The sequence below is a fragment of the Oxalobacteraceae bacterium OTU3CAMAD1 genome (genome assembly GCA_024123915.1).
Taxonomy (GTDB): domain Bacteria; phylum Pseudomonadota; class Gammaproteobacteria; order Burkholderiales; family Burkholderiaceae_D; genus Rugamonas.
On the sequence record CP099650.1, the window covers coordinates 4488415 to 4603757 of the forward strand.

At 64.5% G+C, this 115343-nt stretch carries 82 protein-coding genes and 2 pseudogenes (2 of these 84 only partly in view); 40 read left to right on the top strand and 44 right to left on the bottom strand.

Annotation, left to right across the window (positions count from 1 at the left end):
* From hmpA to NHH88_19345, 10 genes are all read left to right on the top strand, one after another.
* Positions 1-702, top strand: partial view of an NO-inducible flavohemoprotein gene (hmpA, locus tag NHH88_19300; GenBank protein USX11843.1) — the 3' portion only. Its footprint begins 480 nt before the window's first position; 702 of the gene's 1182 nt are visible here — the last part of the coding sequence; the start codon falls outside the window, past its left edge; it ends in the stop codon at positions 700-702.
* A gap of 93 nt (positions 703-795) precedes the next feature.
* Entirely contained in the window at positions 796-1788 is a 993-nt protein-coding gene (locus tag NHH88_19305) for an aliphatic sulfonate ABC transporter substrate-binding protein (GenBank protein USX11844.1), read from the top strand.
* Between the two features lie 13 nt (positions 1789-1801).
* On the top strand, positions 1802-2665 hold the full coding sequence (locus NHH88_19310) for an ABC transporter permease (protein USX11845.1): 864 nt from the start codon (positions 1802-1804) through the stop codon (positions 2663-2665).
* A complete protein-coding gene (locus tag NHH88_19315; GenBank protein USX11846.1) occupies positions 2662-3402 on the top strand; it encodes an ATP-binding cassette domain-containing protein in 741 nt (246 codons plus the stop codon). Before NHH88_19310 ends, NHH88_19315 begins: the two co-directional genes overlap by 4 nt.
* A gap of 60 nt (positions 3403-3462) precedes the next feature.
* Positions 3463-3894, top strand: a complete 432-nt coding sequence (locus tag NHH88_19320) for a transcriptional repressor (GenBank protein USX11847.1) — start codon at positions 3463-3465, stop codon at positions 3892-3894.
* Positions 3895-4025: 131 nt separating this feature from the next.
* The gene (locus tag NHH88_19325; protein USX11848.1) at positions 4026-5294 is read left to right on the top strand and encodes a GTP-binding protein; all 1269 of its coding nucleotides are present in this window, start codon (positions 4026-4028) and stop codon (positions 5292-5294) included.
* 13 nt (positions 5295-5307) lie between these two features.
* Positions 5308-6012, top strand: a complete 705-nt coding sequence (locus NHH88_19330; protein USX11849.1) for an ABC transporter ATP-binding protein — start codon at positions 5308-5310, stop codon at positions 6010-6012.
* Positions 5960-7471 carry a DUF3526 domain-containing protein gene (locus tag NHH88_19335; protein USX11850.1) on the top strand — a complete coding sequence of 504 codons (1512 nt, stop codon included), beginning with the start codon at positions 5960-5962 and terminating at the stop codon, positions 7469-7471. Before NHH88_19330 ends, NHH88_19335 begins: the two co-directional genes overlap by 53 nt.
* Positions 7468-8961 carry a DUF3526 domain-containing protein gene (locus NHH88_19340; protein USX11851.1) on the top strand — a complete coding sequence of 498 codons (1494 nt, stop codon included), beginning with the start codon at positions 7468-7470 and terminating at the stop codon, positions 8959-8961. The genes NHH88_19335 and NHH88_19340 overlap by 4 nt, the downstream gene beginning before the upstream one ends.
* Positions 8962-9008: 47 nt before the next feature.
* Positions 9009-10175 (top strand): esterase-like activity of phytase family protein, encoded by a 1167-nt coding sequence (locus tag NHH88_19345; protein USX11852.1) that lies wholly within the window; start codon positions 9009-9011, stop codon positions 10173-10175.
* Here NHH88_19345 and NHH88_19350 read toward each other — a convergent pair.
* The 4 genes from NHH88_19350 to NHH88_19365 form a co-directional block, all read right to left on the bottom strand.
* Complete coding sequence (locus tag NHH88_19350) at positions 10141-11727, bottom strand: ATP-dependent DNA helicase (GenBank protein USX11853.1); 1587 nt, start codon at positions 11725-11727, stop codon at positions 10141-10143. The two genes, NHH88_19345 and NHH88_19350, sit on opposite strands and share 35 nt — an antisense overlap.
* Positions 11728-11924: 197 nt before the next feature.
* Positions 11925-13268, bottom strand: a complete 1344-nt coding sequence (locus tag NHH88_19355) for a peptidase (GenBank protein ID USX11854.1) — start codon at positions 13266-13268, stop codon at positions 11925-11927.
* On the bottom strand, positions 13258-13683 hold the full coding sequence (locus tag NHH88_19360; protein ID USX11855.1) for a hypothetical protein: 426 nt from the start codon (positions 13681-13683) through the stop codon (positions 13258-13260). Before NHH88_19360 ends, NHH88_19355 begins: the two co-directional genes overlap by 11 nt.
* A 152-nt stretch (positions 13684-13835) precedes the next feature.
* Positions 13836-14225, bottom strand: a complete 390-nt coding sequence (locus NHH88_19365; GenBank protein USX11856.1) for an OsmC family protein — start codon at positions 14223-14225, stop codon at positions 13836-13838.
* Between the two features lie 331 nt (positions 14226-14556).
* On the opposite strand from NHH88_19365, the gene NHH88_19370 reads away from it, so the two are divergent.
* Positions 14557-16848, top strand: a complete 2292-nt coding sequence (locus NHH88_19370; GenBank protein USX11857.1) for a TonB-dependent receptor — start codon at positions 14557-14559, stop codon at positions 16846-16848.
* Positions 16849-17008: 160 nt separating this feature from the next.
* On the opposite strand, the gene NHH88_19375 is transcribed toward NHH88_19370, so the two are convergent.
* Entirely contained in the window at positions 17009-18187 is a 1179-nt protein-coding gene (locus tag NHH88_19375; protein USX11858.1) for a branched-chain amino acid ABC transporter substrate-binding protein, read from the bottom strand.
* A gap of 123 nt (positions 18188-18310) precedes the next feature.
* On the opposite strand from NHH88_19375, the gene NHH88_19380 reads away from it, so the two are divergent.
* The 3 genes from NHH88_19380 (at position 18311) to NHH88_19390 (ending at position 23914) form a co-directional block, all read left to right on the top strand.
* Positions 18311-19462 (top strand): aminotransferase class I/II-fold pyridoxal phosphate-dependent enzyme, encoded by a 1152-nt coding sequence (locus NHH88_19380; protein ID USX11859.1) that lies wholly within the window; start codon positions 18311-18313, stop codon positions 19460-19462.
* A gap of 6 nt (positions 19463-19468) precedes the next feature.
* The gene (locus NHH88_19385; protein USX11860.1) at positions 19469-21673 is read left to right on the top strand and encodes an ATP-binding protein; all 2205 of its coding nucleotides are present in this window, start codon (positions 19469-19471) and stop codon (positions 21671-21673) included.
* Positions 21674-21751: 78 nt separating this feature from the next.
* Complete coding sequence (locus NHH88_19390) at positions 21752-23914, top strand: TonB-dependent receptor (GenBank protein ID USX11861.1); 2163 nt, start codon at positions 21752-21754, stop codon at positions 23912-23914.
* Here NHH88_19390 and NHH88_19395 read toward each other — a convergent pair.
* Entirely contained in the window at positions 23892-24884 is a 993-nt protein-coding gene (locus tag NHH88_19395; protein ID USX11862.1) for an FAD-dependent oxidoreductase, read from the bottom strand. The genes NHH88_19390 and NHH88_19395 overlap by 23 nt on opposite strands.
* Before the next feature lie 153 nt (positions 24885-25037).
* Here NHH88_19395 and NHH88_19400 point away from each other — a divergent pair, with 153 nt between their 5' ends.
* The 3 genes from NHH88_19400 (at position 25038) to NHH88_19410 (ending at position 27223) form a co-directional block, all read left to right on the top strand.
* Positions 25038-26003 carry a MerR family transcriptional regulator gene (locus tag NHH88_19400; GenBank protein ID USX11863.1) on the top strand — a complete coding sequence of 322 codons (966 nt, stop codon included), beginning with the start codon at positions 25038-25040 and terminating at the stop codon, positions 26001-26003.
* 68 nt (positions 26004-26071) lie between these two features.
* Entirely contained in the window at positions 26072-26779 is a 708-nt protein-coding gene (locus tag NHH88_19405) for a GTP cyclohydrolase I (GenBank protein USX11864.1), read from the top strand.
* A gap of 18 nt (positions 26780-26797) precedes the next feature.
* The gene (locus tag NHH88_19410) at positions 26798-27223 is read left to right on the top strand and encodes a BLUF domain-containing protein (protein USX11865.1); all 426 of its coding nucleotides are present in this window, start codon (positions 26798-26800) and stop codon (positions 27221-27223) included.
* 161 nt (positions 27224-27384) lie between these two features.
* Here NHH88_19410 and NHH88_19415 read toward each other — a convergent pair whose 3' ends face one another.
* Positions 27385-27627, bottom strand: coding sequence for a TIGR02450 family Trp-rich protein (locus NHH88_19415; protein ID USX11866.1), 243 nt, complete (start codon positions 27625-27627; stop codon positions 27385-27387).
* 113 nt (positions 27628-27740) lie between these two features.
* Between NHH88_19415 and NHH88_19420 the strand changes: the two genes are divergently transcribed.
* The gene (locus NHH88_19420) at positions 27741-29285 is read left to right on the top strand and encodes a cryptochrome/photolyase family protein (GenBank protein ID USX11867.1); all 1545 of its coding nucleotides are present in this window, start codon (positions 27741-27743) and stop codon (positions 29283-29285) included.
* A gap of 83 nt (positions 29286-29368) precedes the next feature.
* Here NHH88_19420 and NHH88_19425 read toward each other — a convergent pair whose 3' ends face one another.
* On the bottom strand, positions 29369-31486 hold the full coding sequence (locus tag NHH88_19425; protein USX11868.1) for a metallophosphoesterase: 2118 nt from the start codon (positions 31484-31486) through the stop codon (positions 29369-29371).
* Between the two features lie 165 nt (positions 31487-31651).
* Here NHH88_19425 and NHH88_19430 point away from each other — a divergent pair, with 165 nt between their 5' ends.
* Positions 31652-33946 carry a TonB-dependent receptor gene (locus NHH88_19430; GenBank protein USX11869.1) on the top strand — a complete coding sequence of 765 codons (2295 nt, stop codon included), beginning with the start codon at positions 31652-31654 and terminating at the stop codon, positions 33944-33946.
* Here NHH88_19430 and NHH88_19435 read toward each other — a convergent pair.
* From NHH88_19435 to NHH88_19510, 16 genes are all read right to left on the bottom strand, one after another.
* Positions 33930-34130, bottom strand: coding sequence for a hypothetical protein (locus NHH88_19435; GenBank protein ID USX11870.1), 201 nt, complete (start codon positions 34128-34130; stop codon positions 33930-33932). The two genes, NHH88_19430 and NHH88_19435, sit on opposite strands and share 17 nt — an antisense overlap.
* Positions 34131-35569: 1439 nt before the next feature.
* Positions 35570-36019, bottom strand: coding sequence for a hypothetical protein (locus tag NHH88_19440; GenBank protein USX11871.1), 450 nt, complete (start codon positions 36017-36019; stop codon positions 35570-35572).
* A 1-nt stretch (position 36020) separates the two neighbouring features.
* Entirely contained in the window at positions 36021-39254 is a 3234-nt protein-coding gene (locus tag NHH88_19445; protein ID USX11872.1) for a polymorphic toxin type 24 domain-containing protein, read from the bottom strand.
* A 1343-nt stretch (positions 39255-40597) separates the two neighbouring features.
* Positions 40598-51439: a polymorphic toxin-type HINT domain-containing protein gene (locus NHH88_19450; protein USX11873.1), complete on the bottom strand. Its 10842-nt coding sequence runs from the start codon at positions 51437-51439 to the stop codon at positions 40598-40600.
* A gap of 384 nt (positions 51440-51823) precedes the next feature.
* Positions 51824-52339, bottom strand: coding sequence for a PilN domain-containing protein (locus NHH88_19455; protein USX11874.1), 516 nt, complete (start codon positions 52337-52339; stop codon positions 51824-51826).
* Positions 52332-53024 carry a hypothetical protein gene (locus NHH88_19460; protein USX11875.1) on the bottom strand — a complete coding sequence of 231 codons (693 nt, stop codon included), beginning with the start codon at positions 53022-53024 and terminating at the stop codon, positions 52332-52334. Before NHH88_19460 ends, NHH88_19455 begins: the two co-directional genes overlap by 8 nt.
* Positions 53025-53079: 55 nt before the next feature.
* On the bottom strand, positions 53080-54726 hold the full coding sequence (locus tag NHH88_19465; protein USX11876.1) for a GspE/PulE family protein: 1647 nt from the start codon (positions 54724-54726) through the stop codon (positions 53080-53082).
* Between the two features lie 25 nt (positions 54727-54751).
* Positions 54752-55936 carry a type II secretion system F family protein gene (locus NHH88_19470; GenBank protein USX11877.1) on the bottom strand — a complete coding sequence of 395 codons (1185 nt, stop codon included), beginning with the start codon at positions 55934-55936 and terminating at the stop codon, positions 54752-54754.
* A gap of 8 nt (positions 55937-55944) precedes the next feature.
* Positions 55945-56370 carry a type II secretion system major pseudopilin GspG gene (gene gspG, locus NHH88_19475; GenBank protein ID USX11878.1) on the bottom strand — a complete coding sequence of 142 codons (426 nt, stop codon included), beginning with the start codon at positions 56368-56370 and terminating at the stop codon, positions 55945-55947.
* Positions 56371-56381: 11 nt separating this feature from the next.
* A complete protein-coding gene (locus tag NHH88_19480) occupies positions 56382-56837 on the bottom strand; it encodes a type II secretion system protein (protein USX11879.1) in 456 nt (151 codons plus the stop codon).
* 2 nt (positions 56838-56839) lie between these two features.
* Positions 56840-57214 carry a type II secretion system GspH family protein gene (locus tag NHH88_19485; protein USX11880.1) on the bottom strand — a complete coding sequence of 125 codons (375 nt, stop codon included), beginning with the start codon at positions 57212-57214 and terminating at the stop codon, positions 56840-56842.
* Complete coding sequence (locus NHH88_19490; protein USX11881.1) at positions 57214-57663, bottom strand: type II secretion system GspH family protein; 450 nt, start codon at positions 57661-57663, stop codon at positions 57214-57216. Before NHH88_19490 ends, NHH88_19485 begins: the two co-directional genes overlap by 1 nt.
* 37 nt (positions 57664-57700) lie before the next feature.
* A complete protein-coding gene (locus NHH88_19495; protein ID USX11882.1) occupies positions 57701-59986 on the bottom strand; it encodes a cohesin domain-containing protein in 2286 nt (761 codons plus the stop codon).
* Between the two features lie 4 nt (positions 59987-59990).
* Positions 59991-60485 carry a hypothetical protein gene (locus NHH88_19500; GenBank protein ID USX11883.1) on the bottom strand — a complete coding sequence of 165 codons (495 nt, stop codon included), beginning with the start codon at positions 60483-60485 and terminating at the stop codon, positions 59991-59993.
* A 10-nt stretch (positions 60486-60495) separates the two neighbouring features.
* The gene (locus NHH88_19505) at positions 60496-61035 is read right to left on the bottom strand and encodes a hypothetical protein (protein USX11884.1); all 540 of its coding nucleotides are present in this window, start codon (positions 61033-61035) and stop codon (positions 60496-60498) included.
* 316 nt (positions 61036-61351) lie between these two features.
* Entirely contained in the window at positions 61352-62275 is a 924-nt protein-coding gene (locus tag NHH88_19510; protein ID USX11885.1) for a LysR family transcriptional regulator, read from the bottom strand.
* A 305-nt stretch (positions 62276-62580) separates the two neighbouring features.
* Here NHH88_19510 and NHH88_19515 point away from each other — a divergent pair, with 305 nt between their 5' ends.
* The 6 genes from NHH88_19515 to NHH88_19540 all read left to right on the top strand — a co-directional run bounded on the left by NHH88_19515 (position 62581) and on the right by NHH88_19540 (position 69780).
* Positions 62581-63300 (top strand): SDR family oxidoreductase, encoded by a 720-nt coding sequence (locus NHH88_19515; GenBank protein USX17382.1) that lies wholly within the window; start codon positions 62581-62583, stop codon positions 63298-63300.
* Between the two features lie 34 nt (positions 63301-63334).
* The gene (locus NHH88_19520; GenBank protein USX11886.1) at positions 63335-63562 is read left to right on the top strand and encodes a 4-oxalocrotonate tautomerase family protein; all 228 of its coding nucleotides are present in this window, start codon (positions 63335-63337) and stop codon (positions 63560-63562) included.
* Positions 63563-63719: 157 nt separating this feature from the next.
* Positions 63720-64229: a sigma-70 family RNA polymerase sigma factor gene (locus NHH88_19525; protein ID USX11887.1), complete on the top strand. Its 510-nt coding sequence runs from the start codon at positions 63720-63722 to the stop codon at positions 64227-64229.
* A gap of 11 nt (positions 64230-64240) precedes the next feature.
* Positions 64241-65215 (top strand): FecR family protein, encoded by a 975-nt coding sequence (locus NHH88_19530; GenBank protein USX11888.1) that lies wholly within the window; start codon positions 64241-64243, stop codon positions 65213-65215.
* A 143-nt stretch (positions 65216-65358) separates the two neighbouring features.
* On the top strand, positions 65359-67812 hold the full coding sequence (locus NHH88_19535) for a TonB-dependent receptor (protein USX11889.1): 2454 nt from the start codon (positions 65359-65361) through the stop codon (positions 67810-67812).
* Between the two features lie 156 nt (positions 67813-67968).
* Entirely contained in the window at positions 67969-69780 is a 1812-nt protein-coding gene (locus NHH88_19540) for a tannase/feruloyl esterase family alpha/beta hydrolase (GenBank protein ID USX11890.1), read from the top strand.
* 12 nt (positions 69781-69792) lie between these two features.
* On the opposite strand, the gene NHH88_19545 is transcribed toward NHH88_19540, so the two are convergent.
* Genes NHH88_19545 through NHH88_19555 form a run of 3 tightly spaced genes read right to left on the bottom strand, consistent with a single transcriptional unit; the run spans position 69793 to position 75615 of the window.
* The gene (locus NHH88_19545) at positions 69793-72918 is read right to left on the bottom strand and encodes an efflux RND transporter permease subunit (protein ID USX11891.1); all 3126 of its coding nucleotides are present in this window, start codon (positions 72916-72918) and stop codon (positions 69793-69795) included.
* Between the two features lie 13 nt (positions 72919-72931).
* On the bottom strand, positions 72932-74089 hold the full coding sequence (locus NHH88_19550) for an efflux RND transporter periplasmic adaptor subunit (GenBank protein USX11892.1): 1158 nt from the start codon (positions 74087-74089) through the stop codon (positions 72932-72934).
* Positions 74086-75615, bottom strand: coding sequence for an efflux transporter outer membrane subunit (locus NHH88_19555; protein USX11893.1), 1530 nt, complete (start codon positions 75613-75615; stop codon positions 74086-74088). Before NHH88_19555 ends, NHH88_19550 begins: the two co-directional genes overlap by 4 nt.
* A gap of 158 nt (positions 75616-75773) precedes the next feature.
* Between NHH88_19555 and NHH88_19560 the strand changes: the two genes are divergently transcribed.
* From NHH88_19560 to NHH88_19570, 3 genes are read left to right on the top strand one after another with little or no spacing between them, the layout of a single operon-like run.
* Entirely contained in the window at positions 75774-76586 is an 813-nt protein-coding gene (locus tag NHH88_19560) for a MipA/OmpV family protein (GenBank protein ID USX11894.1), read from the top strand.
* On the top strand, positions 76586-77272 hold the full coding sequence (locus NHH88_19565) for a response regulator transcription factor (GenBank protein ID USX11895.1): 687 nt from the start codon (positions 76586-76588) through the stop codon (positions 77270-77272). Before NHH88_19560 ends, NHH88_19565 begins: the two co-directional genes overlap by 1 nt.
* Complete coding sequence (locus NHH88_19570) at positions 77241-78626, top strand: HAMP domain-containing histidine kinase (GenBank protein USX11896.1); 1386 nt, start codon at positions 77241-77243, stop codon at positions 78624-78626. Before NHH88_19565 ends, NHH88_19570 begins: the two co-directional genes overlap by 32 nt.
* Positions 78627-78698: 72 nt before the next feature.
* On the opposite strand, the gene NHH88_19575 is transcribed toward NHH88_19570, so the two are convergent.
* The 10 genes from NHH88_19575 to NHH88_19620 form a co-directional block, all read right to left on the bottom strand.
* Positions 78699-80141 carry a UDP-glucose/GDP-mannose dehydrogenase family protein gene (locus tag NHH88_19575; GenBank protein USX11897.1) on the bottom strand — a complete coding sequence of 481 codons (1443 nt, stop codon included), beginning with the start codon at positions 80139-80141 and terminating at the stop codon, positions 78699-78701.
* A gap of 87 nt (positions 80142-80228) precedes the next feature.
* The gene (locus NHH88_19580; GenBank protein USX11898.1) at positions 80229-81191 is read right to left on the bottom strand and encodes a polysaccharide deacetylase family protein; all 963 of its coding nucleotides are present in this window, start codon (positions 81189-81191) and stop codon (positions 80229-80231) included.
* Entirely contained in the window at positions 81191-82243 is a 1053-nt protein-coding gene (locus NHH88_19585) for a bifunctional UDP-4-keto-pentose/UDP-xylose synthase (GenBank protein USX11899.1), read from the bottom strand. The genes NHH88_19580 and NHH88_19585 overlap by 1 nt, the downstream gene beginning before the upstream one ends.
* On the bottom strand, positions 82240-83172 hold the full coding sequence (locus NHH88_19590; GenBank protein USX17383.1) for a formyltransferase: 933 nt from the start codon (positions 83170-83172) through the stop codon (positions 82240-82242). Before NHH88_19590 ends, NHH88_19585 begins: the two co-directional genes overlap by 4 nt.
* Positions 83173-83189: 17 nt before the next feature.
* The gene (locus tag NHH88_19595; protein ID USX11900.1) at positions 83190-84203 is read right to left on the bottom strand and encodes a glycosyltransferase; all 1014 of its coding nucleotides are present in this window, start codon (positions 84201-84203) and stop codon (positions 83190-83192) included.
* Complete coding sequence (locus tag NHH88_19600) at positions 84200-85849, bottom strand: glycosyltransferase family 39 protein (protein USX17384.1); 1650 nt, start codon at positions 85847-85849, stop codon at positions 84200-84202. Before NHH88_19600 ends, NHH88_19595 begins: the two co-directional genes overlap by 4 nt.
* A gap of 146 nt (positions 85850-85995) precedes the next feature.
* The gene (locus tag NHH88_19605; protein USX11901.1) at positions 85996-87144 is read right to left on the bottom strand and encodes a DegT/DnrJ/EryC1/StrS aminotransferase family protein; all 1149 of its coding nucleotides are present in this window, start codon (positions 87142-87144) and stop codon (positions 85996-85998) included.
* Positions 87145-87327: 183 nt separating this feature from the next.
* Positions 87328-89556 (bottom strand): xanthine dehydrogenase family protein molybdopterin-binding subunit, encoded by a 2229-nt coding sequence (locus NHH88_19610; GenBank protein ID USX11902.1) that lies wholly within the window; start codon positions 89554-89556, stop codon positions 87328-87330.
* Between the two features lie 10 nt (positions 89557-89566).
* Positions 89567-90040 carry a (2Fe-2S)-binding protein gene (locus tag NHH88_19615; protein ID USX11903.1) on the bottom strand — a complete coding sequence of 158 codons (474 nt, stop codon included), beginning with the start codon at positions 90038-90040 and terminating at the stop codon, positions 89567-89569.
* Positions 90041-90161: 121 nt separating this feature from the next.
* Complete coding sequence (locus tag NHH88_19620) at positions 90162-90590, bottom strand: hypothetical protein (GenBank protein ID USX11904.1); 429 nt, start codon at positions 90588-90590, stop codon at positions 90162-90164.
* A 278-nt stretch (positions 90591-90868) separates the two neighbouring features.
* Here NHH88_19620 and NHH88_19625 point away from each other — a divergent pair, with 278 nt between their 5' ends.
* Both NHH88_19625 and NHH88_19630 read left to right on the top strand, forming a co-directional pair.
* On the top strand, positions 90869-91954 hold the full coding sequence (locus tag NHH88_19625; protein ID USX11905.1) for a porin: 1086 nt from the start codon (positions 90869-90871) through the stop codon (positions 91952-91954).
* Between the two features lie 39 nt (positions 91955-91993).
* Complete coding sequence (locus NHH88_19630) at positions 91994-93577, top strand: tannase/feruloyl esterase family alpha/beta hydrolase (GenBank protein USX11906.1); 1584 nt, start codon at positions 91994-91996, stop codon at positions 93575-93577.
* 161 nt (positions 93578-93738) lie between these two features.
* Here the strand turns inward: NHH88_19630 and NHH88_19635 are convergent, their stop codons facing one another.
* Genes NHH88_19635 through NHH88_19650 form a run of 4 tightly spaced genes read right to left on the bottom strand, consistent with a single transcriptional unit; the run spans position 93739 to position 98066 of the window.
* Complete coding sequence (locus tag NHH88_19635) at positions 93739-94449, bottom strand: Crp/Fnr family transcriptional regulator (protein ID USX11907.1); 711 nt, start codon at positions 94447-94449, stop codon at positions 93739-93741.
* A gap of 23 nt (positions 94450-94472) precedes the next feature.
* Positions 94473-95141 carry a glutathione S-transferase family protein gene (locus NHH88_19640; protein ID USX11908.1) on the bottom strand — a complete coding sequence of 223 codons (669 nt, stop codon included), beginning with the start codon at positions 95139-95141 and terminating at the stop codon, positions 94473-94475.
* Positions 95138-96820: an AMP-binding protein gene (locus tag NHH88_19645; GenBank protein USX11909.1), complete on the bottom strand. Its 1683-nt coding sequence runs from the start codon at positions 96818-96820 to the stop codon at positions 95138-95140. The genes NHH88_19640 and NHH88_19645 overlap by 4 nt, the downstream gene beginning before the upstream one ends.
* Before the next feature lie 37 nt (positions 96821-96857).
* Positions 96858-98066, bottom strand: coding sequence for an ABC transporter substrate-binding protein (locus NHH88_19650; protein ID USX11910.1), 1209 nt, complete (start codon positions 98064-98066; stop codon positions 96858-96860).
* A 277-nt stretch (positions 98067-98343) separates the two neighbouring features.
* Here NHH88_19650 and NHH88_19655 point away from each other — a divergent pair, with 277 nt between their 5' ends.
* Positions 98344-98808, top strand: coding sequence for a cache domain-containing protein (locus tag NHH88_19655; protein USX11911.1), 465 nt, complete (start codon positions 98344-98346; stop codon positions 98806-98808).
* A 9-nt stretch (positions 98809-98817) separates the two neighbouring features.
* Here NHH88_19655 and NHH88_19660 read toward each other — a convergent pair whose 3' ends face one another.
* Positions 98818-99723: an AraC family transcriptional regulator gene (locus NHH88_19660; protein ID USX11912.1), complete on the bottom strand. Its 906-nt coding sequence runs from the start codon at positions 99721-99723 to the stop codon at positions 98818-98820.
* 189 nt (positions 99724-99912) lie between these two features.
* Here NHH88_19660 and NHH88_19665 point away from each other — a divergent pair, with 189 nt between their 5' ends.
* On the top strand, positions 99913-100518 hold the full coding sequence (locus tag NHH88_19665; protein ID USX11913.1) for an NAD(P)H-dependent oxidoreductase: 606 nt from the start codon (positions 99913-99915) through the stop codon (positions 100516-100518).
* Positions 100519-100655: 137 nt separating this feature from the next.
* Here NHH88_19665 and NHH88_19670 read toward each other — a convergent pair.
* Positions 100656-100967 (bottom strand): annotated as a pseudogene (locus NHH88_19670) (efflux RND transporter permease subunit).
* A 7-nt stretch (positions 100968-100974) separates the two neighbouring features.
* On the opposite strand from NHH88_19670, the pseudogene NHH88_19675 reads away from it, so the two are divergent.
* From NHH88_19675 to NHH88_19710, 8 genes and pseudogenes are all read left to right on the top strand, one after another.
* Positions 100975-101151: pseudogene (locus NHH88_19675) on the top strand (winged helix-turn-helix domain-containing protein).
* An 11-nt stretch (positions 101152-101162) separates the two neighbouring features.
* Entirely contained in the window at positions 101163-101468 is a 306-nt protein-coding gene (locus NHH88_19680) for a hypothetical protein (GenBank protein USX11914.1), read from the top strand.
* Positions 101469-101542: 74 nt separating this feature from the next.
* The gene (locus NHH88_19685; protein USX11915.1) at positions 101543-101854 is read left to right on the top strand and encodes a hypothetical protein; all 312 of its coding nucleotides are present in this window, start codon (positions 101543-101545) and stop codon (positions 101852-101854) included.
* A 740-nt stretch (positions 101855-102594) separates the two neighbouring features.
* A complete protein-coding gene (locus tag NHH88_19690; GenBank protein USX11916.1) occupies positions 102595-105006 on the top strand; it encodes a hypothetical protein in 2412 nt (803 codons plus the stop codon).
* Positions 105007-108405, top strand: coding sequence for a hypothetical protein (locus NHH88_19695; protein USX11917.1), 3399 nt, complete (start codon positions 105007-105009; stop codon positions 108403-108405).
* Entirely contained in the window at positions 108402-112586 is a 4185-nt protein-coding gene (locus tag NHH88_19700) for a hypothetical protein (protein ID USX11918.1), read from the top strand. Before NHH88_19695 ends, NHH88_19700 begins: the two co-directional genes overlap by 4 nt.
* A 58-nt stretch (positions 112587-112644) precedes the next feature.
* The gene (locus NHH88_19705) at positions 112645-113868 is read left to right on the top strand and encodes a hypothetical protein (GenBank protein USX11919.1); all 1224 of its coding nucleotides are present in this window, start codon (positions 112645-112647) and stop codon (positions 113866-113868) included.
* Positions 113865-114377: a M15 family metallopeptidase gene (locus tag NHH88_19710; protein USX11920.1), complete on the top strand. Its 513-nt coding sequence runs from the start codon at positions 113865-113867 to the stop codon at positions 114375-114377. The genes NHH88_19705 and NHH88_19710 overlap by 4 nt, the downstream gene beginning before the upstream one ends.
* 1 nt (position 114378) lies before the next feature.
* Here the strand turns inward: NHH88_19710 and NHH88_19715 are convergent, their stop codons facing one another.
* On the bottom strand, positions 114379-115343 hold the end of the coding sequence (locus NHH88_19715) for a YCF48-related protein (protein ID USX11921.1). 3100 nt of this gene lie beyond the right edge of the window; only the last 965 of its 4065 coding nucleotides appear in the window; its start codon lies off the right edge, out of view; the stop codon is at positions 114379-114381.

The following is a 115343-nucleotide window of genomic DNA, read 5'->3' on the forward strand; positions in this document are numbered from 1 at the left end:
GCTTCCAAAAAGGCCGAAAGCGACGAGATCACCTCCTTCGTGCTGGAACCGGTCGACGGCCGCGCCGTTGTCGCCCATAAGCCGGGCCAGTACATCGGCATGTCCGTCAATATCGACGGCGAGGAGGCGCGCCGCCAATACTCGCTGTCGGCGGCCGCCAATGGCGCCAACTACCGCATCAGCGTCAAACGCGAAGCGGGTGGCGCGGTGTCGAACTTCCTGCACGATCGAGTCAGCGTCGGCGATAGCATCGACCTGTTCCCGCCCTCCGGCGAATTCGTGCTGAAAGACGGCGACAAACCACTGGTGCTGATCAGCGGCGGCGTCGGCATCACGCCGACGCTGGCGATGCTGACGAGCGCCCTGTCAACCGGCCGCGCCATCCACTTCATCCACGCCGCGCGCCACGCCGGCGTGCACGCCTTCCGTGACCAGATTGAGGCCCTGGCGAGCGAATATCCGCAGCTTCAGCGCTTCTACTGCTACGAAACCGCCAGCGATACCGGCCCGCAGCCGCACGCCACCGGCTATCTGGATCGGCAGCGCCTCGGCGAATGGCTGCCGGCGACGCGCGACGTCGACGCCTACTTCCTTGGACCGACGCCGTTCATGAAGGCCGTCAAATCGCATCTGCTGGAATTGGGCGTGCCGCAGGCACAGACGCACTACGAGTTCTTCGGCCCCGCCGAGGCGCTGGCCTGATGCGTTTTCCGGATATGTAAAGCCGGATATCTTCGTGTACGACGGAAGGCGCCGATGCAATACTGTTTGCATCTCGCCTATACGAAGGAAACCATGAAGCGCAGGACTGTACTGAAGCTGGCGGCCAATGGCGCCGCTCTGGCCACCCTTGGTGGCACCTCTCCGTTGGTGTTCGGCGCCGCGCCGCTCAAGGAGCTGCGCCTGGACTACGCCTATTATTCGCCGGCCAGCCTGGTGCTGCGCCGCTTCGGCTGGCTCGAAGATGAATTCAAGGCCGACGGCACCAGCGTGCGCTGGGTGCTCAGCGCCGGCAGCAACCGCGCGCTCGAATACCTGAACGCGAACAGCATCGACATCGGCTCCAGCGCCGGCCTGGCCGCGTTGCTGGCCAAGGCCAACGGCAATCCCATCAAAACACCCTATATATTCTCCCGTCCCGAGTGGACGGCGCTGGTGGTGCGCAAGGATTCGCCCGTGCGCGCGCTGGCGGATATAAAAGGTAAGAAGATCGCCGCCACCAAAGGCACCGATCCCTATCTGTTCCTGCTGCGATCCTTGCAGACGGCGGGACTGAAACGCAGCGATATCGAACACGTCGGCTTGCAACACGCGGACGGGCGGGCAGCGCTGGAACAAGGCAAGGTCGATGCGTGGGCGGGTTTGGACCCGCACATGGCAGCCAGCGAGCTGGAAAGCGGTTCGCGCCTCATCTACCGCAACGTCGCCTTCAACACCTATGGCTTTCTCAATGTGCGGGAGGACTTCCTGGCCGCGCATCCGGCGGAACTAGGCCGCGTGATCAAGGCCTACGAGAAAGCGCGCGCCTGGATAAGAGCCAACCCGTCCGACGCGGCCAAGATACTGTCGGAGGAAGCGAAGGTGTCGCTGCCGGTGGCGCTATTGCAGATCAAGCTGCGTACGGATTTCACCAATCCGCAGCCGGGCAGCGAGCATGTGAAGGCCTTGCAGGTGGCTGCGCCCATCCTGCGCGACGAGGCGCTGGTCAAGAGCGGCACGGATCTGAACCGCACCATACTCGACCTGGTCGACACACGCTTCGCGCAACCATTCATCGTCCGCGTTTAGGAGCTGACTGGAGATGAGCAGTGAACTGGCAGCGGCGCGTGCGCAAACCGATTTTGATGGTTCCGCTGCGGGGCCCTCCCCGCGCACGCGTCGCGCGCGGCGCCCGCGACACTTCCCGCATGGCCTGCTCGGGCTACTGCTGCCTTCGACGGTGTTGATCGGCGCGGAGGTGGGCGCGCGCGCCGGCTGGATTCCATCCAATCTGCTGCCCGCCCCGACGCAAATACTGGAAACGCTGGCCGATCTCGGCGCGCGCGGCCTGCTGGGCCATATCGGCGCCAGCACCCTGCGCGTGGCGGCCGGCTTCGGTGTCGGTGCCGCGCTGGCGGTGCTGCTGGGCGCCGCCGTCGGCTTGAACCGGCGCGCCGAAGCGATACTGGATCCGACCTTCCAGGCGCTGCGCGCCATTCCTTCGCTGGCCTGGGTGCCGCTGCTGCTCCTGTGGCTGGGCATCGACGAGGCGCCCAAGGTGGTGCTGATCGCCATCGGCGCGTTCTTCCCGGTGTATATGGGCGTGTCGTCCGGCATACGCGGCGTGGACCGCAAACTGATCGAAGTGGCGCGCCTGTATCGCCTGGGCGGCGTGGCGCTGACGCGCCGGGTGCTGCTGCCGGCCGCCATGCCGTCCATCCTCACGGGCCTGCGCAACGGATTGAGCCTGGCGTGGATGTTCATGGTGGCGGCCGAACTGATCGCCGCCAGCAAGGGCCTGGGCTACCTGCTGTCCGACGGCCGTGAAACCAGCCGCGCGGATATCGTGCTGGCGGCGATCGTGCTGTTGGCGATACTGGGGAAAATCAGCGATAGCCTGATGGCGGTCATCGAACGGCGCGGCCTGGCCTGGCGCGACAGCTTTTCCAGCGCGGGTGGTGCATGAGGCACGCGAACCTCGCACTGGATCTGCACATCGCCGAGAAACGCTATGGCGCCCGCACGGTGCTACGCGATGTCGGCATCGGTCTGCGGCAGGGAGAAGTGGTCAGCCTGATCGGCGCCAGCGGTTGCGGCAAAAGCAGCTTCCTGTCGATCGCTTCCGGCCTGGATCGGGATTTTCGAGGAGAGATCAAGCTTCACGGCCAACCGCTCGACGGCGTGCACCGCGATATCGGCTTCATTTTTCAGGAACCGCGCCTTTTCCCCTGGCTGACGGTGGCGCAAAACGTCGCTTTCGACAGCGACAACGACGCCGCCGCCCAAAAGCTCTCCACGCGCCTGTTGACGGAGGTCGGCTTGCAAGAGCAAGCGCAGTCGCTGCCCAAGCAGCTGTCCGGCGGACAGGCGCAACGGGCCGCGATCGCGCGCGGGCTATTCAGCCATCCAAGGGTGCTGCTGCTCGATGAACCGTTTTCCGCTGTCGACGCCTTCACGCGCATGAAGTTGCAGGATCTGCTGCTCAAGGTGGCACGCCAGCGCGAATTGACGGTGCTCCTGGTGACGCACGATATCGACGAGGCGCTGTATCTGAGCGACCGGATTATCCTGCTCGATGGCGTGGGGTCGCCGGCTGTGACGGAGTTCCGGCCGCCCCCGCGACCGCGCGGACGCGGCGATGTCGCGCTGGCCGCGTTGAAGTCGTCGATTATCGATCGACTGCACGCGGTGCACGCCATCTGATCAAAAAGTCTACTTCCGCCGGATGTGCGGCGCGCTGTCAGAACTGGTAAAATCCCGTTCATGATGCAAACCTCCACCACAGACCAGGCAGAAACGCTGATACGCGCCACCGGCGCGCGCGTCACGCGGCAGCGCGTGACGGTGCTCGACTTCCTGCTGGGCCAGGGAAAATCCCTGACCCACCACGAGATCCAGGACCACCTGTCGGATGAGGCGCTCGATTCGGTCACGCTGTACCGCGTGCTCGAATGGCTGACCGAAAATGAACTGGTGCACCGCATCGCCGGTGCCGACCAGGTCTGGCGTTTCAGCGCCGGCGCAGGCCACCATTCGCACGAACACGCGCACTTCCAGTGCACCAAATGCGAGGAAGTGACGTGCTTCACCGATGTCGCCCTGCCCCGCAAAATCAAACTGCCGGACGGCTTCCAAAGCCAGGAAATCGACTTCCTGATCAAGGGCACCTGCCCGCACTGCGCTCCGAAAAAGTAACAAGACGACAAAATAGTTAACGCAACATAGTTGCATTAACTTTCGAACGGATTTATTATGCAACTCAATTGCATTAATGAGTTGTATTAATCGATCCTGCGCGCCCGCGCCCTTTTTCAGTGAGCCGTCCCATGTCTACCATCTCCCCCGCCGCCCATCCGGACTACCGGCTGCCCGTCACCGTCCTTTCCGGCTTCCTCGGCGCCGGCAAAACCACCCTGCTCAACCACGTGCTGGCCAATCGGGAGGGTTTGCGCGTCGCCGTGATCGTCAACGACATGAGCGAGGTGAATATCGATGCGTCGCTGCTGCGCAAGGGCGCGGAAAACGCCGGCGCCGCGCTGTCCCGCACCGAGGAAAAAATGGTCGAGATGAGCAACGGCTGCATCTGCTGCACCCTGCGTGAGGACCTGTTGCTGGAGGTGCGCAAGCTGGCCGCCGAAAACCGCTTCGACTATCTGCTGATCGAGTCGACCGGCGTCGGCGAACCGATGCCGGTGGCGGCCACCTTCGATTTCGAGGATGAAAACGGCGACTCGCTGAACCACGTCTCCCGCATCGATACGATGGTCACGGTGGTCGACGCCCTCAACCTGCTGAAGGACTATCACAGCACCGACTTCCTGGCCCAGCGCGGCGAGACCGCCGGCGAAGGCGACGACCGCACACTGGCGGCGCTGCTGTCCGAGCAGATCGAATTCGCCAATGTCATTGTGGTCAGCAAATCGGACCTGGTCAGTCCCGCCCATCTGGCGGAGGTGCGCGCCGTCATCAAGGCGCTCAATCCAACGGCCACCATCGTCCATGCGGAAAAAGGCAACGTTCCGCTGCACACGATACTAGGCACCGGCAAATTCGACCTTGAGCAGGCCAGCCAGATGGCCGGCTGGGCGCGCGAGCTGGCCGGCGATCACATGCCGGAGACCGAAGAGTACGGCATCGACAGCTTTGTGCTGCGCCACCGCAAACCGCTGCATCCGGACCGTTTCAACAGCTTCCTCGACGAGGCGCTGCCCGGCCTGATCCGCGCCAAGGGCTACATCTGGCTCGCCAGCCGGCCCGATTGGGCGGTCGCCTATTCGCGCGCCGGCCGCATCGCCGCCGTGGAACCGGTCGGCCAATGGTGGGCCGCCAGCGACAAGGCGCAATGGCCCTCCCCGGGCGATCCGGACCGGCAGGCGATCGAGGCGGTCTGGGAGGAGCCGTACGGCGACCGCCTCAACGAACTGGTATTCATCGGCAGCGGCATGGACCGCGCGGCGATCGAAGCCGCCTTCAACGCCTGCGTGCTGACCGAGGTCGAATTCGCCGCCGGCATGCTCACGTGGCGCGGCTACAGCGATCCCTTCCCGGACTGGAGCCGGGAAGATGAAGAACGAGCCGAACCCGAACACGCCTGACCATGGAACACGAATGATACACATCGAAAAGCTGAGCAAAAGCTACGAAGGCAGAACCGTGGTCGATGGCCTCGACCTGCATGTGCAGGGCGGCGAAATCTACGCGCTGCTCGGCCCCAACGGCGCCGGCAAATCCACCACCATCGGCTGCCTGCTGGGATTCGTCGACGCCGACGCCGGCAGCATTCGCCTGGCCGGCTCCAGCCTGCCGCCGGCGCGCGCGGCGGTCCAGCATGCGGCCTACATCGCGGAAAACGTCGCGCTGTATGAACGCCTGACCGGCGTGGAGAACGTCGAATTCTTCATGCGCCTGTTGGGCAGGAAGCCGCGCCGCGAGGAGATCGAAGCGCTGCTGGAACGCGCCGGCCTGCCGGAGCACGCGTGGCACCGCATGGCTTCCGGCTATTCGAAAGGCATGCGGCAAAAAGTGGGCATCGTCATGGCGCTGGCCAAGGGCGCGCAGGTCCTGGTGCTCGACGAGCCCACGTCCGGCCTCGATCCGGAGGCCAGCGTGACCTTCGGTGAACTGGTGCGGGGCCTGGCCGACGACGGCGCCGCCGTGCTGATGGCGACGCACGATCTTTTTCGCGCGCAGGAGCTGGCGGACCGCTGCGGCATGCTGGTGGGGGGCCGTCTGGCCGGTGAATGGAAATTGGGAGATTTGAATGCAGGCGAACTTGAACGCAACTACCTTGGCATCCTCGCCGGCCGCGCCTGAAGTGGACGCGCGGTATGCCCCGTCAAACCGCCAACGCTGGCTGCGGGCGCTGCACGGCGCCTGGCAGGCCGACTGGCGCGAGCGCCGGCGCGACTGGCGCGTGTGGCTGGTGGTCGGCGTCGGCCTGGCGCTGGGCGCCTGCGCGGCGCTGTTGTCGTCGATGGAGCTGCGCGCCACGCTCGAAGGCCGCGCCATTGCCCAACAGGCGGAGCAACAGCGCTGGTCGCAGCAGGGCAAAAAATACCCGCATTCGGCGGCCCACTACGGCGTCTACGTCTTCAAGCCGCTGTCGGCGCTGGCGGCACTGGACCCCGGCATCGAGCACTACGTCGGCGCCAGCGTATGGCTGGAGGCGCACAAACAGAATGAACTGGTGTACCGTCCGGCCAACGACGAACCGGGCGTAACGCGCCAGTTTCGGCTGAACCCCGCCTTCGTGCTGCAGGTGCTGGCGCCGATGGCGATGATCTTCCTCGGCTTCGGCATGTTTGCGGCGGAGCGCGAACGCGGCACGCTGGCAGCGCTGCGCATCAACGCGGCGCCGCTGGGCGCACTAGCGCTGGCGCGCGGCGCCGTGCTGCTTTGCCTGGCGATGGTGCTGGTACTGCCGGCCTGTATCGCGGTCGGCGTGCTGGAATGGACCTTGCAGGCGCGCAGTCCGTTCAGCGACGGCTTGCCACGCGCCTTGCTGTTCGGCGCCGGCTATCTGGTCTACCTGTGCACCTGGGCAGCCTTGATCGCCGCCGTGTCGGCGCGCGCATCCACGCTGCGCGCCAGCCTGGCGGTGCTGATCGGCTTGTGGGCCGCCACCACCCTGGTGGTTCCGCGCGCGGCGGTGGAACTGTCGCGGATGGCGGCGCCGCTGCCGACCATGCAGCAGTTCCGCGCCGGCATGGACGCGGAACTCGGCATGCCGGACGATCCCGAACAGGCGGAACGCGACAAGCAGCAACTGCTGCGGGAGTACGGCGTCAAGGACGTCAAGGACTTGCCGGTCAACTGGGCCGGCATCAGCCTGCAACGCGGCGAACAGCACGGCGACCGTATTTTCGACGACCATTACGGCCGCCTGTTCGACGCGATGCTGCGGCAAAGCGACGCCGCATCGTTGGCCGGGTGGCTGTCCCCGGCGGTCGCGATGGCCGGTTTGTCCAGCGCGGCGGCGGGCAGCGACACCCACCATCATCTGCAGTTCATCGACGGCGCGGAACGCCAGCGGCGCCGCATGCAGGAGGTGTTGAACCAGGCGATCACCGATCACCCGGAACAAAACGGCGTGCGTCACGACGGCGACCAGGCGCTATGGGACCGGATACCGCCATTCAAATTCACTTTCGAGGCGCTCGACCTGAAGGCGCTGGCGCTGCGCCAGGGCCTGCCCCTGCTCGCCCTCTTCATCGCAAGCCTGCTGCTGTGCGGCGCCGGCCTGCGCCATCTACGTAGCGGAAACTTACGATGAAACAGATGTTGATATTGATCGCCTACGACCTGCGCAGCCAGTTGCGCGAGCGCGGCACGATCGCCCTGGTGCTGGTCGCCCTGGCGCTGGCCGGATTCGGCCTGTTCGAAGGCGCGCGCTTCGAGCGCGACCAGCGGCGCGCGGTGGCCGACGCCGCCGCGCAGGAGGTGACCGCGCGCGCCGAGGCCAACGCCTTGGCGAAGCGGTATTTCGCCGATCCGGCGGCGCCCGAATTCAAGTCGCAGCAATGGTACAAGACACCGGTGGACGTGCGCGGCTACGCCTTCCGCGCGCACGTCGGCTTCGCCGGCAAACCGCAGGTCCCCGGCGCCGCGCTGGCGATAGGCCAGGCCGACCTGCTCCCCGCCTACGTCCGCGTGCGCGCGGAATCGATGGAGCTGGCGCGCACGGCGCTGGAGATCGAGCATCCTGGTCGCCTGGCCGTCGGCCGTTTCGATCTGATGTTCTTCGTGGTTTATCTGTGGCCGCTGATTCTGCTCGCGCTAAGCACCTCCGTGCTGACGCAGGACCGCGAGAGCCACCGCCTGCGCGCCTTGCAGTTGCAAGGTGTGCGCCTGGGCCGCATGCTGGCGGCGCAAGTGACGGCGCGCGCGCTGGCCGCCAGCCTGGTGCTGGTGCTGGCCGTCGGCATCGCGTCGCTCGCCGCCGGCATCATCCCGGCCGATGGCGCCGGCATGGCGGCGCTGGCGTCATGGTCCGGCGTGGTGCTGCTGTATTCGATGTTCTGGGCGGCGGTCACCATCGTCATTTGCGCCGTGTGCGGCAACCGCATGACAGCCGCTTTCGCCGGCTTCGGCGCGTGGCTGATGCTGGCGGTGCTGCTGCCGGGCGCGATGACGGCCGCGATCCAGATGGGGGCGCCGGTACCGGTGCGGGAACGCTATGTCCAGGCGCTGCGCGACGCCGGCGACCAGGTCAACGCCGATAAACTGGGCAGCCTGGCGCGCTTCTACGACAGCCACCCGGAATGGAAGCCGTCCGTCACGCCGCTCTCCAAGGTCTCGTCCAGCGTGTCGCGGCTGCAGCGCGCGCAGGAACTGGAGCGCATCATGTCCGGCGTCGACCGCCAGTTTGAACTGGCAAGGATGCGCCAGCAAGCCCTGTTCGAGCAGGCGATCATATTCAGTCCTGTGACCTTGGTGTATCAAACCCTGTCGGGCATCGCCGGCAACGATGGTGAGCGCCATCGGCAATTCATGGCGGAGGTGCAGCACCACCAGGTGCGCCTGCGCGACTACTTCCAGCGCGCGATCCAGCTGGCGGCGCTGGGCGACGAACGCAAGCCCTGCCCCGCCACCTGCCTTGGCGGCTACGGCTTCCGCGACTTCGACCAGGTACCGCGCTTCAGCGCCTCCACCGCGTTGGCGCAGGCCCCGGACGGACCACCGCAACTGGCGGCGCTGCCGGTGTGGATCGCCGCGCTGCTGGCCCTCGCGGCCGGCCTGATGATGCGCATTCGGCGGGGGTAGCACCGGCTCCGTTATACTGCTGGGTTTGCTGCTCACCACAAGACAATATGAAGGCTAAGAACTTATCGCACCGGTCCGGCCGCAACCTCGCCGGCGCGCTCTCCCTGCTTCTGGCGCTGGGCGGCTGCGCCCAGCTGCCGGCGACCAAAACCGCGCCCGACACCGTCTCGTCGATGCGTTTGATCGGCGAGCAGCGGCTGCCGTGGCGGGTGCAGTTCCAGGGCACGATGGTGGGCGGCCTGTCCGGCATCGACTACGACGCCGCCCGTGGCGACTGGGTGATGATCTCCGACGACCGCTCCGAGCACAACCCGGGGCGCTACTACCGCGCGCGGCTCGCGTACGACGACAAATCGTTCAAGTCCGTCGAGCTGACCAGCGTCGTCACGCTGCTGCAACCGGATGGCAAAGCCTATCCATCACGGGAAAACTTCAAGCGGCACGGCGGCGTGGTGCCCGATTTCGAGTCCGCCCGAGTCGATCCGCGCGACGGCACCATCTGGTACACCAGTGAAGGCGACGTCCCCGCCGGCCTGCCTCCGTTCGTGCGCCACGCCAAAGCCGATGGCACGTTCCTGTCGGAACTGCCGTTGCCGGCGATGTTCAACGTTCCCGCCGACGGCAAGGCCGGACCACGCAACAACCAGAGCTTCGAGGGCTTGAGCCTCGCGCCTAACGGCAATTCGCTGTGGGTGTCGATGGAAGGACCGATGATCCAGGATGGCGCGCTGCCGGACCCGCGCACCGGCGCCGTCAACCGCATCACGCACTTTGGGCGCGACGGCAAGGTGCTCGGGCAGTACGCCTACCCGCTCGATGCGATTCCCGCCTCGCCAGGCAAAGGCAAGTTCGCCGACAACGGCATCTCCGAAATCCTCGCCCTCAGCGACACCCGTGTTCTGGTGATGGAGCGCTCCGGCGTGCAGGCCGACGACGGCACCTACCAGGATTTCGTCCGCATCTACGAGATCACCACCGACGGCGCCAGCGATATCCAGAACCTGGCGACGCTCAACGGCGCCACCTACACGCTGCTGAAAAAACGCCTGGTGCTGGACGTGAATGAGCTCAAGCTGCCACGGGTGGACAACCTGGAAGGCATCTCCCTGGGTCCGGTGCTGCCGAACGGCCACGCCAGCCTGGTGCTGGTTTCGGACGACAACTTCGGCAAGGACCAGGTTACGCAGCTGCTGCTGTTTGAGCTGATCCCATAGCGTTCAACTGCGCCGAAAGCGCGGGCGATGGCGATGCCGGCGAGGGGTCGGCGCCGGCCGCCAGCAGCGGCCCGCTTTCCTGTATCGACGGCGGCGACAGGCAGTTGTCGCACTTGCAGCACCGCTCGAAGCCCGGCGACAGGTCGCCGAAGTAATCCAGCAGCAGCTTCCAGCGGCAGTAGCCGCTCTGCGCATACCCAACCATCTGCTCCAGCCCTTCGCGGTCGCGCTCATGCTTGTCGACATAGACTTGCGCCATGCGCTCGAACTCCGCCATCTTGGGCGGACCTTTCGGCTGTTTCGCCAGCAGATAGGCCAGTTTGCTGTTCCGCTTCAGCAGCTTGCCGTCCTTGAGCATCTTCAGGCAGATCTTCAACTGGCTCGCGGGCAGCTGCTCCAGGCGCGGCTTCAGATCGGCCTCGGTGAAGGTCATCTGTTCCGACGCCACCGCCGCCTCGTACACCGCCCGCAGCTCCTCGGCCGACGGATAGTGTTTGATCAGGAAGAACTGCTGCAGGCGCTTGTCCGCGTGGTAGTACAACAGCGTGCACTCCGCATCCAGGCCATCGCGCCCGGCGCGGCCGGACTCCTGATAGTAGGCCTCCAGGTTGGCGGGCACCTGCAAGTGGATGACGAAGCGCGTGTCGCTCTTGTCGATGCCCATGCCGAAGGCATTGGTCGCCACCATCACGCGCCGCTCTCCGCTCATGAACAGGTTCTGGTTTTCGCTGCGCTCGGCCGCTTTCAGCTTGCCGTGGTAGAGCGTCACGCTCTCGCCGGCGTTGCGCAGCATCTCGTGCATTTCCTCGGCCGCCTTGACGGTGGCGGCGTAGATAATGCCCACGCCGGCCGTCTCGCGCACCAGTTGCAGCGCCTGCGCGTCCTTTTCACCCGGATTGGTCACCTGGCGCACGCGGTAATGCAGATTGGGGCGGTAGATGCCGGTGTTGATGACCGCCATGCGCGGCCTGCCCAATTGGGCGCGGATATCGGCGATCACGCCGTCGGTGGCGGTCGCGGTCAGCGCCAGCACCAATGGGCGGCCCAGCGCGTTGAGCGCGGCGCCGATCTCCAGATAGGCAGGACGGAAATCGTGGCCCCACTGCGAGATGCAGTGCGCCTCGTCGATGACCATCAACGCGATCTCGGTATTCTTCAGCAGCGCCAGGAACTCCGGCGTCACCAGCCGCTCCGGCGTGCAGAAGACGATGTCCTTGTCGGCGCTTTCGATGCCTTCCAGCGCGGCCAGCTCGTCGCCGCGCGACAGGCTGCTGTTGATCTGCGCGGCGCTGGCGATACCCGCCTCCTCCAGCTTCTCGGCCTGGTCCTTCATCAGCGAAATCAGCGGCGACACCACCACCGTCACGCCCTTCAGCAGGCGCGCCGGCAGCTGGTAGCACAGCGACTTGCCGCTGCCGGTCGGCATGACGGCCAGCGTATCCTGGCCGGCCAGCACGCTGTCGATGACGTGGCGCTGGCCGTCGCGCAGCGCTTCGATGCTAAAGACCTTGCGCAGAAGGTCGTTGATTTGCTTGTTCTTGGGGGCAGCCATGGACACTCTTTCTATTCAGCGGGACTGGGGAAAGAGTAGACAAGGACGCCACCTTGGTATGTACGCCAACGCACCGCCCGGGCGTGTTGGGCCGGGTGGTGCGTTGGCGGTGCGTTGGCGCGCCCGCTTACCAGCCTATGTCCCTGAGCAGTGGATACGTCAAATCGCGCGGCGGCTTGACCTCGTGCGACAGGTCGTCATTGATCGACGGCTCCATCAATTGGTTGGGGATGGCGCTGATGTCGTAGTGCGACACGGACGATCCGGGCAGATTGGGATTGGTCGCGTACATCAGCACCCTGCCCGACGGAATCGGTCCCGGCGCGCACCGCCAGGTTGACGCCGAGGTTGACGAACAGGCCCGAACTGGTCCGCGAGCGCGTGGCCAGCACCTCCTTCAACGCGGTGCCGTCCTCCAGCGCAATCCGCACCGCAGGAATGACGATGGACGGATCTTCGCCGGCCAGGTCCGGCGGCGGCGTGCCCGGCGCGTTATCGACGATGATGGCGCCGATGGCCCCGGCGTCCTGCACATGCCTGACCTTCTCGGCGAACGTGCACTCGCCGCGGTCGATCAGCGCGATCTTGCCCCGGACGGCGCGGGCGTTAGGCTCCGACAACGGCGCGCACGCCAATCCGGTGTTGGGCGGCGTATCGATGACCGGCATCACCTCGCCGGTGACACCCGGACTGCTGAGCGGAGGACCGAACTGGGCCACCCCGACCCGGCGGATGCCCGCCACCCGCGACGGCGACAGGACCGTCAGCAACGGCGTGCCGGGTCGCAACACGATCCGTGCCGCCTCGGTGACGATGGGGCCGTTCCACACCAGCCGGCCGGCGCGCCTGGCCGACGCGGCGCGCTCGGCGTCGGTCATATCCTTCCACAACTTGTTGGTCGCGGTATCCAAAAGGAAATAATCCCAGATGCTGGGGATGCCGGCCAGCAGCTCGCCGGTGGCGTCGTCGGTGTAGGTCTGGAAGCCCAGGCCGTGCGCGAACTCGTGCAGCAGCACGGCCACCAGATCCGTCAGCGGCCCGTGGTTGTTGTCCAGTCCCAGGTAGAACGGCGAGCCGGTGAAGCAGCCCGGCTCGCCCAGATTGACGTTGAAGCGGGCGCGGATCTCGGGCAGGTCGGGATCGGCATCGAAGCCGACCAGCTTGTTGGTCTCGGCTTCGCCGTACCAGGCGTTGGCCTGCGGCGCGCCGGGAAAGTTGGCGAACACCTGCAAGGCGCCGGCGGACCCGAGCACGGCGCCGGTGTCGTTGCAGGGCAAGGCCTCCCACGTCGCCAGCACGCGGATCGGCACGCTGCTGTCGAGCGTCGCGCCCCAGATGCTCGCTGCCTTCTGGAAAGCATTGATGCGCTGCGCACCCAGGGTGGTGCCGGTGTTGCCGCCCACCGGCGCCACCGGCGTGGGGTCGTTGAAGCCGACGCCGGCCGGATCGCCGTTGACGATGGCGATGGTGGCGGCGGCCCAGCTGCCGGCCGAGCACAGCATGGCGAGCGCGCCGCAGATGGCGATCAGTTTATTTTTCATGATGCTCCCCCAGCTTGCTGTCCGGTTCGCACGACTCGGTGACGTTGCCGGCGGCATCCTTGCGCGCCAGGGCATAGCGCTCGTGGCGCTCCTCGAGCATCACGGCGACGCCGCCGTGTGGCGGCCGCGTCAGCGCGGGTTTGGAGGCGGCGCCGGTGGTGGCGGCGCCCGTGGGCGGCGCGGTCAGCGCGGCCGCCTGCTGGGCCGTCGGCCCGGTCAGCTTGCCGGTGGCCGGGTCCTTGTATCCCATCATGCCGGCGCGCGGTGGCGCCGCCGCGCGATCGACCGGCGTCGGCTGCGCGACAACACTTACGTTGGGAAATTCCATGACGCCGTTGGCGGCGGGCGGCGAGGCGGAGGCGCTGCAACTGGCGGCGACGCCTAGCAGTCCCGCCAGAAGTTTAGTCAGGTTCATATCAAGCCCTTTGGTCAGAACATCGAATCGAACAAAAACCATGGATATGGTTCAACTTGCCTCAGTTAGACGAGGCACAGTTCGATTTGGTTCCAATTCAGGCCGGCGGGATTTGCTGATCTAGTTCAACACGGGATGGAGGGCCGTGACCGTCAGCCGACGCTGGTATCGATGCGCACGCCGCTTTTAAGTGTCAGCGTCACCGGCGTCTTCTCGGCGATTTCCGCCATGCGGGCTTTTTGATCGGCGTCGAGCGCGCCGTGGAAAGTCAGCACGCGCTTGATCAGCAAGGCGCCGTCGCCGGCCGGCGCCAGGTGCAGCGCCACATCGACGGCCTCCATCGGCCACTGCTTGCGGTCGGCGTACATGCGCAAGGTGATCGCGGTGCACGACCCGAGCCCGGCGAGGATGAAATCGTACGGCGCCGGCCCGGCGTTGGCGCCGCCGTTGCGCGGCGGCTCGTCGCCGGTCAGCGCGTGGCCGCCGACCTCGATCGATGTCTTATAAATATCCCTGCCGATGCGCGCGACGCCTTGTGCCATGGTCATTCTCCTTGCCGCCATTTTATCGCGCCGGCCGTGCGCCGGAGGCACGATTCTGCTCCACCAAAAGACAGACCGCAGACCGGGGTCAGGTCCGACATTCGGACACGAACCCATCAAAACGGTACTCCGATGGACCAGCCCGTGTCCGAATGTCGGACCTGACCCCCGAGGGTTTTGGTGAGGGCTCCGGGAAACAACGGTTTGTTTGTTTCTGCAAGCTTCATGTTGGTAAAGATTTGTAAATGGCAATAATTGGCATGGGGCTTCTGTAAAATAGCAGGCTTCCAACATCAAATAAGACGGCGCCGCCCGGCGGCCCGCCAGCCTCATGCAAAAGAAGCAAAAGAAACTCCTGTCCCAGTGCCTGACCGGCGGCTCGCTCGGCGTGCTGTTGGCCGCCCCGCTCGGCGCCCTGGCCCAGAACACAGTCGAAAAACCGGCCGCGAAGCCGAACACGACCACGGCCACGCCGACGCCGGCGAAGGACGCGGCCGTCGTGCCGTCCGTCACCGTCGCCGGCGAGCGCCCGACCAACCGCATCGACCGCCAGGTCTATGACGTCAAGTCCGACGTCTCCAGCACCAATGGCACCGCCGCCGACGCGCTCAACAACGTGCCGTCGGTCGCCGTCGATCCGGACGGCACCGTCACCTTGCGCGGCAGCAGCAATGTGCAGATCCTGGTCGACGGCAAACCGTCGGCCATGCTCCAGGGCGAGAACCGGGGCGCCGCGCTGCAGGCCATGGGCGCCGACGATATCGAATCGGTCGAGGTCATCAACAACCCCGGCGCACAGTTCGGCAACGAGGGCGGCGGCGGGCCCATCCTCAATCTGGTGATGCGCCGCAACCGCAAGCCGGGCGGCTTCGGCACCGTCAACGCCAACGCCGGCAAGGACGGCCGCTACAACAGCGCCGTCAACGGCAGCTATAACGAGGGCGCCTGGGGCTTCCAGGGCGGCCTCAACGTGCGCCACGACGGCCGCAATTCCACCGCCGAGGTCAGCCGCGACCGCCTCGACCGGTCCACCGGCGAGTTCGTCCACAGCAGCCAGTCGTCGGTCGGCAAGGGCCTCAACGACATGGTCGGCGCCAACGGCACCGTGAGCTACAACCTCAACCAGACCGACACGCTGACCGCCAGCGCCTCCTACAACGGCCGCACCAACGACCAGCGCGGCACCGACCGCTACATCAACGGCGCCACCTCGTTCAGCCCGGCCAGCGACTACGTGCGCTCGACCACGCGCGAAGGCGACAGCCGCAACTACAGCTGGGGCGGACGCTACGACCACAAAGGCGAGCTGCCGGGCGAATCGCTGAAGATCGACCTGCGCGTGTCCTCGTCGGACAACGAAAACGACAGCAACTACGCCAACGACTACGCCACGCCGGGCTTCGCCGACACGCGCGCCTTCCAGCACAGCGACACCGCCATCAAGGTGGTCGACTTCACCGGCGACTACGAGCGCCCGCTGTGGGGCGGCTCGGCCAAGGCAGGCTACAAGGCCGCCAGCACCAAAAGCTCGTTCGACACCCTCTACACGGATATCGATCCATTGACGTCGATCGCCATCGTTAACCCGGCGCGCACCAACCGCTTCGAAGTCGACGAGACGGTGCTGGCGTTGTACGGCTCCTACCAGATGCGCCTGAGCGAAAATTGGGGCGCGCTGGCCGGTCTGCGCACCGAGTACACCGACATCGACATCCGCCAGATCACCAGCGGCACGGAGGACAAGAACAGCTACGTCAACTTCATTCCCAGCCTGTTCGCGACCTATAAAGTCAACGACACGGCAAATATGCGCTTCGCCTACGCGCGCCGCATCCGCCGCCCCGGCGCCAACGACCTCAATCCCTACCAGGTCTACCGCGATGAGTTCAACGTCTCTGCCGGCAATCCGCAGCTGATGCCGACGAAGACCGATTCGTTCGAAGTGGGCTACGAGACCAAGGTCGCCGGCCTGGAGACCAACCTGCGCGCCTACTATCGCGAGGACTCGGACGCCATCGTCGACTACCGCTACTTCATCGCCAACAACGTGCTGCTGACCACCAAGCAAAACGGCGAAGGTAGCCACTCGAGCGGGCTGGAATTCACCGTCAGCGGCAAGTTGCTGCCCAATTTGACGATCAACACCAGTGGCAACCTCGCGCGCAGCCAGCAGCGGTCGCAGGACGACACCGGTGTGTATAGCACGCGCACCGCCAATTCGCTGAGCGGCCGGCTGCGGTTGAACTACCAGTACAGCGCCCCCACGCAGATGCAGCTGGCGCTGCAGATGATGGGCAAGACCTTGTCGGGCCAAGGCTACCGCTCGCCGAACCGCACGCTCAACCTGAGCGCGCGCCATGCGTTGACGTCGCAACTGAGCCTGGTGGCCAACATCACCGATGTGCTGGATAAGAACAAGATGGAGACGGTCATTAACAGCAGCACCTTGCGCGAGACCAGCACGCGGCGGTTCGATGGCCGGGTGTTTTATGTGGGCTTGTCGTACCGTTTCGGCGGCGCCGGCGGCGCATCGTCGGAGCGTGAAGGCGGCGGCTTTGGACCGCGCATGGGACCGGGCGGACCAGGCGGACCTGGGCCAGGCGGCGGGCCGCCGGGCGCCTGATGCCCGGGAATCTGAAACGTTCTAAAACACGTAGGGCGGATTAGGCGGAACGCCGTAATCGGCCATCCATGAGCCGTCGGCGGCGCATGCATGGCCGATTACGGCTTCGCCTAATCCGCCCTACGTGTCTCCGAGGTCACTCGAGTGACCCCGTGTCGATTTACTTCACCACCGCCAGCTTCTCGCGCGTGGCGTTCTTGAACGTGTAGATGGTCAGCACGCCATCCTTCACATCGCCGCGCGCATCGAACGCGATATTGCCGGTCACGCCCTTGTACTGGATCTTCGCCAGCTCCGGCAGATACTTGGCCGGATCGGGCGAGCCGGCTTTTTGCATCGCCGCCACCATCGTCATCAGCGCGTCGTAGGTGTACGGCGCGTACGTCTGCACGTCGATCCCGTACCGCTTCTTGTACGCCACGCGGAAATCGGCCATGCCCTTCTCCTGCGACGGCTCCACCCCGCCCGCCTCCGCGCAGATCACCTGCCCGTCGCTCATGGCGTTACCCGCCAGGCGCGGCACCGAATCGGAACACATGCCGTCGCCACCCATGAACTTGATCGGGATCGCCAGCTGCTTCATCTGGCGCAGCATCGGGCCGGCCACGGCGTCCATGCCGCCGAAGAAAATCATATCCGGCTTGGTCGCCTTGACCGCCGTCAGGATGGCGCTGAAGTCGGTCGCCTTGTCGTTGGTGAACTGGGTCGACACGATGCTCGACCCGGTCGCCGCCCCGCCACGCTTGACGTTCTTGACGAATTCGTCGACCAGGCCTTTGCCGTAGGCCGTGCGGTCGTCGATGACGGCGATGCGCTTGGCCTTCACCTGCTGCATCGCGTAGCGGGCCAGCGCGGCGCCCAGCTGCTCGTCGTTGGCGACATTGCGGAAGGTGGTGTTGTAGCGCTGGCGCGTGTACTGCGGGTTGCTGGCCGACGGCGATATCTGCGGGATGCCGGCGTCGTAGTAAATCCGCGAGGCCGGAATCGAGGTGCCGGACGTCTCGTGCCCGATCACGCCCTGCACCCTGGCGTCCACCAGTTTCTGCGCGGCGGCCGTGGCCTGCTTCGGATCGGCGGCGTCGTCCTCCGCCTGCAGCACGATCTTGTATTTTTTGCCGCCGATGACCACGCCCTTGGCGTTGAGCTCATCGACCGCCATGCGGGCGCCGTTTTCGTTGTCCTTGCCCAGGTGGGCGATGGGGCCGGAGGTAGCCGCCACATGGCCAATCTTGATGATGTCTTCGGCCTGCGCGGCGGTGGCGCCGGTGGCCAGAACCAGCGCCACGGCGCCGGCGATCGTCGTTGTTTTTACTACAGTTGCTTTTGTTGGGAACTTCATACAATCCTCGTTGGTTAACTTGGCAAGGATACCATCCGACACCAGACTCTGCATTCCGTGCGTTGCTGCTGGTATAACTGAAGTAAAATAATTAATCGAAACATTTGCCTCCGGGATATCAATATGGCAATTTCCCAACGCATCGCGCGTTCAAAGCCTTTGGCCACCACGGCCATGCACGGCCGTGTCGACGCCATGAAGGCGCGCGGCGAGGACGTGATCGATTTTTCCATCGCCATCTCCCATTTCCAGGCGCCCGAGGCGGTGCTCGAAGCGACCCGCGCGGGCCTGCGCCAGCCGTCGCTGGCCTACACCGCCGTCGTCGGCGACGCGGCGATCCGCTCGCGGCTCGCCGCCAAGGCCGTCAAGGAAAATGGCATCGACGCCACGCCGGCCGACATCCTCGTCACCAACGGCGCCAAACAGGCGCTGTATCAGGCTTTATATGTCATGGCCGATCCGGGCGACCGCGTGATCATCTTCAAGCCGCACTGGCCGGCCTACGTGGCGACCAGCAAGCTGCTTGGACTTGAACCGGTGTTGGTCGACCTGCCCGACGTGATCACCGCCGAACTGTTGGACAGCCTGCCGCCCGCCAAGGTCCTGATCATCAACAACCCGCACAACCCGACCGGCGCCGTGCTCACGGCCGCCGAAATCGACTGCATCGGCGCCTGGCTCAAACGCACCGGCACCCACGCAATCGTCGACGAGAGCTACGAGAAGCTGATTTTCGACGGCGCCCATATCAGCCTGGCATCGCGCCCGGACTGGCGCGAGATCGGCGTCGTCACGCTGTTTTCGGCCTCGCAAAGCTACGCGATGATGGGCTGGCGCGCCGGCTTCGCGGTGGCGCCGCCGGATCTGGTGTCGGCCATGGAAACGCTGCAAGGTCCGATCACCGCCGCCGCGCCGATGCTGATCCAGCTGGCGCTGGCCGCCGCTTTCGAATCGGGCGAACCGCACGCGATGCTGGCCGACTACCGCGCCCGCCGCGATCTGGTGCTCGACCTGACCGCCGGCCTGCCCTGGCTGACGATGCGCCGCCCGGCCTCCGGCCCTTACCTGTGGGCCGACGTCTCGCCGCTGACGATGGACACCACCGCGCTGTCCGAACGGCTGCTGGCCGAGCGCTCGGTGGCGGTGATGCCGGGGGAGGCGCTGGGCATGCCCGGCTACATCCGCATCGGCTATATCTCCGACGACGTGGCCACGCTGCGGCGAGGCGTCAAAGCCATCGTCGATTTCGGCGACGCACTGTACCGCGCCCACTGACACGCTGTGGCCTTCCTCCTCTTCCAACTCAATAGCCTGCGCAGCCGGCTGATTTTACTGGTGGCGCTGGCGATCGCGCCGATCGCGGTGATGACCATCGTCAGTGGCGTGCGCGAACGGGAACACGCGATCCGCGTGGCCGAGGAAAACCTGCAGCAGCTGACCAACCTGGCCGCCGCCAACGAGGCGCAATCGATCGAAAGCGCGCGCCAGATCCTGCGCGACCTGGCCAGCGTGCCCGATCTGACGGGCGACCAGGCCCATTGCAGCCGCCTGCTGGCCAACATCCACAAACAGAATCCGGACTACGCCAACTTTGGCCTGGTCCAGTTGAACGGCGATGTCACCTGCACCGCCATCCCGTCCAAGACCATGGTCAATCTGGGAGACCGCACGCATTTCCGCCGCGCCGTCCACCTGCGCCGGTTTGTCGCCGGCGGCTACGTCTTCGGCCGCGTGATCCAGAAGCACACCGTCAACCTCACCTATCCGCTGCTCGACGAGGGCCAGCAGGTGCAGGCCGTGGTGTTCGCCGCGCTGGACCTGACCAAGCTCGATCGCTTCGTCGCCGACATCCAGCTGCCGCCCGGCTCCCTGCTGATGACCGCCGATTCCGACGGCAAAATCATCGCCCGCAAGCCCCATCCGGAGCAGTGGTTCGGCAAACAGGTGTGGCCGGAGATGCGCGCGGCCATGGCCGGCGAGCCGGGAAAACCTGTGCTGCTCACGGGCCCGGACGGCGTCGAACGGCTGCACCGCTTCGCCCGGGTCGGCAACAACGGGCTGTCCGACTACACGGTCACGATCGGCATTCCCGCCGACGACATCACCGCCGTGGCCCGCCGCGACCAGAAGCTCGACCTGCTGGCATTGGCGGTCACCCTGATCCTGGCGCTGCTGGCGGCGTGGTTCGTCGGCGACGTGCTGGTGCTGCGCCGGGTCAAGCGGCTGGCCACCACCGCCAACAGCATCGCGTCAGGCACCCTGGCCGCGCGCAGCGGCATCACCTACGGCAACGAGGAGATCAGCGAACTGGCGCGCGCGCTCGACGCCATGGCCGCCGCGCTGCAGGAAAAAGAGCGGCAGCACCTGCTGGCCGAGACCCAGCTGCGCCAGGCCGACCAGCGCAAGGACGAATTCCTGGCGATGCTGGCGCACGAACTGCGTAATCCGCTGGCGCCGATCAGCGCCGGGGCCCAGCTGCTCCAGAGCGGCAACGCCAGCCCGCAGGCGGTCGAACGCACCGCCGGCATCATCGTGCGCCAGGTCACGCACATGACCCGGCTGGTCGACGACCTGCTCGACGTCTCGCGCGTGACGCGCGGCCTGGTGACGTTGACGCGGGTGCCACTGAACGTGGCCGACGTCGTCGCCGACGCCATCGAACAGGCCGACCCGATGATGCGCGCCAAGCAGCACCGCTTCGACCTGGTGCTGCCGGAGACGCCGCTGCAGGTGATGGGCGACCATAAACGGCTGGTGCAGGTGCTGGTCAATGTGCTCAACAACGCGGCCAAGTACACGCCGGCCGGCGGCGTTATCCGTTTGCTGGTGCGCGCGGAGGCGGGCGAAGTCAAGATGGTCATCAGCGACAACGGCATCGGCATGTCGGACGAATTGCGCGGCCGCGTGTTCGAGCTGTTCGCGCAGGCCGACCGCAATTCCGACCGTTCGCAGGGCGGACTGGGACTGGGCCTGGCGCTGGTCAAGACGCTGGTCGAACTGCATGGCGGCACGGTGGTTGTCGACAGCGGCGGCGACCAGAAAGGCAGCACCTTCACCATCAAGCTGCCCGGCACGGCGGGCGCGCAGGCGCCGGTGGCGGCCAAGCCGGTGGCCGCGCCGCAAACGAAGCTGCACGTGCTGGTGGTCGACGATAACATCGACGCCGCGCAGACCTTGCAGCTGTTGCTGGAAACCGTCGGCCACGAGGTCTTCCTGGCCCATACCGCGCACGCGGGACTGGAGATCGCGCAGTCGGTCGCGCCGCAACTGTGCCTGCTCGACATCGGCCTGCCTGACCTCAGCGGCAACGACCTGGCGCGGGGGCTGCGCAAGCTGCCGCAGACCGCCAACGCCACCCTGGTGGCGGTGACCGGGTACGGGCGCCGCGAGGACCGCGAATTGGCCAAGGACGCGGGCTTCGATCATTACTTCGTCAAGCCGGTCGATGTCGACAGATTGCTCGCGGTGATCGCGACGCTGAACTAGACCTATTCCTTTAGGGGGACTGTACAAACACGCCCATCCAAATGATAATTACTCTCATTCTCATTTGCCATGGTCATCATGATTCATCTTCCCGCGCGCAAGCGTCTCGCCGCCGCCGTTCTCACCGCCCTCCACTGCCTGCCCTCGCAGGCCCAGACCGAAACGGAACTGCAAACAGTCGTCATCAGCGCCAGCGCCGACGCCTCGGCCGCCGGCCTGTCGAAGGCCTTCGCCGGCGGACAGGTCGCCAGGGGTGGGCGCGTTGGCCTGCTCGGCAACATGGACAACATGGACACACCGTTCAACAGCACCAACTACACGCAGCAGTTCATCCAGGACCAGCAGGCGCGCAGCGTGGCCGACGTGCTGCAAAGCGATCCCTCGGTGCGCGTGGCGCGCGGTTTCGGCAATTACCAGGAGATGTACATCATTCGCGGCTTTCCGGTCGCTTCGGACGATCTGGCCTACAACGGCTTGTACGGCGTGCTGCCGCGCCAGTACATCGCGGCCGAACTGCTGGAACGCGTGGAAGTGTTCAGGGGTGCCAACACCTTCCTCAACGGCGCCTCGCCGTCCGGCGGCGGCATCGGCGGCGCCATCAACCTGCTGCCCAAGCGCGCGCCCAACGTGCCGCTGACCGAAATCAGCGCCGGCCTGCAATCGGGACGTCAAACCCACCTGGCGGCCGACATCGCCCGCCGCTTCGGCGACGAAAACCGCATCGGCCTGCGTTTCAACGCCGTGCAGCGCAAAGGCGGCACCGCCATCGACGACGAACACCGCGAGCTGCAACTGGCCGCGCTGGGCGCCGACTATCGCGGACGCGGCTTCCGGCTGTCTGCGGACCTGGGCTGGCAGGGCAGTAAGCTAAGCAACGCCCGCCCGGCCGTCAACGTCGCCACCACCCTGCCGATTCCAGCGGCGCCGGACGGCAGCGCCAACTACGGCCAGCCTTGGGACTACTCCAGCGAGCGCGATGTCTTCGGCACCCTGCGCGGCGAGTGGGACGTGGCCAAGGACGTGGTGGCGTGGGCCTCGTTCGGCGGGCGACGCGGCCATGAACTCAATCGATTGGGCAGCACCCTGAACCTTACTTCCAGCGCCGGCGCCGGCAATATGCGCCGTTTCGACAACGCCCGCGAAGACGATATCAAAACCGGCGAACTGGGATTGCGCGCCGCGCTGCGCACCGGTCCTGTAAGCCACAAGCTGGCGGTGACGACGACCGGCTTCGATCTCGATTCGCGCAACGCCTACGCCACATCGTCCTATCAGGCGACGTCGCTGTACGACCCGCCGGTGATGGCCCTGCCGCTTCTGACCACGTTCGGCAACGCCATGTCCGACCCGCGCACCACCAACGAGGTAAAGCTGGTCAGCGGCGCGGTGGCCGACAGCATGGGCTTCCTCGACGACAGCGTGCTGCTGACGGTCGGCGTGCGCCATCAAAGAATCCGGCAGACCGGCTACGCCTACAACACGGGCAAGCAAAACGCCGACTACAGCGAGAGCGCCAACACGCCGATCGCGGCGCTGGTGTACAAGGCGTCGAAACAGGTGTCGCTGTACGCGAACTATATCGAGAGCCTGCAGCAAGGCGCGGTGGCCGGATCGACAGCCGTCAACGTCGGCCAGATTTTCGCGCCGTACAAATCGCGCCAGAAAGAAGTGGGCGCGAAGTACGACGGCGGCCGCTTCGGCGCCAATGTCGCGCTGTTCACCACCACCCAGCCGCAGGGCGTGCTGAACCCGGCAAGCAGGGTATTCGGCATCGATGGCGAGCAGCGCAACCGTGGCGCGGAATTCTCGGCCTTCGGCGAACCGCTGCGCGGACTGCGCGTGCTGGGCGGCGTGACTTTACTCGACGCCACGCAGGAGCGCACCGCCGGCGGCGCAACCGACGGCAAGGACGTCATCGGCATCCCCAAGTCGCAGGTCAATTTCGGCGTCGATTGGGATGTGCCGGGCATGCCGGGCCTGAGCCTGTCGGCGCGCGCGCTGCACACGGCGTCGCAGGCGGTCAACGCGGCCAATACACAGGAACTGCCGTCGTGGAACCGGCTCGACGCCAGCGCGCGATTCCAGCTCGATCTGGATGGCCGAACCTATACGCTGCGGGTGCGCGTCGACAACCTGACCGACAAGCGCTACTGGGCCTCCGCCGGCGGCTCTCAGGGCACCGGTTATCTGGTGCTCGGGGCGCCGCGCAGTTTCGCGCTCACGGCAAGCACGGAGTTCTAGCCAGCACCTTGGCGGCCAGCGCCAGGCCGCTCAACCACGCGTCCTCCACCCGGCCGCCACCCAGCCAGTCGCCGCACAGGCCGACCTGCACCGCAGGCAGCCACACAGCCTGCCGCGACGACGCCGCGCCGGCCTTGGCGTAACGCCAGCGGTGTGCGGTGACGGCTTCCGGCGCCGGACCGCCGAGCTTCGCGAAGGCGTCCAGCAGCAGCGCCGTCACAACCGTCTCGTCATCCTCGATGTGGACGGCGCTCCACTCCGCGCTGGCCTGCAGCACCCACACCTCGCTACCGGCACGGCCGGGTTTTGAACTGTCGCGCGCGATCCAGCGCAGCGGCCCGTCGTTGATGAAGGCGGCGTCGTACCCCGGCTTGTAAGGCTGCGCGAAACGCAGCATCAAGGTCCAGCTGGGCAGCATGGCGACGGCGTTCGACTGCATCGCCGTCAGTGGCAACAAGGGTTCCAGTAGCACGGCCGCCTGCGGCGCCGGCACCGCGAGCACCAGCGCGTCGTAACGCTCGGGATGCAAGCCATGCTCCTTCGAATGCAGGCGCCATCCTTCCTCCTCATGGCGCATATCATCGATGGTGACGCCGCTGTGCACCTGCAGGCCGCCGGCTAGCCACGCGGCCGGAGCGCTCATGCGCGGCACACCGACGAAGCGCACGACACTATCGGGCTCAGCCTTGCCGCCGCCGATGACGGCGATCTTCGGCTCCCACAGCGCGGCCACGCCGGCCGCCTCCCAGCGCGCGACCTCCTCGCGGAAGGCGTTGTCCCGCACCGTGAAGTATTGGGCGCCGTGGTCGCACTGCCAGCCGTCGGCGCGGCGGGTGCTCATGCGGCCGCCGGGGCCGCGCGCCTTCTCGAATACCGTCACGCGGCAACCCGCGTTCTGCAAATGCCGTCCGCATGACAGGCCGGCCAACCCGGCTCCGACCACCGCCACATTAAGACGTGTTTCAGGCATGGCGATGAGTCCTTTTCGATATAAAGTCCAAAGTATAAAGAGAAGAACGCGGCGGCAGAAGGCTCGGCGAGCTTTCAGCGGTTCAATTTCGGTTCAAGCGACACGATGACCCGCAAACTGCTAGAATGCGGAAAATAGCGAAAGAGGAGCAACATGTCGAAAGCCGAACCGAAACCAGAATTGAAGCCCACAGGCTATCGCAGCGGCGTGGCCGCGCGGCTGGCGGGCCTGCCGGTGGAAACACTGCGCGTGTGGGAGCGCCGCTACGGCGTCTCCGATGTCGACCGCTCGCCACACGGCCAACGCCTGTACTCGGCCGACCAGGTCCGCCGGCTGGGCCTGCTCAAGCGCGTGGTCGACCAGGGACACGCGATCGGCACCGTGGCCCGGCTTGCGGCCGATGAACTGATCGCGCTGGCCGGCGCCGCGCCTTCGCCCGCCGCCCCCGGCGCCGCCACGCAAACGATCAAGATCGCGGTGGCAGGCGCCGGTTTGGCGCGCCGCCTTAGCGCCATCCGCACTTCGCCGGAGCTCGATATCGTCGCCAGCTGCTTCCAGCTCGAAGGCGCGGCAGAGGCCATGGCCGGCGTAACGGCCGACGTGCTGCTGATCGAATCGTCCGAGATGAGCGCCGACGCGCTGCCGCAAATCCAGGCAGCGCGCCGCGCGATGCAGGTGCGCACCGTGGTGGTTCTGTACCGTTTCTGCGATAGCGCGACCGTTCGCCGCTTGCGTGAACATGGCTGCCTGGTGGCGCGCGCGCCGTCCGACGCCGCCGAAGTGGCGGTTTTATGCAGCACGGCGCTGACTGGCGCGGCGCGTCCGCCGCCAGGTCCGATCACGGCGGCGCCACCGCGCCGCCTCGACGACCAGGCACTGGCGGCGCTGTCGTCGGCCTCTTCCAGCATCAATTGTGAGTGCCCTCGCCATCTGGCGGATATACTGATGATGCTGGCAAGTTTCGAACGCTATAGCTACCAGTGCCAAAATCGCAACGCCAGCGACGCGGCGCTGCACGAAGACCTGGGCCGCAGCGCCGGCCACGCGCGCGTTATGATGGAGCAGGCGCTGGAACGACTGGCGTATGCCGAAGGCCTGCCCCTGCCCGACAAGCAGTGAAACACCACCGCACCCGCAGTTGTACTAGCAGTTGTACTCTTAATTTGAATTTCTGATTGGACTACCGCATGACCACCGAGCAGCCTCCGGCATATCGCCCTGCCACCACCACCGCCTCCGAGCGCATCCGCGCGCGCCTGATCGCCAGCAACACGCGCTTTCATGCCAACGACAATATCGCCGCCTACATCGAACCCGGTGAGCTGGACCAGCTGCTGGACGAAGTTAGCGGCCATATGCAGAAGGTGCTGGAGAGCCTGGTCATCGACACCGTCAGCGACCATAACACGCAGGATACCGCGCGCCGCGTCGCCAAGATGTACATGAACGAGGTGTTCGGCGGCCGCTACGTCGACATGCCGCCAGTGACCGAATTCCCCAACGCCGCCAACCTGAACGAGTTGATGATCATCGGCCCGATCACGGTGCGCAGCGCGTGCTCGCACCATCTGTGCCCGGTGATCGGCAAGGTCTGGATCGGCGTCATGCCGAACCAGCACTCCAACCTGATCGGCCTGTCCAAATATGCGCGCCTGGCCAGCTGGATCATGAGCCGGCCGCAGATCCAGGAAGAGGCGGTGGTTCAATTGGCCGATCTGCTGCAAGAGAAAATGCAGCCGGACGGCCTGGCCGTTATCATGGAGGCGGACCACTTTTGCATGCAGTGGCGCGGCGTCAAGGACATGGACGCGCGCATGATCAATAGCGTCATGCACGGCTCCTTCCTCAAGGACCCGGCCCTGCGGCGCGAGTTCCTGTCGCTGATCAAACGCTGATATCACGGGAGAATACGAATGCTCGTCCGACTTTTGTACGCCAGCCGCGCGGCCGCAGATACCCAAACGGGCGCGGTCACGGCCATCATGCAGCACTCGCATGCCTACAATCCCAAGCACGGCATCACCGGCGTGCTGTGCCATAGCGACCGCGCCTACCTGCAGGTCATCGAGGGTGGGCGCGACCAGGTCAACCGCCTGTACGGGAAGATTTTGCGCGACACGCGCCATACCGACGTGGTGCTGCTGCATTACGAGGAAATCTGCGAACGCCGCTACTCCGGCTGGACCATGGGGCAGACCAATTTGAACAAGCTCAATCCGGGCACGTTGCTGCGCTACTCGGCGACGGCGGAGTTCGACCCGCATTCGCTGTCGGGGAAAAGCTCCCTGGCGTTGATCGATGAGCTGATGGCTGCGGCGGCGGTATTGGGCCGCGCCTGATGCGCGGACTCGGGCCCGCGACCAACACGAATCGCGGAGACACGTAGGGCGGATTAACGCAGCGTAATCGGCCATCGTCGAGCCGCTGGGGCGCATCGCTGGCCGATTACGGCGTTCCGCCTAATCCGCCCTACGTGTTTTAGAAGCGCTCACAATTCACCTTATTTCCAGCCTTGACGCCAATTGGCGCCGTCGGCCAACTCGCGCCACGGCATCGTTTGCCGGCGGCGCGAATGCACCGCCTCCAGCACGATCTCCTCCACCGCCCCGCCCTCCCGCACCGGCTCGACCAGCTCCACCACCATGAAATGCTTTTCCTTGTTGCTCGGCGTGACCGCCGTCCACTTGCTCAGCCTGAGTTTTTGAGGACTCAAGCGCAGCGCGGGCGCTGGCTTTGTTGTCATGGCATCCATCATCACTCCCCTCGAAGCCGTTTGAACCGCCATTGAACCATTTTTGCGGCACAATCGCAATGCGCACGCTGGACGGAGGATTTTTCTTCCTCTAAGGTGGCCGCATGAACCGCACCAGCAAACCCACACTCAAGCTCATTCTGGGCGACCAACTGAACTGCCAGCACAGCTGGTTCGCCCAAACGCGCGACGACGTGGTCTTCGTGATGATGGAAGTGCGTCAGGAAACCGACTACGTGCTGCACCACGCGCAAAAGATCATCGCCATCTTCGCGGCCATGCGCGATCTGGCGCGGCGGCTGCGGGAGAACGGCCACCGCGTCCACTATCTGACCATCGACGATCCCGGCAACCGTCAATCGCTTCCCGCGAATCTCGATCATCTGATCGCGCACTACGAGGCGGCGGCCTTCCGCTGGCAGGCGCCGGACGAGTACCGGCTGGACCGCCAGCTAGCCGACTACGCCGCCGGCCTGTCCATCCCGTCCACAATGGACGACACCGAGCATTTCTACACCGACCGCGACGAGGCGGCCGCGCTGTTCGAAGGCCACGACAACTGGCTGATGGAACGCTTCTACCGCCACATGCGCCTGCGCCACCAGGTGCTGGTGTCGGAAACAGGCAAGCCCGCCGGCGGCCAATGGAACTTCGACCACGACAACCGCGAAGCCTGGAAAGGCATGCCATGGGAACCGGCGGATCTGCGCGGGCGCCACGACCACAGCGAACTATGGAACACGATACAGGCGGCCGGCGCGCGCAGCTTCGGCGAACCGAACGCCAACGATTTCGGCTGGCCGCTGAACCGCGACGAGGCGCTGGAGCAGTTGGAGCGCTTTGTCAAACACGCCTTGCCGCATTTCGGCCAGTTCCAGGATGCGATGAGTTTCAAGGCTTGGCGCCTGTTCCATTCGCTGCTGTCGTTCGCGATGAACAGCAAGATGCTCGATCCGCGCACGGTGATTGGGCGGGTCGAGGCGGCGTGGCGCGACGGCGCCGTGCCGCTGGCGTCGGCCGAGGGCTACATCCGCCAGATACTGGGCTGGCGGGAATATGTGCGCGGCGTGTATTGGCACCGCATGCCGGGTTACGACCGGCTCAACGCCTTCAACCACACCACGCCACTGCCGCACTGGTTCTGGTCGGGCGAAACACGCATGCGCTGCATGGCGACGGCGATCGGGCAGTCGCTGGAACACGCGCACAGCCACCATATCAACCGGCTGATGGTGATCGGGAATTTCTCGCTGCTGGCGGGGTTGTCGCCTTATGAGCTGCACCAGTGGTATCTGGGCGTGTACATCGACGCTTTCGAGTGGGTCGAGCTGCCCAATACACTGGGCATGAGCCAGTACGCCGACGGCGGCCTGCTCGCCACCAAGCCATACGTTTCAAGCGCGGCATATATAGATCGTATGAGCGACTACTGCAAGGGATGCCACTACGACAAGAAGGCGCGGATCGACGAGAGGGCCTGTCCCTACAACGCGATGTACTGGGATTTCTTCGAGCGCAATCGCAACTCGTTGGGGAAGAACAATCGACTCAACATGGTTTATCTACAGATCAAACGCATGGATAAACCCGCATTGGACGCATTGCAGCAGCAGGCCGCGCGCACGCGCGCCACGCTGGCGGATTTGTGAGAAAACACGTAGGGCGGATTAGCGAAGCGTAATCGGCCATGGATGCGCCGTCGATAACGCATCCATGACCCAGCATCACCTCATTAACGCCGCGCCGTCAACCACTGCGCGGCCGGCAGCGCGGCCGCCGCCACCCTCACCTCGCCGATGTTGCCGAAGAAGCCGTCGGCGCGCGCCCCATCCCACGAGCCGCCGCCCACCACCCATTGCGACGTCGCCGACAACGTCGCCAGGCCGACCACCTTGCTGCTGTTGCGCAGCACCGGCGCGCCTTCCACGTACATCACCGTGTCGTGCGTGACCGGGTCGTTGACGATGGCGATGTGCACCCACGTGCCGGCGATGATCTCGCCCGACCAGCTGGCCAGGCCGCCACGCGCGCCCACCACGTCCGGCACCACTTCCCACTGCACTTCGCGCAGGCTGGAGATGGCGAACAGCAGCGGAGGCGACTCCGGATCGCCGCCGTCGAAGCCGGCCAGGTCGCCGCGCTTGCCGTCGCGCGTCATGATGTTCATCCACGCGTGCCTGGACTTGTCCCACGCCTGGTTGATCTTGACGAAAGCTTCGATCGTGTAACCGGTCTTGGCGAAGGTCTGGGCATTGATCGCGGCCGACGGGTCGGTGACGAAATAGCTCAGGCGCGGCGTGTTCTTGTCGGTGTTGATGAAGCTGACCGAACCCGGCGCCGACGACAGGCGGTGGCGGTCGCTGCTCCAGACGATATCGCCCGCTTCGGCGCCGACGATGCCGCCCTTGTTGAGCGCGTCGCGCGTGAGCGGATTGGCGCCGGTGACGTCGGCGATGCGGGTGCCGGGGGCCACCGCCGCGCCCTCGGCGCCGCCGTAGAAGCGCCAGTGCGCCACGGTCGACGCCACTTTCGGATAATCGTCGGCGTCCTTCGGCGCGACCGGCACGACAACCGCCGGCTCGGTGTAGCCCTTGAGGACCAGCGCCTTGGCCTGGTCGACCAGCGACGACGCCACCGTCGCCTTGCCGGTGCCGAACGTGGCGTTGAAGCGGGCGAAGCGCTTGGCGAAGTTGATGTTGATGGTGAACGCCTCGTTCGGCTCGGTGAGCACGGCGCGGTCGAAAGCGTTGAGGGTGTCGGCCGGTTTCATCGGCACCCACGGCGAGAACGACAGCACCTTGATCTGGTTGTTGGTCAGGTCGAATTCGTACAGGCGCATCAAACCGTTGCCGCCCTGGTAGTCCATCTGGTAGTCGACCACCATTTCCTCGACGGCATTGCCGAAGTTGTTGGTCTTGGTCAGGCGCGCGGCGCCGTGGTGGTGACCATTCAGGGTCATGAAGATCTGATCGTTGTCACGGATCAGTTTTTCCCACAGCATCTTGCCGTAGTCGGTCTCCAGCGGGCTGAGCGCGTCGGCCGCGATGTTCAGCAACTGGTGGTTGACCAGGATCACCGGCAAGGTCGGATTGTCGGCCATGACCTTGCGCGCCCAGGCGATGCCGGCGTCGGAAATGCGCCACGACAGCGACAGCACCATGAACTTCTGTTCCTGGGCGGTGAAGATGTGGTACTCGTGGAAGCCGGTGCTGTCGCGCCCGCCAAAGGTGGCCTGGCGCTGCGCGCGACGGGTGCCGAACCATTGCAGATAAGGCTCGTTGGCCAGCACGCGCTGGGTGTCGGTGCCCTTGGTCTGGTCGCCGGTGTAGTCGAGGTCATTCACGACGTCGTGGTTGCCCGCCAGGATAGAGTACGGCACCTTGTTCACTTCCAGCACCTGCATGGCGCTGTCGGCCACCTTCCACTGCTCCGGCTTGCCGACCTGGTCGACCACGTCGCCCAGGTGGATCAGGAACGGGATGTTCAACGCGGCGGCGTTGCGCGCGACCCAGTTGGTCTGCGCGGCGAACGGCTCGTTGCCGTAGTGGCGCTGGTACTGATTGCTTTCCGACGAGGTTGCGTAGCGCGAATAGAACTGCGTGTCCGGCAGGACGGCCAGGGCGAAGCTGGAGATCTGCGTGCTCGGCGGTACGACGACCGGGCCGGTGCCGCCGCCGTTGCCGGTGCTGCCGACCTCGCTATTGCCGCCGCCGCAGCCCGCCAGCAAGCCGCCGACGGACAGGCCCGACGCCGAGGCCAGACCCATCTTCAGCAAGGTGCGGCGCTGCGGGCGCGGTGCGCTGCCGGATTCGGTGGTGACCAGGGATTTGCTGTTGCCTTGTTCGCTCATGTGACTCGTGCTCAAAAAATAGTGAAGCGCCAAGTCTATTTCCGCAGCGTGACGTGTTCATGACAACATGCAAGTCACTTGCCGATCCAGTCAAGAGATTGAGCAATCATGCGGGTTCCACGCTGATATATTAGAACATCAGAACATAATAAATCAGGAGACGACATGAAATCCCCAGCACATCCGGCGGCCCTGCCGCGACTAAAACCTTTCGCCCGTGCGGGCGCGATGGCGGCCCTCGGCGCATGCTGGATCCATCATGCGTTGGCGCAGACGCCCCCGGCGCAAGCCGAGGCTGGCTTGCAAAGCGTGGTCGTCACCGCCCAGAAACGCCCGCAGTCGATGCAGGACGTGCCGGTCGCGGTCAACACGGTCGACGCGCGCGCCATCGAAAACCAACAAATCGTCGACTTCAGCGACCTGACCCGGGTCGCGCCGTCGATGACATTGAATCAGAATCCGAACAACAGCACCATCGCCCTGCGCGGCATCGGCACCTTTGCCTACAGCATCGGAATCGAATCGGCGGTGTCCGTCATCGTCGACGACGTGCCGGTCATCCAGCAGGCGCAGGCGTTCTCCAACCTGAGCGATATAGAACGCATCGAGGTGCTGCGGGGGCCGCAGGGCACGCTGTTCGGCAAAAACTCATCGGCGGGCGTGATCAACGTCGTTACCAAGCCATCGGCCGAGATTTTGGAGGGGCATGGGCAGATCGCCGTCACCAGCGACCACGAGCGGCGGATCGACGCCGGCGTCTCCGGCCCGCTGGGCGAGCGCCTCGGTTTCCGCCTGAACGCCTACACCGCGCAGCGCGACGGCGAGATCCGCAACCTGACCCACGGCACCGATCTCAACGGCGACCGCGCCAAGGGACTGCGCGCGCGGCTGGACTTCAAGGGCGCGGACGGGCTGGAAGGCAAGCTCATCGCCGACTACAACACCCGCCGGGTCGAGGGACCGGTGACCACGCTGCGCGCGGTGCCGCCTGGCGCCAGCCAGCAAAACGTGGCGCCGCTGGCCCCGGCCCTCTCTGGTGTAACACCAGGACCGGAGAACCGCGATGTACGCATGGACGATCCCGGCTACGCGGACAACCGCAACGCCAGCGTCAGCGGCACGCTGAGCTGGAAGCGCGACCTGCACACCTTGACCTCGGTGACCACCTGGCAGGACTGGAAGTATGAATTCCTCGCCGACTACGACGGCAGCGAAACCGATCTGGTCGGCGCCCTCACGCGCGGCGCCAGCCACGGCGGCGTCACGCAAGGCGGCCCCTACCGCTCGAAGATGCTGACGCAGGAGCTGCGCCTCACCTCCAACGGCGACGGCCGGTTCAACTATCTCGGCGGCTTGTACTTCTCCGATTCGGACAACGACCGCGCCTTCACCCGCGCGCCGACCTTGTCGCCGGCGCGCTGGGAGGCCAGCGCCGGCAACCGCACGCTGGCCGCCTTCACGCAGGCGGACTACAAGCTCACGCCGTCCACGCGCCTCAACGCCGGCTTGCGCTACAACCGCGAAACCATCGACGTCGATTTCACCAATCGCGTACCGGCCACGCCGACCCACTTCACCGGCAAGAACACCGACAGCGTCGTCACCGGCAAGCTGGCGCTGCAGCATGACGTGGCCAAAAACGTCATGGTGTACGGCTCTTACGCCACCGGCTACAAGGGCGCGGGCTACGACATCTCCACCGGCTTCGACCAGTCAAGGGTACGCCTGCCGGTCGCGCCGGAAACCTCGAAGGCTTACGAGATCGGCCTGAAAAGCCGATTCCTGCAAAACCGCCTGCAAGTGAACGCCACCGCCTTCCACACCGATTACGACGATTTCCAAGCGCAGTCCAACCGCATCGATCCGGTCACCAACCTGACGCAAAACGCCGTCATGAACGTCGGCGCGCTACGCACGCGCGGCGTGGAACTGGAACTGGCCGGCAAGCCGATCAACACGCTGCTGCTGGAAGGCTCGCTCGCCTGGGTCGACGCCATTGTCAAGGAATTCCCGCTGGCGAACTGCTATCCGGGCCAGACGCTGGCCGAGGGCTGCCGGCAAGTGGGCACCGCGTCGGTGCAGGACCTGGCAGGCAAGCGCCTGGCCAACGCGCCGAAGCTCAAGATCGGCCTGGGCGCGACCTACAACTTCCCGCTGTTCGACAGTTACAACGGCATCGCCAATATCAACTATCAGCACCAGTCGGCGGTCAACTTCGACCTGGGCAACAATCCACTGACGGTGCAGAAAAGCTATGGCGTCGTCAACGGCAGCATCGCGCTGAACGACGCGGCGCGCGGTTTCAAGGTCACCTTGTACGTCAACAACATGTTCGACAAAAGCTATGCGACCTTCATCGGCGACAACTTCAACTTTTATCGCGGCGCGCACGTGATGACGCAAACCCTGCCGCGCAACTCGCAGCGCTACGTGGGGGTGCGCGTCAAATACGAATTCTGAGCTTGACGGGGCTGGGCCAAGGATCGGCGCTTAGGAAGCGGGCAAGATCTGCAGCGTCTTTTTCACCAATCACTTGGCGATGACCGAGCTGCGCCCCCTCGATCCTCGCTGACTGGTCCAGAAATTCCAGTGCAACATCCATGCTAGGCTTATCGCCAAAACAAATGACATCGATGCCAGTCATGCGGATAGAAGATCAACCTTCCGCATCGAAGTCAGAAAACGATGGCCTTTCAGACCATACACAAGCATTCGTGCGACGACCAGTTTCCGCACAACGTCTATTCCGAGCGAACGTGCCGGAACTTGAACCAAGTCTCGTAGGACACTTTCGATCGCTGAAGCAAATGAGGCAGTTCCGTAGTTAGCTGAAATGCGCGAGCAAAAAGTCCACTAAGCTCGAAGCCCTTATGTCTGCCTGCGTATCACCAAACCGGCCCACCTCATCTTCGTTGACATGATCTTATCGGTGGGGCGTGGCGACTGCGCTAGCCTCGTTCCAACCGTCCATTCACCGACTTTGTCGGTGTGATTAGTATCGCTTCGCTCAAAAATCTCACCTGTTTTGGTATTCCGATACTACAGACTTGGGGTTGGGGTTGCGTTCGACCTGACTAACGGCGAAGCGCGGCGGCAAGCGGAGGCGCGGGTGCCGCAGCGCGCCCTGTGCACCTGACCGGCTTGCGCTTTCACCCTGACTGACGGCAGCGCGCGGCCGTGGGCGCCGCAGGCGCGCACGCCGTGACGCTGACCACTTGATGCGCCCTCAAGGCGCACATGACGGCCTGGCAGCCGCGCAGGGGCGCAAGACATAACGCCTCGTTCCGCGAACCCGCAGGGCGCGCAGCGGTCGCCCCAGCAAGTGGAGCGCAGCGCAACGACTGGGGGGACCGCTGCGGAATGCGGCGTTATGTTAAAGTAAAGCGCGCGCAACGCGCGCGATTTACCCCGGAGGCTGTGCCTTTGCTCGGGTTGACCGGCTGACGGCGCAGCGCGGCGGCAAGCGGTGCGACGCACCGCGCGCCCCGTGGCCCGCGAACGAACCAAGCGTGGTCGTTACCGTCCGCGCAGCGGCTGGCGGGATTGCGCAGCGACTGGTCAGGTCGTCCGCCCATCTACAGCCGAGGCCGTGTCGGAATGCCGGACCGGCCTCATTGCACGTCGTATCGCCATCGCCCCGTGACTGCTTCGCCCGACGCCATACTCTTCATCCGCTTACTTCAATCCCTTTAGAAGCAAATTAAATTCGACAAAATTTTTAGCAGTAGCCAACTCCGCACGAGCCATTTCCACATTGAATATTCCTGGCAGACTTACCAAATCATTTGACCACCAATCTCGTGGGGCATCATAAAATTGAAATAGATGCAACCCACCCTCGAGAGCATAGTGTCTTTTGGCAATTCCCTGCAAGGCTGAAAGCGGAATATTATGTCGATCAATCAATCGTCGTCCCAACTTCACCTGACGAGCGATCGTGCATTTCGACACGCCTAGCACTAGTTCACTCTACCTGCTCGCCGCGTTCATTGGTTCCGTAATCAGGGAATTCCTGCACGATGCCCTGTAGTGGATCACCTGGCGATCTGCACAAATGGTCTTGGAATCCGCTGCTTTCCGAACCTAATCTGGCCACCCGACCACAACAAAAACCTCTCCATTCTCTTCATCAACTATGACTCGAGCTCCTTCATGATTTTCACCAAAATCTTGACGAATTTTTGCTGACCAACACTCCGCAATATTTTTCGCCAACAGTTTCATTTGTTCATCCGGCAAATCGTCAAAAATTCCCGATATTTCTAGAAGATTCATCCAGAACTGAGCTTGTTTTTTAGACCGACCTCCGCTTATAAAGTTTTCGTATCTCTCATTGCTATATAAATCAGAAATATAGATTAACCCGTTCATCTCAACCAACTGTGGCCACATTAGCTTCCCGAACCAGATCAAAAAATCGCCAGATAAATTCGCCGTTTTATGAACCGCGTGTACGTAATCGTAGCCCCCGACATTTCTACCAGGGTTAGCATTGCAAAACTCTGAAAAGCCAAAAATATTTCTATCAGTCATTTTAATTCCCCGGAATCTCATCACTTGTTGCAGGACGCACTCGACCTTTATCAATGAAAATCTGACCATCCGGCGTTTCATTAACGCCCGCTTCTTTTACGTTTGGCCTAGGAATACCCCCGTGATCTTGCCCCGAACCACGATATTGCTTCCATGAACCGTTCTCAAAATACGTTGTATATTGACCGTCTGCTCCAGGGCGCTCGATGATACTGTGGGGCCGCCCCTGAGCTTCTTTTAACGGTGCAGGTGGTTTACCTCTTCCCTTTGCAACCAAATCCTTTAATGAACGCGCTGTCAGCGCAAATACTAGAGTATTTGCAACTTTTGTTTCTGCAGAGTTGTCTGGTCGCGTGAAGTTATTGTCGACTAAGTTGACGGCCCATCCCCATCCATAAATACCTCGGTTGTTGTCCGCGAACGTTGTCATGGCTTGACGATAACCTTGCACAACCACTTTCGGGATATCTAGTTGTCCGAGCGCAGTACCATCGGTTGGCGCGGCTGTCTTCGAACCGACAACCCCATTTGCTTGGTTGTTTGTCGAATCAGTACGCACCTTCGGATTCACAACCTGTTGACCGTTGGTGTCTATTTTGGGGGCATCAACTTCCTTCTTCCTCTTTATCTCCGCGCCGTATCCCAGCGGCAAACTGAAGGGTAGGCTAATACAAACAGGAATCCGAGATCCCGTAATGCCCATGCAAACCGTTTCGAAGCCCGTTGGGTCCGTGAAATTCGTCGGGTTGTTCAGAACATACGAGTAACGATTATAGCTTTGCCCATTGGTGGGATCCTGCAGTATCGGGTCGGCCGACATGAAGCGCCCCACCAGCGGATCATACACCCGGCCATTCATGTGCACGAGGTCGAGCGCGTCGAGCATCTCGTGGCCGGTGAAGCCCCGGTTGTCCGTCTTGCCGTCGAGCGCGTCGGGCGTGCCGCTGTCGGCCCGGTTGCGCCGCTTGCCCCACGGATCGTAGGCCAGCGCTTCGCGCAAATTGCCGTCCACGTCCGACAGCGCCGTCACGCTGCCCAGGCGGTCCTTGTGCATCCAGTTGAGCTCCGGCGCCGCCACGCCAGGCCGGTCGATCTCCACGCCCAGGCCGAACGGCCAGTACGTCTTGACCGTGGTTTCCCCGGCCTTGGTCTCGACCTCCTGCGCGCCGGCATAGATCAGCATGCCGTCATTGCGCGTTTGCCGCGTGCGCTGCAGCTCGGGGCCGTAGGCGAAGGCGGCCGTATCGGTGCCGCGGGCGATCGTCAGCGGCATGTCGAAGCTGCTCCAGGTGACGACTCGGCCGGCGCCGCGCAACAGGTTGCCGTTGTCGTCGTACTCGAACGTGCCGGGGATGCCGGCGATGCTCAGCACCGCGTGCGGCAGTCGCGTCGACTTGCCGTCGCCCAAATAGGTGTAGACGCCCAGGTCCTGCTTGTAGGTGATGTTGCCCCCCGCGTCGTAACGGAATTCGCGCTGGCCGCCGTCGATCGTGTTGAAGCGCAAACGACCCAGCTCGTCGTATTGGAACCCTTCCGTCAGACGCGCGTCGCCCCAGACCTGGGTGCGCAGCGTGACGCTGCCCAGCTTGTCGTAGTCGTAGCCCTCGGACCAGCGAAGCGTCTTGTCGGCCTTTTGCAGGCTAAGGCTCTTCACACGGCCCGAACCCGGGTCGAACGCCTGTTGCGACACCAGTCCGTTGCCCAGCAGCTGCGATGTCACCCGCTGCGCCGCGTCCTGCGCCGTGACCGTCCACAGCACCAGCGGGCCGCGCTCGACGCGCTGCAAATAACCGAATTGGTTGTAGCGCAGGTCAAAGATCTTCTCGGCGCCGCCTTCGCGCTGGTAGGTCTGCGTCACCGGCCGGCTCCAGCTGTCGTACACGGTGCCGGCGCGGAACACCACCAGGTTGATCGTTTGCTTCGTCTCTACGGGCAGACCCAGCGCATTGTAGGCGTGCAACCGCCGGTAGGTCTTGCTGGCGGGCGGGCCGGTGTAGGCCTCCACCAGCTGGCCGCAACTAACGGTGGTTTTACAATCGGCCCCGGCCTGGGCGTCGTAGATCCAACGCGCATCCAGGTTGCCCTCCACGCGCGCCACGAGGCGGCCGAGCGAGTCGTAGTCCATGCGCGTGAACTGGCTGTTTTTGGCCTGCTCCTTACTCGTCTGTTTGCGCACCTGGCCGAGCGCGTCGACCGTGTACAGCACGCGGCCGAGATCGGGATCGTTGAGCTCGATCTTGCGCCCCAGGTCGTCGTACCGGACCCCGATTGCATTCCCCAGCGGATCGAGGGTTTGCACCAGGTTGCCGGCCGCGTCGTAGGCGAAGCCGGTCTTGCCGTTGAGCGCATCGGTCACCGAGACCGTGCGGCCCAGTATGTCGCGCCGCTCCACGCGCTGGTGGGTCTTGGCGTTCCTGTGCGTGATGGTGAGGCCGGCGTAAGTGGTCGAGGTGACCTCGGCAATCCCATCGCCATACTTGGTGGTGGCTTTCACTCGCCCCAGCTCGTCATATTCATAGCTGGCGTCCAGCACGGCCGAGGCGTCGTAGGACGGCTGGTCGGCCTCCTTCAGACGGCCCAGGGTGTCGTAGCGCTTGCCGGCGAAGATGGGCCTGCCGTCAAAGCCCCAGGTGCGGGCACCGACCTCGTGGCCGACGCTGTCGGCGTACATGACCTGCGGCGCGGCCGTGCGCGAGGCGCCGTTGTATTGCTCGATCACCGTCGCGCTTGTCGCGTAGCCCGGACAAGTGCCATCGCATTGTTTGCGGTACTGGCGCTTCTCGTTCTTGTCAGGACGCGTCTCCACCTGGATGCTGCCGAAACCGTCCACGAGCCAGGTGGTGACCAGTCCGTTGGTGTCGATCAGCCGGGTACGCGCCCCGGTGCCGGCGTCGAAAGCGAATGTCTGCGTTTGCGTCAACGCGTTCGTGGCACTTTCCACATACCGGCCACGGCTGTCATATTTCATCGTCTCCGACTTGGAAACGTCCAGGACGCAGATAGGATCGTGCCACGTGACCTTGCGCGAGGTAACCAGACCGAACACATTGCCGGCGCGGCCGTATTCCGTGGTCAACTTCATCAATTTGCTCGTGTCGCCGGATTGGATCGTCTCCGACTTCAATTGGCCGGTGGTCTCGTAGGTGTAGTCGACGGTGCGCGTGATACTGCTGGCGTTCGAGCTTTGCCATTTATTGACGCTGCTGTTACGCAGCAGGCTGATCGGCCGATACACTTCCCACCGGATCGACGTCGGATTCAGGACACCAGATGCACCGGCATAGCGGCCTGAAATTCGTGACTCCGGCGCAGCGTCATAACGACCGCGACACAGCGATTCTAGCGCACCGCGAACAGGTCTATCGCGAGGCCAGGAATCGCAATCCTTGGCGCCGATCGAGGCAAACGAAGATCAAGATCAGCACCGTCAGCAACACGACACGCCGCACTTCGAGACGCTGATCGCCCCCGTCCAACACCCGCCGCGACATTTACGCCGACAAGGACTACATTGACGGGGAGCGCGAAGCGCGGCTCAAGGGCAAAGGCTGGCGCGTGCATATCCAGCGCAAGGGCAACAAGGATAAGCCACTTTCCGGTGCCCAGCAACGGCGCACCCGCATCGCTTAGCCAAGGGCACGCGTCAAGCATGTCTTCGCCGGCTTGCGCAACTGGGCGGCAAGACGCCACGCTCGATCGGCTTGGCGCGCGCCACGCTGTATCTGAGCTGGAAAGCGGCGACCTATAATTTGCGCCGCTTTGCCTATTTGATGAGGCAGGGGTCATGGCATTCTGACACCAGAGGTCCATCCGGACTGCCCGAAATGGCAGCACCTCACCTCGAAATAACCAGCAAATAAACATAATTAACGGCCGCCCCGCTCGTCGGGCCGTTACATGCTCAGTGTGCGGCCGAGATCATCGGCAATTCAATGTTCTCATTAGTCTCGATCCATCAATTTATCTTTTATTAGACCCATTTTTTAATTCGCGACATACTTTTAGGGAAAGTTTAAAAATTCCAGCTAATACATCGAGCGACTCTGCCACCACACATACCTAACTAAGTAGATGTTGCATGTGCGCAACCTAATAGGTTCTCATCTAGCTCGCCTCTAACACAAACACCACTCTCACAAATTTCTCCGCACCAATAACCTTCCAAGGCCAATCCTGTCCTCGCAGGTAATTTCTTCAAATAATATAACAAAACTACAGCCGTCCAAAAAACGGTATTTTCCGATATCACCCCAGAAAAATGAATATTCTTGACAACTAAAAAGATTGGAGCATAGATTTTACTTCGAAACAATCAAAGCAAACAAAAACATAGATCATCCCGCAGTCAGCGAGAATAAACTCATCATTTATAGAATCAATTTGCGCATAAAATTTCATCTCTTTGCCGCAAGAACAAGTTGGAATAGCAGAATCCTGTATAAAGTCAGGACTGCCTCCAAGGCGATGACGCCTACCGATATCACCACCCGCCCACTTAAACGAAGGCAACTTCCGCGCCTCCTCTGTTAATGGTTCAGGGACCAATCTAAAAGGTGGAATGTCACGCATAAAATCTAATCACTTTCGATAAGAATGAATAGGCAGGTGTGAAATATTATAGTTTACCATCATCTGTCCAAGGTTCTGATAAATCTGCTGTGTCGTGGCATTGGGGTTATTTGCTATCCACTGCCCCCACTGCTGGTTCCAACCTCCAGGCATATTACCAAGCCCGGCACCGTGCAGTCCCTTCAAGTGAGATAGCGAACTTATTGTAACCGTATGAGCATGAATATCTATGCCGCGCTGCGCGAAAAATCTATCAAACTGCTGTGGCAGGAGGTGATGGTCTTGCATTTTAGCAGGCGCACCGAGTGCTATCTTTGACAATGATGTGACCGCCTCTTCCGCAAGTTTGCATCCGCTGCAATTATGAACAAAGGCTTTTTGACTTCCGGCAAAATACGTATGGAAGTCGGCCACAGTGAAATTATAAGTGACCTCACTACGACCAAGTTTTTCTAGCGATACTACTTTTAGTTCTTGACCATCCAAACTCTGCAACAGCGAATTGGTTGTAAGTTTTTCAGCGTCGACCCAGCCCATACCCTTTACCCAGTATGGATGATTATCGGTAACCTCCATGCTCTCCAAATGGCCCGCATAGTTTTCAGTCACAAGCCTAAATAAAGGCTTAGCGCGAGTCACCATCAATTGAGTCACAGGTTTAAACGCCGTTTCGCCAGTCTGAGGGTCCCGAGAGTAAACTAGCTGTCCAACTTTTATTTTCTCAATCGCAATCATTCCTTGGTCAGTAGAAACCGGGGTCCCCGCTGGAAAACAGCAACATGCATCAATGACTTTTTCAGCTGTGCCTGCTGTCTGGATTAACTTACTTCCTAGGCCTACAAGTGCTTTCGGGCCACTTGCACCACCGAACGGGTCAAGAGTGTCGCTAACGATGTCGAGGGGATTATCTAAGTGATATCTAAGCGACGATTTGGCGGAATCCCACGAACTCTTAAAATGATCCGTAATCCCCTTCCACATACCTGATAGGCCACCAGCTTCGTTGGCTGTAGACTCACGCGACTTAGCGTTGACCTTATTGTCGTTGGATGCAGTTAGCACAGGCTTAATCGACGAAATTTGGCCAGCCTTAATAGTAACCGTTACTTTACCATTAATCGTAACGTTGCAAGTTTCAGCGCCAGCGCACGCTTTCCCCACCTTTTCCGCTTCCTTTTCCGCTTTCTCTTTATTCTGATCCTCTATTCGCGATCCGACAAAACCTGTTGGATCGATCATATTGGTCGGGTTATTCATTACGTAGCTATATCGACTATAGTTCTGCCCGTTGTACGGGTCTTGAATGAACGGATCGGCCGACATGAAGCGCCCCACCAGCGGATCATACACCCGCCCATTCATGTGCACGAGGTCGAGCGCGTCGAGCATCTCGTGGCCGGTGAAGCCCCGGTTGTCCGTCTTGCCGTCGAGCGCGTCGGGCGTGCCGCTGTCGGCCCGGTTGCGCCGCTTGCCCCACGGATCGTAGGCCAGCGCTTCGCGCAAATTGCCGTCCACGTCCGACAGCGCCGTCACGCTGCCCAGGCGGTCCTTGTGCATCCAGTTGAGCTCCGGCGCCGCCACGCCAGGCCGGTCGATCTCCACGCCCAGGCCGAACGGCCAGTACGTCTTGACCGTGGTTTCCCCGGCCTTGGTCTCGACCTCCTGCGCGCCGGCATAGATCAGCATGCCGTCATTGCGCGTTTGCCGCGTGCGCTGCAGCTCGGGGCCGTAGGCGAAGGCGGCCGTATCGGTGCCGCGGGCGATCGTCAGCGGCATGTCGAAGCTGCTCCAGGTGACGACTCGGCCGGCGCCGCGCAACAGGTTGCCGTTGTCGTCGTACTCGAACGTGCCGGGGATGCCGGCGATGCTCAGCACCGCGTGCGGCAGTCGCGTCGACTTGCCGTCGCCCAAATAGGTGTAGACGCCCAGGTCCTGCTTGTAGGTGATGTTGCCCCCCGCGTCGTAACGGAATTCGCGCTGGCCGCCGTCGATCGTGTTGAAGCGCAAACGACCCAGCTCGTCGTATTGGAACCCTTCCGTCAGACGCGCGTCGCCCCAGACCTGGGTGCGCAGCGTGACGCTGCCCAGCTTGTCGTAGTCGTAGCCCTCGGACCAGCGAAGCGTCTTGTCGGCCTTTTGCAGGCTAAGGCTCTTCACACGGCCCGAACCCGGGTCGAACGCCTGTTGCGACACCAGTCCGTTGCCCAGCAGCTGCGATGTCACCCGCTGCGCCGCGTCCTGCGCCGTGACCGTCCACAGCACCAGCGGGCCGCGCTCGACGCGCTGCAAATAACCGAATTGGTTGTAGCGCAGGTCAAAGATCTTCTCGGCGCCGCCTTCGCGCTGGTAGGTCTGCGTCACCGGCCGGCTCCAGCTGTCGTACACGGTGCCGGCGCGGAACACCACCAGGTTGATCGTTTGCTTCGTCTCTACGGGCAGACCCAGCGCATTGTAGGCGTGCAACCGCCGGTAGGTCTTGCTGGCGGGCGGGCCGGTGTAGGCCTCCACCAGCTGGCCGCAACTAACGGTGGTTTTACAATCGGCCCCGGCCTGGGCGTCGTAGATCCAACGCGCATCCAGGTTGCCCTCCACGCGCGCCACGAGGCGGCCGAGCGAGTCGTAGTCCATGCGCGTGAACTGGCTGTTTTTGGCCTGCTCCTTACTCGTCTGTTTGCGCACCTGGCCGAGCGCGTCGACCGTGTACAGCACGCGGCCGAGATCGGGATCGTTGAGCTCGATCTTGCGCCCCAGGTCGTCGTACCGGACCCCGATTGCATTCCCCAGCGGATCGAGGGTTTGCACCAGGTTGCCGGCCGCGTCGTAGGCGAAGCCGGTCTTGCCGTTGAGCGCATCGGTCACCGAGACCGTGCGGCCCAGTATGTCGCGCCGCTCCACGCGCTGGTGGGTCTTGGCGTTCCTGTGCGTGATGGTGAGGCCGGCGTAAGTGGTCGAGGTGACCTCGGCAATCCCATCGCCATACTTGGTGGTGGCTTTCACGCGCCCCAGCTCGTCATATTCATAGCTAGCGTCCAGCACGGCCGAGGCGTCGTAGGACGGCTGGTCGGCCTCCTTCAGACGACCCAGGGTGTCGTAGCGCTTGCCGGCGAAGATGGGCCTGCCGTCAAAGCCCCAGGTGCGGGCGCCGACTTCGTGGCCGACGCTGTCGGCGTACATGACCTGCGGCGCGGCCGTGCGCGAGGCGCCGTTGTATTGCTCGATCACCGTCGCGCTTGCCGCGTAGCCCGGACAAGTGCCATCGCATTGTTTGCGGTACTGGCGCTTCTCGTTCTTGTCGGGACGCGTCTCCACCTGAATGCTGCCGAATCCGTCCACGAGCCAGGTGGTGACCAGTCCGTTGGTGTCGGTCAGCCGGGTACGCGCCCCGGTGCCGGCGTCGAAAGCGAATGTCTGCGTTTGCGTCAACGCGTTCGTGGCGCTTTCCACATACCGGCCACGGCTGTCGTATTTCATCGTCTCCGACTTGGAAACGTCCAAGACGCGGATCGGATCGTGCCACGTGACCTTGCGCAAGGTGACCAAACCGAACGCATTGCCGGCGCGGTCGTATTCCGTGGTCAACTTCATCAATTTGCTCGTGTCGCCGGATTGGATCGTCTCCGACTTCAATTGGCCGGTGGTCTCGTAGGTGTAGTCGACGGTGCGCGTGATACTGCTGGCGTTCGAGCTTTGCCATTTATTGACACTGCTGTTACGCAGCAGGCTGTTCGTGAAATTGGCCGCGTCCGGTGCATAGTAACCATTGACCGTCGAGGTAACGAACCTGTCGCCATCGACACTGCTGGTGGCAGTGACCATGCTGTGCGTCACATTCCCCCAACTGTCGTACTGGACGTCGGCGATGCCGCTGGCACCGGTCGTGGTCGTGGTGCCGAGGTCAGCGCCGCTCAGGTCGCGGCGCGCGACGGTGCCACCGATCGACGCGACAAAGCTGGTTTGCTTGCCGTTGGCCTGGGCGATCTTGAATTCTTTCATGCGGTTCTCGGTATTGCTGAGAACAATGCCATTGGCGGCCTCGACCTTCGTCGACAACACCGAACCGGTCAGCGGCCAAGTTTGCGCATAGGTGGTCGTGGTGACGTGCTGCAGCTGCTCATCCGTCACCGTCATCTGTGCAAAGCCGAGCGATCCGCGCCCGCTGACATCTATCGCCGGATCCTGATATGCGTAACGCCAGCTACGGTCGCTGCCGGCGCCGTTGCCGACGACCAAGCGACTGACATACTTGCCGACGCCGCTGCTCAAATGGCGCGGATAGTCGTGGCTCACCGTGCCGCTGTGACGGACAAGGTTTGTCGTACGGCCGTCCTGGTACTCGACCGAGGCGTAGGCGCCCAAGCCGTTGGTCACGCGATGGATGCGGTCGAGCGATTGACCGGACTCGGCAACATCGATCGGCCGATACACTTCCCAGCGGATCGACGTCGGATTCAAAGCGCTGGATGTGGCCGTTTCGACATAACGCACCACCTGTGTGCGGCCCGTGCCCAGCAAGTCCATGAGGAAGACGCGCACGGTGTCGTTATTCCCTCGATTCTTGGTATTGATACCGGAGATCGGATCGCACGCGATATTGCCATCGTCGGCACCGTCGGGCTGCGTGGAGACGTCGTCACCCATCACGCGGCACAACAGCAAGTCACCAGTCCATTCCGGCAAAGGACTGGCGGACAGATTCATCCGTTCCACCAGAATCGATGGCTGTCCATCTCCGGTAAAGTTACCTACGCCACGTACGGCGTGATAGCGTGGCCCGCTGAACTTTTGACGGACACGGCAATCAAGCGCCCGTCCCGTGGAAAGACATACCGTCATTTCCGCCTTGCTGTACGACGCGGTATTGTTCAACCAGGCGTACTCCAGGAACCCGTATGCCAACCCCGAGTAGCCGGTACCGTTGAAATCGCCCGCATGTCCCAAACCGGCGAAGCTCTCGTCAAACTTGTATGGCACGCGCGCGTCCACCTGCCCCCAGGCGGAGGATCCGACCTGACTGTATCTACGGTAGAGGTACGGTAACATCGGCGCGGCATCCGCAGTGACACCCGGTGCCTGCACATCGAGCATGCTAACGGTAGGAGTCATCGCATCCCAACGGCGAATATGTATGCCCTCTTCATTGGTGGTATCGACGAAGTGTGCTTTGGTCCAACGCGTATCGTAGGGCTTGCCGACACCCGTGTAGTCCACCATTTCCGTGAATGTCGTGTAGTTGCTGCGCGCGTATTCCGGAGAACCGTCATTGGCATAGGTCGCCCCCAGAACGCCGAGCGGCGGGTTGGCCACATTCTGGCATGCCGTTTGAATGCACAAAGTTGCCGTGCCGTCGAGCCTGACGCGGCTATACAGGGCCGCGCGGCCATCGCCAAGGATGTCCGTGATGAACGGGATATCCATATTGCTTGAGCTGATCAGTCCCGTGGTTTTAAGCTCTGGACGGCAATCGAAAGACAGCGTCGAACCGGCGGCCATGAGCGCGCCCGGCTTCGCCAATGGCGACAGGCAGATTTTCAGGCCGTTGTCGGTTGTGACATACAGATCGGGGGCTCCATCGCCATTAAAATCGGCAAGGTCAACCACCTGGAAGTTTTCCTTGGTGCTCAACTCATAAAAGTACGATGTAAAGCCGCCCGCCCCATTGTTATGGAAGTAGCGGTACTTGGGCATCTTTACCGGTGCGTTGGGGAAGGTCGCAGGTGTCGACACCAGCGGCGAACTCTGCTTTTCGAGCATGTCGGTGTACCCATGGTTCTCCATATCCATGAAAGCAAAGTACTCTGAATGCATGTGGTGCTCATAGCCGGACGCGCCGCCTGACCTCGAGTAGGAAAGCCGTGGCGCACCGGCCCAATCGGCGATGCGTTCGAATCCGGCCTGTTTTCCAGCCGCCGGTTTGCCCCAGTCAAAGCGCGTCGCCGGCAAACACTCGCTCACGCTCGTCTGCGGATGGTTCGCACACACCTGCACACTCGTCAGCAAACTACGTCCGCTCGAGGGGCTGCGCTCGTAAGCCAGCGCGTAGCTGCGGACCTTGGTGCCATTGCTGACTATCCCGCCCAGATTGTCGCCAACGTAAGTGGTGATGGATTTGATTCGATTGCGCAAGTCGGTGCGCGCTTCGTCCGTGTAGCGCGTCCATGCATCTGCACGGGACTCGTAACCGAATTCCACCGCCGCGTGCGCCGCCTGGCCGTTACCGCCGTAGCGGATCACCGACGGCCGGTGCTCGCCGGAGGTGGCGTTTTGCTCGTAACTGAAGTCGATGAAGTTGCCGTAACGGTCGGTGACCTTGTCCAGCTTCCAGGATACCGGGCCGGACTTTTCCGCCGGCATCGTGGTCGCATCGCGCGAGCTTGCCACCGGCTGTACGATGGCCTTTTCAAACCCGTCCGCAGCGCCAAACAGCATGACGCGGCCGTCCCGGGTCTCGACCTTGAAGCTGCGACGCCCACTGGTCGATTGCGCGGTAATGCGGCTGAAATTGTCGATCTCCGTGCGGTATTCAGCGTTATCCGCCCAGTAGCTGGCGTCGCTGAGAGCGAGGTTGACAAGAACCAGCCGCTGACCATCCAGGCACAAGCGATCGTTGGTGCTGAACGCGATGCGCGCGTTCACTTCATCTTGGGCAATGGTTTTGCCGCAGCGGTGGATCGACGACAGTCCCCCCAGCGTCCAGCCCACGCCCAGCAAGCTGTTCTGGCCTTGGCTGTCGTAATTGAGTGAGAGCTGGGGTTGCAGTCCGGCCGTTCCTGGAGGAACGGCAATCTCGATGCCGTAGTTCGCTCCGCCGGCCGGCGAGACAGTCAGGCTGCCGGGCAAGGTGCCCGCGTTTGCGTTGCCAAGGTGTGGTGTCGACACTGACACCGGGAGCGGGTCCGGCGAACTTGCGCCATTGGCTGTCGTGCCGACCATCAAAATAGTCACGTTCGATTGGGCCACCCTCGCCGAAGACTGGTTCACAGCGATAGCGAAAATGTTATATCGTCCCGCCACGTTGGTCGCCCAGGATGTCGAGGCGACTCCGTCCGCCGCCACATTTCCGGTTCCTATCAGAACTCCGTTCGCGTAGAACAAGACAGTCGTGGCACCCGCAGAAGTTCCGCCAACGGCGGCGGTCAGCGCAATCGGAGCACCGATGGCGACATTCGCGGGGCTCTTCAATTCCAGTGTTACGCCGTTGGACGGCATCACGTAAAACTGGCTTTCCACCGTGTTGAGCGTGACGTTGCCCTGACGCACACGACCGAATACGATATACGGGGCGGCCCGGGGTGCTAGCCCTACCTTGCTGGCGTAATACGCGCCCGCGGCGGCGTCGGGTTGTCCGGTGATCCATTCGCCGTCGATATTGAAAGCGACTTCGTCCGGTGTGCCGGTGATGGTACTGATTTGCAGCCGGCTGAACACCGTGGAAGTGCCAAAGAAACGGTCGCCGGTCAGCGGCGTGGTCAAACCCACACGCATGCTGTTCGGCATGGTGCACAGGTTTTCCTCGCACGGCACCAGCGCTACCTCCCCGTTCAAACTAGCCTTCACAAACAATGGCGAGCCCGGATATTGGGTAACGAAGGGACTGAGGTCAAATTTAAAATGATGGCCGGCATTCGGCGTGCCGCAGCCTGAAGCGATGGTCGCGTTGTTGAGCTCGGTGGCGATATTCGCGCTACCCGATCCCAGCAATGTACCACCGGCATCGGGGGCCGCGTTCACATAGACTTCGTACGTTACCGCGTCGGCTTTGGTTTTCTGGCACGCCCATCCCACCAGCTGTGGTGTGCCATCCGCCTCGATACGCACGCCCGCCAAACCACCCATGATGGTTGAGGAGACGACGGTGACATTGCGGCTAGCCCATAACCATTCCACCCCCACGCTATCGGTCGACCTGATCATAAGCGCATGCGCACCTGGCGCCAGCTCTACAACTTGATCGATGGTACCTCCGGTGCCCTCGCCAATCTTAGTGTACGAATCCAGTATGTCGTACGAAACGATGGGGCCGCTTGGCGAGGAGACGACGCCCCGCACCCTAACCGGCGCGGTAGGTAAATTTGTGTTGATCACGCTGTTGGCGAGTGGCGCGCTCAATGTAATCGTATGCGCCGCCCCAGTGGGCACGACGGTAACGTTGCGAGGTTCGCTAAAGGTGAATCTTCCGTTTTTGTCGGTGGCACGCAACCTCAGCTCATGCGCCCCCAGCGCCGCATTAAAGGAGCAAGTCGATACACCCGTGACCGAGAGTTCGCAAGCGGCTACATTGTCCAGCATACCGTGAAACTTGATAACTGCAGCAGACCCCGCCTGCACTGACCCCGTCACACTTAACTTCGCTACGGTGCCTCCCCACGGCATTACTACTTTGAGGCCATTCGCCGGGGAGGTGAATAGAATTTTTGCATTCGATTCGAGCACCGTGATAAGCGCCGCTGCGCTGAGCATCGTGTTATTTTGGTTATCGACTACGCGCAGCACCAGTCTGTGTGGACCGGCGCTCAACTGGTACGTTTTATTGACCTCGGCTGTGGTCATGCTGTCGATCACAGCATCGTTGTCGATGACCTCCAGTACCTTGATGCCGTTGGCGGCGCTGGCGCTGCCGATAATTGTCACCGGCGCGGTGTCACCTGCGGTCACCTCATAAATCCCTGATTCTACTGGCGAGGTCATCTGAACAGCGGGTGCTCCCGCCGCGCTCGTGATCTTGACCGGCAGCTTGGCCGACTGCCCAGTCCCACCGTTGTAGGTCGCCGCGCGGAAGTACAAACTGTAGTCGCCCGGAGTCAGATTCAGCTGCATGCTGTATTTGCGAACCGTGTTAATTGGCACTTCATGCCCCGCGCTCCACTGCAGGGTATAGTTGCTCGCGTCTAGCAGCTTGTTACTGATGTCGTCCCAGACCTCGACACGTTGGACGGCATCATCGCTAGTTGCGGCAATGGCGGTACCACTTACGCGCACAGGTAAGGTGCCGGTTGAAGTCACAACGCCGCCATTGGGAGTGGCCATCCAGTCACTGATTTGGGCGCCGCCGTTGGCCGCATTCACCGTGATACGTACGGCCGTGCTGTCGCTAAATCCGCCGGCATTGTCGATGGCTCTAACGGCAATATCGTGTTGTCCGCTTTCCAGCGTGAGCACATGGTCAATCGTGCTGCCGGAGACGCCGGCTTGACTTACTCCATTGCGAAGTACTTCCATTCGGCTCATCCAGCCGTCTGTGTCGCTTCCCCAACCGGATACGGTCACCGCCACCGTGCCGTTGATGCCGACTGAGTAGCTTTTCGCCAGCGTCGGCGCCGTCATTGTGGCGGTGGGCTTGACGTTGGGATCATCCTCAGTCACCGTGATAACAATCGGTGCGCTGTACGAAATTTCACCCAAGTTGTCGATGGCCTTGAGTCGGATTTGGTGTTCGCCTTTGACGAAATTTAGCGTTTGGCTTACCGCAACGGTTGCGCTGTTGACGTTAGCGAATGCCAGCGAGCCTGCGCCCTCGACGATATCCCATCGCCTAACGGTGCCGTCACTATCGCTGATGGTGCCGCTGAACGACACGCTCGCCTGGCCATTCGGCGGAACTTTATAGCTAAGTTTGCCGCCGACGACGGAAAGGCTGGCTGTTGGAAGTGTGTTCGGCGAAATCTTAACGATCTGGCCGGCGCTGAGCGGGCTGGATACATTGAAATTGTCGATCGCACGAGCTTGCAAATTGTATTGGCCGACGGGCAACGTCAGCGATGTCGGCCATTGCGCAGTCGCGCTGCTGCTGGCTGGACCGCTCGCCGCCAAGGCACCATCACGATACAGCGTAAGCTGTTTAACTATGCCGTCGACATCGCTGCCGGACAAAGTCATGGGGACAGAGGCAGAGGTATTCGCTGCAACCACGTAGTTCTTCACCGGCACGGATATGGAAGCGGTTGGCGCTGCATTCTCAGAAATTACAAATCTCAATTGCGCGGAGTTCGAATAGATGTTCGAGAACATCGTGGCACGCAAAAATACATCATGTGTTCCGATCGCGAAATCATAGGAAACACTGCCATCACATATTGAGTGTATGGGTTCGTTATTAGCGTTTCTCTGGATAGTACAGTTGCGACTAGCCAGCGGCGTCGACGTACCGACCCTCATCAATTCGACCTTCTCCACCCAGAATTCCGGGTCAACTGTTTCGGCCTTATATGCGATGGTGGACGTGACTTTATTTCCAGCCAATGCGACCCCGGTCAGGCTTGACGGTGTCACTGAATTAAATCTGACTGATCCGCTCGGTTCCAATACGCGAATTTCCACGAGACCGCTCTTGCCCACCGCGCCAAAATTATCCTTTGCCTGCGCATACAGGTTGTAAGTGCCAGCACCCAACAGCACACTCTCGTTGAAGCTCGCTCCGGCCCGGTCAAGCAATGGCGTGGTTTCCCCATTCCTGAAAACTTGCATCGACGTGACTGAACCGCCCGGATCGTTGTCTCTGCCAGCCGCACTGAGTTGAACGGCCGCCTTTGCTCCCGTCGTTACCCAGTACTTCACCGAGCTGATTTGTGGTGTTATCCAAGCCGCCGTCGGCGGTGTGTTGGTGCCCACAGGATTCACAGTAATCTGCTGGCTGACAATTGAGCCGAATGCGGCCCCGTTTTTGCGTAACTGCCATTTATAACTGTAAACCCCTGAAACCGCTGGAGCCTTGATGTTGAAGTTAAACGTGGCCGGATCCCCAGGCGGGACAAAATCTGGCATGTTTATCGAGGTAACACCCCAATTATCACCGAGAGAAACCAGCACATATTCGCTACCCGCATTCCAATTTACATCTCCCGTATTTTTCATCATTATGGAGACTGCCCTTGTGGAGCCGACATCCATCGGAGCTATTTGTGGCGCACTAACTATAGCCGCTCCCTCCTTCCCCCAAGCGGCGACATGAACAAGGGAAATGCCGAGAATAACGCTACCGATCATCAGGCGATTAAAGCGTGAGAGACTAGAGGAAGTAATTCGGAAGAAAGAGCGCATGGACACCATCTGTGAGAGTAGTCGTACACGCCCCTTCGCCACGGCAATCGCGTGCGATCTCAAGCAGAGAGTTATGTAAGATTAGTTGCAGAATAAAACTATATTTTTAGCAATTTTAGCATTGCATGTTTTCCAATTACAATTCTTTCCGAAAATAAAAGTGATAAATACAACAACCGTCAATTTTAACTGTGTGGCAATTCACATTGCCCGCAGGGAAGCGCGTATCTCGAACTCGATGGTCTGCAGTTGGCCCCGGGAGCGCAGTGCTTGGTAAGTGAGATGGCTGTGCTCGAACGGAGCTTGCAATGCGATGTTGTTTAGAAAATCCACAAGGGCGGCCTGGTCGCGGGCCTCGCCGCGCAGCGCGAGGTAGCCTGTCGTCTTCTCGGGCCGGAACTCAAGCAACTCAATACCCTCGCTAGCCGAACGTTCGACTGCCTGGAAAATTGGCGTCCAGGCGAATGCCCGCTCTTTGCGCAACTCATCCCAGCGCTTAAGCTTTTCCCCCTTGGCCCTGTCGACTTTCGGAACCGTTTTCGATTTATTCGCGGTCTGCAGACGGATATATGCTTGCTCGGTTTTCGATGCCGCATCGTGCTCAGCTAGCGCCTGCATCGCCATCCACCCAGCCACAGCGACCAGCCCCAACGCAGCCAACCACGGACGCAAATGGCCGCGCAACGGTGGCCTCAGGTGGGAAGCAAGATCACTCATATGCGTTCCATTTATTGGGCGGGAGCGCTAATAGCCTCGCATCGGGGAAAGCGCTTCGCAAGAACTCCGGCGCTTGGGCCGCTGCGTTCGGCGTCCAATACCCTACCGTCGCGATTGTGTTGGCGCGTGACTGAATCCGGCTCATCAACCGCTTGCCCGCCCTCTCCGCGCTCCCCGCATCCGGCTCGACATCCAGGCCGGAAAACCGGTCGCCATCGAAGATCAACACAGTGTTCCGCAACGCCTCTTGCAGCACGATCAGATTTCCCGTGCCACGCGGTGCCGCATGACGCCAATACGCCAGCCCGGATAGAGGCAGGACGCTCCCCAACGTCAGCCCTTGGTTTTGCAGCATCGCCAACAAGCCAACCATCCAGACGCGTGGCAACGCATACGCCATTCCCATGCCGCCATAGTGCCGATACTCGCCGCGTACCACCCAATCATTTCCGGCGTCCATCCCAGCTTGCTCGAAACAGGCGGCGGAAAATGCTTGGCGCTCGGCCATCGAGTTGAGCGCCGCATGCCACGGCAAGGCAACGGTAATGCCGAGACTATCCGAAACGACGATGTCGATGCGGGTCCCTTTTACATGCTTGGCTGCGCACTCGACGAGCATGTCCTCCAATACCGCCAGAGAACCTTCCGCATCAAAGTCAGCAGGCGAACGCGTAATTTCTTGCACCCCGCGCCGGCTCTGAAGCCAGCAACAACCGGGAAACAAGCCGACAGATAGTGGTCTAGGCCACAAACGTAACACGGTTCACCTCCTGTAACGTCGTGTGGCCTGAGCGGACCAGATCCAATGCCACATCACGCAGGAACCGTGTTCCTTCCACGCGTGCCTGCTCCTTGAGGGCGCGGATGGATGCACGCGCAATGATCATCTCCCTGATCTCATCGGTCAACCGCAACACTTCGGCGATCGCGCGCCGGCCTTTGTATCCGGTGTTGCGGCACTGCGCGCAACCTCGCCCGGCATGGAAATGGTAGGTCTCCGGATCGTGTATGCCGGACTCTTTCAGTGTCTCGGCATCGACTTCCGCCGGCGCGTTACAGTGCGGACAGTTTTGCCGGAGCAGACGCTGCGCTACAACGCCCGTCAGCGAAGAGACGAAATTGTACGGGTCGACGCCCATGTGCATAAAGCGGCCTATGACATCAAAGGTGTTGTTGGCGTGGACGGAAGTGAACACCATGTGGCCAGTCAGCGCGGACTGCACGGCGATCTGCGCGGTCTCCGGATCGCGGATCTCACCCACCAGAATCTTGTCCGGATCGTGACGCAAAATAGAACGTAACCCCACGGCAAATGTCAGCCCCTTTTTTTCATTCACCGGAATCTGCAACACGCCCGGCAACTGGTATTCGACCGGGTCCTCGATGGTGATGAACTTGTCTTCGCCACGATTGATTTCGGTCAGTGCGGCGTACAAGGTAGTGGTCTTACCGCTTCCCGTCGGCCCGGTGACCAACATCATCCCGTAAGGTTCGGCGGCAAGACGGCGCAGCAACCCAATCGTCTGGCTATCAAAACCCAGCGAATCGAGCGTGAGGCGCTGTACGCTGTCGATCAGTGTCTTCTTATCGAGCACCCGCAACACAGCATCCTCGCCATGAATACTGGGCATGATGGAAACCCGGATATCGATGTCCCGGCCTTTCGCGGCGACGCGGAAACGTCCATCCTGCGGAATGCGCTTTTCGCCGATATCCAGTTCCGCCAACACCTTGATGCGAGAGATGGCCTGCTCCGCCAACCCGGGATTGCTTACAGTCGCAATCTTGCTCAGCACCCCGTCGATCCGAAATTTAATGACCAGTCCTAGTGGCAAAGACTCAAGGTGAATATCGCTAGCCTCAAGCCTTAGGGCATCAAAGACTGTGGAACTGATCAGGCGTACCGCAGGACTGGCTTCTCCCTGAATCGATGTCAGCGTCAGGTCATCGCTGACGTCACGGACAGACTCACTTACCTCGTCGACACCGATTGCGCTGGCGACCGCGCTGAACGATGATTCGTGCGACTCGATCTGTACCTGAATCTCAAGTGGATCGGCCAGGTAAAGTTCCAGCAGCGGCAGCCGGGCGAGCCAGGCGCCGTCGTATGGGCGCAGCGGCACGCCGAGCGCCGCGACCAAGCGTCCGTCCTCGCGATGGCCGACGAAAATCATCCGGCGCAACATCTCGGTATAGGGTACCAGCTCGAACGCCGGCAGCAGCGGCCAGCCCGCCTCCGTGTCAAGCAGGCCATAACCGGCCAATTCCGCGCTGGCGGCCAACACGTCGGCGCGTTGCATGCCCAGCTGGTCGGAAAGCTGTGCCAACCAACTGGAGGGAGGCTGCGCGAGGTCGGTCGCCTGGGCGAGCAAGGGCAGAGTCAGCATCGGGGTATCAGGTTAAAGGAGGTCATTAAACAATATTGGCAAGGTCAAAGATGGGGCTGTACAACATCAGCACGATCGCGCCGATCACCAGCCCGATGCCGATCATCATGGCCGGCTCGATCAGCCGGCCTGCGGTGTCAATCCAGCTTTCGGTTTCCTGATCATAGAAGTCGGCGATGCGCTCCATCATCTCGTGAAGGGTGCCAGAGGATTCGCCAGCCAACAGCAAGCGCTGCGCCACCTCGGTGCTCAAATTACACTCGGTCATCACGGTTGACATAGCGCGCCCCTGGCTGACCGCCGTCACGGCGGCGGCCAGATCGTCCCGCATGGAAATAGGCAGGGACGCCTGCGTCATGCGCATTGCCGCCAGCACGCTGACGCCGCTTCGCAGGAGCATTCCCAACGTGCGATACAGGCGCGCAAGCTGCAGTATCAACATTCTCTCTCCGAGCCAAGGTAGCTGTAACAATTTTCGGTACAACACCTGGCGTGGCGACGGATGCAGGACGGCGGCCGTCAGGGATCCCAATAGAATCAGCACCGAGCTCCACGCCAGCAAACCATGGTCGCGAACCCACCCGCCCCAAAGCTGCACAAAACCCTTCGTCCCCTGCAACGAGCCGGCGTCATCGTAGACCTCGCTGAAACGAGGCAGAACGTACAGCATCAGGAACACAATCACGAGCATACCCACCGCCAGCAGGATGGCGGGATAAGTTGCGGCGGCGGCCAGCTTCCCCCTGATCTCATCTACCTGCTTTTGATATTGCATGAAGCGCCTTATCGCCGCGCGCACCGTCCCGGTCGTTTCACTGGCTTGCACCATCGCCACATACAGTGCCGGGAATACCGACGGCATGGTTCCCATCGCGTGCGACAGTTGATGCCCCTGCCGCAAACTTTGCAATAAGGTGTCAAAAATGGCGCGATGGCCGCCGCGTCGGTCGTTCTTGCCGAGGATTTCGATCGCATCGACGATAGTCTGGCCGGCGTCCAGCAGGCAATAGAGCTGCTGGTTGAAGATCGCCAGATTCAACGAGGGCGCCCGAGACGTGCGGGTCCAGCCTTTGACAGCGGGCCGCAGGTCGAGTATTCGAGCGCCGCCGGATTCGATCACGCGGCGTGCCTCGTGCTGGTCGGCCGCTTCCAGCTCCAGCATCTGCACGTCCATCGTTTTCGATAGCACCTTGGCGCGGAATTGCATCATGCTTCCGATCAATCGAAGTTAGTGATGTCCGCGTTTTCGCCACTTCCACCCTGCTTTCCGTCCGCCCCGTACGAAGTCATCTCGTATTCACGCTCGTCCGTGCCGGGAATCTTGTAGACATAGTCGGTGCCCCATGGGTCGCGCGGAACACCCTTCTTGAGGTAGGCGCCGTGCCACATCGGTTCGTTGGCAGGCCGCGTACTAAGTGCCACCAGCCCCTGCGCGGCGGTCGGGTAATGCCCGGTATCGATTCGGTACTGATCGAGCGCCTTGTCGAACGATTCGATTTGCGCCCTGGCGATCTGGACCCTCGATCTGCCGATTTGCCCGAAATACTTCGGAGCGACAAACGCCGCCAGCAACCCGATAATCACGATCACCACCAACAACTCCAGCAGCGTAAATCCTGCCACCCGCTGTTTAATATTCCGCATTACCTTTACTCCTATGGTTTGGGTGCATATTCAAAGCGCCAGTCGCGATAGCGCACCGCATTCGTAAAACTGGCTTGTTCTTGGGTGAAACCCGTCTTGATCGGTTTGCCATTCGCCAGTGAAAACACACCTTTTACGCCGCCACTTTCGGCCGTGATGATTCCCCATTCACTACTGCCGGTGATCGGATCACGGTAAAGCTTCCGCAGCGGGCGCCGGATGAGCGAGGCGCGACCATCTTTCAGGAGGTCGGCCAGCGTTGGCGGATATACTTTTGCGCTGCCATCGCCGTTTTCGTAATAGCTGCGAATCGCGGCGCGGTATGCCTCGCCGACCAGCAATAACTGCGCTTCTTTCTCTCTCCGCTCGGCCGTCAATGTATTTTCGAGCGCGCGCACCGATACCAGCGACAGCGCCGCCACCAAAAACATCACCACCACATAGCTGTATCCGCTCTCTCGCCGCATCGCTACCAATCCTTCAGCCAGGTGCCGTCACGGCCAGTGTTCGGGGCGCCGCTGTGCACATCGGCCACCGCTCCAAGGGATGGATCCTCGGGCGCGACAACGATCCAGCTACGTGCGCTCTGGGTGAATGGATCGACCGGAATGCTGCGGATGTACTTCTCCTTAACCAAGTCTTCCAGCGCCTCCGGATATTTGTTTTTATCGACGTAGTACTTGCCCAACGCGTCACGCAGGATATGCAGGTCCTCGCGCAACACGCTCTCCCTGGTGCGGTCGATGTTTCCAAAATAGCGCGGCGCAGCCAGCGTGATGATCATGGCCACGATGGATAACGCGACCAGCAACTCGATTAAGGTGAAGCCATTTGGTCGTCGCATCACCACTCCGCGTACGGCACGCCGTTCAGGCCGGTCTGACCGGAGGTGGAATAGACGTCGAACACGTCGTCACCTTCCTGCGGATTATCCGGCTCCGAGCTGAAGCTGCGCTTCCCCCAGCTATCGACGGGCGTCAATGACAAGTCCGGGTTGAATGGGTCACGCGGAATCCGCCGCAGAAAATACAGCGTCGGCTTGCCCGCTGCGGAAATGTCCGCCACGCCCGCCGCCAGCTCGCCAAGCTGCCGGGGATAACCACTCTTGTCCGGATCGACCGCTATCCGCTTCGCTACGCCGGCACGATGGTAATTATCGAGGGCTTCGCGAATGTCGCGAAGCGCGGTTCTCAGCGCTGCTTCTTTCTGCCGCTTGACCGTGGTTTCAATAAAGGGCACGGCGACCGTCGCCAACAATCCCACAATGGTCGCCGCCGCCAGCAGTTCGACCAAACTGAACCCCTGGTGACCCCGTTTAGAAAGCCTCATGCTATTTCCTCACGGTGAGTTTGTGACCGATAGGTAGATTGGGCCGGCCTAGAGCACTCTTGGTGCCTATCGGCGTAAATCCGATTAAGTTGACCTCTCCATTTGGCACTTCAGCAAGCGGCTTGAACGTCATCGTGATCAGACGCCCTGCCCCCTGGGCCGAAGCATTTCCGGCCGCTCCCATCCCAAGTGAGACGCGCCCACCGCTGGCGTCAACCACGTGCGTGAAGGTCCCCTTGCCTTCCTTGTTGAAGTAGTCGCCCTGCTCGACGGAGACGACTTCAAACTCTGCAGGATTGAATCCGACCTGGAACGACGACGCCCGCAATGGCTCGATACTGGCAACGTCGAGCGTGAGACTGAAGGGCTGGCCGACCGTCGCGACCGATGGCCCCACCCAGGTCACTTTGGGCGCGTCGGCGGGCGCGGGCTGCGCCGGCGTTGCTTGCTGCGCCGTTGGCATCGCGGCTACGGAAGCGGACTTGCTAGTCGATGCGCGCTCACTGTCGAACGCCCGCAACTGAAGAGGCTTGTTTCGCAACGTCGCCTCTGTTCCCGACCAAAACGATTCGGCCGCCAGATCGTTGCGCTGCTTATTTCGCACCAGGCGCGGCGTGATCGATAAGACTATCTCTGTTTTTTTGCGATTGGTGTTTTGACTTGAAAACAAACGCCCCAGCAAAGGCAGGTCGCCAAGCAACGGCACGCGGTTCGCGGTCGCGCGGTCCTCGTCGCTAATCAGCCCCGCAAGAATCTGGGTTTCACCGTCTTTCAAGCGCAGCGAGCTATTAAAGTTACGTGTGCCGATTTGGTAGGCCTCGGAGCCGTTATTGGTTTTTACCGATGACACCAGCGAGCTGACTTCCAACGCAACCTTGATGCCGATCTCGTCGTGCAGGTGGATATCTGGCTCGACCTCCAGTTTCAGGCCGACATCCAAATACTGAATATTCTCGGTAACGAAGGTGCCGCTGCTGGTGGTTGTTACCACAGGCACCTTGTCGCCGATGAGAATCTTCGCCTTTTCCCGGTCTCGCACGCGAATACGCGGATTCGCCAACAGATTGGCGTCGCCATCCTGCTTTTGCAGGTTCAAGGTAGCGGTGGGCAGCGTAATGCCGATCCGTTCGCTGTTCAATCCTTTCAGCTCGCTCAGCTTGAGCGTGGAACCTGTCGCTCCTCCCGATGAGGTGTTGCCGCCTAACGGAGCGACCGTCAGCGCGGTCGGAAACTCCACGCCGAGATTCAGAAGGCGGGTGCGATCAATCTCCAGCACCTCTATTTCGAGCATTACCTCCGGCTCCTCCAGATCCTGCAGCGCAATCAGGCGCTCGGCCATGGCAACCGTCTCCGGGCTTTCCCGCAGGATCAGCATATTGGATCGATCATCGACATAAACGTCTTTCAGCTTCAGCACCGTCTTCAACATATTCGCGGCCTGCTTGGCTTCGACGTTGGCCATATAAAACGCTCGGACGATGAGATCCTGGTATTCCCGGGCCTTGGCCGGGGTGTTCGGATAAATCAGCACACTGCTGGCGTTGAGCACCTTCTTTTCCAGCTGGCTCGTCGACAAGATCACGTCAATGGCATCGTCCAACGTGGTTTGCTTTAAGAACACAGTGGTGCGCTGGTCGCCTCTGACGTCGCGGTCGAAAATGAAATTAATGCCAGTCGTACGTGCCAGCGCATCGAACACCATCTTGATGCTGGCATCGCGAAACTCGAGATTGATTGGCTTTTTATACATGGCTCCCAAGCCGGGGGCGACCAGCATCTCCTGTACCTGCAGCGCCGAAATTTCTTTCTTTACCGCCCGTGCCGTCGGTTCATTTGGCGCGATGATCAGGGCACGACCGGCAAGTTCATTGGCACGCTCGATATCCCCACGCTTGAGGGCTTCCCGCGCATCGCCTGCATCTTTCGCGGCCGCTGAAGCCTGGCTTAATGCATCCATCCCAGCTTGAGCACGCGCGTTCGTGCGATCGAAATCAAGGATGGTCTGATAGTCGCGCCTGGCCTCCGCATACTTTCCTTCCGCCGCGGCAGCGGCTGCTGTCGCGAGCAACCTGTTAACGGAAACTTCGCGCGCCCGGAGTAAATCTCGCCGATACTCGATGTCACCCGGCTTGGCCTCGGACGCCTGCTTCAGTTTGGCAACGGCCTCGGCGTAGTCACGCTCCTCCAATGCACGCATGCCCGCCCGATGGCTGAGCTCCGCCGCGCAGCCCGCCAACAACGCACCACACAGTCCCATGACCAGGCATATCCATATCTTTCTTAGCATCGTTCTATTCCTGTGGAGGCAAGCCAAGAAGCTGCCGTTGGCCAGTAGGGAGATGCTCGAACTGAATTTCCCGCCCATTTATTTCAATTACCTTGTAAGTTTGTGCAATAACCTCCCCCGCATGAGCAACAAGGGCCTGATCGCCGTGGCCCAGATAGATGGTCTGGCGACCTTCTTCATTCATGCTGCCCATGTACTGGAATGGAAGCGGAGGTGCGGTTGGCACGGGCGGAGCCACGACAGCGGCTGCGGCTGTTACCACTTTCTCAGACACCACTGGCGGCAAAACTTGCCAGCCGCGCGGGGCGAAGGGGTCGCCCTCCACGTCGGACACGCCGGACGAGACGGGAATCAGTGCCACAACCGGCGATGTTGTGATCGCCACGGCGATAACGGGCGTCTCCTGCATAGCCACGTGGGCCACGTCAGCCTCGTCGATCGGATAGAAAATGGCAACGATAGTGACGGTGAAGGCGATGCCCAAGACCGCCCAGCGCACGCGTTGTCCCCTATCCATTAATGTCCTTCCGGTAAAAGCTGGAAAACGACAGATCGCAGACTGGACGCGCAGCCGCGATGTCATCCCGCGAGCAAGCAATGGAGTCGAGTACCAGGTTCGGCATCTCTAAAACGATATCGTCAATAAAGCGGCGAACGACCGGATACGCACCAACCACGGATAGCGATACTTGATAACGCAAGTAGGGCTGTGCGGCGCTGGCATCGAGAGAATACGAAATCTCATTCATCGCCAAGCCGCTTCCGGTGCCCGCGTGCTGCAACGCGCCCACCAGCTCGCTGCTGCGGAAGATCGGCAGCGGTGGGAATTCGTCGCTCTTTTTAGCCAAGGCTGGGGCAGCTATAGATTGCAGCCGCAACGCGTTTAAGTCATCGCGCAACACTTGTCCGCGCTGTATTTGTCCCCACCAAAGAGCTGCGGATAGCGCCCCCAAAAATGCTGCGGTACCAAGACATAACACTGCAATGGGCTGGGTACTGATATATCGCTGCAAGGCGAACCGCACGCGAGAAAAAGGCGATGAATGCATTGATCTGAATCTTTACGGCTGAGAACCGTTGGGCCTAAACACGATGAAAAGTGGCCACTCCGAATCATTTTTCGTGGCCACCCCGATTGCTCATCCGTCAAAATTTTGACAAGTAAAACTGAGTCAAGGCAACTAGCTTAGCAAATTAGACAACTATCTGGAAGCAATTACTAATTAAATCAACATGACTGGAGAAATTTGTGTTGCAAAAACGCAATTGGAAGGCTGACATATCAACTTAGACCGCAGTTCTCCGGATTTGTCACATTTGCTGGCAAATCCGGGCGCAGGATGAATATCTTGGCCAGTTTGCAGGTCAGCGCGATGCAACTCGCCGAAGCTGCTGCGCCAAAAAATCAACAAAGCTTCGCACCCGTAAGGATAGATGGCGGGCATGCGGATACAGCAGGATGAAGGGCCGCGACGTGCCGCCATGCTGCGGCAGAAGCTCCACCAGCGTGCCATCGGCCAGGTCGCGTTCGACGATATAGCGGTAGGTCTGCACGATACCGGCGCCGCTGCGTGCCAAGGTTACGATGCCGAGCACATCCCCGGCACACGTGTAGCCGCCGGTCGTCACCACCTCGATCCGCTCGCCATCGACCATAAAAGGCCACGGTATCTTGCGTCCGGTGCTCGGCAGGTCGAACTGGATGCATTCGTGCGCTTGCAGCGCCTCGATCGATGCAGGCTTGCCCATGCGCTTGAGATAGGACGGCGCCGCGACCAGCACCAGTTCCGAGTCCTCCAGCTTGCGCGCGATGAGCGATGAGTCGGCGGGATCGCGGCCGCGTATCGCCATGTCGAAACTCTCTTCGGCGAAATCGATGTTGCGGTTGCTGAGATGGACTTCGACCTTGACGTTCGGGTACAGCTCGCGGAAGCGCGGTAGCAGCGGCAGCAAGCGGTAATGGCCGTACGGCATCGGCACGCTGATGCGCAGCGAGCCGGCCGGCGCGATCTGCTCGCCGGTCACCTCGCGCTCCGCTTCGAGCAACTGCGACAGCGCCTCGCGGCATTGCTTGTAGTAACGCAGGCCGCCCTCCGTCAGACGGATCTGCCGCGTGGTGCGGACGAACAGGCGCACGCCCAGCCGCTCCTCCAGCCGCGCGATCGATCTGCTCACCGCCGCCGGGGTGACGCCCGCGGCGTTCGCGGCGGCGGTAAAACTGCTTAGTTCAGCTGCTTGGCAGAATAGATCGATGCTGCCGAGTTGCATGTCGTCAAAGTTGCGTTTCATCGTGGGTCCTGGCGGCGCCAAATTGCGGCGCATTTTCTTTGGGCGGAGCGCGGTATCGGCATGGGCCGCCGACGGAGCTTGGCGGATTACGCTTCGCTAATCCGCCCTACGTGATTTAGATGTGATCGGCGGTCTCGTATCGGAATCATATATTACATCATGTACCAAGTAATCTTCCTTGAGAGCCATTTATAGCCCCAACTGGCATAAGTATATTGATCACATGCCGCCGCAACACCTCTGTCAGCGGGACCATCTCAACTACTTATACTGGAGCTACACAATGAAATCGAACAAGACCTGTCATCATCACCGGCGCATCGAGCGGCATCGGCTTCGCGCTGGCCGAAGCATATCTGGCGCTCGGTTACAACGTCGTGGGCAACGCGCGCACCATGGAACGGCTGCAACTGGCCGCCGACAAACTGGGTAATCCGGACAATTTCCTGCCGGTCGCCGGCGACATTGCGCTGCCCGCCACCGCCACCGCCCTGTTCGACCAGGCCATCGCCGCCTTCGGCAAGGTCGATGTCCTGGTCAACAACGCCGGCATCTTCCTGGCAAAACCGGTCGCCGACTATACGCAGGCCGATGTCGACGCCATCGTCAGCACCAATCTGAATGGTTTCTTCTATCCCTCGCAGGCGGCGGCCAAACACATGAGCGCCAACCGCGACGGCCATATCATCACCATCACGGCCAGCATCGCGATGCAGCCCAACGTCAAGGTGCCGGCGTTGCTGCCGGTGTTGATCAAAGGCGGCCTGAACCACGCCACCCGTGGCCTGGCGATCGAGCTGGCCGCGTCGAACGTGCGCGTGAACGCGGTGGCGCCCGGCAGTATCGATACGCCGCTGCACAGCAAGGATGCGGGCACGCAAGCCTTCCTCAAGACGCTGGCGCCCAACGGGGCGATCGGCACCACGCGCGATGTCGTGGATGCCGTGCTCTACCTGACCAACTCGTCCTTCACCACCGGCACCGTGATGGTGGTGGACGGCGGCTCGACCGCCGGCACCTGGTAATCCGCTTCCTCTCCCACTGAAAAGGAATTCAGTTATGCCATACGTAAATATCCGCATCACAAAGGAAGGCACCACGCCCGCGCAGAAATTGGCGCTGATCGAGGGGGCGACCGATCTGCTGTCCCAAGTGCTGGACAAAGACCCGGCCACCACCTTCGTCATCATTGACGAAGTCGACACCGATAGCTGGGGCTTAAACCGCGAAAACGTCACGACACGCCGTCAGCGTGAAACGGCTGCAAAGGCGGCAGCGGCGGACTAATGCCGCTCGGTGGCAATACCCGGGGGCGACCGCGATCGCGGCCTCCCGCTCCTCCGCGCTCACACTACGCGACGGGCGAAATTTGCTAAAACCACACAACTCAAGTTATAGTGAGAATAATTCTCATTAAGATTGTGTCGTTCAGCCCTTCGCCGAAATGGAAACCACTCACCCAGACGCTGATGCGCATCGGCAAATAGGCACGCTGTATAGCGAGCATCACGGCTGGCTGGCCACATGGCTGGGCCACAAGCTCCAATGCAGGAATCTCGGCGCCGATCTGGCCCAGGACACTTTCCTGCGGCTGCTTGGCGCCCGCCTGCCGGCGGATCTGCGCGAGCCGCGCGCCTACCTGACGGCGGTCGCCAAGGGCTTGCTCGTCAGCCACGCGCGCCGCCGCAAGCTCGAACAAGCCTATCTGGAGGCGCTGGGCACGCTGCCCGAAGCGGTCCAGCCGTCGCCGGAAGACCGGCTGGCCGTGCTGGAGACGCTGGCCGAGATCGACGCGATCCTCGACAAGCTGCCAGGCAAGGTCAGGCAGGTCTTCCTGCTGGCCCAACTCGACGGCATGTGCTACGCCGATATCTGCGCGCTGCTGGACCTGTCGTTGAGCACGGTCAAGCGCCACATGGTGCTGGCGTTTCGCCGCTGCCTGGCGGCGCTGTAGTGAACCGGTCCATGCCGCGCACCACGGCCGACGGCGCGGCCATCTCCAAACAAGTCCTGACCGAAGCGGCCACGTGGCTGATGGAGCTGCACGAAGGCCCGCTCAACCCTGCCAGGCGCGCACAACTGGCGGAATGGCGCCAGCGCAGCGACGAACATGAACGGGCATGGGAAAAGGCCACCGCCCTGCTGGGAAAATTCGACGCCTTGCCGCTGCCGGGCGCCACCGCGCTCAAGAAAATGGCGATGCCGCAGCGGCGCGGCGCCATCAAGATGCTCACCGCGCTGCTGGTGGCGGGGCCGGCGGCCTGGCTGGCCTACCGCAACGCGCCATGGCAGCAAGCCGGCCGCCACGTCACCGCCGTCGGCGAGCGCCGCGACATCGTGCTCGCCGACGGCTCCCAACTGACCCTGAACACCGACACTGCCATCGAGGTCGAATTCGACGGCGTGCGCCGCGTCGTCCATTTGCGCCGGGGCGAGATCCTGATCACCACGGCCAGGGACGGCGCGCAGCCTTCCCGCCCGTTCCTGGTGATGGCCGGCGAAGGCGCCATACGTGCGCTGGGCACGCGCTTCATGGTGCGCCGGTTCGACGGCCGCAGCCGGGCGGCGGTGTTTGAAGGCGCGGTGGAGATCACTCCGCGCGATGCGCCGTCGGCCAAGGCGATCATCGCCGCCGGAAGGCAATCGGACTTTTCCACCGCGCGTGTCGATGCCTCCGTTGCCGCCGACGAGGCCGGAACCGCGTGGAAAAACGGCATGCTGATCGCCGACCGCATGCCGCTGTCGCAGTTCGTCGCCGAACTCGGCCGCTACCGGCGCGGCGCCCTGCGCTGCGATCCGGCCGTGGCGCGGTTGCCGGTATCGGGCGCCTTCCCGCTGTCCGACACCGACGCCACGCTATCCCTGCTGGAACAAACCCGACCGGTAAAGATGCGGTATCTCACCCGCTATTGGGTTGACGTTGAAGCGGCCGGAAAATAATTGAAAAAAGTTGAGCCTTTTTCGATTCTCGTTCGGCATATCAGATGAGAACACCACATTTGATGCTCGAAAGGCCAGCAAAAATGAATCATCAGCAGAGAAATACGCGGACCAACGCCATCCTCCAGCGAACGGCGCTATCGATGGCAATGAAGTACGCCATCGCCGGGCTGTCGGCGGCAGCCTTGGCGCACGCGCCCTTGGCATACGCACAAGCACAGGCTGCGGACGCCATCCTGTACCACGACATACCGGCCGGTCCGCTGGGCCAGGCCCTGTCCGGGTTTGCCGCCCGCGCCGGCGTCGCGCTGTCCTTCGACGCCGCGCTGCTGGAGGGTAAAACCAGCAGGGGCCTGCGTGGCTCCGTCTCGGTCGCGGACGGTTTCGCGCAGCTGCTGCAAGGAAGCGGCCTGCAAGCGCAGCAGCTGACCGGCGGCGCCTACACGCTCAAGGCGGCGGCGCCGGCGCCTGCCTCCCCCATCGCCCGCGCCGCGCCACTCGCCGAGAGCACCGTGACCGAACTGCCGGCCGTCGAGGTGACCGCGCAGCGCACCAACAGCACCATGATTCGTCCCACCCGGCAAAGCACGGTGATCGAGCGCGACGAGTTGAACGAGCTGCGCCAAGCCTCCGACAGCCTGGCCACCGTGCTGAGCAAGGCAGTGCCCGGCATGGCCGACTCCAGCCGCACCATCACCGACTACGGCCAGACGCTGCGCGGGCGCAACGCGCTGGTGCTGGTCGATGGCATTCCCCTCAACACCAACCGCGATTCGTCGCGCAACATGGCGTCGCTGAACCTGGCCAGCATCGACAAAGTCGAAGTGCTGCGCGGCAGCAGCGCCATCTACGGCACCGGCGCCAGCGGCGGCATCATCGCCATCACCACGCGCCCGGCCGGCGGCGCGCCGTATGCGGAAACCACGGTGTCGCTGCGCTCGCCGTTGTCGCGCATAGGCAGCGACGGCCTGGGCGGCGAAGTCAGCCACTACATGTCCGGCGCCAGCAGCGCGGTCGACTACGCGTTCAATGTCGGCCTGCAGCATATTGGCGGCTCGTACGACGGCAAGGGCCGTCGCATCGCGCCCGAGCCCAGCCAGGGCGACCTGTTCGACAGCGACAACTACACATTCGGCGGCAAGATCGGCTTCCGGATCGACCGCGACCAGCGCGTGCAGTTCGCCGCCAGCCGCTATGTCGCCGAGCAGGACAGCGACTACGGCTCCGATCCCTCGGTGGCGCGCCTGCCGGCCGGCTCGGCGGTCGCGCGGCCAATCGAAGGGCTGCGCCTGGACAGGCAAAACCAGCTCAGGAACACGCTGATGAGCGCGAGCTACCAGCACAAGGATATCGCCGGCAGCGCCCTGTCGACGCAGCTGTACTACCGCGACTACTTCACCCGGTTCACGCCGTTCGACGCCCGCTCGGTGTCCACGCGCGGCAACAACGTCGACCAGGTCATGCAAAATTCGGAGGTCTGGGGTGGACGCGTCACCGTCGACACGCCGCTGGCGACCAATCTCAAACTGCTGTGGGGCGTGGACTTCAACCAGGAACGCAGCGACATGCCGGACGACTTCTTCAACGCCGCCGCGTACGACGCCAGCGGCGGCAAGGTGTTCGAGCTGAGCCGGACCATGCTGTACATGCCGCCGCTGACCACCCGCAGCATCGGCGGCTTCGGCCAGTTGCAGTACAAGTTGAACCAGGAGTGGGCGCTTGAAGGCGGCCTGCGCTACGAGCACGCGCGCGCGCGTTTCGACGATTTCGTACCGCTGTCGCAGCTGCGCGCCGCCAATCCGCAACAGGTCAGGGGCGGCGCGCTGTCGTACGACGCCTGGATGTCCAACATTGGCGCGGTGTACAAGCCGGCGCGGGGCCAGGAACTATACGCGGCGTTCAGCCAGGGCTTCCAGCTGCCGGACATGGGCCTGCAGGTGCGCAACGCAACGCCCGCCTTTAACCTCGCCTCATCCGCGCTGGAACCGGTCAAGACCAACAACTACGAGCTCGGCTGGCGCGGCGGCGTGGGCGACGTCCAGGGCACGCTTGCGGTGTTCTACACCACCTCCAAACTGGGCGACGTGCAAAGCTTTAACAACGGCCTGATCCTGACCCGCACCGCCGAGAAGATCCGTGGCCTGGAGGCGGGACTCGACTATCTGCCGCAGGCGACGCCGTGGGGCTACGGCGCGACCTTGACCATGATGTCGGGCCGGGAAACGCCGCAGGGCAGCAGCCGCGACCAGACCATGAGCGGCTACCGCATTCCTCCAACCAAGGTGACGGCCTATGTGCAGTACAAGCCGGACGCCAAGTGGAGCGGCCGCCTGCAGGCGACGTACTTCGGCGCCCGCGACTCGCGCCTGAACGGCGCGACCGGCTTCGGCCGACGCGACGTGTCCAGCTACACCACGCTCGACCTGATCGGCCGCTACCAGCTGACGGCGCGGGACACCATCACGGCCGGCATCGAGAACTTGCTGGACCGCTACTACCTGCCGGCCTACAGCCAGCTTATGCGAAACAGCAACAACACCAGCCGCTTGCCGGCGCCCGGAGCGGCGCTCAGCGTCAGCTACAACCACCGCTGGTAAAAGGGTAGTTCCGGCGAGCCCGCCGCCGGGTCATACCCAGAGAGTATCGACGACAAACCAATTCGGTCTTGGACACACTCCGGCCTGTTCTCTATTCTCAGTTCGTGCCACGAATGCAACAGCACAAACTTATAAATAGAAAACACGGAGACCAAGATGAAGAAATCCATACCAGCGGGGACGGCATTGACACGCCTGCTTGCAAGCGCGGCCGCCCTCGGCCTCGCCGCATGCGGGTCCAACGATCCGATAACGCCCGAAATCCCGGCCGTCCCGGCAACCCTGTCCTGCAACGACACGATGAAGACGGGATTCGCACCCGACGCCAACACCAAGGTATTGCTGGTCAAGGCTTTCAAGAAAGGCGAACCGTTGCTGGCGAGTGGCGTCGCGACGTCCGCCACCCCAACCGCTACAAACGACGTCTGCATGGTCAAGCTACTGGTCGGCCCCGGCAATCCGGGCCCCGCCGGCGCGCCGTCGACATCGCCCGGCATCGGCATCGAAGTCTGGCTCCCCGCACCGGGCAATTGGAACAACCGCATCCACGTGCGCGGCGGCGGCGGCTGGGCCGGCAGCGCCGAGGGCGATATCGCCCAGCTCGCCAGCGACTCGGTGGACACGCCCTCGCCCGCCGGCATCGCCATGGACGAAGGCGCGGTGTCGGCCAGCACGGACACGGGCCACACCGGCACTCCCGAAGGCCGGGACGCGTCGTTCGCGATGAACCCGGACGGCACCATCAATACCACGCTGTGGAAGGACTTTGCCGAACGCGCCATCCATGAAATGGCGGTCAAGACCAAGGCGCTAGCCAAGGCCTACTACGGCAAGGATGTCAAGTACGCCTATTGGAACGGCTTTTCCACCGGCGGCCGCCAGGGCTTGAAGGAGGCGCAGGCCAACCCGGCCGACTTCGACGGCATCCTGGCCGGCGCCCCGGCCATCAACTGGAGCAAGTTCATCGTCACCGAGCTGTATCCGCAGGTCGTCATGCAGCGCGACCTGGCCGGCGTCAACCTGCGCAACGACCAGCTCGACTTGGTGTCCAACGCCGCCATCGACGCCTGCGACAGCGTCGGCGGCCAGCACCTGGGCTATATCCCCGATCCCGCGCAATGCCGCTACGATCCGCGCAAGGATGCCAAGGTGTTGTGCGCCGGCGTGGCCGGTGTCGGCGTCACCGGCGCCAGCGTGCTGCCCAGCTGCGTCAACCTGGCGCAGGCGGGCGCGCTCAACAAGATGTGGTACGGGCAGACGGCCGACGGCTCCGTGCCCGATCCGGCGCTCGACAACGGCTTCGGCACAGCCACCGCCGCCGCGCAAAAATGGTATGGACTGGCGCGCGGCACCAGCATGACCGCGCTGGCGGGCGCGGCGCAGTTCCCCATCGCCAGCGAGATGGTCGCGCTCTCGTTGCAAAACCCGCTGCTGGCCAGCCCGCTGTTCCGCAACGCCACCGGCAACGGCGCGAATGGCTGGAAGAGCCTGGGCTATGCCGACCTGGCCATGGCCTGGGAGCGCGGCGTTGCGCTGCAGCCGGCCTTCGGCAACATCAACACCGACAACCCGGACCTGTCCGCGTTCAAGGCGCGTAACGGCAAGTTGATCATGTATCACGGCCTGGCCGACGTGCTGATCCCGCCGCAAGGCTCGATCAACTACTATCACCGCGTGGCAGACCAGATAGGCGGCCTGGCGGCGACACAGGGCTTTTACCGGTTTTACCTGGTTCCGGGCATGGGCCATTCGTTCAGCAACGGCACCTCCAACGCCACGGCGACGCCGCCGTTGCCGACCAATGGGCAGCTGTACGCGTTGCTGACCGACTGGGTCGAAAAAGGTAGCGCGCCGGGCACCATCACCGCCGGTTCCGGCGCGAAGACCAGGCCGCTGTGCGTCTATCCGCAAAAAGCAGTCTTCACCTCGGGCGATCCGAACCAGGCCACAAGTTATAGCTGCATGTGACGCGTATAAAAGCTACGGACGGGGTCGGAGGCGCGCCTCCGCCTCCGCCGGCGCGATCCGCGTGTCGCGCTCCGCTCCGCGCACGCGCGCGGCCAGCCACTGCGCGGCGTCGTCGACATAGGTGAACACCACAGGAATGACAAGCAGGCTCAGTACCGTCGAGGTGATCAACCCGCCGATGACGACGATCGCCATCGGCGCGCGGAAGCTGGGGTCGGCGCCCCACCCCAGCGCGATCGGCAGCATGCCCGCGCCCATGGCGATGGTGGTCATGACGATCGGACGCACGCGCTTGCCGCAGGCGTCGATGATCGCGTCCCAGCGCGCCAGGCCGTGGTCGCGGCGTGCCAGGATGATGTAGTCGATCAGCAGGATCGAATTCTTGGTCGCGATCCCCATCAGCATGATCAGGCCGATCATCGACGGCATCGACAGCGCCGTGCCCGTGACGAACAAGGCCACGAAAGCGCCCGGCACCGACAGCACCAGCGCGGCCAGGATCGTCACCGGCTGCATGAAGTCCTTCAGCAGCAGCACCAGCACCATGTAAATGCACAGCACTCCGGTCAGCATCGCCACGCCGAAGCCGGCGGCCAGCTCGCCCATCGCCTCGGCGTCGCCGATGGTCGCCTGCACCACGCCCGGCGGCATCTTTTGCAAACTCGGCAGCGCCAGGACGGCCGCTTCGATGTCGCCCAGCGGCTGGCCGTTCAGTTCGATCTCGAAGTTGACGTTGCGCAGGCGGTCGTAGCGCGCGATCTCCGACGGTCCGCTGCCGATCGTCAGCGTCGCGACGTTCTCCAGCGACACCGGCCCGCGCGCGCCCGGCACCGGCAGCCGCTTGAGCGTTTCGAAGTCGTCGCGGGCGCCGTCGGCCAGCCGCACGACGACCGGCACCTGGCGCTCGCTCAGGTTGAGCTTGGCCAGTTCCTGGTCGTAGTCGCCGGTAGTGGCCACGCGTAGCGTGTCGGCGATGGCCGCCGACGTCACGCCGAGGTCGGCGGCGCGGTCGAAATCCGGGCGCACGATCAGCTCGGGGCGCAGCAAGATGGCCGTTGAGGTGACCGCGCCGATGCCGGCGATGCCGCGCAGCTCGTTTTCCACCACCAAGGCGTGGCGGGCCAGCGCCGCGCCGTCCTCCCCCGCGAGCACCAGCACGTAGTTTTCCGATTCCCCCATGCCGACCTTGACGCGTGCGCCGGGCAAGGCGGCCAGCGCCGCGCGCAGTTGCGACTCGATACCCTGCTTGGTCAGGCCCGGGCGGTGGTCGCGGTGCGTCAGGTTCAGCGTGAGCACGGCCGTTCGCACGTCGGCAACGGCGCCGCCGGACGAGCCCGCCGGATCGGCCCCGGCGCTGCCGCCACCGATGGCCGAATACACCAGCTTGACGTGCGGGTTGCCCATGACAATGCCGCGCGCCCGCTCGGCCAGCGCAAGCGTGTCGCCCAGCTTGGCGCCAGGCGCCAGGGTCACCGTCACCTGTGTCTGCCAGTCGTCGTCCGGCGGGATGAAGGTGCCCGGCAAGGTGGCCGCCAGCATCAGCCCGCCCGCGAAGAACGCGGCGGCGGCGGCCACCGTCAGCGCCCGGTGGCGCAGGCACCAGCGCGCGCAGGACAGATAGGCTTCCAGCCAGCGCGGCGCGTGACGAGGCTTGGCCTCGGGCGCGCGCAACAGATAGGCCGACATCATTGGCGTGAGCATGCGCGCCACCACCAGCGAGAAGAACACCGCGATGGCCGCCGTCCAGCCGAACTGGACGAAGAACTTGCCGACCGTGCCGCCCATGAAGGCGGTCGGCAGGAACACGGCGATCAGGGTGAAGGTGGTGGCCACCACCGCCAGGCCGATCTCGTCGGCCGCCTCCATCGCCGCCTGGAACGGCGTCTTGCCCATCAACAGATGGCGCTCGATGTTTTCGATCTCGACGATGGCGTCGTCGACCAGCACGCCGATCACCAGCGACAGCGACAGCAGGCTGACCGTGTTGACGGTGAAGCCCATCCAGTGCATCAGCGCAAAGGTGGGGATGGCCGACAGCGGCAGCGCCACTGCCGCGATCAGGGTGGCGCGCCAGTCGCGCAGGAACAGGAACACCACCAGCACCGCCAGCGCCGCGCCTTCGTACAGCAGCCGCATCGAGCCGTCGTAGTTCTCGCGCACCGGGTCGACGAAGTTGAAGGCCTCGGTGACGACGATGTCCGTGTGCTTGGCCTTGAGGCGCTCGAGTGCGCGCTGGACGCCTTCGGCGACGTCGATCTCGCCGGCGCCGCGCGAGCGCGTGATCTCGAAGCCGACCACCGGCGCGCCGTTCAATAGCGCGGCCGAGCGCGGTTCGGCAAAGGTGTCGGTGACCGTCGCCACCCGGTCGAGCCGTACCCGGCGCCCGTCGCCCATGGTCACGTCCAGCAGGGCCACCTCGGCGGCCGATTGCACGGTGGCGATGGTGCGCACCGATTGCTCGGCGCCGCCCAGGTTGACGCGCCCGCCCGGCGACTCGCGCTGGATCTGGCGCAGCTGGCGCGACAGGTCCACCGCCGTCGTGTTCAGCGCCAGCAGCCGCGCCGGGTCCAGGGCCACGCGCACCTCGCGGTCCACGCCGCCGACCCGCGTGACAGCGCCCACGCCTGGTACTGCCAGCAGCGTCTTGCCGACCTCGTTGTCGACGAACCAGGACAGCGCCTCGGCGTCCATGTGGCTGGAAGCGACGGTGTAGGTCAGGATGGGCGCGCCGGCCAGCTCCACTTTGCGGATCACCGGGTCGCGCAGGTCGGCGGGCAGGTCGGCGCGCACGCGGGAGACGGCGTCGCGCACGTCCTCGACGGCCTGCTGCGCCGGTTTTTCGAGGTGGAATTCGATGGCGATGTTGGCGTTGCCGTCGGTCAAGGTGCTGCGGATGTGCTTGACGCCTTGCACGGTGGCGAGCGCATCCTCGATCTTGCGGGCGACGTCGGTTTCCAGCTGCGCGGGCGAGGCGCCGGGAAGCTCGGCGCTGACGGTGACCGTCGGCAGCTCGATGTCGGGAAAGTTCTGCACCTTCATCGCGCGGAAACCCATCAGGCCCCCGAGCGTCAACAGGATGAACAGCAGGATGGCCGGGGTCGGATTGCGGATCGACCAGGAGGATATATTGAAATGCATCGTGTTCTTTCGTTTAATTGGGGCCGGCGTTGGCGGCGACGGCGGCCGGTACCGGCGTCTTCATCGATGCCGGCGCGGCGGCCACCGTGACCAGGTCGCCGTGCCCGAGGAAAGCGCCGCCGGCCGCCACCACCCGCGCCGGCGCGGCGATGCCATCGACGATCTCGATCCTGTCGCCCGCGCGCCGCCCCACCGTCACTTTGGTCTGCGCCACGCGCGAATCGGCGCCCACCCTCAGTACATAGCTGAAGCCGTCGCGCATCAGCACCGCGCTTTGCGGCAAGGTCACCATGCGGACGCTGCCGGTCTCGAACTCCCCGCGCGCGAACATGCCGGCGCGCGCCGGACTGTCCAGCGGCAGGTCCACGTACACCAGACCGTTGCGCGAGAGCGTATCGACCGCCGGCGCGACCATCCGCAGACGGCCCTTGACCGGCTTGCCGCCGGCCGGCGTCACCAGCGCGGCCTGGCCGGGCTTGAGCTGGACCAGGTCCGAAGCCGCGACCTCGGCGCGCCATTCGAGCCGGCCGCGCAGGATCAGCCGGAACAGCTCCTGCCCGGCCGGCGGCACCGCGCCCACCGTCGCGCTGCGCGCCGAGATCACGCCATCGTCCGGTGCCAGCACGCGGGTCTGCGCCAGGCGCAATTGCTGGGTGTTTTCGGCGGCCCGCAACGCGTCCAGCCGCGCCTGCGCGGTGCGCTCGGCGGTGAGGTATTGCTGGATTTGCTGGGCCGACATGGCGCCGGTGGTCTGCAGTTGACGGGCGCGCTGCGCGTTGGCCCCGGCCTCGGCCAGCGCGGCCTCCGCCTCGGCGGCGGCCGCGCGGCTTTGCGCCAGCTCGGCGCCCACGGTGGCGGCGGCGAAGGTGGCCAGTAGCTGGCCGCGCCGGACCACGTCGCCAACATTGACCTTGACCTCGGCCAGGCGCAGCCCGTTGGCCTCGGTGCCGATGCTGGCTTCCTGCCACGCCGTGATATTGCCGTTGGCGGCCAGCCGGATCGGCAGCACCGCCGGCTGCGGCGTCGCGACTTCGACCGTCAGCGCGCTCCTGGGAGCGGCCGCCGGCGGCTTGGCCGGCTCCGGCATGGCCACCGCGATGGCGGCGACGGCAAGCGCGGCGGCCAGCGCCGCTGCCAAATAGAAGAGATGGTGGCGTATATTTTTCATCATTGGTTTCCTTGTTCTTGGCGGGCCTGCGCGGTGTGGCTGCCGATGTTGGCGATGGATGATTCGGGCGACTCGGCGGTAGTTGCGGTCGATGCCTGCGCGCCGGCTTCGGACCAGCCGCCGCCGAGCTCGCGGTACAGGGCGATCCAGGCGGCCACCCGTTCGCGGCGCAGGTCGATCACCGCGACCTGCGCCGCGAGCATGCTGCGGCGGGCGTCCTCCAGCTCGAACAAACTGGCGGTGCCGGCCTGGTAGCTCGCCTCCGTCGCACGATAGGAGCGCTCGAATCCGGCGGCGGCGGCATCGGTGTCGGCGCCGCGCGCGGCCGTGCTCCGCAGCGTGACCAGCGCCGTTTCCACGTCGCGCACCGCTTCGCGCAGGCGCGCCGCGTAGACCGTGGTGGCGGTCTCGTAGCGCACGCGCGCCGCCTGCGCGTTGGCGCGCAGCGTGCCGCCGTCGAACAGCGGCAAGGTCACGGCCACCGGTCCCACGCTCCAGACGCTGCCGCTACTGCTGATGCCGCCGCCGCTCACGCGGTTGGCGCCGATGCTGCCGGCCAGGGTGACGCGCGGCCAGCGTTGCGCCAGTGCCTGGTCTGCCCGAGCGCTGGCGGCCACGACGTCGCGCGCGGCGGCGTAAATATCGGGCCGTTGCGCCAGCACGGCGGCCGGCACGGCGGCCACGGCCAGTTCGGCCGGTTGCGGCAAGCGGGCGGCCCAGGCGGCAAGCTCGCCGCGCAGCGCCGTCTCGTCCAGCGCGGTGAGCGCGACCAGCGCCTTGACCGAGAGGTCGCATTGCGCGCGCTGCTGGATCAGGGTGGCGTTCGCCTGCGCAGCGCTGGCGCGCACCAGATCGGCCGTGGCCGGCGCGCGGAAGCCGGCGTCCGCCGCCAGATCGGTCAATTCGGAGGTCCGGGTCCGCGAGCGGGCATCGAGCTCCGTCTGCACCAGCTGCGCTTCGCAGACGCGCAGGCTGACGTAACTGGTGGCGATTTCGGCGGCTAGCGACACCCGCGCCACATGCCAGCCGGCCTGGCTGGATTCCAGCGCGGCCTGGGCGGCGCCAGCGCCGGCGCGGTAGGCGCCGAACAGGTCCAGCTCCCAGGCGGCCTGCAAGCCGGCCGATGAAGCCTTGCCGATGGGCGCGGCGATCTCCGAGCGGGCGCGGCTGGCGCTGGCATTGGCGCTCAGGTTGGGCAGCAAGGCGGCGCCGCTGGACACCCTGGCCGCGCGGGCGTCGGCGATGCGGGCCAAGGCTTCCGCCAGGGTCGGGCTGGCTTTCTGCCCGGCCGCGATCAGGCGCGGCACTAACGGGTCGTCGAATTGCCCCCACCAAAGGCCCAGGTCGGCAAGCTGGCCGCCGTGCGGCAGCGGCGCGTGCCATTGGGCGGCCACCGGCGCCGCCGGACCGCCCGGTGTCAGCTCGGGAACGACGGTCGCGCAGCCGGCCAACCACGCGACGGCGGCCAGCTGCGGCGCGTGCGACAGCGGCCGGCGGAAAAATAGAATCAAGTTGGCGGGTGAACGCATGCGATGCCCTCGGAATTAACAAAGCGTCACTATCGGGCACCCCGTCTTTCCGGATACTTACCGGAAAGGACGAGTTTTGATGTTTTTTTCGGGTAAGTATTCAGTAAGACGACTTGGCCGACCATGTCGTTTCACACTCAACATTCGGAGAAACCACCATGCAGTTTCCGCGCATCTTTACCTCGGCCACCCCTTCGGCAATCAACCACGTGACGGTCGCCTCGGTCCTCGCACTCGGGCTGGGCGCCGCGTCCGTTGCCAACGCCGCCCCGGGCGACGGGGCGTCCTCGTGGGGCCTGGGCGTGGCAGCGTTCACCGAGCAGCAGCCGTACGCCGGCATCGACCGGGAAAACCGCGCATTGCCGCTAATCTCCTACGACAACCAATATGTGCGCGTGTTCGGCCCCGTCGTGGAATTCAAGGCCTACAGCGTCGATCTCGGCGGCGGCCAGCGCCTCGACCTGCGCGTGGTCGGCAAGTACGACTTCAGCGGCTATGAAGCCAAGGACGCGCCGATCCTGAATGGCATGCGCGAGCGCAAAGGCGGTTTCTGGGCGGGCGGCAAGGTTAAATGGGCAACCGGCGTGGTCGATGTCAGCGCCGAATTGCTGGCCGACGCCTCGGGCAACAGCAAGGGCCGCCGCTTCAACCTGGGCCTGGAAAAAAACTGGCGCATCGGCCAGCATGTTATATTGACGCCCCGCGCAGGCGCCAGCTGGGTCGACAAGAAATACGTCGATTACTACTACGGCGTCGCCCCCGACGAGGCGCGCGCCGGCCGTGCCGCTTACGAGGGCAAATCCGGCGTCAACGCCGAATTGGGCTTGCGCGGCACCTACGTCGTCGATGCGCACCACTCCCTGTTTCTTGATCTGGGGGTGAGCAAGCTTTCCAAAAAGATCAAGGATAGCCCTCTGGTCGACCGCGCGACCGAGAGTCGTGTCGGCCTGGGATACCTGTACCGCTTCTGATGAATCGCATTCTACTAATCGAAGACCACGACCGCCTTGCCCAGCTGATGTGCAAGGCGCTGGCGGCCGCCGGCATCGCGGTCGACGTCATCGACCGCATCGACAGCGCGTGGTCCGCCATCCAGCAACTGCCGTACCAGGCGATCATCCTCGACCGGGGTTTGCCCGACGGTGACGGGCTGTCCCTGTTGCAGCGCGTGCGCGCCGCCGGGCTGCACGTGCCCTGCCTGGTGCTGACGGCGCGCGACGCGCTGCACGACCGCGTCGCGGGGCTCGAGGCCGGGGCCGACGACTACCTGCCCAAGCCCTTCGCCATGGACGAGATGGTCGCGCGTGCGCGAGCCTTGCTGCGCCGCCCCGTCGATTTCCGCCCGCTCGACCCCAGCCACGACGACCTGACGCTGCGCCCCGGCGAGGGTCTGGTCTGCTGCGCGGAGGAAAGCGTCACCCTCGCGCCGGCGGAGATGCAGATCATGCTGATGCTGGTGCACCGCCATGCCGAGGTGGTGCGCCGCAGCGCGCTGGAGGCCGCCGCCTGGGGGCTGAGCGAGGCCGTCACGCCCAACGCGCTGGACGTGGCGCTGCACCGGATACGCCGCAAACTGCTGGCCATCGGCTCGCGCCAACGGATCGTCAATGTGAGGGGACTGGGTTATGCGCTTCGCGAAGCCGACGTGGCTGAATAGCCTGGGCGTCAAAGTCTTATTGGCCTACGTGGCCGGCATGGTGCTCAGCATCACCCTGCTGCTGGCGGCCGTTTTTTACCTCATCTCGACGAAAAGCGAGATTTTGCCCAGTATGGACGTGGCGGAACGCGCGGAGGAAATGGCCGAGGCGCTGCTCTTCGACAGCGCCGGACGGCCGGTCGGCTTCATGGAAAGCGAAGACAGTCATCCCTGGACGTACGACAGTCTCCGGCGTGAGATCGCGTACCGCGTGCTGGACGCGGCCGGCAACGTCGCCCTCGCGTCCGCCACCGGCCCCGGGACGGCATGGCCGTCGACACCGGCGACGCGCCGGTTGACATCCGGTCCCTTCACCTTCGATTTCGCCGGCGTGCCGATGTACGCCGGCACCGCCGCCGTCGAGCACGACGGCAAGCGCTGGTATGTGCAGTTCGCCGCGAGCAAGCGGATCGTCGAGCTGTTCCAAACCGAGTTCGCGCTGCCGTTCATGGGCGCCGGCGTCGTGTTGTTCAGTGTGGTCATGCTGTTCGTCTTCGGCGCCTGCGCGCTCATCACGCTGCGCTACACACTCAAGCCGCTGCGCGAGGTGTCGGAATCGGCTGCCGCGATTTCCCCGCGCGCGCTGCACGCGCGGCTGCGGGTCAACGCGGTGCCGGCCGAGATCGCGCCGCTGGTCGACAGTTTCAACCGTGTGCTGGAGCGCCTGGAACAGGGTTATCGCGTCCAGCAGGGTTTTCTGGCGACGGCCGCGCACGAGTTGAAGACACCGCTCGCCCTGATCCGCGCCCAAGTCGAGCTGACGGGCGAAGGTGACGAGCGCGATTCGCTGCTCAGCGACATCCAGCACATGACGCGCCAGGTACAGCAGTTGCTGCTGCTGGCCGAAGCGAGCGAGGAGCAAAATTACATTTTCGCCATGGTCGATCCGCGCGACGTCGGCGCCGAGGCGGTCGGCTATCTGCGCCGCATGGCCGATGCGGCGAATGTACGCCTGACCTTGCGCGACGACGGCCCGGCGGCGCCATGGCAGGCGGACCCGGCGACGCTGTTCACCTTGCTGAAAAACCTGCTGGAAAACGCCATCCAGCATGCCCCCGAAGGCACCGAGGTGTGCGTGACGGTTGGCGCCGAGGCGCTGACGGTACGCGATAGCGGCCCCGGGGTGACACCGGAACAGATGGCGCGGATGTTCGAGCGCTTCTGGCGTGGCGCGCACCGCCGCGACCATGGCGCCGGACTGGGCCTGTCGATCTGCCAGGAAATCGCGCGGGCGCACGGCTGGACACTGGCGGCGCAGCGGATGGAACCTGGTCTGCTGTTCCGGCTGACCACCCGCCCGACGCCGGACGCGTAGAGCCGGTGCGGCGGATGCCACATTGGCGTTCCCGCGCGCAGGTCATCGCGGCGCGGTCTATCCGGCTTTCCATTAGGCGCGCACTAAAGAAACGGAATCTTGCGAAACCGCCCGCCGGGCCGGGGCGCGCGGCGCGCTGGACGCTGCGTCCCTGGCGAGCCGGGAGCCGCGCCCGATGCCGTGGTACTCAAATCCGTACGCGTCCATCGCCTCCGGCTCGAACAGATTGCGCCCATCGAAGATGACCGGCTGTTTCAGCGCCGCCTTGATCTTGCCGAAATCGGGGCTGCGAAACGCCTTCCACTCGGTGACGATCGCCAGCGCGTCGGCGCCGGCCAGGGCGTCGAGCGGCGCGGCGGCGAAGCGCACCCGCGCCAGTTCATCGGCGCGCAGATCCAGCGCCAACATCCGCGCGGCCTCGGCCATCGCGACCGGGTCGTACACGGCCACGGTCGCGCCCGCGCGCAGCAACTGGCGCAGCAGCACGCGCGCCGGCGCCTCCCGCATGTCGTCGGTGTTCGGTTTGAACGCCAGTCCCCACACAGCGAAATGCATGCCGTCCAGATCGTCGCCGTAGCGCCCGAGGATCTTGCGGCCCAGCAGCTGCTGCTGGTGCTCATTGACCGCCTCCACCGCGCGCAGGATCAACAGCTCCTGGCCGAAGCGCCCGGCGGTGCGCGCGAGCGCCCGCACGTCCTTGGGAAAGCACGAGCCGCCGTAGCCGGCGCCGGCGTACAGGAAGCCGTGGCCGATACGCGGATCGGAGCCGATGCCGCGCCGCACCGCCTCGATATCGACGCCGACGCAATCGGCCAGGTTGGCCAGTTCGTTCATCAACGAGATGCGCGTGGCCAGCATGGCGTTGGCGGCATACTTGGTGAATTCCGCCGAGCGCACGTCCATCCAGTGGGTGCGTTCGTGATTGCGGTTGAAAGGCTTGTAGAGCGCGCGCAGCAGGTCACGCGCGCGCTCGCCGTCGGGCGTGCCGTCGCAGCCGATGACGATGCGGTCGGGCCGCATGAAATCCTCGACCGCCGCGCCCTCCTTGAGGAACTCGGGGTTGGAGACGACCGAGAAAGCGGCATCGGACGCGCGCCTGCCCAGCTCCTCGCGCAGCACGGCGGCCACGCGCTCGCCGGTGCCGACCGGCACGGTCGACTTGTCGACCACCACCTTGAAGCCGTGCATATGGCGGCCAATCGCGCGCGCGGCGGCGAGCACGTGCCGCAGGTCGGCAGCGCCGTCCTCGTCCCCCGGCGTGCCGACCGCGATGAACTGCAAGTCGCCGTGCTCCACGGCGGCGGCGACGTCGGTGCAAAAGCGCAGCCGTCCGGCGTCGCGGTTGCGTTCGACGATCTCCTCCAGCCCCGGTTCGTGGATCGGCATGCCGCCGCTGTTGAGCAGCGCGATCTTGCCCTCGTCCAGGTCGAGGCAGACGACATCATTGCCCAGTTCGGCCAGGCAGGCGCCCGTCACCAGGCCGACGTAGCCCGTTCCGATGATGGTGATTTTCATACTGGCGCCCCGCCTGGTTGGAACGGATCGAGAAATTGCGACATTGGGATACTCCTCAAAATAAGGGGAAGGAAAGGAAAGGCCACGCTACGGCGCCCCGCCCTGCATGATCACGCGCCCGGAACGCCCGGGCAGCTCGCCCCAGCCCAACGGCGACGTCGGCAGCGGCGCGTGCCGGACTTTCTCGTAGTAGTCGGCCATCGCGCCGAACCGGTAGCCCTGCGCGCGCCAGCCGAGCAGCAACTGCTCGAACACCGGCGCCAGCTTTTGTCCCTCCAGTTCGGCGTGCAGCGTGTAGACATGGTCGCGCGGGGCGCCTGCGGTCAGCGACAACAGGTGCGCCGCGACGTTGTCCGCCGTGATCGTCCTGCCGTCGATCGCGCGTCCGAGCAGTTCGTCGAGCGTGGGCAGCGTCGTGGGCAACTGGACGCAGTCGATCAAGCGGTCGCCGGCCACCACCCGGTGCGGTCCGCTGGCCGGGTCGCGCAGCGCGCCCCGCTCGTCCAGCGCCGCGCGCCCGTCCGAGGCGTAGCGGTAGCCGGCCGCGTCGTGTTCGGCGAAGGCGGCGGCGTTCATCTGCCAGCCGGCCGCGCCATGCGTGCGCGTGGCCACGCCGAACACGTCGACATGGCGGCGCGCGGCCTTGCGCATCATCTCGCGCGTCCAGTCGGCGCCGCGCGCGGCCACGTTGTCCTGCCACCGCACGTGGTCCCAGGTGTGGATGCCGCATTCGAAACCGGCGTCGCGCACCGCGCGCAGCTGCGACGCGCAGCGCCGGCCGATGTCGGGACCGGGCAGCAAGGTGCCGTACATCAGCGTCTTCAGGCCGTAGTGCTCCACCACCGACGTGCGCGCGACCTTGTTGAAAAAACCGGGTCGCAGCGCGCGCCGCAGCGCCCAGCCGGTATGGTCCGGGCCGAGCGAAAACAGGAACGTGGCGTTGGCCCCGTGCGCGCGCAGCATGCGCACCAGGTTAGCCACGCCCAGACGGGTGCCGCGATAAGTGTCGACGTCGATCTTGAGCGTCAACAGTGGTGGAGTCGCCGCCATCAGTCGATCAACGCCTGCGCCTGCGCGACCTGGCCGCGATAGGCGTCGAAGATGCGCCGCAGCGCGTCGGCCATGCCGGTGACGGGCTTCCAGCCCAGGTCCGTGCTGGTGTTGGTGATCTTCGGCACGCGGTTCTGCACGTCCTGGTAACCCTCGCCGTAGTAGGCGCCGGACGTGGTCTCGACGATCTTCACCCGGCGCGCCGCTTCCGCGTACTCCGGGTAGTCGGCGGCCAGCGCCATCATCATGTGGGCCAGCTCCCGGATCGAATAATTGTTGACCGGATTGCCGATGTTGTAGATTTTTCCACTGGCGACGCCGTCGACGTTGGCGATGATGCGCACCAGCGCGTCGATGCCGTCGTCGATGTAGGTGAAGGCGCGTTTCTGCGCGCCGCCGTCGACCAGCGAGATGGCCTCGCCGCGCACGATGTGGCCGAAGAACTGCGTCACCACGCGCGACGAGCCCTCCTTGGCGGTGTGGATCGAGTCGAGCCCCGCGCCGATCCAGTTAAAGGGGCGGAACAAGGTGAAGTTCAGTCCCTCCATGCCGTAGCCCCAGATCACCCGGTCCATCAGCTGCTTGGCGTTGGAATAGATCCAGCGCGGCTTGTTGATTGGGCCGCACACCAGTTCGGAGTTTTCGGGATCGAACTCCTCGTCGTGGCACATGCCGTACACCTCCGACGTCGACGGGAACACCAGGTGCTTGCCGTATTTGGCGGCCGAGCGCACGATCGGCAGGTTGGCCTCGAAATCGAGTTCGAACACGCGCAAGGGTTCCTTGACGTAGGTCGACGGCGTGGCGATGGCCACCAGCGGCACGATCACATCGCATTTCTTGACGTGGTATTCGATCCACTCCTTGTTGATCGTGATGTCGCCCTCGTAGAAATGCATGCGCGACTTGTAGGCCGGGTTCTCCAGAAGGCCGGTGATGCGGTCGGTGTGCATATCCATGCCAAACACCTCCCAATCGGTGGTTTCGAGGATGCGCTTGGACAGGTGATGGCCGATAAAGCCGTTGACGCCAAGGATAAGGACTTTTTTCATGGTTTTACTCGGGTGATGTCGATCTGCGCCGCCGAACTGGCCAGCATGGTTTGTAACTGTTGTGGCGATACTTCCACCGCGCCGTCCAGCAACGAGGAGATGGCCAGCATGCGGCCGTCACCGCACACGCCGACGATCCCGCCGTCGAGCACTGCCAAGCCGCAAGCCATGCCTGTTGCCACGCTGCCCGACAGCAGGCGCGCCCGCGCCAGTGTCAGGCACACGCCGCCCACCTCCGTGTGGGCGCCGGGATAAGGCGGGGCCACCGCGCGGTGCAGGTTGTAGACGGTTTGCGCGTCGGCGCGCCAGTCGATGCGGCCATCGGAGGGCGTGCGCCCGCCGAAGTAACTGCCCTGCCGCAGGTCGTTGTCGCGGCGCGGCGGATCGCCCGCCAGCAGCGCCGGCAGCACGCCCCACAAGGTCTGCTCGGCCGCCACGGTGACCTTGCCGAACACCTCGAAGGCCGTGTCGTCTGGCAGGATGGGCACCGCCGTCTGCGCCAAGATGGCGCCGGCGTCGGGCTTGACGGTCATCTCGTGCAGGGTCGCGCCGGTGCGGTCGGCGCCATGCAGCACGGCCCAGTTGACCGGCGCGCGGCCGCGAAACTTCGGCAGCAGGGAGCCATGCATGTTGTAGGCCGGCGCCACCGCCAGCACGGCGACCGGCAGCATGTGGCGGTAATAGAAACTGAACAGGAAGTCCGGTCGCGCCGCGCGCACGGCCGCCAGCAGCGCCGGATCGGCGGGATCGGGGTGTACTGCGGTGGCGATGCCGTGTTCGCGGCAAACCGCTCGCACCGAGCCGTACCAGATGTTCTCGGCCGGATCGTCATCGTGCGTGATCACTAGCGCCACGTCCACGCCGCCGGCCAGCAGCACCCGCAGGCACCGCACGCCGACATCGTGGTAGGCAAACACCACGGCCCGCAGCGCCGCGCCTTGCGCCGTCACCGCCCCACCCCGCGCTGTTCCAGCGGCAGAATGGCCGCCGCATTGGCGGCGTCGGCCACCTGCCGCCGCGCCGCCGGCGCCGGCTCCTCGAGGATGGTTTGAACCACATAGCGCGGCCGCGCGCGCACCTGCTGGTAGATGCGGCCGATGTACTCGCCCAACAAGCCGATGCCGAACAGGATCACGCCCATCAGGAAGAACAGCAGCGCGAACAAGGTGAACGCGCCCTCGGCCTCGGCGCCGAGCAGCAGCCGGCGCGTTAGCAGCACCAGCACCAACAGGCCGGAGGCTCCCGACAGCGCCATGCCCAGCATCGAGAACAGTTGCAGCGGAATGAGCGAGAAGCCGGTCACCAGGTCGAAGTTGAGCCGTATCAGGCTGTAGAACGAATACTTCGACGCGCCAGCCACGCGCTCCTCGTGCTCGACCACGACCTCGGCCGGATTGCGCGCGAAGGTGTAGGCCAGCGCGGGCACGAAGGTGTTGACCTCCGCGCATTGATTGACCAGGTCGATGACATTGCGGCCGTAGGCACGCAGCATGTTGCCCTGGTCGGTGATGCGGATGTTGGTGATGCGTTCGCGCATCCGGTTCATCGCCTTCGACGCCAGCGTGCGCCAGGCCGAATCCTGGCGCACGCGCCGGATCGAGCCGACGTAGTCGTGGCCTTCGCGGATCTTGTCGACCAGCTTGCCGATTTCCTCGGGCGGGTTTTGCAGGTCGGCGTCGAGGGTGACCATGATCTCGCCGCGCGCCGACTGGAAGCCGGCCAGGATCGCCATGTGCTGGCCGTAGTTGCCGTTGAACAGCACCACCCGGGTGACGTCGGGGCGCCGCCGGAACTGCTCGGCCAACAGCGCCACCGAGGCGTCGCGGCTGCCGTCGTTGACGAACACGATTTCATAGCTGCTGCCGAGCGCGTCGAGCGCCGGGTACAGGCGCGCGAACAGGCCGGGCAGCCCCGCCTCCTCGTTGTAGACCGGAATGACGATGGACAATTCTGGCGTCATGGCAATGCTTTCGTTAATTGATTGGAGATCACGAGCCGGCGCCCGTCGCGTGCCACCAGCCGCATCGGCACGCCGCGCTGGCGCAGCCGGTCGTACAGTGCCTGGCTGGCGATGGCCACTGAGGGCCGGCCGGCAGCGCTGTCCCGCCGCCATTGGGCGACGAATTCGTCCAGCCCGGACAGCGCCAGATGCGGTTCCTGTTGCAGCCCGAAGCCGAATTCGTCCGCGTACTCGACCAGGATCGCCGGCCGGCCCAGGTAGAAGGTCAGCGACTGCTCGTAGCGGCCGACCGCGTACAGCTTGGCGGTCGGCGTCAGTTCGGCGCGGATCGCCGGCAGCAGCGCGGTGCCCGCGCGGTCCTTGCCGTACACCTCGAAACCTGCGACGATCAGGTGGGTGGCGAGAAAGCCGGCTACCGCCATCGTCAGGACGGTCGAATCGCGCCGCTCTCGGGCCGCGTGGAACCATGCGAGGCAGCCGCCGACCAACATAATGCATCCGGCGAACATCAGCCACGGCTGGTAGCTGCGCAGGTTGTGCGGCGCAGAGCCGGCCGCGCCCACGCCCATGCCCATCGTCAGCGCCACCGGCACCGCGACCACCAGCGCCGCGCCCACCGCCGCCAGCAGCGCGGCGGCGACCATGTGCGGGCGGCGGCCGGCGGCGTCCAGGCACAGCGCCGTGAGCAACGCCAGCGCCGGGAACACCGGCACGATGTAGCCGGGCAGCTTCGAGCTCGACATGCTGAAAAACACGAAAATGAAGGCGAACCAGATCAACAACAGCAATCGCGGCTGGAACCGGCCCGGCGCGCGCCTGGCGCCCGCCGCCAATGCGTGCGGCAGCCAGCCCAACCAAGGCAACATGCCAGGCAGCAGCAGCATGATGAAGGCGTACCAGGGCCCCTCGCGCTTGTGGCCAGGGCTCAGGAAGCGGTCGAAATGCTCGTGAATGAAGAAGAAATACGGCTGTTCGGGGTTGCGCTGGGCGACCAGGATGAACCAGGGCGCGGCGATGGCGAAAAGCAGCAGCAATCCCTTGCCCATGTGCAGACGGGTCCAGACGCGCCAATCGCGCGCGGCGGCGCCGTAGAGCACCAACATGGCGCCCGGCAGCACCACGCCGACCAGGCCCTTGGCCAGCACCGCAAGTGCCATCGCCGCCCATGCGACCAGCATCCAGGCGCGCCGCTGGCCGGCGGTGGCGTCATCGCGCTGGGCGATCAGCACGGCGGCCAGGCAGGTGGCCATCATGCCCGACAGGCTCATGTCGAGCGAATTGATCTGGCCCGATGCCAGCCAGAACAGGGTCGACGCCAGCACCAGGCCGGCATACATCCCGACGCGGGGGGAGAACACCACGCGGCCGGCCCAGGCGGTCATGACCACGCCGACGATGCCGCAGACGCCGGTCCACAGGCGCGCCTGCCATTCACCCAGGCCGAACAGGGTGAAGGTCAGCGCGTTCATCCACGCTTGCAACGGCGGCTTTTCGAAATATTTAATGCCGTTCAGGCGCGTGGTGATCCAATCGCCGCTGGTAAACATCTCCCTGCCGATCTCGGCGTAGCGGCCCTCGTCGGGCGGTACCAGGGTGCGCACGCCGAGTGCGTACAGCGTGATCAGGACGAAGCCGCCGAACAGCATCCACAGCAGCGCCGTCGACAACGGCGGCGTGGCGCCGGCGCGCGTGGACGGCGGCGTCGGGCGCGCCGCGAGGGCGTCGTCGAGCAGCGCGTCGCCGGCGCCGCCGGTGAATGGCTGGCGTGCCCTGTTATGCATGGCATCGAGGTTCATTGGGGCACCTGCGGGATCAGGATCGATTCGACGGCGGCCACGACGCGCTCGACGTCGTCGAAAGTCATCGCGTGGAACATCGGCAAGGTCACCGTCAGGCGGCCGACGCGCTCGGCGACCGGGAACATGCCCTCCGCGTAGCCGCGCGCGCGGTACAGGCTGAACAAATGAATCGCCGCGTAATGGAAGCCGGTGCCGATCCCCCGACGCGCCATCGCCTCCATGAAGTCGGCGCGCGTGGACGCCCCCCGGTCGGGAAGGATGATCTGGAACAGATGCCAGTTGCTGTGGTCGAAATCGGCCAGCGGCAGCCGGGCGCCGCTGGCGGCCTCGAAGCCATCGCCGAAGCGGGCGAAATAGTGGCGCGCCAGCGCGTGCCGGTGCGCGGTGACGGCCTCGATGTTGGCGAACTGGCCCAGGCCGATCGCCGCCATGATGTCGCTCATGTTGTGCTTGCCACCGGGGAGATCGACATCGATGCCGTCGATCCCGCTTCGGGTGACGCCCTGCAGGCGGTGCCTGGCGGCCAGCGCCGCTTCCTCCGCGTCGTTCAGCACGAGGCAGCCGCCCTCGCCCGTGGTCAGGTTCTTATTCGCTTGAAAGCTGAACGACACCAGATCGCCGAAGGCGCCGACGGGCCGGCCCCGCCAGCGCGATCCGAACGCCTGCGCGGCGTCCTCCACCACGCGTAGCCGGTGGCGCGCGGCGATCGCGTACAGGCGCTCCATGTCCACCGGCAGGCCGGATAAATGCACCGGGATCAGCGCGCGCGTGCGCGGCGTGATGGCGGCTTCAAGTCGATCAAGATCGATGTTGCGGGTGGCCGGATCGATGTCGGCGAACACCGGCGTCGCGCCGACGGCGAGGATGACGTTGGCGGTGGCCGGCCACGAGATAGGGGTGGTGATCACCTCGTCGCCGTGGCCGACGCCGGCCACGCGCAGGGCGATCTCCATGGTGCAGGTTCCGGAGTTGAAGGTCAATACGGGCCGCCCGCCAAAATAAGCGGACAGGCGCTCCTCGAACTCGCTTACTTTGGGGCCGCTGGTGATCCAGCCGGAGCGCAGCACGTCGCCGACGGCGGCGATGGTGGCCTCGTCGATGGTGGGCCGGGAGAACGGCAGGAAAGGCAGCTCGCGCGTCATGGGCGATAGCCACCAACGCGGGGCGCGCGTTCCGGTGTGACGGTTAGTTGTTTGGTCGAGCTGAAAATACGCGTGAACCGCATGATTGTTTCTCCGAGTGCCGAGGCAGGGAGATCATCATCAGGCTAGTTCACTTACTGAACACTTACCGGGGGAAGTGATTGACTATCCCCCGGCCGTCCCTCACGCTAGTTTGAACGGCATGTCGCGCACCGGCTTGCCGGTCACCCGCGCCAGTGCGTTGGCGAAGGCCGGCGCCAGCGGCGGCAAGCCCGGTTCGCCGATGCCGGTCGGCGGTTCGGCGCTCGGCACGATGTGCACGTCGACGGCCGGCATGCTGGTCATGCGTGGCACCGCAAAGTCGCCGAAATTGCTTTGCTCGACCACGCCGTCCTTGAGCGTGATCGCCGCGCCGGGCAGACACATCGACAATCCCATGAGCGCTCCGCCCTGCACCTGCGCCTCGATGCTGCGCGGGTTGACAGCCAGGTTGCAATGCACGCCGGCGGTGACGCGGTGCAGCACCGGCTCGCCCTCCTTGACCGACGCTTCCACCACGTACGCCACCACGCTGTCGAACGACTCGTGCACCGCCACGCCCCAGGCGCGGCCGGCCGCCAGGCGGCGCTTGCCGTAACCGCTCTTGTCGACCGCCAGTTGCAGCGCCGCGCGGTGGCGCGCCTGCTTCGGACTGAGAAGGCGCATGCGGTACGCCACCGGATCCTGCTTGGTCATGCGCGCGATCTCGTCGATCAGCGTCTCCATGACGAAGGCCGTGTGGTTGGAGCCGACGCTGCGCCACCACAGGACCGGCACATTCTGCTTCGGATGGTGCACGGTCAGGCGCATCGGGAACGGATAGGGATCGCGCATGCCTTCGGTGGCGGTGCCGTCGATGCCGTTCTTCACCTGGAACGGTTCGAACGGCGAGCCGGCCGTGATCGACTGGCCGACGATCGCGTGGTCCCACGCCAGCACGTTGCCGCTGGCGTCGAAGCCGATATGGGCCCGGTGCAGGTGCATCGGACGGTAGTAGCCGCCACGGATGTCGTCCTCGCGGCTCCAAACGGTACGGATCGGCGCCACCACGCCGGCCGCGCGGGCGGCCTTGGCGATCTGGCACGCCTCCACCACGAAGTCGTTGGTGGGGACGGCGCGGCGGCCGAAACCGCCGCCGGCCACCGCCACGTTCATCTTGACCTTGTCCTGTTTGAGGCCCAGCACGCGGGCGGCGGCGACGGCGTCGAGGCCCGGCATCTGGGTGCCGGTCCACACCTCGGCGGCGCCGTCGTCGAGCTTGACGGTGCAGTTCAGCGGCTCCATCGGCGCATGGGCGAGATACGGGAACACGAAGTCCGCCTTGATGCTCAACGGCGCGCCGGCCAGCGGCGCCATGTCGGCGTCGAACTTGCGGTTGCCGGGCTGGCCGGCCAGCTTGCGGAACTGGGCGAGTTGCTTTTCGCTGTCGACCTTTTCGACGTCGTCGGTGTTCCACTCCAGCTTCAGGGCATCGCGCCCGCGCTTGGCGTTCCAGTAGCCATCGGCCACCACGGCCACGCCTTCCGCGCCACGGTCGAGCGGCACGCGCAGCACGGCGCGCACGCCCTTGATGGCGCGCGCGGCGCTGTCGTCGACCGTCTTAATGCGGGCGCCGAACACCGGCGGCCGCGCGACCACCGCCGTCAGTTGGCCTTCCAGATTGGTGTCGATGCCGAACGCCTGCTTGCCGCTGCTCTTGGCCTTGGCATCGATGCGGCCGGTGGCGCGACCGATGATGCGGAAGTCCTTGGGGTCCTTCAGCACCACCTTTTGCGGCACCGGCAGCGCGGCTGCGGCTTGCGCCAGCTCGCCATAAGTCAACTGGCGTCCGCCCGGCCCCAGCACCTTGCCGGCGCGGGTTTGCAGGGTCGCCACGTCGACGTTCCAGCGCTGCGCGGCGGCCGTCAGCAGCATGGCGCGGGCGCGCGCGCCCAGTTCGCGGTACTGGGTATAACTGTGCTTGATCGCGCCGGAGCCGCCGGTCATGTGCATGCCGAAGACCGGATCGACATAGGCCGGATCGTCGGTGCCCATCCGGGCGGTGACGAGCGACCAGTCGGCGTCGAGCTCCTCGGCGAGGATCATCGGCAGCCCGGTCTGCACGCCCTGGCCGAATTCGAGCCGGTTGATGGTGACCGTGACGACGCCGTCGGGCGCGATCTGGACGAAGGCCAGCGGCTGCTCGGTCGGCTTGAGGCCGGTGGCCTCCTGCGCCATCGCCATGCCCGGGAACGTTCCCAGCGCCAGGCCGGACAAGCCCATCACCTTGAGAAAGGCGCGGCGCGGCGGGCTGGCCGTGGCCGTGCCCTGTTCGCGCTCGATCATGTTTTGCAGCGCGCGCGGCAATTCCTTGGGATTGAAGTTGGTCAGCATGGTGGTTCCTTTAAGCGAGGGTGCGGGCGGCGTCGGCGACGGCGGCGCGGATGCGGGCGTAGGTGCCGCAACGGCAAATATTGCCGGCCATGGCGGACTCGATCTCAGCGACGGTCGGCTGCTTCCCGCGCGGCAGCGTTTTGAGGAAGGCGATGGCGCTCATGATCTGGCCGCTCTGGCAGTAGCCGCATTGCGCCACGTCATGCTTGACCCATGCCGCATGCACCGCCTTGCCGACGCGGTCGCTGCCGTCGGTGGCCGCTTCGATGGTGGTGATCTTCTTGCCGTCGGCGGCGGAGACCGGCGTGACGCACGAGCGGATCGCCTGGCCGTCGAGGTGCACGGTGCAGGCGCCGCACAGCGCCGCGCCGCAGCCGAACTTAGTGCCCGTCAGGCCCAGGGTGTCACGCAGCGCCCACAGGATGGGCGTGTCGGCGTCGACATCGAGGGCGCGCGCGCTGCCGTTGACATTGAGTGTGGTCATGGTAAGCGTATCTCCAGTGAAAGGTTATCTAGAGCAAGTATGACTTCGCCCCACTGGAAAGCGGTTGCCGAATCCGCCCGATATCTTGCCTAAACCGATGGTTTTGCCGAACGGCAGGCCCTTACCAAACGTCGCAGTAAGCCAGCGAGGACGACAGGGCGCGATGGGCGTTTGCCTGTTCGATCAAGGTGTCCGCCCGCGCCTCGAACGCCTGCACCGCGTCGACGCCGGCAGCGAAACGCTGCGGCGGCGCGTCGAGCCCGGCGATCTGCACGATCGCCTCGGCGAGCTTGACGGGGTCGCCGGGCTGGGTGCCATCCATTTTTTTCCATGCCGCCACGGTCTCTTTCGTGCGCTCGGCATAGTCGGCGACGGAGGTGGCGGCGAACGTGGTCGAGTCGCAAGTCAGTAAGCTTGTCCGGAAGAAGCCCTTGTCCGGATCGCGTCCGGTGGCGACGACGCAATGGCCGGCGGCCAGCGCGGCCCTGGCGATCTCGAGGCCGAGGCCGCGACCGGAGCCGGTGATCAGCCATGTTTTTTTGTCGGTCATGCGGGTTCCTTTGCGTGGTTGGAGGTACTGAAAGCTATGCCAGCCAGTGTACGGCGACCCGACCCGATTCACGTTGCCGAAACCGACGCGGTCCTTGCCCGATTCGCCGGTTTGCCGCCGCTGTTGCCCGCCAACGGTAAAAAATCTGCATTGTCGCCAGCGTGACAAAGTCGGCGGTGGTTCTCGCATACGCTGGAAAAACCGGCCTGGATGCGATCCGCGGGCCGCCGCACGCTGGAGGTCGGATCGATACCATCTTTCAATCAATGGACAATAAAATGAAAAAAATATTGGGGACACTGACTTTGCTGGGCGTATGCGGCACCATGGCGAGCGCGCATGCGCAATCGTCGGTCGCGATCTACGGCACCCTCGACGCGGGGATCGCCAAGGTTTCGGGGGCGACGGCGCAAATCTCTAAGCGCGACAACAACAAGCTGGGATTCCGAGGGGTCGAGGATCTCGGCAACAACTTGAAGGCCCTGTTCCAACTGGAGATACGCTTCGAATCGGACACCGGCACCGTTGAATCGGGCTCGCGCCCGCTGTTCCAGGGGCAGAGCCGGGTCGGCCTGCAGGGCGGTTTCGGCACCGTGCGGCTGGGGCGCGGCCTGACGGCGTACCAGGAGTCGAGCATCCCGTTCGAGCCGTGGAGCGGCCTGCCGACCGTGGTGCCGGGCTCGCCCGGCGGCGCCATCGGCCCGGGCTTCCAGTCCGACCTGCACGTGGCCGGCTACACCAGCGACGCGCTCGGCCCGGCGGGCAACTCGCGCAACCGCTTCTCCAACGCGGTGTTCTACAACTCGCCGGTGTTCGGCGGCTTCCAGGTCAACCTGACGGTCGGCGCCAAGGAGGCCAACGGCAATCCGGCGCTGATCGGACGAGGCACCGCGCTGGCGCCGCAGTACCCCGCCAACAGCGTGCCCTCGGCCAACCCCTACTCGGTCAGCACGACCTACACCCTGGGCCGCTTTGGCGCCATGGCCGCCTACGAGCGCAACGCGGTCGAATCGAAGGTGTGGGCCGTGGCGGCGTCGTTCCGGCCGACGCCGGATCTGAAGCTCATGGGCTCGTACCAAAAGCAGGACCAGAGCCATACCATGCTGGTCAACCCCGACACCAAAGCCTGGCTACTGGGCGCCAACTACACCGTGGGCGTCGGAAAGATACTGCTGGGCTACGGCCAGCGGGTGCCGGACGGCGCGCCGCACGTCAAGCAGGCGTCGGTCGGCTATGAGCACAACCTGTCGACCCGCACCTACCTGTACGCCGATCTGTCGAACAAGAAAACCCCGCCGACGGGCAGCCCGAATGTGTTGGGGAGCTACACCTACTACGGGATGGGCGTGCACCACAACTTCTGACCGCCGGATCGACTCAATAAAAATATCAGGGGACATCAAATGTACATCATGCATATTCTCAAGCCGGTGGCCGCTTGCGCGACGCTGCTCATGGCGGGCTGCGGCGGCAACGATGGCGCCAACATCACCCCCGACACGCGGCAACCCACGGCCCGGCAAGCCTGCGATGCGCTCAAAGGCCGGTCCATCGGCGGCGCGACGATAGGCTCCGCCGTCCTTGTGGCGCAGGCAACGGCGATCCCGGCCTATTGCAGGGTCTCGGCAAAAATCGAGCCCCGCCTGAACTTCGAACTGCGCCTGCCGGACAGCTGGAACGGCAAGCTCTACTACGGTGGCGGCGGCGGCTACAACGGCGTCATCCCGGACGCCAGCGGCTTCAATCTCAGCGCCCTGCTGCAGGGCTACGCTACGGTCAACAGCGACTCGGGCCACCAGGGCTCGCCGCTGGACGCCTCTTTCGCGCTCAACGATACCAATGCCGCGCAGCTGTTCGGCAGCCTCTCCATTCCGACCGTGATGTCGTCGGCGCTCGACATGGTCAGGACGGCCTACGGCGCGGCGCCGAAGCGCGCCTATTTCGAGGGCTGCTCGAACGGCGGGCGCGAGGCCCTGATGATGGCCGAACGCTACCCGAACCTGTTCGACGGCATCATCGCGCGGGCGCCGGCCTATAACTGGGTCGGCTTCATGGGCGCGTTCAACCGGACCGCAGTGGCGTTAGCGGCCCCGGGCGGCCAGTTCACCACCGCGAAACTGGCCTTGCTGGCGCAATCGGTGCGCAACGCCTGCGACGGCAAGGATGGCATCGTCGATGGCATGGTCTCCAATCCCGCCGCCTGCACCGCCACCGATTTCAATCCGGCGTCGCTGCGTTGCGCCGGCGGCGGCGACACTGGCGACGCCTGCCTGTCGGACGCGCAGCTGGCCGTCGTGCGGTCATGGACCACGCCGGCCGTCTTCAGCGGCAGCCCGACCTACCGCAACGCCGGCTGGCAGCTCAGCGGCAACGAGGACGCGCCGGGCGCCTGGCCGGCCTGGGTCACGGGAAACGGCAACGCGCAGGGCGCGCTGCAGTTCCTGTTCCAGGACACGACTGTGAAGAACTATCTGGCGCGTAATCCGGGCGCCGATTCGCTGAACTACGGGGCGTTCGATCAGAACCAGGCCGCGCTGTACGCGCTGGAGGCGTTGAACTCGGCCACCAGCACCGATCTGCGGCCATTTAAAGACAGCGGCGGAAAGCTGATCCTGTGGCACGGCACCAACGACGCGGCGTTGAGTTACCAATCCACGACCGAGTATTACCAAGGCTTGCAGACAAGGCTGGGCGGCGCCGGCGCGGTCGCCGAGTTCGCGCGGTATTATCTGGCGCCGGCGGTGGACCACTGCGCGGGCGGACCGGGAGCGGACAATAGCGACTTGCTGGGCGCGCTGGATAACTGGGTGGACAAGAACGCCGCGCCGGCGACGCTGGGCGCGTCCAGGCTGGCGGCCGACGGCACGGTGGTGTTGAGCCGGCCGCTTTGCCCGTATCCGCAGTACCCGCGCTATACGGGGCCGGCGAGCGATGCGCAGGCGGGCAGGTTGGCGGCGAACTATTCTTGTACCCAGCCGCCCATCTAAATCACGTAGGGCGGATTAGCGCAGCGTAATCCGCCAATGCGTGCGTTTCGACGACGCATGCATTGGCGGATTACGGCGTTCCGCCTAATCCGCCCTACGTGGATCTGCGGTAACGCGGGGTCCCGGGCCGAAGCCGCCACCTGCGCCTTAGGGGCACGTGTTTATGTTTCCGCGCCACTCTTGGCTTCCGCTTCCGAGGCGAAGGCGCGCAGCGCCGCGATGTCGAGTATGCGGATGGAGCCGTAGCTCGCTTGCAGCAGTTGCGCATCCTCGAGCCGGTGCAGCGCGCGGTTCACCAGTTGGCGCGACACCCCGGCCAACAGCGCGATCTCCTCCTGCGAAATCCGCAGCATCGTCGCCGTGCCCGGATACAGCTCGGCGTTGAACAACTCGGCCAGACAATGCGCCACGTGCCTTTCCGGCGCCGAGGAACGGAAATGCTCCACGCGGATGACAAACTGTGCCAGCCTGGCGTTCAACTGCTCGATCAAAAACCGGTTGAACGGCAGGCTGCACCCCAGCAGCCAGTGGAAGGTCGCGGCCGGCACCTGGGCCAGGCGGCTCGCGCGCAGCGCCACCACATCGTAGGGACGATTCTCGTTCTTCAACACCGAGCCTTCGCCGAACCAACCGCCCGTGGGGATGCCGATCAGCGAGGTCGGCCGCCCTTCGCGCGTGACGTTGGAGACTTTCACCAGCCCCTCCACCACGCCATACCAATACTCGGCGCGCACGCCGCGATGGCAGACCGTCTGTCCGCCCTCCGCCATCAGCTCCGACGTGTCACCGAGGACCCGCCGCAACTGCTCCGAAGTCAAATTACGGCCCCACAAGGACGATGTTATGAATTCTTCGATCTGCTCACTCGCCATTGTCTACAATTCAAGGTTGCTGTTCACGGCGACTGCAAAGGAGCGGGAACGACGCTGACACCCTGCGCGGTGGCGGCGGCGATTTCCGCAGCACGGGCTCGGCCGTACCCATCCCGCTGCTGTAATCTCCGCCAATAATACCGTACTGATTCCGGAAACTCCGCCTCCAGCCCCAGATACTCGGCCAGCAGCAGCGCGTAGCCGACCGAGATGTCGGCCATCGTGAAGCGGCCGGCGCACAGCCAGTCCCGCTCCGCCAGCAGCGGCTCCAGGGTCCTCAGCCTGCCTAGGAACCAGCGGCGGTAATCGGCGACCGCCTGCGGCAGGCGGCGCTCGGCCGCTTCCAGCCGCTCGTAACGCAGCACGATCGTTTGCGGGAACGTCAGCGTGGCTTCGCCGAAGTGCATCCAGTTCAGGAACGGACCGTAATCGCCCTCCTCCGGCTCGACGATCAGGCTGGAGGGACCGTACTTCACGCCCAGATAGTGGCAGATCGCGACCGATTCCGTCATACGCAGCTCGCCGTCACACAGCAGCGGCACCGTGCCGAGCGGATTTTGCTGAAGATAGCTTCTGTTGGTGAACCGGGGTGGAAAGGCCTGCATCTTCAGCTCATAGTCCAGCGCGAGCTCTTCCAGCGCCCACAAGGGCCGGAACGAGCGCGCGGCGACGCAGTGATACAAGCTGATCATGCCGCAACGAGCCCGAGGTCGCCGGCGACCTGTTCGCGCAGCACGAACTTTTGTATCTTCCCGGTCACCGTCATCGGGAAGGCGTCGACGAACACGATGTAGCGCGGCACCTTATAGTAGGCGATCTGTCCCTGGCAGAACGCGCGGATTTCCTCCGCATCGGCCTGCATGCCGGGACGCAGGATGACGCAGGCGCACAGCTCCTCGCCGTATTTCTTGTCCGGCACGCCGACGCATTGCACGTCCTGGATCTTGGGGTGCCGGTACAGGAACTCCTCGACCTCGCGCGGATAGATATTCTCTCCGCCGCGTATGACCATGTCCTTGGAGCGGCCGACGATGGTGGCATAGCCCTCTTCGTCGATGACGGCCAGGTCGCCGGTATGCATCCAGCGCGCCGCGTCGATGGTTTCGCGGGTCTTTTCGTCGTCGCCCCAATAGCCGAGCATGACCGAGTAGCCGCGTGTGAGCAATTCGCCCTTGACGCCGCGCGGCACGATGCGCCCGGAGCCGTCGACGATCTTCACCTCCAGGTGCGGATGCACGCGGCCGATGGTGGACACGCGCAGCGCGACCGGGTCGTCGGTCGAACTTTGGAAACTGACCGGCGACGTCTCCGTCATGCCGTAGGCGATCGTGATCTCGTTCATGTGCATCGTGCCGATGACCCGGTTCATCACCTCGGTCGGGCAAGGCGATCCGGCCATGATGCCGGTGCGCAAGGTCGACAAGTCATAGTTGCCGAACTCCGGGTGATCGAGGATGGCGATGAACATCGTCGGCACGCCGTGCAAGGCTGTGCAGCGTTCCGTCTGCACCGTCTCCAGCACCGCCTTGGGCTCGAAGCCCTCGCCCGGGAACACCATGGCGGCGCCGTGCGTGACGCAGGCCAGGTTGCCCAGCACCATGCCGAAGCAGTGGTACAGCGGCACCGGGATGCACAGCCGGTCGTCGGCGTCCAGGCGCATCGCCTCGCCGATGAAGAAGCCGTTGTTGAGGATGTTGTGGTGGGTCAGGGTCGCGCCCTTGGGCGCGCCGGTGGTGCCGGAGGTGAACTGGATGTTGACCGGGTCGTCGAACTGCAGCGCCTGTTCCACCCGCGCCAGATGCGCGAGCTGGTCGTCCGTGGGCGGCGCCAGCAACTCGCTGAAGTTGAACATGCCGTCGGTGAGCTCGTCGCCCAGCCGGATCACATGACGCAGATGCGGCAAGCGGTCGGACTGCAAGGCGCCGGGCTTGGCGTGGTGGATGGCCGGCACGACGTCGCGCACGATGGCGATGTAGTCGCTCGACTTGAACGCCGGCGCCAGGATCAGCGCGCTGCATTGCACTTTGTCGAGCACGTACTCGAGCTCGGAACGCCGGTACGATGGATTGATGTTCACCATGATCAGTCCGGCCCTGGCGGTAGCGAACTGCACCAGCACCCACTCGGCGCAGTTCTGCGACCAGATGCCGACCCGGTCGCCTGGCTTTAGGCCGAGCTTGAGCAGGCCGGCGGCGGCGCGCGTCACCCGCTCGTCGAACTCGCGGTAGGTCCAGCGCACGTTTTGATGGGGCACCACCACGGCGTCGCTGTCGCCGTGGCGCGCGGCGACCGACGCCAGATACGGGCCGATCGTCACACCGATGAGCGGCACGTCGTGGGCGCCGTGAACGTAGCTCAAATTTTCCTGCATAAAATCTCCTTGTGGCGAGCGCCACGCGCTGTCTCGACTATTTTTTCACCAGCGGGCAACCCGATTGCGCCAGCGGGCGGAACGCCTCGTTGCCGGGGATGACGTCGACTACCTTGTAGTAGTCCCACGGCGATTTCGACTCGGCCGGTTTCTTCACTTGCAACAGTAGCATGTCGTGCACCATTCGGCCGTCCGCACGCAAGGTGCCCTTCGGGATGACGACGTCGTTGACCGGCAGCTCGCGCATTTTTTTCATGACGGCGGCGGTGTCGTCGGTGCCGGCCGCCTTGACCGCCTTCAGATAGTGCGTCACGGCAGAATACATGCCCGCCTGCGCCATCGTCGGCATTTTCTTCTGGATAGCGAAGAAGCGCTTGGACCAGTCGCGCGTGCCGTCGTTGTAGTCCCAATAGAAACCCTCGGTCAGGTACATGTCCTGAGCATACTTGAGGCCGATGGCGTGGACGTCGCTGATGAACATCAGCAGCGGCGCCACCACCATGCCTTTGGCGGCGATGCCGAACTCGCCGGCCTGCTTGACGGCGTTGACGGCGTCGCCGCCGGCATTGGCCAGGCCCATGACCTTGGCCTTGGACGCCTGCGCCTGCATCAGGTAGGAGGAAAAATCGTTGCTGTTCAACGGGTGCCTGGCCGAACCGAGCACCTTGCCGCCGCCCGCCGTGACCACGTCGGAGACGTCCTTCTCCAGCGACTTGCCGAAGGCGTAATCGGCGGTGAGGAAATACCAGCTGTCGCCGCCGCGCTTGAGGAGTGCCTTGCCGGTGCCGACCGAGCTGGAATAGGTGTCGTACATCCAGTGCACGCTGGTGCTGGTGCACTTTTCGTTGGTGATGACGCTGGAGGCCGAGCCGACCACGATGGCGAGCTTGTTCTTTTGCTGGGCGATGTCCATGACGGCCAGCGCGGCGTTGGTCGGCACCAGGTCCATCAGCACGTCGACGTTTTGCTGGTCGATCCATTCGCGCGCCTTGTTGGCGGCGACGTCGGCCTTGTTGTGGCTGTCGGCCGAGATCAGTTCGATCGGCTTGCCGAGCACGGTCTTGCCGAAGTCCTCGATCGCCATGCGGGCGGCGACGATCGAGCCCTGCCCCGACAGGTCCGAGTACAGGCCGGACAGATCGGTGAGCACGCCGATTTTGACGGTGTTGTTGCTGACCTGGGCGGTGGCGCCGGCCGCGACGGTGGCCAGCATGGCGGCGGCCAGCGACATCTGCGTAAGCTTCATGGTTTGTCTCCGTTATGTTTTCTATTTTTTTACGCTTACGTAAACGTAAGTCAACAATCAGCGTAGCACCGATGGTTTTGCCGAATTGTCCGTACGGCGACAATTGGACGGTTTTTTGTCGAGTTGTTTTACTGCAACGTTTTGATCTCCCCGGCGCTAATTGTCGTTGCCGTTACGTTTCCGGGCCGATGTACGGACTACGATAAGAGGCGCGCTAAGAAAAACCGTTGCCGTGCGGGCGCAAAGACCATAAAGACAATCTTTCAAGGAGACGAGAATGAAACAACTGCTGAAGTCGATGTCCGTCGCGGCCTGCGTGCTGGCCCTCCATATTCCGGTGTTGGCGGCCGACGACCGCGGCACGGCCGCCGAGGCCACCGCGCTGGTCCAGCGCGCCGCCGAGTACCTGAAGGCAAACGGTCCGGCCAAATCCTACGCCGCGTTCAACGACACGGCCGGCCAGTTCAAGGACCGCGATTTATACGTGTTCGTCATGGACATGAACGGCAAGATGCTTTCGCACGGCGCCAACGCCAAGCTGATCGGCAAGGACTTGACCGCCCTGAAGGATTCGGACGACAAGCTCTTCATCAAGACGATGCTCGACGTCGCCAAGTCCAAGGGCAAAGGCTGGGTCGATTACAAATGGCCGCATCCGGTCACCAAGGCGATCGAGCCGAAATCGACCTATGTCGAGAAGGTGGACGACCTGATCGTCGGCTGCGGCATCTATAAACAATAAAGCGGACCGTCAGGATTCCTGCAGGCGCCGGATGTCCCTGAGCGGCGGCGCGCCGAACAGCCGCGTGTACTCGCGGCTGAACTGCGAGGCGCTCTCGTAGCCCACCCGCATGGCGGCGCTGCCGGCGTCGATATCCTCGTTGAGCATCAATTGCCGCGCGTCCTGCAGGCGCAGCTGCTTCAGGTATTGCAAGGGGCTCATGCCGGCGACCTCGCGGAAATGCTGGCGGAAAGTTGACGGACTCATGTGCGCCTGCATGGCCAAGTCGTCTATCGGAAAATTCTTTGTGAAGTGCTGCTTCAGCCAGGCGATCACCCTGGCGATCTGCTGGCTCGGCGAGCCGGCCATGACCAAGCGGCGCAAGGTCGGCCCGTGTTCGCCCGCGAGCAGGCGCACGGCGATCTCCTGCTGCACCAGCGGCCCCACCAGCGGCACCAGCGCCGGTTCCCGAAGCAGGCGCAGCAGCTGGATCAACGCGCGCCGCAGGCCGGCATCGGGCGTGGCCACCGTCATCCCCAGCGACGAGCCGGTCGACGCCGGCGTGGGGAAATCCATGGTGGCGGCCACCTGCCCGATGACGCGCGCATCCAGTTGCAGCCACAGGCCCAGATACGGTTGTTCCGGGGTGGCGCGCGTCACATAGGTGACCACCGGCAGGTCGACCGACGTCACCAAGGTTTGTCCGGGCTTGAAGTCGTAGATGTCGGTGCCCAAAGTCACGCGCTTTTCACCCCGCACCGCCATGCCCAGGCCCATGCCCAGAATGCAGGGCATGGGGTCGGTCGCGGTGCTGCGCCGGTACACCATGAGCTCGGGGACCGGGGTGGCGTAGTCACCGTCGGTTTGGGCAATCTCACTGATCAGGTCGGCCAGATCGTCTTCCGCCGCCGACGTCGTTTCCACTCCAACATTCATCGCATCCTCGCGTTCAAGCCAACATCCCGGAGCGTAGCACGGCTTGCCGGCCGGTTTTCCGGCCTGCATGACGACTCGTCAAATCAGGCAAAAAGCCCATCGGATCCGGCAACCGGTTTTGACCGGCGCGGCGCCACAATGTCGGCACTCAGCAACAATTCACGGCCACGGCCATCAACAGGATCAACGATGAAAAAAGTACTAATTATTAACGCACACCAGTTTTACGAAGGCTTCGCTTCGGGCAAGTTGAATCAGAAAATGGCCGGAGTAATCAAGGACGAAATGGCGCAGCGGGGTTACGAGGTCATGGAAACGTCGATACAGGAAGGCTACGATATCGCCGCCGAAGTGCAAAAACACGTGGATGCCGATCTGATCGTGCTGCAAACGCCGGTCTACTGGTTCGGCACGCCGTGGATCTACAAGAAATATGTCGACGAAGTGTTCACCGCCGGACTGGTGCAGCAGAGCTTGCTGACCGACGACGGCCGCACCCGTGACGATCCGAGCAAGCAATATGGCAGCGGCGGCAAGATGCAGGGCAAGAAATACATGCTGTCGCTGACGTGGAACGCGCCCGCCGCGGCCTTCGGCGACCCTCGGCAATCGCTGTTCGATGGCAAAACCGTCGATGATGTCTTCGTCGCCAACACCGCCAACTACAAGTTCTGCGGCGCCGAGGTCCTGCCCTCCTTCTCCTGCCACGATGTAGTGAAGCAGCCAGACGTCGAAGGAGACGTCGCGCGACTGCGCAAGCATCTCGCCGTGCTCGGGTTCGACTACCATCTCTGATGCGGAAGCGCCGTTAATTCAACGGCTGATAGCCACCGCCCAAGGCTTTGTAGAGAGCGCCGTGGTGCCACGGAATTCGTCACGCCGCAATTCCAGCAGCGCCTGCCGGGTGGCATAGGCCGTGCGCTGGGCGCCGTGGTCCACACCGGCGTGACCACTTCCGACAGCGCGACGATGCCGCCGCCGGCGTTGCGCACGTAAAGCTTCAGCACGTCGTCGACGTTCATGCGCGCCGCCGCGTCGGCCTGGATGATCACCTGCTGCACCCGGCCGTTGTTGACAAAGTCGTTCACATAGGTCGAGCCCATGGCGCCGGTCAGCGTATCGCTGATGGTGGTGAAGGACACCCCCAGCGCCTCCGGCTTCTGGCGGTCGATGTAGAGCCGCACGCTAGTGCCCGAAGGCAGGCCGTCGGGATAGACGCCGGTTACCCGCTAGCTCTGCGCGGCCGTGTACCTGGCGCGCAACCCGCAGCGCGTGCTTAGCCGCGCCGAGCTGCTGGCCGGCTGCCTGCCCGAAGGCGACCCGCTGGAGCGCACCGTCGACAGCCACATCAGCAAACTGCGCCGCAAGCTCGAGGACGCGGGTGTCGCCGGCATGCCGTTCAGCCTGCGCCGCGTCGGCTACCGCATGGTGCAGCCGACATGCGCGAACCAGGTCACAGCCGACAGATCCTGTGGTCGATGGTCGCCGTGGGCGCCGGCATGGCGGTGGCGGTGATGGTCAGCCTGTACATTTTTTACACGCTGTGGACCCTGTTCTATCCCGAATCGGCCTTGGCGCGGCCGGAGAAACTGATCCCCACCTGGTCCGAGTGGATCTTCATGGGGTCTGCTGGCGCTGGCAGCCATGGCGGTGGCAGTGGCGGTGGTAGCGGCGAAGCGGCTGCGCGGCGGCTGCTGCCGCCGCTCAACTCGGTGGCCGACAGCGTGCGCCGCGTAGCGCGCTGAGAACTGCACGCGCGCCCGTCGCCGGCGACCGCCCGCTGAGCGGGACGGTCGCGCTGGTCGACGACTTCAACTCGATGGCCGAACGGCTGGAGCGTACCGCGCACGAGCTGGTCACGTGGAACGCCGCCATCGCCCACGAGCTGCACACGCCCGTCACGATCCTGCGCGTGCGCCTGCAAGGGCTGGCCGAAGGCGTGTTCGCGCCCGACGAGGCGCAGTTCCGCAGCCTGCTGCGCGCCAGCGGTGGCAGCGGCCTGGGGTTGGCGGTGGGCAGGGCCATCGCGCAAGCGCACGGCCGCCGCGCCGATAGCAGCGGCGCCGTCTTCAGCATCGCCCTCCCATGTCACGTCACGCTGAATGAATCTAAAACACGTAGGGCGGATTAGCGTAGCGTAATCGGCCATGCATGCCCCTCGGCGGCTCAACCATGGCCGATTACGGCGTTCCGCCTAATCCGCCCTAGTGTCTCCCGGGATATTCGCCGATCCCGGGTCAATCCAATTCCACGCCGTCCTGGCTCGCGCCGCCGCTCGTTTAGCGTGCGAAATGCGGATGACGCCCTTGACCACGAACGAACGCCAGTTGTGAAGGCGCGGAGAACCGATGAAATAATTATCTTATAATTCACATTAATTAATTAATAATTCTAATTGCCTTTAGTAACTGGAATGATAAAAATCAATTAATCGGCAGCAACCGGAAGCAATATGTCGCTAGTAGCATAAATGCCACACAAAAAAAATATTTATGGAACGGCCTCAAAAAATCATATTATTATAAAAATATAAATTCCAATAATTTCAACTAGGGTTCTAATCATGCATTGGTCATCCAACCATCGCGCTTATCCCGACACGTCCATTCCACACGGCGATCCGTCAAAAACCGGACTGATCCGCATCACAGGCCGCTTTCAGCGACACCGAGCTTGGACCAAAAGCCCCCGCATTTAATTCAATTAATTAATTTACAAATCAAATTCCGCTGCGCCCGCGATTTCAATCAAGGGCCGGTGCATGCCGCCTGCGATTATACGGGAGATATAATGACGTCTAAAATTTTGGCACTCTTTTCAGAAACAGCTATTGATCTATTTCCGGGTCAGGGATTGACCATTGAGAATGACATGATGAAGGATTTGGCGCTGTCGGGGCCGGACTTTATTATCCGCTTTGCGCAGCAACCATTCCCCGGGGAAGAGACAGGCATGAATGCGGTGCTGGACCTGGCGCCGATCTCCGCCTTGCGCACCGTGCTTCCAAGCTTGCAGGCCTCGGTGGCGTTGCACGAGCATCCCGATGGCTACATGCTCCGCGATTTGGGCCTGTTGAGCGCGCGGATAGGCGAGACGAAGCTGTTCGATTCGCTGTCGCTCGCCGCCGGGACGGCCACCCTCGCGCTCGGGCTGGCGCCGTGGCGGCTGGCGCTGACCGCGGAGGACGGACAGCCCGTGGGACGCATCGCACTGCCGGGGACCAGCGGGATCGCCTTCGACATCAACCAGCTGACGCTCGACGCCTCCGGCGTCGCCAGTTGCGCCGCGGCGCTGGTGCCGGGTTCCTGTACCATCGGCGCGTTGTCGCTGTACGTCGGCGAGGGCACCCTGGCGGTGCGCGGCACCCGGGTCGAGGCGCGGCTGAAAGCCAGCTTTGAACTGGATTACTTCGCCGGCGCCAGCATCGACCTGCAATTGACCGTGGCCGGCGACCTAGCGGACGGGCCGTGGACGATCAGCGGGCTGACCCACATCGGCGGCAACGCGCCGTGGCGCGATCCCAGCGGACTGCTGACCTTCGACCAGATGTCGGCCACGGTCGATTTCACCGCTTCCGGGGCCGGCTACACGTCGACGGTGCGCATCGGCGGGCGGGTCGCGTTTGCCGCCCGCAGCCTGCCGGCCAGTGTGGAAGCCTGGTTTGGCCGGTTGTTTAGCGGGCTCACCGTCACCTTCGCCGACCTCACCGTGCAGACCGGCGACATCACCTTGCCGGCCTTCACGTTCTCCCCGCCCGAATCGCTGCGCCTGAAGGCGCTGGAGATTTTCCAGCTGAACGTGCCGACCCTAGCCTTCGGCAAAGGCTACGTCATCCTCAAGGACGCCAACATCCGCCTGGCCGAAGCGGGCGCGGTCCTGAGCGGCACGATCGGCGACCTCAAGATCCTGCTCGACGCCGGCCCGTCGCTGGAGCTGGGCAAAGGCCGGACCGCCATCGACATGGAGCTGGCCACGCCGGGCGGCTTCAAGGGCCAGGCGCGGCTGGTCGACATCTCCACCCCGGACGTCCAGGCGATCCGGGGAGAGGGCCGGATTTCCTCGCCGGCGCTGGCGCCGGTCGAAGCCACCTTCACCATCGGCAGTTCGCGCCGGGTCGACGGCAAGACCTGGCGTCCGGTGGTTTCGATCATGGTCGGCGAGGACGACGTCAACATCCCCCTGTTCCCCGGCGTGGTGATCACCCGCATCGAACTGGGCGCCGGCATCAACCGCCATGTCGCCGGCGTGACCAAGCTCTCGCTGCAACAGGCTCAGCAACGTTTGCGCGACGGCCTGCCCGACGTCTTCAAGCAGGAAAGCTGGGAAGACCACGAGACCGCGCTGACGATGGTGGCGCGCCTGTTCGTCGAATCGTCGCAGACCACCGGCGCCGCCACGCCATCGCTGTACGTCGCCGACATGACGCTGCTGATGACGTCGGAGTTCCAGTTCGCCGCGTTCGGCAAGCTATGGTTCTACACCAGCCGGGGCGATGCCAGAACCGCGCCGTTCCAGCAGTATCCGTCCGCCGTCGGGCTGGCCATGTTCGACGGCCAGCAGCCGTCGCTGCGCGTGGTGGCGATGACGCACCCGGACGGGCGCTCCACCCTCACCGACAAGATTCCGGCGGCCCAGTTGCTCGGCATGCGCATCCCCCGCTCCCAACTGGCGTTCGAGGCCACGCCGGCGGGCATGGCGCTGGTGCTGGGACCGGTGGAGGTCGGCACCACCCTGGGGCCCCTGCAGGTGGCCGGCTCGACGCTGTTCGCGTTGCGCTCGGCCGGCGGCCGGGTGTACGCGATCTCGCGCTCGTCGCTGTCGGCCAGCTTCAGCGCCTCGACCCGCACGCTCAGCGTCGGTCCCGCCTCGCTCAGCGGCAGCATCAACGCCGGCTTCGCCGCCACGCTGGGGCTGCTGGGACACTACGCCAACGGCGCGCTGACGATCTACGGCGTCGCCCATGCCAGTTGCTGGGTCGAGCTGGCCCTGCATGTGCGGATCGGCTTCAGCATCCGCATCCGCGCCGGCTTCGTGCGCATCACCATTTCCTGGCACCAGGACTGGGATTTCAACCTGCGCATGCATGTCGACCTCGATCTCGAAGCGACGCTGACCAGCGACGGCGGCATCGGCATCGACGGCCGCGCCAGGATCGAAGTCAACGTGCTGGGCATCGGCGCGGCACTGTCGCTGCAGATCGCCGCCAACGACCAGCTGGTCCGCGACGGCCGCGCCATGTACGCCACCATCAACCAGGACGTCAACCAATTACTCGGAGCTTAAATGGCAGACCTCTACTATTTCAAGAAGATCACCCAGAGCCAGTGGCTGGGCCTGCGCCTGCCGCGCGACCTGCGGCTGGACGTCGGCGACGACGGCGCAGTCAAGGTCGCCGCGCCGTGGCGCTTCGAGCCGCTCTCGCCGCTGCCCGGATGGGCCGGCCAAGCGCGCGTGCTCACGCTGTGCGACGCCGACGGCAGCGCCGAGCCGGGATTGGCGTGGATGGCGGCCGGCGACGCCGCCTGGCAACCGTTCCGGGGCAGCCGCACGGTACTGGGGGCCTTGCCGGCCAGCGACGAGATCGCCGCCTTGGGCGATGCGATGGAGCAGGCGTCGCTCAGTCCGGTGCTGCCGCTGCGGCTGTACCAGGCCTACCGCGACTACCAGGGCGATGCCAGCGCCCCCGCCTACGACGACGAGCGCGTGTTGCTCACGCTGATGCAAGCGGTCGGCGGCACCGCCGCCAACCAGCCGGTCGAGGCCTACGCCGAACTGCTGTTCATCGTCGATTCGGCGGCAGGCCCCGGCCCGGCGCCGGGCCCGGAAATCGACGCCGGCGCGGGCCCGGTCGGCCAGCTGCGCCTGGTGGCGAGCCAGGCCGAATCGGGCGTGGTGTTGCAACTGGGGCATGGCGCGCGCACCCTGACCAACGGCGGCATCGTCGCCGCGATCAACGCCGGCGCCGGCCAGCCCGGCTCGACGTTCGCGCCGTTCTATCGCTGGTATCGCACGCTCGGGGTCGCCGAGCGCCGATCCGGCGAGTCCGGCGCGGTGCTGATTCCGGCCGAGGCGCCGCGCCCCGCCGCCGGCGCCTCGGCCGACTTCGCCGCCTGGGCGGATCGCCCGTTCAGCCTGGCGGACCGCCTGGGGCCGCGCCAACTGATCGGCGAACTGCTCAACTACGAGGTCAAGCTGTTTAACGCCCACGGCCGTTGCACGCACAGCGGCCGCGTCATGCTGAAGCGACAGCGACTGGGCCCGGTGGCGCCGCCATTGCGGGCGCGCGCCGAGCTGCTGGCGCCGGCGGACAACGGTTCGACCGCCATCTGCACGGTGGCGTTCGATATCGCCGCCGACGAGGCCGAGCCGGGCACGCTGAAAGCGGTGCTCTACCGCCAGGATTATCCGGTCGTGCCGACCGGCTTCTACGGCGACGACGACGATGGCGCGCTGGTGGTGGCCCGCTCGCTGAACCAGGCCGGCGACGGCGGGCTGGCCGGCGGCGTGCAGTTTCTCAACGATGTGGAGGCCGGCGGCGAGCAGATGCCGAACCTGTCGAACCATAACCTGGTCGAAGTGGACGCCTATCCGATCGCGCCGGCGCCCGCGGCGGCGCGGACGGACCGGGAGACCGGCGGGGCCGATGGCCCCGACTGGCAAATCAGCATGCCGCTGAAGCTCGAATCCGGCCGCGCCACCCAGCTGTTCCTGGCCCTGCGGCGCGACGCGGTGGGGGTGTCCGCCGTGCCGGAGTCGCCGGTGGCGCTGGCGCAGCACGTCACCGGCCTCACGTTGGACAACCTGCTGATGGTGCCGCACTTCGAACGGTTCTGGGGGGCGCCGCCGGCGGCCGAATGGCTCGGCGAGGGGCGCGCCCGCGTGATGGAGGTCGAAGGCGATCCGGCCAAGCCGGCGGCGGTCCGCGTGGTGGTGCAGCACGCCAACGCCGACAACCAGACGCTGATCGGCGGCTACCGGCTGTGGCTGCGCGATGTGGCCGCCCCCGGCGACGACACCCCGTTCGAGGCGGTGGCCATGGTGCAGGCGGTGCCGCGGCTGGTGAAGGTTTACGCGCCGATCGAAGGCGGCCGCCAATGGGCGTTCGCGCGGCCGGACGCTGGCGCCGGGCCCGGGGCCGCGTTCGACCCGGCGCCGCCGGACGCGCCGCCGGCCGGCTACACCCCGCTCAGCGCGCCGGCGGCGCCGGCCGAACCGAAGACGGACCAGCGGACCAGCGCGGCCTCGGCCGCCAAGGCGTTGCAACAGGCGATGGACGCCCCCGGCGACGCCCCCCTGCTGCTGCAGGCGGTGCGCAAGTTGCAGCGGGCCGACTGCGCGCGCGAAGTGTTGCTGTCGGTCGCCACCCGGCGCGCGATGGAGCGGGCGTTGCGGCCGCCGCCCGGCAACTGGCTGTTTTTCCGCGACCAGAACGGCAACCTGCTGGGCCGCGCGCTGCAATTCTGGCTGCCGGCGGGCGTCGCGCCGCACGCGGCGTTGCGCTCGGTGTACCAACTGGCCGAGCCGCCCAGCGCCCAGGACACGGTCGCGCTCGACGACTTCGGCCGCGTGGCCTGGACCTGGAACGGCCTGGCCGACCTGTGGCGCCACGAACTGGAATGGCTGGTCGAGGCGGTGCCGCGCTACGCGCCGATCAACCGGCAACGCGCCGCGCTCGGCCCCGATGCCAATGGCGAGGCGATGGCGGTGCGCCAGGCCGCGCCCGCGCTGTGGCACCGCCTGGTGGTGCAACGGCGCTTGCCGTTCAACGCGCATTTCGCGCTGTCCCAGGTGCTCGACGCCAAGGACGACGCCTTTGTCATCGCGCTCGACGCGCCGCGGGAGTTCCGCCAGGCGCTGCACAATACGGTGGCGCGCACGCGCCAGGGGGTGCTGCGCATGCATCCCTCGCCGGCCACCACCCGGTTCCTGTACGGCGACGCCTATGACGGCGCCACGCCGGAGCTGTTGGGCGCCTGGCTGGGCGAGCCGCCGCCCGCCCCGCCCCCGGACGACAAGCCCGAGGCGCCGACGATGACGTTCGGCGACGCCAGGCAGGACCAGGCCGGCATATATGGCGAACTGCTGTACGACGAGCCGCCCTGCATGGAGCTGTCGGTGGAGGTCGGCGCCAGCGCCGACGACATGCACGCCGCCTCGCCGGCCGGCATCAAGTCGCTACGTCGGCACGGCGTGGCCGTCGGCCCGGCCTTCAATCGTTTGCCGATCAAGCGCTCGGAGCAGAACAACACCCTGCATGTCGATATTCCGCTGGCCAGGCTCGGCTGGAGCTACAGCGGCGACGGCGGCGGCCGCATCGGGCCGCACATTCCGGCCGCCGCGCTGGAAGGCTTCCGCGACCGCGCGCTGCTGGATCTCCCCGATCCCGAGGCGGAACTGGTGCTGCTGTTCGAGTTCGACAAGCTGGCGCGGCCCGTGGCCCGCTTCCGCGGCAGCGCGCTCAAGGGATCGGACTTCGACACGCAGGCCGGCTTGCCGGCCTTCCAGCAGATCGCGTGGGGCACGGTCAGCGCATGGGACAAGTTGACGCCCAGCCTGGCCGGCGGCCACCTGCGCCTCAGCATGGCCATGGATATCAACGCCAGGGAGCCGCAGCGCATCATCGCCTGCTGGCGCCGTCAAGGCATGGCCTTTCCCCACATCACCCAGGAGTCGATAGCATGACCGACAACACAGCGAAATCACTGCCGGCGCCGGTCGGCGCCGGCGACGGTTACACCCGCATGGACAAAACGCCGGTCGTCTGGTTCGACGGCAAGCCACGCTCGGTCAACGTGGTATATGTCGCCGATGGCCGGACGGTGGCGCTGGGCCGGATCGCGGGCCAGAAAAGCCCGACCCTGAGCGCCTACGGCGAAACGCTCGCCGGCATCACCACCCGCGCCGGCGCGGCCGGGACCGCGGCGTTCGTCAGTGGCCATTGGCTCAACGGCAACGACATCGGCGGCGCCACGGCGCTGGCGGTGGCCATGAAGACCTACCTGGGCATGTTGCCCGACGCCGCGACGGCGTTGAAGATCGACGACCGCCCGCTGCTGGGCCTCGAGGCCCCGACGCCGGGCGAGACGGTCGACGCCCGGCGATGGTCGGTGGCCGTTTCCGGCGACTTCGTCGTCCCGGGCCTGGCCGAGACGCTCTCGCTGCGCCCGGCTGTGGTGACGCTGGCCGACGACGCCCTGTCCTTCGACGAGCCGGGGCTCGCCGACCGCGAAATCGGCGCCGGCCGCCTGACGCTGAAACTGACCGTCGCGCTCGACGACGACGGCGACATCGCCCCCGGCCCGGGCGCCCTGCCGTCCGTGGAAATGACGGCCGCCGTGTCGCTGCTGCTCGACGAGAAGATCGATGGCGCCTGGGAGCGCCCGGCGCAACTGTGGCTGCCCACGACCACCGGCCTGCTGCGCATCGTCCAGCCCGGGGACGCGGCGGCGCCCTATCTGCTGTTCAGCGAAAGCCGCGGCGTCGACGTGCAGGGCTGGTTTCCCGCAACCGGACGCGGCGCGCGCGCCCGCCTGATGCTCGACCAGAGCGGCGGCAAGCGCCTGACCGTGCGCCGCGGCCCCGGCAACACGCGCGAGTTCACGCTCGAGATCGACCGTCCGGCGCTGGTGTTCACCTTGTTCGGCCTGGCGATCAACGGCGCGACGTTGCAGGCGCCGATGTTGCCGCCGGGCGCCGCCGACCTGGCCTCGGCGGCGCCGCTGCAGTTGGTGCCGGTCCACCTTTGCGGCGACCACGACAGCCAATGGTCGGTCGGGTACGCGGGCGATCTGCGGCTGCACTGGCGGGCTCCGGCCGCCGCCGGCGACGCGGCGCTGACGCATTTCACCGGCCACGGGAACTGGGTGCGGCCGCCGGAGGCCGCCGTCAACGACGCGCCCGGCCCGTCGATAGCGCGGGCCCTGATCCCGATGGCGCCGGACGGCGCCCAGCAAAGCTTCCTGGTGGGCGGCGGCACGACACCCGGCGGCGGCGCCATCCTGAACGTCGAGGCGCTCGGCGAGTTTACGGCGATGTCGCCCGAGGCCACCGCGCTCGGCCCGTTGGCCAGCTTCCACCCGCTGGCGCAGCCGGCGCGGGAGCTGTGGGCCGGCGGCGCCGCCGCCGTGGTTCCCGAGCCGGCCGCGCTGCGCCCGGCGTACCGGCTGCTACCCGGCGGCGTCGAGCCCGGCGATGCGCTGGCATCCTTCCGCGCCACGCGGGTGCCGGCCGGCCCGCCGTCGGCGGCGGCCGACGTCGCGCCGCAATCGGTCAGCGACGAGGAGTGGCAAGCGCAATGCGGGTGGGCCTACGCGCCCGGCGCCGCCGATCCGGCGCGGCGCGAGGAGGACCGTACGGCCTGGCCGGGCGAGCGTTTCGGCTGGGCCGACGCCTTGTTCCTGTCGCGCGCGGCGCTCGGGGACAACGCCGGGGCGGAACTCAACCCCGCGCTGGCCTGGGGCGAGATGCGCAGCGAAGGCGATCAATTCCGGCCGATCCGATGGGTGCGCCTGAGCGACGACTCGCTGAAGTCGCTGGGCTCGGCGGCGGTGGCGTCGTACGAGGCCGCCGCCGCCGTGCTAAGCGCGCCCGACATCTCGCTCGGCGCCTACGCCCTGGCCGAGGAAGGCGCGGCGGACGATTGGGGCCTGGCCCACCTGTATCTCAACGAGCGCGTCCAGGGCGGCGTGAGCGAGTTTACGCTTGAGGCGCGCGGCGCGGCCGGGACGGTGGTCAATCTTCCGATCCAGCAGCCGGCCGGGGTGAACCGGATCGCGCTGTCGTGCGCGGCCGGCCTCGACGTGGCGGTCAACCTGTCGCCGGGCGTGGTGACGGCGCGCCTGAACCGCGTGTACCTGGAATTGGAGCGGCGCGGCGGCCGGCTGGTGGTGGTGCGCGCCATGCTGGGCTGGGGGGTCGCCAAAGCCTTTGGTTGGGGCAAGCAAGCCACGCAGGCGGACGCGCCGGAGTTCCACGTCACCGAAAACTTCGAGCGCGCGGCGGACCGGCTGCGGCGTTCGGTCGAGTTCAACGGCGTGCTGGCGCGCCAGGTCGACAAGGAGCACACGGTGGAACTGTATTTCTGGGACGCGCTGCTGGCGCACGGCGCCGCCTCGGTGCGCGTCATCAGCCACTATCGGCTGCAGCAGGCCAAGAACACCTACACCTCGATCTGCGCCTTGCAGGACGCGGCGGTGGTCGACGGCCGACTCGATCTGTCGGCCGACATCGCCATCCTGCGCGCCAGCAGCGGCGAGCAGACGGCCCAGCTGTCCTACCCGTGGGCGCCGGAACGGCGCAAACTGTACCGCCTGCTGTTCAACGCCGCGCCCGATGCGTTCTATTCCTACGCCGGCTTCCTGCGGATACGCGGCGCCAAAGCCGACGCGGTCGTCCCCGCCGCGCTCGATACCAGCGTCGAGGCGCGGATCGTGCCGGCATGGTTTCTGTGCGACCGCGACCTGATCCCGTGGTTCAACACCGGCACCGGCACCGCGCCGCCGGACCGCGACAACTGGAGCTCGGCCGGTCTGCTGCGCACGGCGTCGGAGGGCGGCGGCAAAATGCTGGACATCCGGCTGGTGGCGCCGGGTGGCCTCAACATGAGCCAGTGCTATGCCTCGACCCTGATCGGCGTGCGCGGGCCGGATCACACCGATGCGACCGGATTGCCGCTGTGGGCGCCCGCGCCGGTGCGCGTGCCGCCGCCGGCCGTGGCCGAACCAGACGGCGGCGCCGTCGCCGGTGCCATGCAGCGCCTGTGGCTGTTCAATCCGGGGCCGCGCGTGGTCGCCCAATGGCCGCCGACCGGCGACACGCCCGAGGCCCGGCTGCAGGCGGCGCTCGGGCATGCGCGCCAGCGGCTGTGGCGCATGGGCTGGACCCGCGAAGCGGTGCTCGAATCGCCGGCGCCCGACACGCCGGCCGGGGTCGCGTGGCGCATCGTCGACTCGCCGCTGGTCAACCGCGGGGCCTCGCTGGCATGGTTTGGCTGGCCGCTCGCGCCCGATGCCCAATATCTGCGCGAGGCGCTGCCGTCGAGCCGGCAAGCGCCGCAGACCCGCGGCGCGGCGCGGCGGAGCTATTCGCTACAGGTCGAATTCGACCACGACCGCCGGCAAAGCGAACCCCGGGCCATGCTGGTGCGTGACAGCGGCAGCGGTTCCGGCGCGCCGGGGCCGATGGCCTTGACCTTCCGCGCCCGGGGCCTGCGCGTGGGCGTCCATCACAAGGCCGTGTCGTACGGTCCGCAAGGGCCGCGGGCCTTGCCGTCCGCGACGCCGCTGGCGATCCCGGCGCCCACCGAAGGGGCGCCGCTGTCGGTGATGGACGAACTGATCAGTTGGGCGGCCGAAAGCGTCGACCTGGCGCCCGCCGGACTCGTGGCCCTGCCCGGCAATGTTGTGCGATACACGCTGCAACAAGCGTACAACACCGTCCACATCGGCGGGGCGCCGGCCGACCTGCAATGGAACTCGCCGGATGGCTGGGCCGACGTCAAGAATGACGAGGCGCTGCGGTTGCCCGCCGCCGACAAGCTGGTGCTCGAACTGAGACAGGCGACCCCGGGGGGCTGGGGGCCTTTGCACCTGACGCTGGGGACGGCAGGCGGGCCGGTGCGCAAATCCTTGTTCCCGCGCACCGGCGCGCGCCTGGCCGGCGTGTTCGACCGGGACGGCAAGCTGTTGGCGTTCGGCGAGGAACAAAGCGTCTATGTCGCCCCCGTTGCGCCGCCCGCCGGCAACGCCGCGGCGGCCACGTGGTTGCGCGTGGCCGCCGTGGCGTTGCCGGCGCGCCAGCACGCGATGGCGCACCAGGTCACCACGATCGATCTGGACGGGCGCCGCACGCACTTCGTCCACTAAGTCCACGCAACGCCGGCGGCGGCGTTGCCCACCCCCGCCTCTACTTTTGGAGAGAAATATGTTCAACTCAGAAACGCTCGAAGTCTGCATCGGCATGATTTTCCTGTTCCTGATGATGTCGCTGATCTGCACCGGAATCCGGGAATATATCGAAGGGATTTTGAAGTGGCGCGCCATGGACCTGGAGCGCGCCGTGCGCACCCTGCTCGACGACAAGGACGGCACGCTGGCCCAGTTTTTTTTCTCGCATCCGCTGATCTCGTCGTTGTATCAAGGCCAGTACGATCCGGCCAGGCTGGCCGGCAGCAGCGTCAACCGCAGCATCGGCGGCGATGGTCAATCCAAGCACATGCCGCTGGCGGCGCGGCGCAACCTGCCGTCGTATATTCCGGCCGAATTGTTCGTCAAGGCGCTCATCGACGTGGTCGGACGCGGGCCGGTGAGCGCCGGCGAACCGGTCGCCGATGAATCGCTGACCATCGAACTGTTGCGCAAGCGCGCCGCGGCGCTCGGCTCGCCCGTGCTGCAGCGCGTGGTGTTGAGCGCAATCGACCACTCGGAAGGCAATTTGAAGCAGATGACGCTGAATCTGCAAAACTGGTTCGACGGTTCGATGGACCGCGCCTCGGGCTGGTACAAACGCCGCACCCAGGCCGTCCTGTTCGGGCTGGGCCTGCTGACGGCGGTGGTGATGAATGTCGACGCCCTGTATGTCATGGGCCGCCTGACCACCGATAAGGCCTTGCGGGAAACCATCGTGACGGCCGCCGCGAAGGCGTCCAACCCGGCGGAAAAGGATGCCGCCAAGCTCGCCGACGACGCGCGCGATGCGCTGGCCGCGGTCGGCATGCCGATGGGATGGGTCGCGTCGGCGACTTCGCCCAATGTGTTCGGCTACACGCCGGTGCAGACCTGCGTGACGGGGAAACACACCGAGTGCGGCCAGCCGTACAACCTCATGCAATTGCTGATCGGCTGGCTGATCACGGCGATCGGGGTCATGCTGGGCGCGCCGTTCTGGTTCGACGTGCTGAACAAGTTCATGGTCATCCGCTCGACGGTCAAGCCGCACGAAAAATCGCCCGAGGAAGGCAGCGAAGACCGCAAGAACACGGCCGCCGCGCCGCCGGCGGCGGCCTTGCCAGCCCCCGCGCCGGCGCCGGTCCCGGCCGACCAGGGCAAACTGGCGGAGCAACCGGCAACTGGCTATCCAGCGGAAAAATCCTTTGTTCCACACCAATGGCGTGACGACGCCGTCAACCTCAAGGAGATCAAACTATGAGCGCAGGTTCCAATCAAGCCGCATTGATGGTCGATCGCGATCCGCGCCGTCTGGCGCCGGCCTTCGCCGAGGCGGTGCTTCGCGCCCTGGCCGAATGCAATTCCAGTCAAAACGCGCTGGGCGCCATGCTATACGAGGGTTACCGGTCGGCCGAGCTGCAAGCGATGTATTACCAGCGTGGGCGCACGGTGATACCGCCGCTCGCGCCGGTGACCAACGCGCCAACCAATCTGCAAAGCTGGCACGGCTACGGGCTGGCCGTCGACATCGTGCACGAGAAAAAATACTGGTCGCCGCCGGAAGGGGAAAAATGGTTCCGCCGGGTGGCCGCCATCTTCAAACAGCACGGCTGCGCCTGGGGCGGCGATTGGAAGAGCGTCGACCTGCCACACTTCCAATGGGGCCTGTGTACGGCCAGTCCGTCCAAAGCGGCACGCGACCTCATCACCAGCGACGGCATGCAGGCCGTCTGGAGCCGCCTGGGCGCGATTGACGGCAAACCGGCTTAGACTAGGCGAACGGCAGGGACGAGCTTGAGCCCTCCGCGCTGGCGGAGGCCGACCGGGCGACCGGGCCGGTCTCCGAGGCAAACCCGGAGGGAAAATCCTCCGGGACCTCGGACGGCAGGTCGGCATCCACGTGCGCACGGGTCGCGCTCAAGCTCGCGTCGACCCCCGCCGGCGGCAGTTTGATGCCCGCCAGCAGGCGTTCAAACGCCTGTGCCTCATCGTCCGATACCGGCCACCACGGCTGGCCTGTGACCAGCGGGTGCTCCCGCATGGCTTTTCTTAGCGGATCGTCCTCGTCCAAATAGGACGCACGCTCCAATTTTCCCCGCCAGTCCCAACCATACGCCTCATGCGCGGCGCCGATGGCGATCAGCCGCGTTTCTTCGATGATGGTGTGGGTGCCCGGCGGCGGCGCCGCCGCGCCTGGGGTCGAGATGCCAAGGCGCATGCCAAGCCGCTGCAATTTTTCGTGCGACTCGCGCCGCCAGCGTTCGCCGATCGTTTCTTCCGGCGCGCTGCCTTGCTGCAGCATGGCGAAATACCGCAGGCGGTTGCCCCAGCGCTTGATGGCGCGCGGCGTGTTGCGATGCTGCGCCGCCACCTCGGTCCAGACCTTCAAACCCTTCTTGAAGTCATCCGAGTCCCGCACTTCAATGGCTTGCTCCCGTAGCCGCAACAGGCCGTGCACCAACAGAATCAGCGACATGGCCGCGAGCAGCGCCAGCGGCAAACCATAGACGAACTCGACAGGATTGACCTGGCCACTTTGGAATTTTTTGGCCTGCACCGGCGGGGCCTGCGCCGCAGAGACCTGGGCGGGCGCCGACGGCAACGCCGTTTTCGATGGCGCCGCCGACGGCGACGCGACGGCCGCCGGCGTGGCCGCCGCCGGCGTCACATCGGGCGCCGGCATGCGCACCATGGCGCCGATCAGGATGCCGAGGCAGATTGCGGCCGCCGCCAGGC

What these genes read in the sequence shown, in the direction of transcription:
- NHH88_19575 (USX11897.1), bottom strand. Translation starts at nt 80,141, where the DNA reads ATGAAAATCACCATCATCGGAACGGGCTACGTCGGCCTGGTGACGGGC.
- NHH88_19550 (USX11892.1), bottom strand. Translation starts at nt 74,089, where the DNA reads ATGATGAAAAATATACGCCACCATCTCTTCTATTTGGCAGCGGCGCTG.
- NHH88_19625 (USX11905.1), top strand. Translation starts at nt 90,869, where the DNA reads ATGAAAAAAATATTGGGGACACTGACTTTGCTGGGCGTATGCGGCACC.
- NHH88_19520 (USX11886.1), top strand. Translation starts at nt 63,335, where the DNA reads ATGCCATACGTAAATATCCGCATCACAAAGGAAGGCACCACGCCCGCG.
- NHH88_19485 (USX11880.1), bottom strand. Translation starts at nt 57,214, where the DNA reads ATGCGACGACCAAATGGCTTCACCTTAATCGAGTTGCTGGTCGCGTTA.
- NHH88_19585 (USX11899.1), bottom strand. Translation starts at nt 82,243, where the DNA reads ATGAAAAAAGTCCTTATCCTTGGCGTCAACGGCTTTATCGGCCATCAC.
- NHH88_19570 (USX11896.1), top strand. Translation starts at nt 77,241, where the DNA reads ATGCGCTTCGCGAAGCCGACGTGGCTGAATAGCCTGGGCGTCAAAGTC.
- NHH88_19565 (USX11895.1), top strand. Translation starts at nt 76,586, where the DNA reads ATGAATCGCATTCTACTAATCGAAGACCACGACCGCCTTGCCCAGCTG.
- NHH88_19705 (USX11919.1), top strand. Translation starts at nt 112,645, where the DNA reads ATGTTCAACTCAGAAACGCTCGAAGTCTGCATCGGCATGATTTTCCTG.
- NHH88_19320 (USX11847.1), top strand. Translation starts at nt 3,463, where the DNA reads ATGATGCAAACCTCCACCACAGACCAGGCAGAAACGCTGATACGCGCC.
- NHH88_19525 (USX11887.1), top strand. Translation starts at nt 63,720, where the DNA reads ATGGAAACCACTCACCCAGACGCTGATGCGCATCGGCAAATAGGCACG.
- NHH88_19560 (USX11894.1), top strand. Translation starts at nt 75,774, where the DNA reads ATGCAGTTTCCGCGCATCTTTACCTCGGCCACCCCTTCGGCAATCAAC.
- NHH88_19440 (USX11871.1), bottom strand. Translation starts at nt 36,019, where the DNA reads ATGACTGATAGAAATATTTTTGGCTTTTCAGAGTTTTGCAATGCTAAC.
- NHH88_19325 (USX11848.1), top strand. Translation starts at nt 4,026, where the DNA reads ATGTCTACCATCTCCCCCGCCGCCCATCCGGACTACCGGCTGCCCGTC.
- NHH88_19635 (USX11907.1), bottom strand. Translation starts at nt 94,449, where the DNA reads ATGGCGAGTGAGCAGATCGAAGAATTCATAACATCGTCCTTGTGGGGC.
- NHH88_19435 (USX11870.1), bottom strand. Translation starts at nt 34,130, where the DNA reads ATGACTGGCATCGATGTCATTTGTTTTGGCGATAAGCCTAGCATGGAT.
- NHH88_19620 (USX11904.1), bottom strand. Translation starts at nt 90,590, where the DNA reads ATGACCGACAAAAAAACATGGCTGATCACCGGCTCCGGTCGCGGCCTC.
- NHH88_19310 (USX11845.1), top strand. Translation starts at nt 1,802, where the DNA reads ATGAGCAGTGAACTGGCAGCGGCGCGTGCGCAAACCGATTTTGATGGT.
- NHH88_19700 (USX11918.1), top strand. Translation starts at nt 108,402, where the DNA reads ATGACCGACAACACAGCGAAATCACTGCCGGCGCCGGTCGGCGCCGGC.
- NHH88_19640 (USX11908.1), bottom strand. Translation starts at nt 95,141, where the DNA reads ATGATCAGCTTGTATCACTGCGTCGCCGCGCGCTCGTTCCGGCCCTTG.
- NHH88_19355 (USX11854.1), bottom strand. Translation starts at nt 13,268, where the DNA reads ATGAAAAATAAACTGATCGCCATCTGCGGCGCGCTCGCCATGCTGTGC.
- NHH88_19405 (USX11864.1), top strand. Translation starts at nt 26,072, where the DNA reads ATGACCACCGAGCAGCCTCCGGCATATCGCCCTGCCACCACCACCGCC.
- NHH88_19690 (USX11916.1), top strand. Translation starts at nt 102,595, where the DNA reads ATGATGAAGGATTTGGCGCTGTCGGGGCCGGACTTTATTATCCGCTTT.
- gspG (USX11878.1), bottom strand. Translation starts at nt 56,370, where the DNA reads ATGCGGAATATTAAACAGCGGGTGGCAGGATTTACGCTGCTGGAGTTG.
- NHH88_19610 (USX11902.1), bottom strand. Translation starts at nt 89,556, where the DNA reads ATGCTGACCAACTTCAATCCCAAGGAATTGCCGCGCGCGCTGCAAAAC.
- NHH88_19495 (USX11882.1), bottom strand. Translation starts at nt 59,986, where the DNA reads ATGCTAAGAAAGATATGGATATGCCTGGTCATGGGACTGTGTGGTGCG.
- NHH88_19390 (USX11861.1), top strand. Translation starts at nt 21,752, where the DNA reads ATGATTCATCTTCCCGCGCGCAAGCGTCTCGCCGCCGCCGTTCTCACC.
- NHH88_19530 (USX11888.1), top strand. Translation starts at nt 64,241, where the DNA reads ATGCCGCGCACCACGGCCGACGGCGCGGCCATCTCCAAACAAGTCCTG.
- NHH88_19415 (USX11866.1), bottom strand. Translation starts at nt 27,627, where the DNA reads ATGACAACAAAGCCAGCGCCCGCGCTGCGCTTGAGTCCTCAAAAACTC.
- NHH88_19430 (USX11869.1), top strand. Translation starts at nt 31,652, where the DNA reads ATGAAATCCCCAGCACATCCGGCGGCCCTGCCGCGACTAAAACCTTTC.
- NHH88_19685 (USX11915.1), top strand. Translation starts at nt 101,543, where the DNA reads ATGGCCGAACGGCTGGAGCGTACCGCGCACGAGCTGGTCACGTGGAAC.
- NHH88_19305 (USX11844.1), top strand. Translation starts at nt 796, where the DNA reads ATGAAGCGCAGGACTGTACTGAAGCTGGCGGCCAATGGCGCCGCTCTG.
- NHH88_19710 (USX11920.1), top strand. Translation starts at nt 113,865, where the DNA reads ATGAGCGCAGGTTCCAATCAAGCCGCATTGATGGTCGATCGCGATCCG.
- NHH88_19410 (USX11865.1), top strand. Translation starts at nt 26,798, where the DNA reads ATGCTCGTCCGACTTTTGTACGCCAGCCGCGCGGCCGCAGATACCCAA.
- NHH88_19680 (USX11914.1), top strand. Translation starts at nt 101,163, where the DNA reads ATGCGCGAACCAGGTCACAGCCGACAGATCCTGTGGTCGATGGTCGCC.
- NHH88_19330 (USX11849.1), top strand. Translation starts at nt 5,308, where the DNA reads ATGATACACATCGAAAAGCTGAGCAAAAGCTACGAAGGCAGAACCGTG.
- NHH88_19420 (USX11867.1), top strand. Translation starts at nt 27,741, where the DNA reads ATGAACCGCACCAGCAAACCCACACTCAAGCTCATTCTGGGCGACCAA.
- NHH88_19340 (USX11851.1), top strand. Translation starts at nt 7,468, where the DNA reads ATGAAACAGATGTTGATATTGATCGCCTACGACCTGCGCAGCCAGTTG.
- NHH88_19545 (USX11891.1), bottom strand. Translation starts at nt 72,918, where the DNA reads ATGCATTTCAATATATCCTCCTGGTCGATCCGCAATCCGACCCCGGCC.
- NHH88_19425 (USX11868.1), bottom strand. Translation starts at nt 31,486, where the DNA reads ATGAGCGAACAAGGCAACAGCAAATCCCTGGTCACCACCGAATCCGGC.
- NHH88_19455 (USX11874.1), bottom strand. Translation starts at nt 52,339, where the DNA reads ATGAGTGATCTTGCTTCCCACCTGAGGCCACCGTTGCGCGGCCATTTG.
- NHH88_19535 (USX11889.1), top strand. Translation starts at nt 65,359, where the DNA reads ATGGCAATGAAGTACGCCATCGCCGGGCTGTCGGCGGCAGCCTTGGCG.
- NHH88_19655 (USX11911.1), top strand. Translation starts at nt 98,344, where the DNA reads ATGAAACAACTGCTGAAGTCGATGTCCGTCGCGGCCTGCGTGCTGGCC.
- NHH88_19370 (USX11857.1), top strand. Translation starts at nt 14,557, where the DNA reads ATGCAAAAGAAGCAAAAGAAACTCCTGTCCCAGTGCCTGACCGGCGGC.
- NHH88_19580 (USX11898.1), bottom strand. Translation starts at nt 81,191, where the DNA reads ATGGCGGCGACTCCACCACTGTTGACGCTCAAGATCGACGTCGACACT.
- NHH88_19395 (USX11862.1), bottom strand. Translation starts at nt 24,884, where the DNA reads ATGCCTGAAACACGTCTTAATGTGGCGGTGGTCGGAGCCGGGTTGGCC.
- NHH88_19400 (USX11863.1), top strand. Translation starts at nt 25,038, where the DNA reads ATGTCGAAAGCCGAACCGAAACCAGAATTGAAGCCCACAGGCTATCGC.
- NHH88_19630 (USX11906.1), top strand. Translation starts at nt 91,994, where the DNA reads ATGTACATCATGCATATTCTCAAGCCGGTGGCCGCTTGCGCGACGCTG.
- NHH88_19465 (USX11876.1), bottom strand. Translation starts at nt 54,726, where the DNA reads ATGCTGACTCTGCCCTTGCTCGCCCAGGCGACCGACCTCGCGCAGCCT.
- NHH88_19555 (USX11893.1), bottom strand. Translation starts at nt 75,615, where the DNA reads ATGCGTTCACCCGCCAACTTGATTCTATTTTTCCGCCGGCCGCTGTCG.
- NHH88_19660 (USX11912.1), bottom strand. Translation starts at nt 99,723, where the DNA reads ATGAATGTTGGAGTGGAAACGACGTCGGCGGCGGAAGACGATCTGGCC.
- NHH88_19595 (USX11900.1), bottom strand. Translation starts at nt 84,203, where the DNA reads ATGACGCCAGAATTGTCCATCGTCATTCCGGTCTACAACGAGGAGGCG.
- NHH88_19360 (USX11855.1), bottom strand. Translation starts at nt 13,683, where the DNA reads ATGAACCTGACTAAACTTCTGGCGGGACTGCTAGGCGTCGCCGCCAGT.
- NHH88_19350 (USX11853.1), bottom strand. Translation starts at nt 11,727, where the DNA reads ATGGCTGCCCCCAAGAACAAGCAAATCAACGACCTTCTGCGCAAGGTC.
- NHH88_19380 (USX11859.1), top strand. Translation starts at nt 18,311, where the DNA reads ATGGCAATTTCCCAACGCATCGCGCGTTCAAAGCCTTTGGCCACCACG.
- NHH88_19645 (USX11909.1), bottom strand. Translation starts at nt 96,820, where the DNA reads ATGCAGGAAAATTTGAGCTACGTTCACGGCGCCCACGACGTGCCGCTC.
- NHH88_19650 (USX11910.1), bottom strand. Translation starts at nt 98,066, where the DNA reads ATGAAGCTTACGCAGATGTCGCTGGCCGCCGCCATGCTGGCCACCGTC.
- NHH88_19615 (USX11903.1), bottom strand. Translation starts at nt 90,040, where the DNA reads ATGACCACACTCAATGTCAACGGCAGCGCGCGCGCCCTCGATGTCGAC.
- NHH88_19600 (USX17384.1), bottom strand. Translation starts at nt 85,849, where the DNA reads ATGCTGTTCGGCGGCTTCGTCCTGATCACGCTGTACGCACTCGGCGTG.
- NHH88_19540 (USX11890.1), top strand. Translation starts at nt 67,969, where the DNA reads ATGAAGAAATCCATACCAGCGGGGACGGCATTGACACGCCTGCTTGCA.
- NHH88_19365 (USX11856.1), bottom strand. Translation starts at nt 14,225, where the DNA reads ATGGCACAAGGCGTCGCGCGCATCGGCAGGGATATTTATAAGACATCG.
- NHH88_19480 (USX11879.1), bottom strand. Translation starts at nt 56,837, where the DNA reads ATGCGGCGAGAGAGCGGATACAGCTATGTGGTGGTGATGTTTTTGGTG.
- NHH88_19470 (USX11877.1), bottom strand. Translation starts at nt 55,936, where the DNA reads ATGATGCAATTCCGCGCCAAGGTGCTATCGAAAACGATGGACGTGCAG.
- NHH88_19695 (USX11917.1), top strand. Translation starts at nt 105,007, where the DNA reads ATGGCAGACCTCTACTATTTCAAGAAGATCACCCAGAGCCAGTGGCTG.
- NHH88_19505 (USX11884.1), bottom strand. Translation starts at nt 61,035, where the DNA reads ATGCATTCATCGCCTTTTTCTCGCGTGCGGTTCGCCTTGCAGCGATAT.
- NHH88_19510 (USX11885.1), bottom strand. Translation starts at nt 62,275, where the DNA reads ATGAAACGCAACTTTGACGACATGCAACTCGGCAGCATCGATCTATTC.
- NHH88_19375 (USX11858.1), bottom strand. Translation starts at nt 18,187, where the DNA reads ATGAAGTTCCCAACAAAAGCAACTGTAGTAAAAACAACGACGATCGCC.
- NHH88_19665 (USX11913.1), top strand. Translation starts at nt 99,913, where the DNA reads ATGAAAAAAGTACTAATTATTAACGCACACCAGTTTTACGAAGGCTTC.
- NHH88_19315 (USX11846.1), top strand. Translation starts at nt 2,662, where the DNA reads ATGAGGCACGCGAACCTCGCACTGGATCTGCACATCGCCGAGAAACGC.
- NHH88_19335 (USX11850.1), top strand. Translation starts at nt 5,960, where the DNA reads ATGCAGGCGAACTTGAACGCAACTACCTTGGCATCCTCGCCGGCCGCG.
- NHH88_19450 (USX11873.1), bottom strand. Translation starts at nt 51,439, where the DNA reads ATGATGAAAAATACGGGAGATGTAAATTGGAATGCGGGTAGCGAATAT.
- NHH88_19605 (USX11901.1), bottom strand. Translation starts at nt 87,144, where the DNA reads ATGACGCGCGAGCTGCCTTTCCTGCCGTTCTCCCGGCCCACCATCGAC.
- NHH88_19345 (USX11852.1), top strand. Translation starts at nt 9,009, where the DNA reads ATGAAGGCTAAGAACTTATCGCACCGGTCCGGCCGCAACCTCGCCGGC.